At 72.4% G+C, this 112,056-nt stretch carries 103 protein-coding genes, 2 pseudogenes and 2 riboswitches (2 of these 107 running past the window's edge); of the genes and pseudogenes, 56 read left to right on the top strand and 49 right to left on the bottom strand.

What is annotated here, in order from left to right; all coding sequences use genetic code 11:
• The 4 genes from ACZ51I_RS05740 to ACZ51I_RS05755 all read left to right on the top strand — a co-directional run.
• Positions 1-1,020, top strand: the 3' end of a protein-coding gene (locus tag ACZ51I_RS05740; RefSeq protein ID WP_468871765.1) for an RHS repeat-associated core domain-containing protein. It extends 2,376 nt beyond the left edge of the window; 1,020 of the gene's 3,396 nt are visible here — the last part of the coding sequence; its start codon lies beyond the left edge, outside the window; its stop codon occupies positions 1,018-1,020.
• A gap of 35 nt (positions 1,021-1,055) precedes the next feature.
• Positions 1,056-1,181: a hypothetical protein gene (locus ACZ51I_RS05745; RefSeq protein WP_345279188.1), complete on the top strand. Its 126-nt coding sequence runs from the start codon at positions 1,056-1,058 to the stop codon at positions 1,179-1,181.
• 564 nt (positions 1,182-1,745) lie between these two features.
• On the top strand, positions 1,746-2,102 hold the full coding sequence (locus ACZ51I_RS05750; protein WP_468871766.1) for a DUF805 domain-containing protein: 357 nt from the start codon (positions 1,746-1,748) through the stop codon (positions 2,100-2,102).
• A gap of 183 nt (positions 2,103-2,285) precedes the next feature.
• A complete protein-coding gene (locus tag ACZ51I_RS05755) occupies positions 2,286-2,744 on the top strand; it encodes a group II truncated hemoglobin (protein ID WP_468871767.1) in 459 nt (152 codons plus the stop codon).
• 150 nt (positions 2,745-2,894) lie between these two features.
• On the opposite strand, the gene ACZ51I_RS05760 is transcribed toward ACZ51I_RS05755, so the two are convergent.
• Complete coding sequence (locus tag ACZ51I_RS05760) at positions 2,895-3,695, bottom strand: DeoR/GlpR family DNA-binding transcription regulator (RefSeq protein ID WP_468871768.1); 801 nt, start codon at positions 3,693-3,695, stop codon at positions 2,895-2,897.
• A 619-nt stretch (positions 3,696-4,314) separates the two neighbouring features.
• Between ACZ51I_RS05760 and ACZ51I_RS05765 the strand changes: the two genes are divergently transcribed.
• Together ACZ51I_RS05765 and ACZ51I_RS05770 are read left to right on the top strand one after the other, a co-directional pair.
• Complete coding sequence (locus ACZ51I_RS05765; protein WP_468871770.1) at positions 4,315-5,265, top strand: SIS domain-containing protein; 951 nt, start codon at positions 4,315-4,317, stop codon at positions 5,263-5,265.
• Positions 5,266-5,395: 130 nt separating this feature from the next.
• Complete coding sequence (locus ACZ51I_RS05770) at positions 5,396-6,232, top strand: class II fructose-bisphosphate aldolase (RefSeq protein WP_468871772.1); 837 nt, start codon at positions 5,396-5,398, stop codon at positions 6,230-6,232.
• Between the two features lie 284 nt (positions 6,233-6,516).
• On the opposite strand, the gene gap is transcribed toward ACZ51I_RS05770, so the two are convergent.
• Both gap and ACZ51I_RS05780 read right to left on the bottom strand, forming a co-directional pair.
• Positions 6,517-7,515 carry a type I glyceraldehyde-3-phosphate dehydrogenase gene (gene gap, locus ACZ51I_RS05775; RefSeq protein WP_468871773.1) on the bottom strand — a complete coding sequence of 333 codons (999 nt, stop codon included), beginning with the start codon at positions 7,513-7,515 and terminating at the stop codon, positions 6,517-6,519.
• A 168-nt stretch (positions 7,516-7,683) separates the two neighbouring features.
• Positions 7,684-8,640 (bottom strand): GlxA family transcriptional regulator, encoded by a 957-nt coding sequence (locus tag ACZ51I_RS05780; protein ID WP_468871775.1) that lies wholly within the window; start codon positions 8,638-8,640, stop codon positions 7,684-7,686.
• Positions 8,641-9,008: 368 nt separating this feature from the next.
• Here ACZ51I_RS05780 and ACZ51I_RS05785 point away from each other — a divergent pair, with 368 nt between their 5' ends.
• Positions 9,009-10,274 (top strand): serine hydrolase domain-containing protein, encoded by a 1,266-nt coding sequence (locus ACZ51I_RS05785; RefSeq protein WP_468871776.1) that lies wholly within the window; start codon positions 9,009-9,011, stop codon positions 10,272-10,274.
• Positions 10,275-10,299: 25 nt separating this feature from the next.
• Here ACZ51I_RS05785 and ACZ51I_RS05790 read toward each other — a convergent pair whose 3' ends face one another.
• From ACZ51I_RS05790 to ACZ51I_RS05800, 3 genes are all read right to left on the bottom strand, one after another.
• Entirely contained in the window at positions 10,300-10,833 is a 534-nt protein-coding gene (locus ACZ51I_RS05790) for a GNAT family N-acetyltransferase (protein ID WP_468871778.1), read from the bottom strand.
• A gap of 82 nt (positions 10,834-10,915) precedes the next feature.
• The gene (locus ACZ51I_RS05795; protein WP_468871780.1) at positions 10,916-11,344 is read right to left on the bottom strand and encodes a nucleoside deaminase; all 429 of its coding nucleotides are present in this window, start codon (positions 11,342-11,344) and stop codon (positions 10,916-10,918) included.
• Positions 11,345-11,390: 46 nt separating this feature from the next.
• Positions 11,391-12,395, bottom strand: a complete 1,005-nt coding sequence (locus ACZ51I_RS05800; RefSeq protein ID WP_468871781.1) for a serine/threonine dehydratase — start codon at positions 12,393-12,395, stop codon at positions 11,391-11,393.
• Positions 12,396-12,727: 332 nt separating this feature from the next.
• On the opposite strand from ACZ51I_RS05800, the gene ACZ51I_RS05805 reads away from it, so the two are divergent.
• Complete coding sequence (locus ACZ51I_RS05805; protein ID WP_468871782.1) at positions 12,728-13,174, top strand: nitroreductase family deazaflavin-dependent oxidoreductase; 447 nt, start codon at positions 12,728-12,730, stop codon at positions 13,172-13,174.
• 185 nt (positions 13,175-13,359) lie between these two features.
• Positions 13,360-15,384 carry a phosphocholine-specific phospholipase C gene (locus ACZ51I_RS05810; RefSeq protein ID WP_468871783.1) on the top strand — a complete coding sequence of 675 codons (2,025 nt, stop codon included), beginning with the start codon at positions 13,360-13,362 and terminating at the stop codon, positions 15,382-15,384.
• Between the two features lie 67 nt (positions 15,385-15,451).
• Here ACZ51I_RS05810 and ACZ51I_RS05815 read toward each other — a convergent pair whose 3' ends face one another.
• Entirely contained in the window at positions 15,452-16,072 is a 621-nt protein-coding gene (locus tag ACZ51I_RS05815) for a DUF6197 family protein (RefSeq protein ID WP_468871785.1), read from the bottom strand.
• 388 nt (positions 16,073-16,460) lie between these two features.
• A riboswitch (cyclic di-AMP (ydaO/yuaA leader) is annotated at positions 16,461-16,608 on the top strand.
• Between the two features lie 4 nt (positions 16,609-16,612).
• Between ACZ51I_RS05815 and ACZ51I_RS05820 the strand changes: the two genes are divergently transcribed.
• Positions 16,613-17,512, top strand: coding sequence for a LysM peptidoglycan-binding domain-containing protein (locus ACZ51I_RS05820; RefSeq protein ID WP_468871786.1), 900 nt, complete (start codon positions 16,613-16,615; stop codon positions 17,510-17,512).
• On the opposite strand, the gene ACZ51I_RS05825 is transcribed toward ACZ51I_RS05820, so the two are convergent.
• Positions 17,496-18,800, bottom strand: a complete 1,305-nt coding sequence (locus ACZ51I_RS05825; RefSeq protein ID WP_468871788.1) for a phosphoribosyltransferase family protein — start codon at positions 18,798-18,800, stop codon at positions 17,496-17,498. The two genes, ACZ51I_RS05820 and ACZ51I_RS05825, sit on opposite strands and share 17 nt — an antisense overlap.
• Before the next feature lie 121 nt (positions 18,801-18,921).
• Positions 18,922-19,686, bottom strand: coding sequence for an alpha/beta fold hydrolase (locus ACZ51I_RS05830; RefSeq protein ID WP_468871789.1), 765 nt, complete (start codon positions 19,684-19,686; stop codon positions 18,922-18,924).
• A gap of 174 nt (positions 19,687-19,860) precedes the next feature.
• Here ACZ51I_RS05830 and ACZ51I_RS05835 point away from each other — a divergent pair, with 174 nt between their 5' ends.
• Entirely contained in the window at positions 19,861-22,392 is a 2,532-nt protein-coding gene (locus ACZ51I_RS05835; protein ID WP_468871790.1) for a SpoIIE family protein phosphatase, read from the top strand.
• Positions 22,393-22,550: 158 nt separating this feature from the next.
• Complete coding sequence (locus ACZ51I_RS05840) at positions 22,551-22,799, top strand: type B 50S ribosomal protein L31 (protein WP_468871791.1); 249 nt, start codon at positions 22,551-22,553, stop codon at positions 22,797-22,799.
• A gap of 279 nt (positions 22,800-23,078) precedes the next feature.
• Here the strand turns inward: ACZ51I_RS05840 and ACZ51I_RS05845 are convergent, their stop codons facing one another.
• The 3 genes from ACZ51I_RS05845 to ACZ51I_RS05855 form a co-directional block, all read right to left on the bottom strand.
• Positions 23,079-23,576, bottom strand: coding sequence for a peptidylprolyl isomerase (locus ACZ51I_RS05845; RefSeq protein WP_468871792.1), 498 nt, complete (start codon positions 23,574-23,576; stop codon positions 23,079-23,081).
• A 124-nt stretch (positions 23,577-23,700) separates the two neighbouring features.
• Positions 23,701-23,916 carry a hypothetical protein gene (locus ACZ51I_RS05850; protein WP_468871794.1) on the bottom strand — a complete coding sequence of 72 codons (216 nt, stop codon included), beginning with the start codon at positions 23,914-23,916 and terminating at the stop codon, positions 23,701-23,703.
• A gap of 30 nt (positions 23,917-23,946) precedes the next feature.
• The gene (locus ACZ51I_RS05855; RefSeq protein WP_468871795.1) at positions 23,947-24,594 is read right to left on the bottom strand and encodes a DUF6629 family protein; all 648 of its coding nucleotides are present in this window, start codon (positions 24,592-24,594) and stop codon (positions 23,947-23,949) included.
• 109 nt (positions 24,595-24,703) lie between these two features.
• Here ACZ51I_RS05855 and ACZ51I_RS05860 point away from each other — a divergent pair, with 109 nt between their 5' ends.
• On the top strand, positions 24,704-25,225 hold the full coding sequence (locus ACZ51I_RS05860; RefSeq protein ID WP_468871796.1) for an AMIN-like domain-containing (lipo)protein: 522 nt from the start codon (positions 24,704-24,706) through the stop codon (positions 25,223-25,225).
• Positions 25,226-25,277: 52 nt separating this feature from the next.
• Here ACZ51I_RS05860 and ACZ51I_RS05865 read toward each other — a convergent pair whose 3' ends face one another.
• The 3 genes from ACZ51I_RS05865 to ACZ51I_RS05875 form a co-directional block, all read right to left on the bottom strand.
• On the bottom strand, positions 25,278-25,778 hold the full coding sequence (locus tag ACZ51I_RS05865; RefSeq protein WP_468871797.1) for an NUDIX domain-containing protein: 501 nt from the start codon (positions 25,776-25,778) through the stop codon (positions 25,278-25,280).
• A gap of 113 nt (positions 25,779-25,891) precedes the next feature.
• Positions 25,892-26,578 carry a response regulator gene (locus tag ACZ51I_RS05870; RefSeq protein WP_468871798.1) on the bottom strand — a complete coding sequence of 229 codons (687 nt, stop codon included), beginning with the start codon at positions 26,576-26,578 and terminating at the stop codon, positions 25,892-25,894.
• A complete protein-coding gene (locus ACZ51I_RS05875) occupies positions 26,575-27,963 on the bottom strand; it encodes a sensor histidine kinase (RefSeq protein ID WP_468871799.1) in 1,389 nt (462 codons plus the stop codon). The genes ACZ51I_RS05870 and ACZ51I_RS05875 overlap by 4 nt, the downstream gene beginning before the upstream one ends.
• A gap of 98 nt (positions 27,964-28,061) precedes the next feature.
• Between ACZ51I_RS05875 and ACZ51I_RS05880 the strand changes: the two genes are divergently transcribed.
• The gene (locus tag ACZ51I_RS05880) at positions 28,062-28,970 is read left to right on the top strand and encodes an ABC transporter ATP-binding protein (RefSeq protein ID WP_468871800.1); all 909 of its coding nucleotides are present in this window, start codon (positions 28,062-28,064) and stop codon (positions 28,968-28,970) included.
• Positions 28,967-29,809, top strand: a complete 843-nt coding sequence (locus tag ACZ51I_RS05885) for an ABC transporter permease (protein WP_468871801.1) — start codon at positions 28,967-28,969, stop codon at positions 29,807-29,809. The genes ACZ51I_RS05880 and ACZ51I_RS05885 overlap by 4 nt, the downstream gene beginning before the upstream one ends.
• A gap of 4 nt (positions 29,810-29,813) precedes the next feature.
• On the opposite strand, the gene ACZ51I_RS05890 is transcribed toward ACZ51I_RS05885, so the two are convergent.
• Both ACZ51I_RS05890 and ACZ51I_RS05895 read right to left on the bottom strand, forming a co-directional pair.
• Positions 29,814-30,671, bottom strand: a complete 858-nt coding sequence (locus ACZ51I_RS05890) for a YhjD/YihY/BrkB family envelope integrity protein (protein WP_468871802.1) — start codon at positions 30,669-30,671, stop codon at positions 29,814-29,816.
• 127 nt (positions 30,672-30,798) lie between these two features.
• Positions 30,799-31,134, bottom strand: coding sequence for a luciferase domain-containing protein (locus ACZ51I_RS05895; protein ID WP_468871803.1), 336 nt, complete (start codon positions 31,132-31,134; stop codon positions 30,799-30,801).
• Between the two features lie 286 nt (positions 31,135-31,420).
• Between ACZ51I_RS05895 and ACZ51I_RS05900 the strand changes: the two genes are divergently transcribed.
• The 4 genes from ACZ51I_RS05900 to ACZ51I_RS05915 all read left to right on the top strand — a co-directional run bounded on the left by ACZ51I_RS05900 (position 31,421) and on the right by ACZ51I_RS05915 (position 34,694).
• Positions 31,421-32,290 carry an AAA family ATPase gene (locus ACZ51I_RS05900; RefSeq protein WP_468871804.1) on the top strand — a complete coding sequence of 290 codons (870 nt, stop codon included), beginning with the start codon at positions 31,421-31,423 and terminating at the stop codon, positions 32,288-32,290.
• 89 nt (positions 32,291-32,379) lie between these two features.
• On the top strand, positions 32,380-33,735 hold the full coding sequence (locus ACZ51I_RS05905; RefSeq protein ID WP_468873774.1) for a vWA domain-containing protein: 1,356 nt from the start codon (positions 32,380-32,382) through the stop codon (positions 33,733-33,735).
• Positions 33,736-33,850: 115 nt separating this feature from the next.
• The gene (locus ACZ51I_RS05910) at positions 33,851-34,060 is read left to right on the top strand and encodes a helix-hairpin-helix domain-containing protein (RefSeq protein WP_468871805.1); all 210 of its coding nucleotides are present in this window, start codon (positions 33,851-33,853) and stop codon (positions 34,058-34,060) included.
• Between the two features lie 49 nt (positions 34,061-34,109).
• On the top strand, positions 34,110-34,694 hold the full coding sequence (locus tag ACZ51I_RS05915) for a nucleosidase (RefSeq protein ID WP_468871807.1): 585 nt from the start codon (positions 34,110-34,112) through the stop codon (positions 34,692-34,694).
• An 18-nt stretch (positions 34,695-34,712) separates the two neighbouring features.
• Here the strand turns inward: ACZ51I_RS05915 and ACZ51I_RS05920 are convergent, their stop codons facing one another.
• Positions 34,713-35,876, bottom strand: coding sequence for an alpha/beta hydrolase family protein (locus ACZ51I_RS05920; RefSeq protein WP_468871808.1), 1,164 nt, complete (start codon positions 35,874-35,876; stop codon positions 34,713-34,715).
• A gap of 528 nt (positions 35,877-36,404) precedes the next feature.
• On the opposite strand from ACZ51I_RS05920, the gene ACZ51I_RS05925 reads away from it, so the two are divergent.
• Positions 36,405-37,520: an LLM class flavin-dependent oxidoreductase gene (locus ACZ51I_RS05925; protein ID WP_468871809.1), complete on the top strand. Its 1,116-nt coding sequence runs from the start codon at positions 36,405-36,407 to the stop codon at positions 37,518-37,520.
• Positions 37,517-38,881, top strand: a complete 1,365-nt coding sequence (locus tag ACZ51I_RS05930; protein WP_468871810.1) for an NtaA/DmoA family FMN-dependent monooxygenase — start codon at positions 37,517-37,519, stop codon at positions 38,879-38,881. The genes ACZ51I_RS05925 and ACZ51I_RS05930 overlap by 4 nt, the downstream gene beginning before the upstream one ends.
• A 49-nt stretch (positions 38,882-38,930) precedes the next feature.
• Here the strand turns inward: ACZ51I_RS05930 and ACZ51I_RS05935 are convergent, their stop codons facing one another.
• From ACZ51I_RS05935 to ACZ51I_RS05945, 3 genes are read right to left on the bottom strand one after another with little or no spacing between them, the layout of a single operon-like run.
• The gene (locus ACZ51I_RS05935; RefSeq protein WP_468871811.1) at positions 38,931-40,043 is read right to left on the bottom strand and encodes a PP2C family protein-serine/threonine phosphatase; all 1,113 of its coding nucleotides are present in this window, start codon (positions 40,041-40,043) and stop codon (positions 38,931-38,933) included.
• Between the two features lies 1 nt (position 40,044).
• Entirely contained in the window at positions 40,045-41,517 is a 1,473-nt protein-coding gene (locus ACZ51I_RS05940) for an MFS transporter (RefSeq protein ID WP_468871812.1), read from the bottom strand.
• On the bottom strand, positions 41,514-42,125 hold the full coding sequence (locus ACZ51I_RS05945; protein ID WP_468871813.1) for a TetR/AcrR family transcriptional regulator: 612 nt from the start codon (positions 42,123-42,125) through the stop codon (positions 41,514-41,516). Before ACZ51I_RS05945 ends, ACZ51I_RS05940 begins: the two co-directional genes overlap by 4 nt.
• A gap of 298 nt (positions 42,126-42,423) precedes the next feature.
• Between ACZ51I_RS05945 and ACZ51I_RS05950 the strand changes: the two genes are divergently transcribed.
• The 4 genes from ACZ51I_RS05950 to ACZ51I_RS05965 all read left to right on the top strand — a co-directional run bounded on the left by ACZ51I_RS05950 (position 42,424) and on the right by ACZ51I_RS05965 (position 45,715).
• The gene (locus tag ACZ51I_RS05950; protein WP_468871814.1) at positions 42,424-43,008 is read left to right on the top strand and encodes a TMEM165/GDT1 family protein; all 585 of its coding nucleotides are present in this window, start codon (positions 42,424-42,426) and stop codon (positions 43,006-43,008) included.
• 149 nt (positions 43,009-43,157) lie between these two features.
• Positions 43,158-44,474 carry a M20 metallopeptidase family protein gene (locus ACZ51I_RS05955; RefSeq protein WP_468871816.1) on the top strand — a complete coding sequence of 439 codons (1,317 nt, stop codon included), beginning with the start codon at positions 43,158-43,160 and terminating at the stop codon, positions 44,472-44,474.
• Positions 44,475-44,709: 235 nt separating this feature from the next.
• Positions 44,710-45,027 (top strand): cupin domain-containing protein, encoded by a 318-nt coding sequence (locus ACZ51I_RS05960; protein WP_468873777.1) that lies wholly within the window; start codon positions 44,710-44,712, stop codon positions 45,025-45,027.
• Positions 45,028-45,094: 67 nt separating this feature from the next.
• Positions 45,095-45,715: a TOPRIM nucleotidyl transferase/hydrolase domain-containing protein gene (locus ACZ51I_RS05965; RefSeq protein WP_468871818.1), complete on the top strand. Its 621-nt coding sequence runs from the start codon at positions 45,095-45,097 to the stop codon at positions 45,713-45,715.
• A 62-nt stretch (positions 45,716-45,777) separates the two neighbouring features.
• On the opposite strand, the gene ACZ51I_RS05970 is transcribed toward ACZ51I_RS05965, so the two are convergent.
• Both ACZ51I_RS05970 and ACZ51I_RS05975 read right to left on the bottom strand, forming a co-directional pair.
• Positions 45,778-46,599: a cache domain-containing protein gene (locus ACZ51I_RS05970; protein WP_468871819.1), complete on the bottom strand. Its 822-nt coding sequence runs from the start codon at positions 46,597-46,599 to the stop codon at positions 45,778-45,780.
• Entirely contained in the window at positions 46,553-47,404 is an 852-nt protein-coding gene (locus ACZ51I_RS05975) for a FadR/GntR family transcriptional regulator (protein WP_468871821.1), read from the bottom strand. Before ACZ51I_RS05975 ends, ACZ51I_RS05970 begins: the two co-directional genes overlap by 47 nt.
• A 129-nt stretch (positions 47,405-47,533) precedes the next feature.
• Here ACZ51I_RS05975 and ACZ51I_RS05980 point away from each other — a divergent pair, with 129 nt between their 5' ends.
• The 4 genes from ACZ51I_RS05980 (at position 47,534) to ACZ51I_RS05995 (ending at position 51,605) form a co-directional block, all read left to right on the top strand.
• The gene (locus ACZ51I_RS05980; protein WP_468871823.1) at positions 47,534-48,571 is read left to right on the top strand and encodes an ABC transporter ATP-binding protein; all 1,038 of its coding nucleotides are present in this window, start codon (positions 47,534-47,536) and stop codon (positions 48,569-48,571) included.
• Between the two features lie 62 nt (positions 48,572-48,633).
• The gene (locus ACZ51I_RS05985; RefSeq protein WP_468871825.1) at positions 48,634-49,833 is read left to right on the top strand and encodes an ABC transporter substrate-binding protein; all 1,200 of its coding nucleotides are present in this window, start codon (positions 48,634-48,636) and stop codon (positions 49,831-49,833) included.
• Between the two features lie 10 nt (positions 49,834-49,843).
• Positions 49,844-50,767: an ABC transporter permease gene (locus ACZ51I_RS05990; protein ID WP_468871827.1), complete on the top strand. Its 924-nt coding sequence runs from the start codon at positions 49,844-49,846 to the stop codon at positions 50,765-50,767.
• Between the two features lie 22 nt (positions 50,768-50,789).
• Positions 50,790-51,605 carry an ABC transporter permease gene (locus ACZ51I_RS05995; RefSeq protein ID WP_468871829.1) on the top strand — a complete coding sequence of 272 codons (816 nt, stop codon included), beginning with the start codon at positions 50,790-50,792 and terminating at the stop codon, positions 51,603-51,605.
• A gap of 19 nt (positions 51,606-51,624) precedes the next feature.
• On the opposite strand, the gene ACZ51I_RS06000 is transcribed toward ACZ51I_RS05995, so the two are convergent.
• From ACZ51I_RS06000 to ACZ51I_RS06010, 3 genes are all read right to left on the bottom strand, one after another.
• Entirely contained in the window at positions 51,625-51,948 is a 324-nt protein-coding gene (locus tag ACZ51I_RS06000) for a CU044_2847 family protein (RefSeq protein ID WP_468871831.1), read from the bottom strand.
• A 79-nt stretch (positions 51,949-52,027) separates the two neighbouring features.
• Positions 52,028-53,377: a L,D-transpeptidase gene (locus tag ACZ51I_RS06005; protein ID WP_468871832.1), complete on the bottom strand. Its 1,350-nt coding sequence runs from the start codon at positions 53,375-53,377 to the stop codon at positions 52,028-52,030.
• 269 nt (positions 53,378-53,646) lie between these two features.
• Entirely contained in the window at positions 53,647-54,132 is a 486-nt protein-coding gene (locus tag ACZ51I_RS06010; RefSeq protein ID WP_468871833.1) for an SRPBCC family protein, read from the bottom strand.
• 161 nt (positions 54,133-54,293) lie between these two features.
• Between ACZ51I_RS06010 and ACZ51I_RS06015 the strand changes: the two genes are divergently transcribed.
• Positions 54,294-54,884: a PadR family transcriptional regulator gene (locus ACZ51I_RS06015; RefSeq protein WP_468871835.1), complete on the top strand. Its 591-nt coding sequence runs from the start codon at positions 54,294-54,296 to the stop codon at positions 54,882-54,884.
• An 80-nt stretch (positions 54,885-54,964) separates the two neighbouring features.
• Positions 54,965-55,414, top strand: a complete 450-nt coding sequence (locus ACZ51I_RS06020) for a peroxiredoxin (protein WP_468871837.1) — start codon at positions 54,965-54,967, stop codon at positions 55,412-55,414.
• Positions 55,415-55,771: 357 nt separating this feature from the next.
• Here the strand turns inward: ACZ51I_RS06020 and ACZ51I_RS06025 are convergent, their stop codons facing one another.
• From ACZ51I_RS06025 to ACZ51I_RS06045, 5 genes are all read right to left on the bottom strand, one after another.
• Positions 55,772-56,557 (bottom strand): polysaccharide deacetylase family protein, encoded by a 786-nt coding sequence (locus ACZ51I_RS06025; RefSeq protein WP_468871839.1) that lies wholly within the window; start codon positions 56,555-56,557, stop codon positions 55,772-55,774.
• A gap of 188 nt (positions 56,558-56,745) precedes the next feature.
• On the bottom strand, positions 56,746-57,189 hold the full coding sequence (locus ACZ51I_RS06030; RefSeq protein WP_468871840.1) for a hypothetical protein: 444 nt from the start codon (positions 57,187-57,189) through the stop codon (positions 56,746-56,748).
• 51 nt (positions 57,190-57,240) lie between these two features.
• A complete protein-coding gene (locus ACZ51I_RS06035) occupies positions 57,241-58,788 on the bottom strand; it encodes an ATP-dependent DNA ligase (RefSeq protein ID WP_468871842.1) in 1,548 nt (515 codons plus the stop codon).
• A 49-nt stretch (positions 58,789-58,837) separates the two neighbouring features.
• The gene (locus tag ACZ51I_RS06040; protein ID WP_468871843.1) at positions 58,838-59,857 is read right to left on the bottom strand and encodes a DUF6397 family protein; all 1,020 of its coding nucleotides are present in this window, start codon (positions 59,855-59,857) and stop codon (positions 58,838-58,840) included.
• Positions 59,858-60,009: 152 nt separating this feature from the next.
• Positions 60,010-60,423 carry a roadblock/LC7 domain-containing protein gene (locus tag ACZ51I_RS06045; RefSeq protein ID WP_468871845.1) on the bottom strand — a complete coding sequence of 138 codons (414 nt, stop codon included), beginning with the start codon at positions 60,421-60,423 and terminating at the stop codon, positions 60,010-60,012.
• Positions 60,424-60,599: 176 nt separating this feature from the next.
• On the opposite strand from ACZ51I_RS06045, the gene ACZ51I_RS06050 reads away from it, so the two are divergent.
• Positions 60,600-61,025, top strand: coding sequence for a PPOX class F420-dependent oxidoreductase (locus ACZ51I_RS06050; protein ID WP_468871846.1), 426 nt, complete (start codon positions 60,600-60,602; stop codon positions 61,023-61,025).
• A gap of 70 nt (positions 61,026-61,095) precedes the next feature.
• Here the strand turns inward: ACZ51I_RS06050 and ACZ51I_RS06055 are convergent, their stop codons facing one another.
• The 5 genes from ACZ51I_RS06055 to ACZ51I_RS06075 all read right to left on the bottom strand — a co-directional run bounded on the left by ACZ51I_RS06055 (position 61,096) and on the right by ACZ51I_RS06075 (position 66,455).
• Positions 61,096-61,713: a GTP-binding protein gene (locus ACZ51I_RS06055; RefSeq protein WP_468871847.1), complete on the bottom strand. Its 618-nt coding sequence runs from the start codon at positions 61,711-61,713 to the stop codon at positions 61,096-61,098.
• Entirely contained in the window at positions 61,694-62,110 is a 417-nt protein-coding gene (locus ACZ51I_RS06060) for a DUF742 domain-containing protein (protein WP_468871848.1), read from the bottom strand. The genes ACZ51I_RS06055 and ACZ51I_RS06060 overlap by 20 nt, the downstream gene beginning before the upstream one ends.
• A 13-nt stretch (positions 62,111-62,123) precedes the next feature.
• A complete protein-coding gene (locus ACZ51I_RS06065) occupies positions 62,124-62,558 on the bottom strand; it encodes a roadblock/LC7 domain-containing protein (RefSeq protein ID WP_468871849.1) in 435 nt (144 codons plus the stop codon).
• Entirely contained in the window at positions 62,555-65,542 is a 2,988-nt protein-coding gene (locus ACZ51I_RS06070) for a sensor histidine kinase (protein ID WP_468871850.1), read from the bottom strand. Before ACZ51I_RS06070 ends, ACZ51I_RS06065 begins: the two co-directional genes overlap by 4 nt.
• Before the next feature lie 79 nt (positions 65,543-65,621).
• Entirely contained in the window at positions 65,622-66,455 is an 834-nt protein-coding gene (locus tag ACZ51I_RS06075; RefSeq protein ID WP_468871852.1) for an MHYT domain-containing protein, read from the bottom strand.
• A gap of 161 nt (positions 66,456-66,616) precedes the next feature.
• Between ACZ51I_RS06075 and ACZ51I_RS06080 the strand changes: the two genes are divergently transcribed.
• The 4 genes from ACZ51I_RS06080 to ACZ51I_RS06095 all read left to right on the top strand — a co-directional run bounded on the left by ACZ51I_RS06080 (position 66,617) and on the right by ACZ51I_RS06095 (position 70,329).
• Positions 66,617-67,222, top strand: a complete 606-nt coding sequence (locus tag ACZ51I_RS06080; RefSeq protein WP_468871853.1) for a class I SAM-dependent methyltransferase — start codon at positions 66,617-66,619, stop codon at positions 67,220-67,222.
• A 289-nt stretch (positions 67,223-67,511) separates the two neighbouring features.
• The gene (locus ACZ51I_RS06085; RefSeq protein ID WP_468871854.1) at positions 67,512-67,847 is read left to right on the top strand and encodes a hypothetical protein; all 336 of its coding nucleotides are present in this window, start codon (positions 67,512-67,514) and stop codon (positions 67,845-67,847) included.
• 99 nt (positions 67,848-67,946) lie between these two features.
• The gene (locus tag ACZ51I_RS06090) at positions 67,947-68,810 is read left to right on the top strand and encodes a hypothetical protein (protein WP_468871855.1); all 864 of its coding nucleotides are present in this window, start codon (positions 67,947-67,949) and stop codon (positions 68,808-68,810) included.
• A 142-nt stretch (positions 68,811-68,952) separates the two neighbouring features.
• Complete coding sequence (locus ACZ51I_RS06095; protein ID WP_468871857.1) at positions 68,953-70,329, top strand: 3-hydroxybutyrate oligomer hydrolase family protein; 1,377 nt, start codon at positions 68,953-68,955, stop codon at positions 70,327-70,329.
• A gap of 15 nt (positions 70,330-70,344) precedes the next feature.
• Here the strand turns inward: ACZ51I_RS06095 and ACZ51I_RS06100 are convergent, their stop codons facing one another.
• Together ACZ51I_RS06100 and ACZ51I_RS06105 are read right to left on the bottom strand one after the other, a co-directional pair.
• On the bottom strand, positions 70,345-70,890 hold the full coding sequence (locus tag ACZ51I_RS06100) for an MOSC domain-containing protein (RefSeq protein WP_468871858.1): 546 nt from the start codon (positions 70,888-70,890) through the stop codon (positions 70,345-70,347).
• A gap of 87 nt (positions 70,891-70,977) precedes the next feature.
• A complete protein-coding gene (locus ACZ51I_RS06105) occupies positions 70,978-72,072 on the bottom strand; it encodes an acyl-CoA desaturase (RefSeq protein ID WP_468871860.1) in 1,095 nt (364 codons plus the stop codon).
• Between the two features lie 288 nt (positions 72,073-72,360).
• Between ACZ51I_RS06105 and ACZ51I_RS06110 the strand changes: the two genes are divergently transcribed.
• The gene (locus tag ACZ51I_RS06110) at positions 72,361-75,408 is read left to right on the top strand and encodes a DEAD/DEAH box helicase (RefSeq protein WP_468871861.1); all 3,048 of its coding nucleotides are present in this window, start codon (positions 72,361-72,363) and stop codon (positions 75,406-75,408) included.
• Positions 75,405-76,787 (top strand): SWIM zinc finger family protein, encoded by a 1,383-nt coding sequence (locus tag ACZ51I_RS06115; RefSeq protein ID WP_468871863.1) that lies wholly within the window; start codon positions 75,405-75,407, stop codon positions 76,785-76,787. Before ACZ51I_RS06110 ends, ACZ51I_RS06115 begins: the two co-directional genes overlap by 4 nt.
• Here the strand turns inward: ACZ51I_RS06115 and ACZ51I_RS06120 are convergent.
• Both ACZ51I_RS06120 and ACZ51I_RS06125 read right to left on the bottom strand, forming a co-directional pair.
• Positions 76,768-77,682: a hypothetical protein gene (locus ACZ51I_RS06120; RefSeq protein WP_468871864.1), complete on the bottom strand. Its 915-nt coding sequence runs from the start codon at positions 77,680-77,682 to the stop codon at positions 76,768-76,770. The two genes, ACZ51I_RS06115 and ACZ51I_RS06120, sit on opposite strands and share 20 nt — an antisense overlap.
• Before the next feature lie 146 nt (positions 77,683-77,828).
• Positions 77,829-78,683, bottom strand: a complete 855-nt coding sequence (locus ACZ51I_RS06125; RefSeq protein ID WP_468871866.1) for a bifunctional 5,10-methylenetetrahydrofolate dehydrogenase/5,10-methenyltetrahydrofolate cyclohydrolase — start codon at positions 78,681-78,683, stop codon at positions 77,829-77,831.
• A 28-nt stretch (positions 78,684-78,711) separates the two neighbouring features.
• Positions 78,712-78,819: riboswitch (ZMP/ZTP riboswitch) on the bottom strand.
• 789 nt (positions 78,820-79,608) lie between these two features.
• Here ACZ51I_RS06125 and ACZ51I_RS06130 point away from each other — a divergent pair.
• Positions 79,609-80,697 carry a PP2C family protein-serine/threonine phosphatase gene (locus ACZ51I_RS06130; RefSeq protein WP_468871867.1) on the top strand — a complete coding sequence of 363 codons (1,089 nt, stop codon included), beginning with the start codon at positions 79,609-79,611 and terminating at the stop codon, positions 80,695-80,697.
• 126 nt (positions 80,698-80,823) lie between these two features.
• On the opposite strand, the gene ACZ51I_RS06135 is transcribed toward ACZ51I_RS06130, so the two are convergent.
• Entirely contained in the window at positions 80,824-83,220 is a 2,397-nt protein-coding gene (locus ACZ51I_RS06135) for a SpoIIE family protein phosphatase (protein ID WP_468871869.1), read from the bottom strand.
• A gap of 452 nt (positions 83,221-83,672) precedes the next feature.
• Entirely contained in the window at positions 83,673-84,287 is a 615-nt protein-coding gene (locus ACZ51I_RS06140; RefSeq protein ID WP_468871871.1) for a TIGR03086 family metal-binding protein, read from the bottom strand.
• 53 nt (positions 84,288-84,340) lie between these two features.
• Here ACZ51I_RS06140 and ACZ51I_RS06145 point away from each other — a divergent pair.
• Both ACZ51I_RS06145 and ACZ51I_RS06150 read left to right on the top strand, forming a co-directional pair.
• Positions 84,341-84,475 (top strand): annotated as a pseudogene (locus ACZ51I_RS06145) (DeoR family transcriptional regulator); the annotation flags it as partial.
• A gap of 31 nt (positions 84,476-84,506) precedes the next feature.
• Positions 84,507-85,046 (top strand): helix-turn-helix transcriptional regulator, encoded by a 540-nt coding sequence (locus ACZ51I_RS06150; RefSeq protein WP_468871873.1) that lies wholly within the window; start codon positions 84,507-84,509, stop codon positions 85,044-85,046.
• 196 nt (positions 85,047-85,242) lie between these two features.
• Here ACZ51I_RS06150 and ACZ51I_RS06155 read toward each other — a convergent pair whose 3' ends face one another.
• The 3 genes and pseudogenes from ACZ51I_RS06155 to ACZ51I_RS06165 form a co-directional block, all read right to left on the bottom strand.
• Positions 85,243-85,677, bottom strand: coding sequence for a DUF6892 domain-containing protein (locus ACZ51I_RS06155; RefSeq protein WP_468871874.1), 435 nt, complete (start codon positions 85,675-85,677; stop codon positions 85,243-85,245).
• A gap of 254 nt (positions 85,678-85,931) precedes the next feature.
• The gene (locus ACZ51I_RS06160) at positions 85,932-87,608 is read right to left on the bottom strand and encodes a serine/threonine-protein kinase (protein WP_468871875.1); all 1,677 of its coding nucleotides are present in this window, start codon (positions 87,606-87,608) and stop codon (positions 85,932-85,934) included.
• 80 nt (positions 87,609-87,688) lie between these two features.
• A pseudogene (locus ACZ51I_RS06165) lies at positions 87,689-87,919 on the bottom strand (acyl-CoA dehydrogenase); the annotation flags it as partial.
• A 123-nt stretch (positions 87,920-88,042) separates the two neighbouring features.
• On the opposite strand from ACZ51I_RS06165, the gene ACZ51I_RS06170 reads away from it, so the two are divergent.
• The 8 genes from ACZ51I_RS06170 (at position 88,043) to fxlM (ending at position 96,642) form a co-directional block, all read left to right on the top strand.
• Positions 88,043-88,411 (top strand): VOC family protein, encoded by a 369-nt coding sequence (locus tag ACZ51I_RS06170; RefSeq protein WP_468871876.1) that lies wholly within the window; start codon positions 88,043-88,045, stop codon positions 88,409-88,411.
• 102 nt (positions 88,412-88,513) lie between these two features.
• Positions 88,514-90,022 (top strand): DUF4246 domain-containing protein, encoded by a 1,509-nt coding sequence (locus ACZ51I_RS06175; protein WP_468871878.1) that lies wholly within the window; start codon positions 88,514-88,516, stop codon positions 90,020-90,022.
• Between the two features lie 750 nt (positions 90,023-90,772).
• Positions 90,773-91,321: an NUDIX hydrolase gene (locus tag ACZ51I_RS06180; RefSeq protein ID WP_468871879.1), complete on the top strand. Its 549-nt coding sequence runs from the start codon at positions 90,773-90,775 to the stop codon at positions 91,319-91,321.
• Between the two features lie 159 nt (positions 91,322-91,480).
• Positions 91,481-92,695 (top strand): methyltransferase domain-containing protein, encoded by a 1,215-nt coding sequence (locus ACZ51I_RS06185; RefSeq protein ID WP_468871880.1) that lies wholly within the window; start codon positions 91,481-91,483, stop codon positions 92,693-92,695.
• A gap of 115 nt (positions 92,696-92,810) precedes the next feature.
• Positions 92,811-93,341, top strand: a complete 531-nt coding sequence (locus ACZ51I_RS06190; protein WP_468871881.1) for an HIT family protein — start codon at positions 92,811-92,813, stop codon at positions 93,339-93,341.
• 178 nt (positions 93,342-93,519) lie between these two features.
• A complete protein-coding gene (locus tag ACZ51I_RS06195; RefSeq protein WP_468871882.1) occupies positions 93,520-94,056 on the top strand; it encodes an NUDIX hydrolase in 537 nt (178 codons plus the stop codon).
• A gap of 83 nt (positions 94,057-94,139) precedes the next feature.
• The gene (locus tag ACZ51I_RS06200) at positions 94,140-94,313 is read left to right on the top strand and encodes a hypothetical protein (protein ID WP_468871883.1); all 174 of its coding nucleotides are present in this window, start codon (positions 94,140-94,142) and stop codon (positions 94,311-94,313) included.
• A 10-nt stretch (positions 94,314-94,323) separates the two neighbouring features.
• Entirely contained in the window at positions 94,324-96,642 is a 2,319-nt protein-coding gene (gene fxlM / locus ACZ51I_RS06205; protein WP_468871884.1) for a methyltransferase, FxLD system, read from the top strand.
• Positions 96,643-96,755: 113 nt separating this feature from the next.
• Here the strand turns inward: fxlM and ACZ51I_RS06210 are convergent, their stop codons facing one another.
• Positions 96,756-97,706, bottom strand: coding sequence for a glycoside hydrolase family 16 protein (locus ACZ51I_RS06210; protein WP_468871885.1), 951 nt, complete (start codon positions 97,704-97,706; stop codon positions 96,756-96,758).
• A 373-nt stretch (positions 97,707-98,079) separates the two neighbouring features.
• Between ACZ51I_RS06210 and ACZ51I_RS06215 the strand changes: the two genes are divergently transcribed.
• From ACZ51I_RS06215 to ACZ51I_RS06230, 4 genes are all read left to right on the top strand, one after another.
• Positions 98,080-98,316 (top strand): hypothetical protein, encoded by a 237-nt coding sequence (locus ACZ51I_RS06215; RefSeq protein WP_468871887.1) that lies wholly within the window; start codon positions 98,080-98,082, stop codon positions 98,314-98,316.
• Between the two features lie 158 nt (positions 98,317-98,474).
• The gene (locus ACZ51I_RS06220; protein ID WP_468871888.1) at positions 98,475-100,634 is read left to right on the top strand and encodes a bifunctional polysaccharide deacetylase/glycosyltransferase family 2 protein; all 2,160 of its coding nucleotides are present in this window, start codon (positions 98,475-98,477) and stop codon (positions 100,632-100,634) included.
• 2 nt (positions 100,635-100,636) lie between these two features.
• Entirely contained in the window at positions 100,637-101,890 is a 1,254-nt protein-coding gene (locus ACZ51I_RS06225; protein WP_468871890.1) for an acyltransferase family protein, read from the top strand.
• A gap of 244 nt (positions 101,891-102,134) precedes the next feature.
• Entirely contained in the window at positions 102,135-102,554 is a 420-nt protein-coding gene (locus ACZ51I_RS06230) for an ATP-binding protein (RefSeq protein ID WP_468871891.1), read from the top strand.
• 67 nt (positions 102,555-102,621) lie between these two features.
• Here the strand turns inward: ACZ51I_RS06230 and ACZ51I_RS06235 are convergent, their stop codons facing one another.
• From ACZ51I_RS06235 to ACZ51I_RS06245, 3 genes are read right to left on the bottom strand one after another with little or no spacing between them, the layout of a single operon-like run.
• Positions 102,622-103,029, bottom strand: coding sequence for an STAS domain-containing protein (locus ACZ51I_RS06235; RefSeq protein ID WP_468871892.1), 408 nt, complete (start codon positions 103,027-103,029; stop codon positions 102,622-102,624).
• A gap of 37 nt (positions 103,030-103,066) precedes the next feature.
• Positions 103,067-105,565 (bottom strand): SpoIIE family protein phosphatase, encoded by a 2,499-nt coding sequence (locus tag ACZ51I_RS06240; protein WP_468871894.1) that lies wholly within the window; start codon positions 105,563-105,565, stop codon positions 103,067-103,069.
• A 49-nt stretch (positions 105,566-105,614) separates the two neighbouring features.
• Positions 105,615-109,910 carry a HAMP domain-containing protein gene (locus tag ACZ51I_RS06245; RefSeq protein ID WP_468871895.1) on the bottom strand — a complete coding sequence of 1,432 codons (4,296 nt, stop codon included), beginning with the start codon at positions 109,908-109,910 and terminating at the stop codon, positions 105,615-105,617.
• A 427-nt stretch (positions 109,911-110,337) separates the two neighbouring features.
• Here ACZ51I_RS06245 and ACZ51I_RS06250 point away from each other — a divergent pair, with 427 nt between their 5' ends.
• From ACZ51I_RS06250 to ACZ51I_RS06260, 3 genes are all read left to right on the top strand, one after another.
• Positions 110,338-110,631, top strand: a complete 294-nt coding sequence (locus ACZ51I_RS06250) for an STAS domain-containing protein (RefSeq protein ID WP_468871897.1) — start codon at positions 110,338-110,340, stop codon at positions 110,629-110,631.
• Positions 110,628-111,557, top strand: a complete 930-nt coding sequence (locus ACZ51I_RS06255) for an anti-sigma factor RsbA family regulatory protein (RefSeq protein WP_468871898.1) — start codon at positions 110,628-110,630, stop codon at positions 111,555-111,557. The genes ACZ51I_RS06250 and ACZ51I_RS06255 overlap by 4 nt, the downstream gene beginning before the upstream one ends.
• A gap of 450 nt (positions 111,558-112,007) precedes the next feature.
• A protein-coding gene (locus tag ACZ51I_RS06260) for a hypothetical protein (protein ID WP_468871900.1) crosses the window boundary here: on the top strand, positions 112,008-112,056 show its 5' end (the start). 167 nt of this gene lie beyond the right edge of the window; 49 of the gene's 216 nt are visible here — the first part of the coding sequence; the start codon lies at positions 112,008-112,010; the stop codon falls past the right edge of the window.

Here is a 112,056-nt window from a genome sequence, read left to right on the forward strand (position 1 = left end):
AAGGGCACCACCCTCAACTCGTCCTGGCAGTACTGCTACGACCTGGCCGGCAACCTCACCTCACAGGGTGTCGACCCCGGCTGCCCGCGCGGCACCACCTACACGATCAACGACGCCCAGCAGATCACCGAGAAGAACGGCGTCGCAACGAACTGGTCCTACGACAAGGTCGGCAACGAGACCGCCGGCGCCTCCACCCCCGAAGGCACCCGCACCGGTGAGACCTGGTCCGACTACTCCCAGATGACCTCGATCACCGTCGGCGGCAAGACCTACGCCGGCCAGTACGGCTCGACGGACCAGAGCGAGCGCATCAAGCTCGGCGACACGTTCTTCCACAACGGGCCGCTCGGCCTGTCCGCGAAGAGCGTCGGCGGCGTCGACATGGGATTCAACCGTGAACCCGGGGGCACCCTGAACTCCATGACCACCCAGGGCAAGTCCTACTACTACCTCACCGACGCGCTCGGTTCGGTCGTAGCGCTCGCCGACGAGGCCGGGACCAAGGTCAACTCGTACTCCTACAGCCCCCGCGGCGTCCAGCGCGCCGAAACCTCGGAACAGGTCCCGCAGCCGTACCGGTTCGCCGGCGGCTACCAGGACCCGACGGGCCTCTACCACTTCGCCGCCCGCTACTACGACCCCAACATCGGCCGCTTCACCAGCACCGATCCCTCCGGCCAGGAGAAGAACCCCTACCTCTACGCCGAAGGCGACCCCGTCAACCGCATCGACCCGACCGGGCTGGCTTTCTTCGACGCGGTCGGCAAGGGCTTCGACATATACGACATCGGCAGCATGGCCAAGGACGTGTCCGAGGGCAACTACAAGGACGCCCTGGCCACGGGGGTCGGCCTGGCGGCGGGTGCCGCCGCCGAGGCCGGGTGCGGCGCTGCCGCCGTCGCTGTCAGCGCACCCACCGCAGGCGTGGGCGGGCTGGCTGTCGGCGCCACCTGCTTTGCCGTCGGATACGGGGCGGGCGAACTGGGCGAGAAGGCCGCGACCAGCGCCCTGAATTAGGCATCGAAATCGGTAAACAACAACGGGAGGACAACATGTCATACGGCCAGTTCCTGGCCAAGGGCGCCGGGGAGGGCACTCCGCCCTTCTGGATCATCGCCATCGCCCTGGTCGTCATCGTCGGGGTGGCGTTCCTGGTGAGTAAGGCCCGCAAGAGGTAGCACCACCCGCCGGACACGCAGGACGTGTGGCGCTCCGCCCGGCTGGTTCCGTACTGGCCGGGCGAAGTGTTGCCCACTTGGGACACTCCAAGAAGCCCCGTGATGCGTGGTCCGTGGGGTAGCAGCTCGCGGCGCTTGAGGCGCTGATCGACGCCATCCGGTTGTCCCATGCTCGGATCGATGCATGGGCCGCGGGCGCCGAGCGGGCCTTGCCGGTGGTTGAAGATCGTGGCTTTCGAGGTTCTTCGGGCAGTGAGGGGACTGCGGGGCGGGCTCCGCGGCGCCCTGCGAGCAGTTTGAGGCGGCTGTCGCAGCGTTCGACGGACTTGTCGGCCGCAACAGGCGGCCGTGGCGAGGCGGCAGCAGGCCGCTCCGCGGTGAGTGCGAGCCGTTGGTCACGTCGAACGTGGGGCTCGGCCGCTCTCCGGGACTGGGGCCCATGACCCCACGGGCCAGTCCGCACCAGGATTCCGTGAAGCGAACACAATCCGATCGATCTTGCGCAAAGCTTGCTCCAGGGGGACAGGGTCCCCGCTCGCAGTACCTAGTCATTGGGGGTCAAAAGTGAACTGGTACCTGGAAGTCCTCAAGAAATACGCGGTGTTCAGTGGGCGCGCGCGCCGCAAGGAGCACTGGATGTTCTTCCTGTTCAACATCATCGCGGTGATCGTCGTCGCGACGGTCGACCTCGCGATCGGCACGTTCCCACTGCTCTACGCGATCTACTTCCTGGCCGTACTCTTGCCGCACCTGGGCGTGACCGTCCGCCGCCTGCACGACACCGGGCGCTCCGGCTGGTCGGTCCTCATCGGTCTGATTCCCGTCGTCGGCGGCATCATTTTGATCGTCTTCCTCGCTACCGAGGGCGAACACCACGACAACGCCTACGGTTCGAACCCGAAGGCGGCCACGGCCTACTGACCCCGTTGCACCGGCGGCCCGGCGGTGCCCTCCGCATCCGTACGGTGCCGCCCGGGGCCGTACGGGCTTGTGTCCGGACCGCGGATGCATGCGGCGATCCGGACCACCGGCAGCGAACGCCCTTGGGTGCGGGCCGTGTTGTGGAAGGCTGAGAGCAATCATCCCGGATTCCGGAGGCCCCCCATGAGCGCCGAGCACACGAACACCCTGTACGAGGCCGTGGGCGGCGCAGACACGCTGCGCCGGCTCTCCGAGACGTTCTACGAGGGGGTCCTGGCCGATCCTCTCCTCGCACCGGTCTTCGCCGACTTCACCGCCACCCATGTGGAGCACGTGGCCGTGTGGCTGGCGGAGGTCTTCTCCGGGCCGGCCGGGTTCACGTCGGAGCACGGCGGGCACCAGGCCCTGCTCCGTGCCCATCTCGGGCTCGGCATCACGGAGGAACAGCGGCTGCGCTGGATGGAGTTGATGACGGAAGCCGTGGACAAGGAGCTGCCGGACGACGCCCTGCTGCGACGCCGGGTGGTGGAGTACTTCGACTGGGGCACGCGGATCGCCAAGGACGTTTCGGCCTCGCCCCCGGGTACGGACCTCGGCGATCCCGGCCCCACTCCGCGCTGGGGCTGGGACGGCCTCGCCTGATGCTGTCACCGGACGCAGCTGGGGTTCGCCCGGATGTTGGACGCCGGCCGGCCCGGAGCAGACGTTCCACGGCCTCGTCGTGCTGATCAGCAGGCTGCACCCGGGCGTCGTGGGTCGCCGGGGGCGGCGGTGAGATGGTGGCGGGGGCGCTCACACGGTGATCACTTCGATGCCGGCCTCGGTGAGCCTGGCCGCCACGTCCGGGGCGATGCCGGCGTCGGTGACGACGGAGTCGATGCGGTCGAGGCCGCAGATCCTCGCGAAGGCGCGCTTGCCCATCTTGGAGGAGTCGGTCACCAGGACGACCTTGCGGGCCCGCTCCGCGAAGAGCCGGCTGATGGCGGCCTCGTCCTCGTGGTGGGTCATGACTCCCAGCTGCGGGTCCACGCCGTCGACGCCCAGGACGGCGACGTCGAGCACCACCTCGTTCAGCACTCCTGCTGTCAGCGGTCCCACCAGCTCGTAGGTCTGCGGCCGCGCCACACCACCGGTGACCACGATTTTGAACTGGGGGCGGACCGCCAGCTCACCGGCGATGTTCAGCGCGTTGGTCACGACGGTGTACGAGGGGCCGGACTGGCCCTCCCCCCACTCCCCCGCGCCTCCGCCCGTTCGCAGGGCGAGTGCGCGGGCCACCTCGGTGGTCGTCGTACCCCCGTTGAGGCCGATGACGTCTCCCACTGTCAGCAGGTCCGCCACCGCCCCCGCGATCCGTTGCTTCTCGGAGGCCCGGCGGGAGGACTTGTAGCGCAGGGGGAGTTCGTACGACACGCCGTGTGCGATCGCTCCTCCGCGGGTGCGGATGAGGAGCCGCTGCTCGGCGAGTTCGTCAAGGTCCCGGCGAATGGTGGCGTTCGAGACGTCGACGGCGACAGCCGCGCGCTCCACGTCCAGCTTGCCCTCGACCGCCAGCATCTCGAGCAACTGGCTCCACCGCTCCTGCTTGGACATGTCCCGCACCCTTCTCTGCCCTGAGACGCCCCGCCGCACGACCCGTCCTCGGGGCACTCTGTCGGCAGCACAGGACCGTCGGACTGGAGCATGCGCGAAGTTGATCGTAGCGCGGCGACATCGAGCATCGCCGTGGATTGATCGTCACCGCACACGGGGAACCTCCTCTTGCGAGGGGCTCGCCTCGGACAGGTTGGACGAGTGGCATCTTCGATCAGTCATGGTCGGGCGCCATCGCCGGCCTCCCGCCCGACCTGGAGTGGCTGGCCAAGGAGCGCGAACTGCGGGTCCAGTGCGCCGGTCTCGTCGTCCTGGCATCGTGGACGAAAGCATGCACACTGCGATCGTCACCGTCACGCTCATGCGCCCTCGACGTCACCTGGGACGTGGCCGAGGCGGGACCCGACGGTCTGCGGGCGTCCACCCCGGCGAGGTCCACGGGTGGTCCGGCGCGAGGGCAGGGTCGGCGATCTCGCGCCGACGTACCCCTCGACCGGGCCGATCCCGACCACCTCAGATGCTTGAAGTTGTGTGAAAACGCTGGTATTCAAGCAGTAATTGACACTTCCCTCTCGTGTCACCGCGTCGACGACCGACCCTACGAGCCCCAAGGAATCGCGTGACCACCTTCGAGACCTCCCGCACGTCCGTCGAGATCGCCTCCCAGCCGGACACCTGGCGCCGGGCGGCCCAGTCGCTCGCCTCCTGCTCGGATGCCCTGCCGCGCCGGGGGGAACGCGTCGCGGTCGTCGGCTGCGGCACCTCCTGGTTCATGGCCCACGCGTACGCGGAGCTGCGCGAGACCGGCGGACACGGCGAGACGGACGCCTTCGCCGCCTCCGAGTTCCCGCACGGCCGGAGCTACGACCGCATCCTCGCGATCACCCGTTCGGGCACCACCACGGAGGTCCTCGACCTGCTGACCCGGGTCAAGGGTTCCGTCGCCACCGGCGCCATCACGGCCGACCCCACGACCCCCGTCATGACGTCCGCCGACGCCGTCGCCGTCCTCGACTTCGCAGACGAACAGTCCGTCGTCCAGACCAGGTTCGCCACGACGGTCCTCGCTCTCCTGCGGGCCCACCTCGAAGCCGAGAACGCCCTGCCGGCCGGTGTGCGTCCACTGGACCAGGCGGCGCAGGACGCCGAGCGTGCGATCGCCGAGCCCCTCGACCCGGCCGTCTGCGGCGCCGAGCAGTTCACCTTCCTCGGCACCGGCTGGACCTACGGCCTCGCTCTCGAAGCCGGCCTCAAGATGCGCGAGGCGGCGGGGGCGTGGACGGAGGCGTACCCGGCCATGGAGTACCGCCACGGCCCGATCAGCATCACCGCCCCCGGCCGGGTCGCGTGGCTCTTCGGGGCCGAACCGCAGGGTCTCGCCGACGACGTCGCCCGCGTGGGCGGTCTGTACTCCGCAGGGTCCGGCGACGGGGCCGACGCCCTCGACCCGCTCGCCGACCTCATCCGGGCCCAGCGCCTCGCCGTCCACCTCGCCGAGGCCCGCGGCTACGACCCGGACCGTCCTCGGAACCTCACCCGTTCCGTGATCCTCAAGGGCTCCGGGGCCTGAGTCTCCCGTCGCCTGCCCCTGTCCGGCCGGTGTCGTGGACACCTCCGTCCACCTCACCGGCCGTTTCCTCAGACCTCACCCTCTTCGTCGCCCCTCCGTCACCGCTCGCACCGCTTCGTGGAGAACTCCCATGCCTCTGACCCCCACCGACGGCATCGTCGGGCCCGCGCACGCCGCGAACACCGGTGTCGGCGCGTTCAATGTCGTCCAGATCGAACACGCCGAGGCGATCGTCACCGGGGCCGAGCACGCCGGGCTGCCGGTCATCCTGCAGATCAGCGAGAACACGGCCCGCTACCACGGCGCCCTCGCCCCCATCGCCCTGGCCACGCTCGCGATCGCTCGTGCCGCCGACGTGCCGGTGGCGGTCCACCTGGACCACGCGGAGTCCACCGAGCTCGTCCGGGAAGCCGTCGACCTCGGCTTCACTTCGGTCATGTTCGATGGCTCGAAACTGCCGTACGGAGCGAACGTCGCCGCCACTCGTATGGTCGCCGACCTCTGCCACCGGGCCGACGTCTGGGTCGAGGCGGAGCTCGGCGAGGTCGGCGGCAAGGACGGCGCGCACGCCCCCGGTGTCCGTACGGACCCGGACGAGGCCCGCGAGTTCGCCGCTGCGACGGCGGTGGACGCGCTCGCGGTGGCCGTGGGCAGCTCGCACGCCATGCTCACCCGGGACGCGGTGCTCGACCTCGGCCTCATCGCGCGCCTCAAGGACTCGCTCGGCGTGCCGCTTGTCCTGCACGGCTCCTCCGGCGTCGACGACGCGCACCTCGCCAAGGCCGTGGCCGCCGGCATGACGAAGGTGAACATCTCCACCCACCTCAACCAGCTCTTCACCCGCACGGTCAGGGAGCGGCTCGAAGCCGCCCCGGGGGTGGCGGACCCGCGCAAGTACCTGGGCCCGGCGCGCGAAGCGGTGGCGACGGAGGTCGCTCGGCTGCTGAGCCTCCTCGCCGGCCCCTGAGCTACGGGGTGGACGAGAGGAGCGAGCTCGGCTGTCGCCTTCCGGCCGTCAGGCCCGCTGTGTCATCCGACGGTCCAGCACGGCAACGCGCTTCTGGTGTTGTCACCGGGCAGTGCTGAGGTGCCGTCGGGGTTGCCTCGGGGCCTGACCGCCAGTGGCGACGGGGCGGACGCCGTTGAGGCCGCCGCCACAGCCGATGCGGCGGTGGAGTGAGCACGCCCGCCGCCGTGAGCCAGGTGGCTCACGGCGGCGGGCGTCGCGGAAGTCTCGCGTTCGGCTCTTCGTCAGCGCGCGGCGAGGAGCTGGAGGGTGTCGATCACGCGGTTCGAGAAGCCCCACTCGTTGTCGTACCAGGCGACGACCTTGACGTGGCGTCCCTCGACGCGGGTGAGGGCGGAGTCGAAGATCGACGAGTGCGGGTTGCCCACGATGTCGGCGGAGACCAGCGGGTCGTCCGAGTACTCGAGGACACCGGCCAGCGGGCCCTCGGCCGCGGTGCGGTAGGCCTCCAGGACGTCCTCGCGGGTCACGTCGCGGGCGACGGTCGTGTTGAGCTCGACGATCGAGCCGACCGGGACCGGCACGCGGATCGAGTCGCCGGACAGCTTGCCGTCCAGGTTCGGCAGGACGAGGCCGATGGCCTTCGCGGCGCCGGTGGAGGTCGGCACGATGTTGACGCCGGCGGCGCGGGCGCGGCGCGGGTCGCGGTGCGGCCCGTCCTGCAGGTTCTGCTCCTGCGTGTAGGCGTGGACCGTCGTCATGAAGCCGTGCTCGATCCCGGCGAGGTCGTCGAGGACCTTCGCGAGGGGCGCGAGCGCGTTGGTCGTGCACGAGGCGTTCGAGACGATCGTGTGCAGCTCGGCGTCGTACGCGTCGGTGTTCACGCCGTACGCGAGGGTGACGTCCGCTCCGTCGGCGGGCGCGCTCACGAGCACCTTCTTCGCCCCGGCGTCGATGTGGGCGCGGGCGGCCTTGGCCGAGGTGAAGCGGCCGGTCGACTCGAGCACGATCTCCACGCCGAGTTCGGCCCACGGCAGATCCGCCGGCTCGCGCTCGGCGAGCACCTTGATGCGGCGGCCGTCGACGACGAGGGTGTCCCCGTCCACGGTGACCGGGCGGCCGAGGCGGCCCGAGGTCGAGTCGAAGGCGAGGAGCCGCGCAAGGGCAGTGGGCTCCGTGAGGTCGTTGACGGCGACGACCTCGAAGTCGCTGTCGCGCTCGAGGAGCGCGCGGAGCACGTTGCGTCCGATGCGGCCGAAACCATTGATGGCAATGCGAGTCATGAGCGGTGTCCCTTCCGATTCACCACCCAGATTCGCGCGGAAAGATCGCTCCGACCAGCGGCGTGATCGCCACGGTCCGCAAGTATCGCGCCAAGCGGCCGCCACCGAGGCCGAGAGGCTCTCCCGGAGGTCTCTCGGAGGGTGGTCGCGGTACTTCTCCGAGGGCGGCTACTCCCCCTGCGCGAAGGTGCGCCGGTACTCGCTCGGTGTGGTGCCCAGGATGCGCTGGAAGTGCAGGCGCAGATTCGCTCCCGTGCCCAGGCCGACGTCGGCGGCGATCTGCTCCACGCCCCGCTCGGATCGTTCGAGCAGTTCGCGGGCCATGTCGATGCGGGCCCGCATCACCCACTGCATGGGGGTGTAGCCGGTGTCCTCGGCGAACCGGCGCGAGAACGTGCGCGGCGACACCGCCGCGTTCCGGGCGAGGATCTCCAGGGTGAGAGGCTCGCCGAGCCGGTGCAGGGCCCACTCCCGGGTGGCGGCGAACCGCTCGCCGAGCGGCTCCGGCACGCTGCGCGGCACGTACTGTGCCTGGCCGCCGCTGCGGTAGGGGGCCGCGACCAGCCTCCGGGCGGCGTGGTTCGAGGCGGCCACACCGAGGTCCCCGCGCAGGATGTGGAGGCACAGGTCGATACCGGAGGCGGCGCCGGCGGACGTGAGCATGCTGCCCTCGTCGACGAAGAGGACGTTCTCGTCGACGTGGATCAGCGGGCGCTTGGCGGCGAGCGCCCGCGCGTAGTGCCAGTGGGTCGTGGCGCGTTTGCCGTCGAGGAGGCCGGTGGCGGCGAGGGCGAAGGCTCCCGTCGAGATGGCGGCGAGCCGTGCCCCGCGGTCGTGGGCGGCGACCAACGCGTCGACGACGGCCTGCGGCGGGTCCTCGCGATCGGGGTGGCGGTAACCGGGGACGAAGACGATGTCGGCCCACGTGAGTGCCTCCAGGCCGTGGGCGACCTGGTACGACAGGCCGTCGCCACCCGCCACGACGCCGGGTTCCGCGCCGCAGACCCGTACCTCGTACGGCATGCTCGCCCGGGTCGTGAACACCTGCGCGGGGATTCCGACGTCGAGGGGTTTCGCACCTTCGAGCACGAGGACGGCGACGCGGTGGAGACGTGAGGCTGGCACGTACACGAGGGTACGCGGCCAGGTGTCCTCGCTGGTCAGCGACGGTCGGGGCGTTGTGGCACACGCCCCGGCGAGGGGTGGAGGGGGGCACCCGGAGGTCCCCGCCACGTGACGCGCGGCGTGCCCCGGGGGCTGTTGCCTGTCGACCGGGGCCGGCACCGGACGAAGGCCGGCCGGGAGTCCCCCCACGCCCCTGCTGGAGTTGCGCCGTCCGGATCTCGTCCCTCGTGGCGGGAACGTTTCGTGGCCGGCGGCACTCCTGATCGTTGGACACGCGGGGTCACGCACGAATGCGACGCGGCCCCCGTCCCGCGGCTCACCCCCGCCGAGTGCCGCACCGAACGATTCGAAGAAGTCGAGGAATCACCGTGCCTCTGTCGTCGCACCGCCGCCTGGCCGTGAGCGTCACCCTGATCGCCGCGTTCGCGGCGGGTGTCGTCCCTGCCGCCAGCGCGTTCGCCGCGCCCCTGTCGCCCGCCGTGGCGACCTCGCCCGCGGTTCCCGCCCCCGACATGCAGGGCGTGGTCGCCGCGCTCGACGCCGCCATGGCCAACGGCGCGCCGGGGGCGATGGCCCGGTTCACCGGCCCCGACGGGGTCAAGAGCCGGACCGCCGGCGTCCAGGACCGGACCTCGGGGGCGCCGATGGACATCCACGCGCGCTTCCGGATCGGCAGCGTCAGCAAGACGTTCTCCTCGGTCGTGCTCCTCCAGTTGGTGGAGGAGGGCCGGCTGGAACTCGACGCGCCGGTCAACCGCTACCTGCCGGGGCTGCTGCCCGACGACCGCATCACGGTGCGGCATCTCCTCACCCATCGCAGTGGGCTCGCCGACTACACCGACGCGATGTTCGCCGACACCGTGCCGGGCTTCGAGGCCGTACGGAACCGGGTGTTCAGCTACCAGGAGCTCGTCGACCTCTCCCTGAGCGAGCCCCGCACCACCGAGCCCGGGGTGGCGTACCAGTACTCCAACGCCAACTTCGTGGTCGTCGGCATGCTCATCGAGAAGCTCACGGGCCGGCCGGTGTCCGACGCGTACGAGCGCCGCATCTTCAAGCCGCTGAAGCTGCGCTCGACCTCGTACGTCCACCCGGACACGCGCATCAAGGGCATGCACGCGCGGGGCTATCTGCACCCGGACGCGGAGGGCGACCCGCTCGTGGACTCCACAGAGCAGACGGTGTCCTGGGCGCAGTCCGCCGGGGCGGTCATCTCCAGCCCCGCCGACCTGAACACCTTCACCAGCGCGCTCGTGCGCGGCCGGCTGCTGTCTCCGGCGATGCTGGAGGCGATGACGACGGTCACGCCGACGGACGCCACGAACACCCGGTTCTACGGTCTTGGGCTGCGCCGCTACGACCTGTCCTGCGGCACGCAGGTGTACGGGCACACGGGCACCGTGCAGGGCTTCTACACTTACGCGTTCTCGACCCGGGACGGCAGGCGCAGCCTGTCGGCCATGGCGAACACCTCGAACCACGGCGCCGCGAACACGGCGCTCGGCGGAACGCTGGAGGCGGCCTTCTGCGGCAACAAGCCGCCGGTGGCGCCGTCCTCACGCGCCGGCTCCTCGCCCGCGGCCCGTGACCTCTCGTCGCTGCCGGCCGAGCGGGACCTGCCGGAACGCCACTGACGGCCCTCCGGCGAGGTCCCGGAGTTCACGCCTGGTACTCGGTGAGGTCGATGGCGTAGACGCGCAGGGGGAAGCCGAAGAGCGGGTGGCTCGTGTCCCGCTCCGGCTCCATGCCGAGCTTGCCGATGACGTTCTCGGAGGCGTGGTCGCTGATGTGCGTGATGGCGACGACCCGGTCGAGCCCGCGGTCCTGGAGGGCGAACTCCAGGACCGCGTGGGCGGCCTCGGAGGCGTACCCCTGGCCCCAGAACTGCCGGCCGAGCCGCCAGCAGATCTCCACGGCGGGGAGCACCTCCGGCAGGAACTCCGGCACGGAGAGCCCCGCGAAGCCGATCAGTTCCCCCGAGCTGAGGAGTTCGACGGCGAAGAGTCCGAAGCCCTCCTCGTCCCACTCCTCCTCGTAGCGCTCGATGGCCTCCGCGGTCTCCTCCAGGTCCTGGACCGAGCCGTCGCCGATCCACCGCATGACCTCGGGGTCGGCGTTGATCTCCGCCATGGGGACGAGGTCGTCGTCGCTCCAGCGGCGGAGCAGGAGCCGGGGGGTGCGGATCTCGGTCATGCCCTCATCCTGACGCATGCGCGGTCCCGTCTCGCGGCGGGCGGCGCCGCGGGGTCAGGGGGTGGCGCGCGACGGTGCGCGGTCAGCGGTAGTACGCCTCGACCACGGCCCGTACCTCGTCGTGCAGGGCGGGGCCGTCCTGGGGTACGGGCGGGCGGCCGTTGCCCGGGCGGATGTCGAGGAGCTGTTCGCTGGAGAGGGCGTACACGACGCGGCGGAGGCCGGCCTGCCGGATGACCGCTTCGCACATGTCGCACGGCTGACAACTGGTGTACATCGTGGTCTCGGCCGCCGTGGCCGGGTCCAGTTCCCGGGCCGCCCACCGCGCCAGTTTCAGTTCGGGGTGCGCTGTGATGTCCTTGTCCGTGACGGTGGTGTTGTGCTGCTCCGCCAGGATCGTGCCGTCCGCTGCCGCGAGGAGCGACCCGAACGGCGGGTCACCGCCGTCTCGCGCTGTGGCCGCGAGGGCGATGGCGCGGCGGAGGAGGGTGTGGTCGTCGGCTGTCGTCATGGCGTCTCCGTCGGGGTGGGGTGAAGTGTCTCGTGAGGCGGGACCGTCACCGGCCTGCCGGGGACAGCGAGTCGCTCGGCGGCGGCGGTGTGAGGTCCGTGAGGTCGGTGTTGGCGCCGCAGAGCACGACGCAGACCTTCTCGCCGGGAGCCGGGTGGTAGCCGGAGCGGGCGGGTCGGGTCCCGTCCCGGGTGGTGAGAACCGCCAGGGCGGTGGCGGCGGCGTGTTCGACGGCGAGGCGGTGGCTGTCCCAGAGGGCGCGGCGGGCGCGGACGATGTCGGTGTCCGCGACGAGGAAGGGGTGGACTCCTTCCTGTTGGGCGGCGCTCACGGCGAGGGAGGTGGCGCGGCGGGCGCCGAGGGCGTCGGCGGCGACGGAGTCGACCGTCACGTCGACGGGGCGTCCGGCCCGGAGGGCGGCGTCGAGGGCGCGGGAGTTCTCGGGCTCGACGGCGACGGTACGGATGCCGTGGTGCCCGGCCGCGGTGGCGACGCCGGCGAAGAGTCCGCCGCCGCCGACCGCGACGACGACGGTGTCGAGGTCCGGGATCCGCCGGTGGATCTCGTCGAGGAGGGTGCCGGCCCCGGCTGCGATCAGGGGGTGGTCGTAGGCGTGGGAGGCGAGGGCGCCGGTCTCGGCCGCGAACGCCTCGCAGGCGGCGAGGGCCTCGGCGTACTCGGTCCCGACGAGCCGTACGTCGGCGTCGTAGCCCCGCAGCTTGTCGATCTTCACCTGGGGCGCGGTGACGGGAAGGAAGACGGTGGCGCGGACACCCTGCCGGCGGGCTGCCCAGGCGCAGGCGAGGCCCGCGTTGCCGCCGGAGGCGATGGTGACGCCCGCGGCCGGGAGGGTGCCCTCCTCCCGGTGGGCGAGGAGGAAGTTCTGCGCGCCCCGGGCCTTGAAGGAGCCGGTGTGCTGCATGACCTCAAGGGCGAAGTGGAGCTGGTACGGCTCGCCTCCGGGTTCGGCGGGGGCGACCGTCACGGGGCGGACGTGACCACCGATCCGGTCGGCGGCGGTCTTGACGTCGGCGTACGTGAGGGTGTGCACCAGCTGCTCCTGAAGGGGCCGGGACCGGACGGTCGTACCGACGATCTTCTCAAGGTCCGGCGAGTGCGGGAACCCCGGACGGTCCGGACGCCGCCGCCGCGCCTCCTCGTCCGCCGGACCTTGTGGGGGGGTGGCGCCGTTCACGAGGCGGTGGAAGACCTGGGCCGGGGCGGCGGAGGGGTGTCCGGCCGGGTTCGGTGGCCTGGAACCGGAGCAGTCCGGTCGCCGCCGACGCTCCAGCGGAACGTACCCGACGCCGGCGCGGGCGATCGGATAGCGTCGGATGCGACCGGGCCGGCGCCGCCGGACGCCATCCGAAAGGACGCACACCCATGCCCCTCGAAGGCGAGTACGAGCCCAGCACCACCGCATGGGTGCGCGAGCAGGTCGAGCTGTACGAATCGTCCGGCGGCACCCAGGGCACGACCATGCGGGGCCTCCCCGTCGTCCTGGTCACGAACCTCGGCGCCAGGAGCGGCAAGCTCCGCAAGACCCCGCTCATGAGGGTCGAGCACGAGGGCGCGTACGCGCTCGTCGCGTCCAACGGCGGCGCGGTGAAGCACCCCGTCTGGTACCACAACCTGGTCGCCACGCCTCTGGTCGAACTGCGCGACGGCACGCGCGTATGGGACATGAAGACCCGTCTGGTCAACGGCGAGGAACGTCAGGCGTGGTGGGAGCGGGCCGTCGCCGCGTTCCCGGACTACGCCGATTACCAGCGCAAGACCGACCGGGAGATCCCCCTGTTCGTCGCCGAGCCGGTCAATCAGGACGTGTAGGGCACAGGGGCCTCCACCGCCCCCCGACGTCATTGGTCTGGCGTGGGACCAATCAACAGCCTTGCCCTCAACGCATGCAGGTGTTCACGCACTCATTACCGCACGCCTGTATACCTTTGACCCCTCCTCCCCCATCATGTCTCCGACGTGCCGCTCGGGGCACACCGTGACAGGAGAGGCGGAGCATGATTCCCATCAGCCGCAGGGGGTTCGTCGGGATCGGTGCGGGGCTCGTGGCGGGGGCCGCACTGCCGCCGGTCCGGGCCTCCGCCGCCGCGAGCGCCGCGACCGGCACGCTCACCGACGTCAAGCACGTGGTGATCCTCATGCAGGAGAACCGCAGCTTCGACCACTACTTCGGCACACTGAAGGGCGTACGGGGCTTCGGCGACCGCGCGGCGGGCAACCTGCCCGGCGGCTGGGGCATGTTCAACCAGCCCAACTGGGGCGGTCGCCAGTACCCCTGGAAGCTCAGCGACACCCCGCCGGCCGGCGGGGTCGACGGGGAGACCCTCGCACAGTGCAACGGCGACCTGCCGCACAGCTGGACCTCGCAGCACGCCGCCTGGAACAAGGGACGCCTCGACAACTGGGTCACGGGCGTGGGCAATACCCGGACGCTCGGCCACCTCGACCGCGGGGACATCCCGTTCCATCACGCGCTCGCCGACCACTACACGATCTGCGACGCCTACTTCTGCTCGGCACTGAGCGCCACGGGCCCCAACCGCACCTTCCTGTGGAGCGGGAAGATCGACGGCTCCAGCAAGGACGGGGGAGACGAGTCGGGCCTCACCTGGGAGACGTACGCCGAGGCGCTCCAGCGCGCCGGGGTGACCTGGAAGGTCTACCAGAACGCCCAGGACAACTACGGCGACAACGGCCTCGCGTACTTCAAGAAGTTCACCGACGCGCGGCCCGGAGACCCGCTGTACGACCGGGGCATGGGCTCGGTCCCGAAGGTGACCGGCTCCACGCCGGACGACATCGCGGCGGCGATCCGCGCCGATGTCGTCGCGGGGGCCCTGCCACAGGTGTCGTGGGTGGTCGCGAGCGAGGCCTTCTCGGAACACCCGTACGCCCCGCCCGGGGACGGCGCCCACTTCGTCGATCTCGTCTACCGCGCGCTGGCAGCCGACGCCGAGGTGTTCGACTCGACGGTGCTGTTCCTCAACTACGACGAGAACGACGGGTTCTTCGACCACGTGCCCCCGCCGGTCGCCCCTCCGGGCACCCCGGGCGAGTACCTGGACGGCGCGCCGATCGGCCTGGGCTTCCGCGTCCCGATGATTGTCATGTCCCCGTGGACCCGGGGTGGTTGGGTGAGCTCCGAGGTCTTCGACCACACCTCGGTGCTGCGCTTCATGGAGACCTGGACGGCGGCGCTCGGCACCCCGGCCACCTGCCCCAACATCAGCGCCTGGCGGCGCAGGGTCACGGGCGACCTCACCGGGGTCTTCGACTTCGCCCACCCGGTGTACGGGGTTCCCGCCGGCCTTCCGTCCACCGCGAAGGTGATCGGGCAGGCCACCTGCGGCCCCCTGCCGAACCCGGCCCCCCAGAACAACGCTCTGCCCGCGCAGGAGGCAGGCACCCGTCCGGCGCGCGCCCTGCCGTACCAGGTGAACGGCAACCTCGACCGCTTCGAGTTCGGCGCCGCGGGCAAGATCCTGGCCTGGTTCTCGATGACGAACCAGGGCGCGGAGGCCAAGCGGCCGGCGCACTTCTCGATCCACCCGCACCAGTACCGCGACACGGCCGCCTGGCAGTACACCGTCGATCCCGGTGGCACGGCCTCCGACTACTTCAACATCGGCACGGGCTCGGGGTCGGGGAAGTACGACATCTCGATGATGGGCCCCAACCGCTTCCTGCGCCGGTTCACCGGTGACGCCTCCAAGGCCGGCAAGGCCGTCGAGGTGGCCGCCCGGTTCGCGCCTGACGCGGGAACGGGCAGGACGGCCCTCTGGTTCAGGATGACGAACGCCTCGGCCGGTCCCGTCACCTTCACGATCCGCTCGAACGCCTATCGCTCCGACGGTCCGTGGACGTACACGGTGCCGGCGAACTCCAGCCGCGAGGACTTCTTCAACGCGGTGGCTTACAACGGCGGTTGGTACGACTTCACGATCCTCGCGGACATCGACGGCAGCTGGTCGCGCCGGTACACCGGCCACATCGAGACCGGAGCCCCGAGCGTCAGCGGCTGACCCCTCTCCCCCGCGTGCCGGGCGGCGGCCTTCCGGTCGCGGCCCGGCCCCGGGGCGGCGGCGGACGTCAGCGGCCGGCGTGTGCGGCGCGGCGGACCGTGGCGTCGAGGAGGGCCACGGCGTCGGCGGCCGTGCGGCCGGGAGCCCGGTTCCACGGCCCGATCAGCCCCTGCCAACCGCGCGACCGCAGCTCGGTCATGATCCAGGCGGCCGCCTCGTTCATGGTGTCCGCGCCGCCGTAGCCGAGCCGGTGGGCGGCGAGGAGGGCGCCGCAGACACATCGGGCGCCCCGCGCGTCACGCAGCTTGTACGGGGCGTTCTGCCAGCCCCACTCCGTCAGCACCAGGCGCGCGTAGCCGAGATGCACCGAGGGACGGAGCTCGGCCTGGCCGATGCGGCGCCAGGTGTGCAGCCGGTCAGGGAGCAGGGCCCCGAGCCGTCCCGGGATGCGGCGCTCGGCGGGGAGCTCCGGCGGCAGGGCGGCGAGCGCGTCGGCCACGAGCCGCTCGACGGGCACGCTGAGCAGCTCCCGCCAGCCCTCCCCCGTCGGCTGCGCCTCCTCGGGGGCGGTCCAGTCCGTGACGATCCGCTGCCAGGTGGCGCTCTCGTAGAGGGCGGCGGCCTCCCGGTCGAGGGCGTCGGGGGTGCCGGGGGCTTCGGGGGTGAGGAGGGAGGCGGAGGGTGGCATGGGTGCTCCTGGGTCGACTGCCTCCATCTTTCAAGACGAATGTCGCTTTTGCTACTTTTGCCACTCCTCCGGAGAGTCGCCCCGAAGGGCAGTCCGTTGCGCATATTTTCCGGCTATTCGCTCACCCCGGAATTAAGGTCCATATGCGGACATTGCACTCCGGGTGACGCGACTCACTCAAGCCACCCCGCTTTCCGTCGACACCTCTCCCCCTCCCGTATGCCGCAAGGAAGTTCGGAGTCTTCCGGACGGCATGGATCTTGAATTGGCCGAATTCCGTGATCCATTTTCCCATTCGCCTGCCCCTCTCCCCTTGTTATTCGTCGCATTACTGGCCTACGGTCACCTCCATTCGAGCGGACCGCCCAATCCTGCCGCCGCTCGGCACACCTCCCTTTCACCCGACGGCAGGAGCGGGGGACCCACGAATACGCCGGCCCGGAATCCGGAACGGCTCGGGGTGAAGCCGCGTGCGCGCGGCCGGACATCTCCCGTCCGAACCCGACAGCTCACCCCGCAGGCGCCGGAGAGGACACCGCCATGCCTGCACACGGTAAGCACCGCCGCCCCCGCCGCAGCCCCGTCTCCCGCGGCCTCGCCCTGGTCGGAACGGGTGGCGCCGCGCTGACCCTGCCGCTCATCGCCCCGGCCGTCGCGGGCGCCGCGCCCGTGGCCGGCGCCCCGGAGATCGCCGCACAGGCCCCCGCCGCCCAGGCGCCGGCCGCCCTCGCCGCGCCGGCCGCGGCCAAGGCTCCGGCCGCCGCCCGCACGTATACCGTCGTGCGTGGCGACTCGCTTTCCCTGATCGCCCACAAGAAGGGAATTCAGGGCGGCTGGAAGAGCCTTTACCGTGCCAACCAGAGCGCAGTGGGTGACAATCCGTCACTCATTCACCCGGGTCTCGAACTGACGATTCGTCGGGATTCCGCGAAGACGGTCCCGACCCAGGCGAAGGCCAAGGCGAAGAAGTCCGCCACGACCGAGCGGGCCAGCCGCTCCGAGCGCCGGTCGGCCGGCCCCGCCGCCACTCACACGGGCGCCTCCGCCGCGCAGGCCGCTCCGGCCGTCGCCGCCCCCGCCGCACCCGTCAAGGCGGCCCCGGTCGCCGCCACGAACTACGCCGACAACCTCGACGGCTGGATCCGGGAGTCGCTGGCCATCATGGGCCAGCACGGCATCCCCGGCTCCTACGACGGGATCCTCCGCAACGTCATGCGCGAGTCGTCCGGAAACCCCCAGGCCATCAACCTCTGGGACTCCAACGCGGCCGCCGGCACGCCCTCGAAGGGTCTGCTCCAGGTCATCGAGCCGACCTTCCTGGCCTACCACGTGCCCGGAACGTCCATGGACCTGTTCGACCCGGTCGCCAACATCACCGCCGCGTGCAACTACGCGGCCGACCGTTACGGCTCCATCGACAACGTCAACGGGGCGTACTGACCCCCTGCCGCCGGAAGTGCTCGGTGAACCAGGAGGTGGCGAGGCCCGCCACCTCCTCCAGGGCGCCCGGCTCCTCGAAGAGGTGGCCGGCGCCCTCCACGACGGCGAGCCGGTTCTCGCAGCGCAGCAGGGCCAGGGCCCGGCGGTTGAGGTCCAGGACCAGCGCGTCCGCGCCGCCCACCACCAGGAGCGTCGGGGCGCGCACCCGGGCCAGGTGCTCGGCCGCGAGGTCCGGTCGGCCGCCGCGCGAGACGACGGCGCTCACCGGGGACGCGGGATCGCCCGCCGCCCACAGCGCGGCGGCCGCGCCCGTGCTCGCGCCGAAGTAGCCGAGCGGCAGTCCCGTGCTCTCGGGCCGACCGGCCAGCCACTGCGTGGCCCCGGCGAGCCGCCCGGCGAGGAGCGGGGTGTCGAAGACGTGCGCGCGGTCCGCGGCCTCCGACTCGGTCAGCAGGTCGAAGAGCAGCGTCCCGAGGCCGGCCCGGTTGAGCACCGCGGCGACCGACCGGTTCCGGGGGCTGTGGCGGCTGCTGCCGCTGCCGTGGGCGAACAGGACGATGCCGCCGGCGCCCTCGGGCACCGCGAGCCGTCCGCCGAGGGTGACGTCGGCGATCGGGATCCGCACGTCCGTGTCCCGCACGACGGGATCCCGCGCGGCCCTGTTGCGGTCCAGACAGGCGATGACCTCGGCGTCCGGTGTCTGCGAGAAGTCTCGGTAGAACTGCCCGATCGCGTAGAACAGCTCCGGCGTGCGCACGCTGACGGTCTCGTCGGCCTCTCCGCCGAGGCGGGCCGTCCAGCCGTGTGGTGCCACCGGGACCGCGAGGACGATCCGCGCGGCGCCGCGGGCCCGGACCACCCGGCAGGCCGCCAGTGCCGTGGCCCCGGTGGCCAGCCCGTCGTCGACCACCACGACCGTCCGGCCTTCGAGGGGCACGGTCGGCCTGCTGCCCCGGTAGCGCTGGGCGCGCTGGTCGAGCTCGGCGAGTTCCCGTTCCTCCACGGCGGCGAGGTCGCGGTCGCCCACGTGGGTCTCCCGGAGCACCCGCTCGTTGAGCACCCGTACGCCACCTTCGCCGAGCGCCCCCATGGCGAGCTCCGGCTGGTGGGGCACCCCCAGCTTCCGCACGAGGCAGATGTCGAGCGGCGCGTCGAGGGCGTCGGCGACCTCCGCCGCCACCGGGACGCCACCGCGTGGGAGCCCGAGGACCACGACGTCATGGCCCTTGAGGTGGTCCAAGCGGGCGGCGAGCTGCCGCCCCGCGTCGGTGCGATCGCTGAAGAACATGGTCCGGCCGCCCTTCCGCCTGCGCGGCTCGGGCGCGGGGAGGAACGGTCCGCCCCGTCCCCTGCCCGTCATTCCAGGGTAAGTCGGGTCGCCCCGGGTGCTGCGGCGGGGAACGGCGGTCTCAGGCGGCGAGGAAGGCCTCGATGGCTTCGGCGAGCGCCTGCGGGGTCTCCTCCGGGGCGTAGTGGCCGGCGTCCTTGAGGACTTCGAGGCGTGCGTTGGGGTACCAGCGCAGCCAGGTCGCCTCCATCGCCTCGCTGCCTAGCGCGGGGTCGTGGGCGCCGACGACGAGCAGGACGGGGGTGGGGTTGTCGCGGACGCGCTCGTGGAAGTCGGTGCGGGACCAGGAGTCCAGGTAGGCCCGGAAGGCGGTGGCGGAGGAGCGGTTGAGGGAACGGTCGACGAGTCGGCTCAGCCAGGCGTCGTCGTAGCGGCCGCCCGTGGTGTTGTCGATGATCGCGCGCCGGTTGGCCGGCTCGTGGGCGGCGCCCGCGAACAGCTCCCAGGTCTCACCGTCGAGCGGGAAGCCGGCGGCGGAGACCGGTGAGACGCCGATGATCGAGCGGACGCGGTCGGGGGCGTCGAGCAGCATCAGCTGGGCCGCCTTGCCGCCCATCGAGTGGCCGATGACGGAGAACGATTCCCAGCCGAGGTCGTCGGCGACGGCGAGGGCGTCGGCCGCGACCTCCTCCATCGTGTACGCGCCCGCGTGGTCGACGGCGTCGCCGTAGCCCCGGCAGTCCAGGAAGGCGTACGTGCCGACGGTGCCGTCCAGGTGGGCGCGCAGCGGGGCGAAGCTGGTGCGGTCGCCGAACCAGTTGTGCAGGACGAGGGCCCTCCCGGGGCCTTCGCCGTGTACGTCGTACGGAAGAACCTGGCCCGTCATCGTGCCCCCTGCTCGCGAGGTCGTGCCGCCGCGCGCCGACGACGGCGGTCGACGACCGAGTGTGACGGCGCGGACGCGCCCGGTCAACACTGCGGGCCGGGGCGTGCGGGAGCGTGTCGGGCCACGGGGGCCTCCGGGATGCGGCCTGTTTCGTGTGGGGCGCATGCTGGCTGTGTGACCTCGCACGGCGCGTCCGGCCCCGGCCCGGCGGGCGGCACCGGGCATCCGTCCGGGAACGGAGCCGACGACGGGCCTGCTTCCGGCGCGCTGACCTGGGCCCTGGCCGAGGCCGCGCTCTCGGCGGTGGAGGAGGTCGGCGGATACGCGGGCGGGGTGTATCTGCGCTCCGGCACTCCGGGGCTGTTGCGGCTCGCGGTGCTGGTGGGGCTGCCGGGGCCCTTGTTCCGTCCGTGGTGGCGGATGCACGCCAACCGGCCGTTCCCGGTCGCCGAGGCCCACCGCTCCGGGCAGGCCGTCCACCTGGCCGACGTCGAGGAGGCCATGCGGCGCTTTCCCCAGCTGGTGGCGAGCCTGCCGTTCCCGTTCGCCTCGCTGTACGCGCCGGTGGTCGCCGCGCGTGAGCGTTTCGGCGTGCTCGTGGCGCTGCGAGCGCCGACCCCGGGGGTGCCGGTCGATGCGCGGGACCGGGGCCGGATGACGCGGGGCGCGCTCGCCCTCGGCGAGACGCTGGCCCATCTGGACCGGCAGGGGACGGAGGTCGCGTGGTCGGGCGATCCGGTGTGCGTGCAGCTGTCCACCGGTTCGGGGCCACCGGTCCGGTTCGGCTCCTTCACCTGGGACCTGGACACGGGCACGGTCACGATGGACGACGGGCTGCTGGCCATCCTCGGGGCGGGGGTCGCCTCGCCCTGCTCGATCGGGGCACTGACGTCCCTGCTCGAACCCGAGGACGGGTACGCGCTGTGGGCGGCGGCCCGGCAGGCGACGGGGGCCGACGGGCGGCCGTCGGTGCGCAGGCTCCGCCTGAAGGGGCCGGACGGCGGTCTGCATCTGCTGGAGGTGTCCGCGCGGACGCGGCGGACCACGTCGGGGACGGGGCCGCCGGGCGGGGGCCGGCTGGAAGGCACGCTCGTGGACCTCGGTACGGGTCTGGTCGGCTCGGACGCCACGGACCGGCTGCCGCGGGCGATCCTGGCGATCGACCGGCTCGGCCGGGTCACCTACGTCAACGAGCAGACGGAGCACCTGCTCGGCCGGCCGCGCGGGGCGCTTGCGGGGCGTCCGCTGTGGGAGGCGCTCCCCTGGTTCCGTCACCCCTTCCACGAGGAGCAGCTGCGCGCCGCCCTGCTCTCCGGCGAGCCGGTGCGGTTCCTGGCCCGTCCGGAACGGGGCCGCTGGCTGTCGGTCTCGCTCCATCCGGGGCGGGACGGGGTGACGATGGTGCTGGTCCCTGAGGAGGATCCGGCACCCGTCACCCCCGCGGCGCTGAGCGAGCGGCGGCCGGAGGACGTCCTGTCGTCGCCGGGTGACCGGGCGGCCGCGCTGTACCGGCCGGTGGCCCTGGCGATCGCGCTCTCCGAGGCGGTGACGGCGCGCCAGGTCTCGGCGGTGGTGACGGAGGAGCTGCTGCCGGCGTTCGGCGGGCGGCAGCTGGCGATCTACCTGCTGAGCGACCGGCGCCTCTATCTGGCCTGGGAGACGGGTTTCCCTCCGGGGTTCCTCGAACCCTTCGACGGGGTGGCGCTGGACACCCGGCTGCCGGGCGTGGAGACGCTGACGACCGGCAGGCCTCTGTTCTTCGAGTCCATGGAGCAGTTGGGGCGGGCGTACCCCGACCTCCCGAGGGAGCCGAACTCGGGTGCGCGGGCCTTCCTTCCGCTGATCGCCTCGGGTCGGCCGGTGGGCTCCTGCATCCTCGGTTTCGACTCGCCGCGCGGCTTCACTCCGGAGGAGCGGACCGTCCTCACGGCGCTCGCGGGGTTGATCGCGCAGGCCCTGGAGCGGGCGCAGCGGTACGACTCGGAGTCCGCGGTCGCCCGGGGGCTGCAGGACGCGCTGCTCCCGCACCGGCTGCCGGTGCGGGAGGGGGTGGACACGGTGGGCCGCTATCTGCCGGGCACGCAGGGCATGGAGGTGGGCGGCGATTGGTACGACGTGATCGAGACCGGTCAGGGGCGGCTCGCCCTGGTGATCGGGGACGTGCAGGGGCACGGCGTGGCGGCCGCGGCCACCATGGGGCAGCTGCGCAGCGCCGTCCGGGCGTTCGCGCTGGCGGGCCACCGGCCGCAGGACGTGATGCGGGGCACCAACCGGCTCCTGATCGATCTGGACCCGGGGCAGTTCGCGAGCTGTTGTTACGTCCTGCTCGACCCGGAGACGGGTGACGCGCGTGCGGTGCGGGCGGGGCATCCGCAGCCGCTGCTGCGGACGCCGGACGGGTTGACGCAGCAGGTGGAGCTGGCGGGCGGGATGGTCCTGGGGGTCGACGTCCGGGCGTCGTATCCGGTGACGCGGCTGCACCTTGGTCCCGGTGCCGTCCTCGCGCTGTTCACGGACGGCCTGGTGGAGCGGCCGGGCCGCGACATCGACGAGGGGATCGAGCGGCTGGGCCGGGCCCTCGCGGCGACCGGTTCGCTGCCGCTGGCGGAGACGGCCGACCGGCTGATCCGGGAGGCCCGTGCGGCCACGTCCCGGCCGGACGACATCGCGTTGCTGCTCGCGGCCCGGTGGCCGGAGGAGCACTGAGTGGTCCTCCCTGTTCCAGGGGCAGCCGAGGAGGGCTACCGGGAGGGAGGGCGTCACCCGGTCGGGCCCGTGGCGCTGGTCGGGAGCTGTGTGCCCGGAGAGGCTGGGGGTGCCGTGCCGATCAGGCCGGCCCAGGGGCGGCAGCCCGAGGAGGACACGTGCAGCAGGACAAGCAGCCCGATTACGGCCCCGTGGTGTTCCGTGACCGCTCGGCGGGGTACGCGTTTCTGACCCGGTCCACCGCGACCAGCGACCGGACCATCGAGTGGGACGACGGCAACACGTACCCGGTGATCGACGTCGAGATCTCGTCCGAGAGCCATCCGTTCTACACGGGCACGGCGCGGACCGTGGACTCGGAGGGCCGGATCGCGAAGTTCCAGCGGCGCTTCGGCGAGGAGGAGTGAACCTGCGGGGAACCCCTGGCTGACGGCGCCGGGGGCGCGGCGGCCGCGCTGCGCGACCCGTGCCCGCCGGCCGGATGCACGTCCTGGCCGCGCCGGTCGCGGTCTCGCCGTGTGAGCGGGTCCGGGGCCCGGCCCACGCGCTCGGCCGATCGGAGTGCGGGGACCCGGGATCAGGAGACGCGGCGGGGGCGGGGGCGCGTGTCCGTTGGACCGCGCTGCCCGCCCCGGCCGGGTGGTCGAGCGGGGGCGCCGGGCCCTCCGCTCAGCTCGGAAAGGCGATCAGGCCTTCACGATGCCGGAGTCGGCGACCTTGATGGTGGCCTTGGTGGCGCCGGAGGGGGAGCCGAGGCCCTCGATCTTCTTGACCAGGTCCTGACCCTCGACGACCTCACCGAAGACGACGTGCTTGCCGTCGAGCCAGTCGGTGACGATCGTGGTGATGAAGAACTGCGAGCCGTTGGTGTTCCTGCCCGCGTTCGCCATCGAGAGCAGGTACGGGCGGTCGTGCTTCAGGGTGAAGTTCTCGTCCTCGAACTTCTCGCCGTAGATGCTCTTGCCGCCGGTGCCGTTGCCGCGGGTGAAGTCGCCACCCTGGAGCATGAACTGCGGGATGACGCGGTGGAACGGGGAACCGGCGTAGCCGAAGCCGTGCTCACCGGTCGCGAGCTCGCGGAAGTTGCGCGCCGTCTTCGGGACGACGTCGTCGAAGAGCTTGAAGGTGATGCGGCCCGCGGGCTCGTCGTTGATGGTGATGTCGAAGTAAACGTTGTCGCTCATGGGGACATTCTGTCATTAGACACGTACGGCGCGCGCACGGGCTGCCTCCTCCCGGCTCACGGTGTGCCGGTGCCCCGCGCTCCGTCGGGAACGCGGGGCACCGGTCGCCCTCGGGGACGCGGCGTCAGAGGAGTCCGCCGGCCTGGTGGTTCTGGAGGGCGCCCTTGGCGCCGTCGACGGCGTCCTGGAGGACCGCCGTGGGGCCCTGGTCGTCCTGGAGGAGGCCCGTGGTGCCGGCCAGCGGGCTCTCCGTGGCGTTGGCCTGCGGCGGCGGGGTGATGATGGCGGTGACGACGCCTGCGGCGAGGGAGGCGATGGCGAGCATGCTGCGCTTCTTCATGCCCTGGTCAACTGCTGAGAGGCCGTCGGGTTACGGCCGGCCGCGCGGGGATCCCCCAGGGGATGTCACCGGCCGTCGGCCGCGGACCCAGGCGAGCAGCAGCAGCGAGGCGACCGCGGCGAGGGCGCACCAGGTGGAGACGAACTCGGTGCGCCACAGGAGCGCGCAGACGGCCGCTCCGAGGCCGGTGAGGAGTCCGAGGATGCGCAGGAGCCGGTCGCGGGCGAGGAGCAGCGCGCCGACGGTGGCGAGGAGGTACCCGCCGAGGACCAGCGGCGCGTGCGGCAGGTCGACGGCGTAGCCGAGGGTGTGGCCGCGGATCTCGGCCGAGACGGGCCGGACGGCGAGCCGGTACGCGAGGACGGAGGCGGTCGTGAGGCCGGCGGCCAGCGGTACGAGCAGGCGCGGCCGGTCGGCGTGGCGGGCGGCGGTCAGGACGCCGAGGGGCACCCAGAGGGGCAGCAGGGGGAGGGCGATCACGGCCCAGGCGAGGGTGGCCGGCCCGGCGCCGCCGCCGGCGTGCCAGACGGCGGCCTCGACGATCTGGTGGGCGCCGAGGAGCAGGGGCAGGGCGGCGAGCGGCGCGTCCCCGGGACGGCGTACGGAGGCCAGGGCGGTGACGCCGACGGCGCCGATCCCGATCCCCGCCCCGAGGTCGGCGGCCGCGCTCCAGCACATGAGGAACTTTTACCCTATATCTCCCATAAGGGAGGGAACCATATGGTTGTGGTGGTTGTCTCTGCCAGTGACACCACTGTCCCCGGAGAAGCGGAAATTGGGGGACGTCATGCATCACCGCCACACCCTCGCGGCCGTCGCCGCGGGAATCCTGCTGACCGCCGGGATCGGCGCCACGATCCCGGCAGGCGCCGCCAACGCCCCGACCCTGAGCGCCTCGACCCCGGCCACGGCCCTGGTCGTCAACGCCCGCTGGGGCGGCCACGCCACCTTCGACCGGCTCGTGATCGACGTCCGGGGCGCCATGCCCCCGGTCACCGTCCATCAGGTCCGCTCGCTGCACTACGACGGATCGGGAAACCGGGTCCCGCTGGCGGGGAAGTACTTCCTGGAGATCAGGCTCTCCCCCGCCGCGGCCCACGACGGCGACGGCCGGTCCGTCTACCACGGCCCCCGGCTGACGAAGATCAATCTGCCCGCGCTCAAGGGGGTCGCCCTCACCGGCGACTTCGAGGGCGTGGTCACCATCGGAGCCGCCTTCGACACCAAGCCCGCGTACAAGACCTTCCGGCTGCACTCGCCGGAGCGTTTCGTCGTCGACATCGCCCACCCCGTGGGCTGCCGGGCCTGACCGCCCGGCCGGGGGCCCGCCGCACCGGACGGGCCCCCTCCCGCGTGCCCGCTCACACTCCGGTGAGGCCGGTCTCGACGTACACGGTCGACCCGGTCCTGCGCGCCCGGTCGATCTCGGCGAGCCGGGCGAACTCGCTCGGGTTCATCTCCCGCTCCCATTCGGCCAGGGTCCGCAGGCGGTACTCGCTGTGCTCCTCGGGGTCGAGGACGACGGCGGCGATCTGCTCGTCCGTCAGCTCGCCGCCGTCGAAGATGAAGCCGATGTGGTTGGCCGGCCAGTCCTCGCCGCGGTCCGTGACGAAGTGGGCGGCCAGCAGGCGCGGCTCGCCGGTGAAGACGAGCCCGGTCTCCTCGTGGCACTCGCGCACGGCGGTCTCCCAGGGGGTCTCCCCCGGGTCCATGTTGCCGCCGGGCCACTGCCACATCTCGGTGTAGGTGGCCCGGAGCTGGAAGGGGCGGCCGGCGGTGTCGGTGAAGTAGAGGCAGGCGTACGCCGTCGCTCTGGGCAGCGTGTCGACGTACTCGGCGGGCGGCAGCCAGGTGTTCGCCATGGGCGGCTCTCTCTCGACGGACCGGATGGGTCGTCTCCATCCAAGCGGTCCGGGGCGGCCCGGCCGGCGGCTCGCGAGTGGATCACCGGATCGTGTGAGCGGCGCCGGGAGCGTCAGACGGCGGAGACCAGGCCCGCCTCGTACGCGATGATCACGAGCTGCACGCGGTCGCGGGCGTCCAGCTTGGCGAGCAGGCGGGTGACGTAGGTCTTCGCGGTGGCGATGCTGATGTGGAGTTCGCCGGCGATCTCGGTGTTGGAGAGGCCGCGTCCGACGAGGGTGAGGACCTGGCGCTCGCGGTCGGTGATCCCTTCGGCGCGGCGGCGCGGTGCGGCGGGTGCGCTCGTGGGGCGGGAGGTGAACTCCTTGATGAGGCGCCGGGTGACGCTGGGCGCGATGAGGGCGTCGCCGGAGGCGACGACGCGGACGGCGGCGAGGATGTCGTCCAGGGCCATGTCCTTGACGAGGAATCCGGACGCGCCCGCGTGGAGCGCCGCGTACACGTGGTCGTCGTCGTCGAAGGTGGTGAGGACGACGACGCGGGCGCCGGTGGGGCCCTCGGTGATGATCCGGGTGGCCTCGATGCCGTCGGTGCCGGGCATCCGCAGGTCCATGACGACGACGTCGGCGCCGGTCTCGTGGACGAGCCGGACGGCCTCGGCGCCGTTCGCGGCCTCGCCGGCCACGACGAGGTCCGTCGTGTCGGTCATGACCATCCGGAGCGCGGTGCGCACCAGGGGCTGGTCGTCGGCGAGGACGACGCGGACCGGCTGTTCGGCGGCGGTGGTGGTCTGGCTCATCGGGCGGTGACTCCTGTGGGCAGGGGAAGGCGGGCGGTGACGCGGAAGCCGCCGCCGGGGCGGGGGCCGGCGGTGAACTCCCCGTGCAGCACCGCGACGCGCTCCCGCATCCCGGTCAGGCCGAATCCTGAGCCCGGTCCGGGACTCACGCGCGCGTGGCCGGGCACGGGGCCGCGGTCCTCGACGGTGACGGCGAGGGACCCGGGGTCGCGGTGGTCCACGGTGACCGTGCAGGAGTCGGCGCCCGAGTGCCGTACGACGTTGGTGACGGACTCCTGGACGATCCGGAACGCGGAGAGGTCGATGTCCGGCGGCAGCGGGGCCGGGGCTCCGACCCGGCGGACGGTGACCCGGACGCCGGCGCTCCCGGTGAGTTCGGCGAGCCGGTCGAGGGCGGCTAGGCCGGGCATCTCGGGAAGTCCCCGGACGTCGGCGGGGATCGCGGTACGACAGGGGGCGGTCGCGGTCCCGCCGACCGCGGCTGTCGTACGGGTGGTGGCTGCCGTCGTGCAGGTCGGGGTCAGGTCCCCTTCGGGTGGTGCGCCCGCCGCCCCCGTCCCCCCGTCCGTGTCCTCCGTACGCAGCGCGCCGAGCATCCGGCGCAGGCCCGCGAGGGTCTCGCGGCTCGCCGTCTCGATCTCGGTGAGCGCCTGCCGGGCGGCTTCGGGCTGGGTCTCGATGACCCGGCGGGCGGCCCCGGCCTGGAGGGCGACGATGCCGATGCTGTGGGCGACCGTGTCGTGCATCTCGCGGGCTATCCGAAGGCGTTCGGTCGTGACGGCCTGTTCGGCGGCCTGGGTGCGGCTCCGTTCCGCGTACTCCCGGGCCTGCCCCTCCGAGCGGCCGAGGAGCCAGGCCACGAGGGCGGTCAGGGCGACCGCCAGGACGCTCGTGGTGCCGGCGCTCCAGCCGGCGAGCAGACGGACGGCCACGTAGACGACGAGCAGACCGAGGGCGAGCAGGAGCGCCCGTCGGGCCTCGGGGCGTGGGCGGGCGGCGGCGATGGCGTAGAGCGCGACGTCGACCGCGAGGTACTGGGCGAAGGGGATGGCGGTGACGCCGAGGGGGGTGGAGGCGATGACCGAGGCGACGAGGAGGTGGTGGAGGGCGGCGGTCGGACGTCGAGCGAGGAGGACGCTCCCGCGCAGGGTCAGGAGGGTGGCGACGGCCAGCATGACGAGGCCGTCCCAGCGCAGGATGACGAAGCCGGGCAGGACGTCGGGCCCCTCCTGGCCGGGCACGGGGATCCGGAGGAGGGCCGTGAAGGCGATGCCCGCGCCCCAGGCGACGGCGGCCCAGCCGCCGGGGGTGACCCTCTTGTAGAACGGTGCTGACGGGGTGGCGGACATGCGGTGATCGTAAAGGGCGGTCTCTCCCGCGGGCATCGGACCGTGGGTGTACGACCTGGGGTGACAGGGACCGCCGCCGATTGTCCGTGCTGGTCCGATGCCCGGGGCGGGGCCCGGGCGGCACGGTGGTGCCCATGATCGAAGTCAGGGAACTCACCAAGCGCTACGGCGTCACGACCGCCGTCGACGCGCTCACCTTCACCGTCCGGCCGGGCCGGGTCACCGGCTTTCTCGGCCCGAACGGCTCGGGCAAAAGCACCACGTTGCGGATGATCCTGGGCCTGCACACGCCGACGAGCGGTTCGGTGACGGTCGACGGACGGCCTTTCACGGACCGGCGACGCGGACTGCGGCACGTCGGCGCGCTGCTCGACGCCGGGGACGTGCACGGCGGCCGCACCGCGCGGGCGCATCTGGCGGTTCTGGCGCGTGGCAACCGCATTCCGCGCTCCCGGGTCGACGAGGTCCTGGAGGAGGTCGGGTTGGCGGGGGCGGCCGGGCGCCGGATCGGCGGGTACTCGCTGGGCATGCGGCAGCGGCTCGGCATCGCCGGGGCGCTGCTCGGCGATCCGCCGGTGCTGCTGTTCGACGAGCCGCTGAACGGTCTCGACCCGGAGGGCGTCAAGTGGGTGCGGGGGCTGTTCCGGCGGCTGGCCGCGGAAGGCCGCACGGTCTTCGTGTCGAGTCATCTGATGACGGAGATGGAGCACACGGCGGACGAGCTGGTGGTCATCGGCCGGGGCGCGCTGATCGCGGCGGAGAGTCTGGCGGAGTTCGCCGCGCGAGGCCGGCGCCTGAGCGTGACGGTCGGTACGCCCGACCGCGCGGGCCTGACGGCGCTGCTGCTCGCGGAGGGCGCGGAGGTCGAGGAGGAGTCGGGTCTGCTGACGGTGACCGGGCTCCCGGCTGCCCGTATCGGCGCTCTGGCCCTGGAGCACCGGGTGCCGCTCCACCAGCTGACCACCCGTACGGCCTCCCTTGAGGAGGCGTTCATGGAACTGACCGCCGACAGCGTCGAGTACCTGGCAGGAGACGCCCGATGACGACCCTCGATCTTCCCGTGGCCTCCGTGGGGGAGCCTCGTGCCCGTTTCCGCGACCTGGTGGCGTCGGAGTGGCTGAAGCTGTGGTCGCTGCGCTCGACGGGCTGGTCGCTGCTGCTGGGCGCGCTCGCCGTGGTCGCCTTCAACGTCGGTACCGCCTGGGACCACTACCGGTACTGGCTCCAGTACGACGCGGCGAGCCGGGCCGAGTTCGTGGCGAACGACATGGCGCTGTGGGACGCCTTCACGTACAACGCGGCACTGATCCTGATCCTCGCCTCGGCCGCGATGGGGGCGGTCGCGGTGGTCGGTGAGTACGGGAGCGGTCTGATCCGCACGACGTTCACGGCGGTGCCGGCGCGGGGCGCGCTCATGGCGGCGAAGGTGCTGGTGGTGACGGTGGTGCAGGCCGCCTTCGGGGCGGTAGTCGCGGGGGCGTCGTTCTGGTCGACGCAGGCGATGCTGTCGGCCCGGGACATCGGGCTGCCGATCACCCACCCGGGAGCGCCGCGCATCGTCGTGGCCTCGGCCCTCCTCGCCCCCGTGTGCGCGGTGGCCGGGATGGCGATCGGCGCGCTGCTGCGGAGGAGCGCGCTCTCGATCGTGGGCGCGGTGGTCCTGCTCCTGCTGGTGCCGGCGGTGCTGTCGGACCGGCGTCACCTGACCGCGGTGCTCGGGCACGCGACCCCGCTGCACGCCTGGCAGCGGCTCGCGGACGCGGGACCGCCCGGCGTGGAGCTGTTCCCCTGGTCGGCGGGGGGCGCGTGGCTGGTGTACGCGCTGTGGGTGCTGTGCGGGGCTGCGGTGACGGTCCTCGCCGTGCGGCGCCGGGACCAGTAGGGGTTCACCGGGGGCGCCGCAGTCGGCGGCGGACGAGGTGTTCGTGGACGAGGCGCCCGACGAGGGCGCCTCCGTACACGACGAAGCCGACGCCGACGAGCCACGACTGGAGGACGAGGACGGTGCCGAACTCGCCGTACGTCACGGCGTTCGAGGCGATCAGCGGCGAGAAGACCAGCTGCGAGAAGACCCGCAGCCCGAGGAGGCCGAGCGCGGTGAGCACGGCGCCGGGCGCGAGGGCGCGCCAGCGGATGCGGCCGCAGAGCAGGAAGCGCTGCGACCACCAGAAGAAGAGGAAGGTGCCGAGCAGGTCGCCGACGGCGACGAGGAGGGTGATGCCGGCCGGGGCGTTCTCGGGTGCGGGGAAGGCGACGAAGAGCAGCAGGGAGGCGACGAGGACGGCGAGCCAGACGACGTGCCGCCACATGGTGTGCCAGCGGGCGGTGGGGAGGTCCCAGGCCCGCTCATAGCCGGTCTGTACGGCGGATCCGAAGGTGACGCCGAAGGCGGCGAGGGCGGCGAGGCCGAAGGCCGTGGTGCGTTGCAGTGCCTGCCCCGGCTGCCCGAAAAGCTGCTCGACCTCCTCCTGTGAGACCTCGGTGACTCCGAGGCCCTGGACCAGCCAGCGGGCGAAGCCGTGGCCGCTGGCGAGGTCGGCCGCCGCGACGACGATGAGCAGGGGGACGAGGGTGAGCAGGCTGAGCGCCGCGAAGCCCATGGCGCGGTGCATGAGTTCCATGGCCCGGCCGCGGCTCCAGGCGAGGCCGACGGACGAGGCGAGGACGCGGGCGTGGAGTCGTGCGAACCAGTGGCCGTGTTCGGCGGGGGCACCGTCGTGCGGCGGACCGGGTGTGGAGGGCATGCCTGGTGAGGTACCCGGCCGCGCGGCGCGGCATCGCAGGGTGGGGGCCGAACGGGTGGGGCGGGCCGTGATGTCGCGGGTGGAGGTGGACCGTTCCCGGTTCCGCCATGGAGCGCGCGCCCGGCCGTCAGCGGGAGCCGGGGACGGGGCGGGTGCGGGTGCAGCTGTCCGGGGCGACGTCGGGGACGCCGTTGGCCTGGAAGAGGGCGGCGCTCACCAGAGTGGCGAGCAGGTCGATGTCCGAGCCCATGTCCAGACGGACCGTCACCCAGCCGGAGCCGGCCCGCAGCCGCACCGCGCTCGACCCCAGGAGGGCCGGGCGCAGTTTCGCGACCATGGCGCGGGTGAGGTGGACGTCCGCCTCGTGCTCGCCGTGGAAGTGGACGATCTCCTGCGTCCCCGTGCCGAGTCCGAGCTCGGCGCCGCAATGGGCGCGGCCGGGGGTAAGCGAGGGCCAGCTCATCAGTCGTTCACTGGCATGCCTGGCCGTGTTCATACGAGGAGCGTGCCGGGCCCCGGGTCCCCGCACAAGCGTCCTGCCGCAAGAATCCCGCCACGGCGTGAAACAGGTCGTCGGCGGGGGTGGTGTGACCGTGTGTCACGGCGGCGCGTGGGGGTGATGTGACTCTGTGTCATGGCGCGGGGCGGCACGGAGTCCGCTCGGAACGGTTGTGCGGGGGTGCCCGATCTGATCAAGTACAGCTGAGGCTACCGGCCAGTACGAGATTCCGCTCCCCGGGGGGACAACCATGACGACCGGATTCTTCACCTCCGTCGACGACGTCGCCGAGCGGCTCGCCACGACCGGCTACCTGGCGTCGCCGGCCGTCGCCACCACCGTCTTCCTCGCCGACCGGCTGGGCAAGCCACTGCTCGTCGAGGGCCCGGCCGGCGTCGGCAAGACGGAGCTCGCCAAGGCCGTCACCGAGGTCGCCGGGGCGCGTCTGGTCCGGCTGCAGTGCTACGAGGGCGTCGACGAGTCCCGCGCCCTCTACGAGTGGAACCACGCCAAGCAGCTCCTGCGGATCACGGCCGGGCGGGGCGAGTCCTGGGACGAGACGCGGACGGACATCTTCGGCGAGGAGTTCCTGCTCCCCCGGCCGCTGCTCACGGCGATCCGGTCCGAGGAGCCGACGGTGCTGCTCATCGACGAGACCGACAAGGCCGACGTCGAGGTGGAGGGGCTGCTCCTCGAGGTGCTCGGCGACTTCCAGGTGACGGTGCCCGAGCTCGGCACGATCACGGCGACGCGGCGGCCGTTCACCGTGCTCACCTCGAACGCCAGCCGCGAGCTGTCCGAGGCGTTGCGGCGGCGCTGCCTGTTCCTGCACATCGGTTTCCCCGAGGAGGAGCTGGAACGCCGGATCGTGACCCTCAAGGTGCCCGGCCTCGACGCCGGGCTCGCCGCGTCCGTCGTCCGGGTCGTGGGAGCGCTGCGGGCGATGGACCTGCGGAAGGTGCCGTCCGTGTCGGAGACGATCGACTGGGCCCGCACGCTGCTCGCGCTCGGCGCGGACCGGCTGGAGGAGCGGGTCGTACGGGAGACTCTCGGGGTCCTCCTCAAGCACCAGGAGGACATCGTGAAGGCGGCGGCCAAGCTCGACCTGGACGCGGTGTGAGCCGGCCGGCCTCCGGCCGTGCGGACGCGGCGGGCGCGGACCCGGAGGGTACGTATCCGGTCGGTACGGCTGCCCCGGGCGGGGTCGCCGTGCGGCTCGCCGGGCTCGTGGCGGCGCTGCGGGCGCACGGCTTCGGGGTCGGGACCGGCGAGACCGTGGACGCGGGACTCGCGCTCGAAGCGGTGGGCTTCACCGACCGTGAGCGGGTCCGGGAGGCGCTCGCGGCGACGCTGCTCCACGGCGAGGCGCAGCGCACGGTGTTCGACCAGGTCTTCGACCTGTACTTCCCGCTCGGTGGCGCTCCCGGAGCGGCCGAGGGGTACGAGAACACCCCCGAGGGCCTCGCGGCGCTGCGGGACCGGCTCGTGGAGGCCCTCACCGCCGGTGACGGCGCCGCGCTCGACCGGCTCGCCGCCGAGGCGGTGGGCGGCTTCGGGGGCTACGGCTCCGGCCCGGAGTCCGACGGCTGGTCCTCGTACCAGACCCTCTCCCGGCTGCGCCCCGAGACGCTGCTCGCCCGGGTGCGCGACCGGCTGCGGGCGCCGGTCGCGGCCGATGATCCCGAGTTCACCGAGCGGCTGCTGGACGACGAGATCCGGCGGCGGATCGAGGCCTTCCGGGAGCGCGTGCGGACCGAGGCCCGGCGGCGCGTCGCGGAGCGGCAGGGCCGTGACCGGGTCGCGCGGCGGGCGGTCGCGGGGACGGCGGACAGCGTGGACTTCCTGCTGGCCGGGCGGGCTCAGCTGGACGAGTTGCGCCGTACGGTACGGCCGCTGGCACGGAAACTGGCCACCCGGCTGGCGGCGCGGCGGCGCCGGGCGGCGCGCGGGGAGATCGATCTCCGGCGCACCCTGCGCGGCTCGCTGTCGACCGGTGGGGTGCCGGTGCGCCCGGTCCTGCGACGGCGCAGCCCCCGGCGTCCCGAGCTGGTCCTGTTGTGTGACGTGTCGGGGTCGGTGGCTGGTTTCGCACAGTTCACGATGCTGCTGGTGCAGGCGTTGCACGATCAGTTCAGCCGGGTGCGGGTCTTCGCCTTCGTCAACCGGGTGGACGAGGTGACCGGGCTGATCGCGCGGGGCGCGGCCGATCCTGCGGGGCTCGGCGACCGGATCCTCGCGGAGGCGGAGCTGACCGGCTGGCACGGGCAGAGCGACTACGGGACGGCGCTCGGGGAGTTCGCCGAGCGGTACGCGGGGGCGGTCGGCCCGCGCACGGTGGTCTTCGTCCTCGGTGACGCCCGCACCAACGGCGCCGACCCGAACCTCGCGGCCCTCCGGCTCGTCGCGGACCGCGCGCGCCGGGTGCACTGGCTCAACCCCGAACAACCCTCGCTCTGGGGTACCGGCGATTCGGTGGCCCCGGCCTACGCCGAGCTCGTGGAGATGCGCCCGTGCCGCAACGCGCGCCAGCTGGGCGCCCTGATCGGCCGGCTGCTGCCGGTGTGACGGACGTCCCAGGCGGGGGCGGTATGAGCGGTGCGAGCCGTGGCGTGGCTGCGCCGAGTGCCCCGGCCGGTCCTTCCGACCGGCCTCGGGCTCGCCGGCGTGGCACGATCGGTCCATGGCCGACGGATCCGACAGCCGCGAGGCGGACCTCCCGCGCGGGATCGGCGCGCCCGCGACCCGCGCGCTCGTCGCAGCCGGGTACACGCGCCTCGCCCAGCTCGCCGACGTGCCGGCCGCCGAGCTCGCCGCCCTGCACGGTGTGGGGCCGAAGGCCCTGCGCGTGCTCGGCGAGGCGCTCGCTGAGCAGGGGCTTTCGCTGAGCTGAGGCCCGCCCGGTTGTACGGCGAGCGGGCCCTCGAACTAGCGTGGCCCCCATGGAACTCTTGGGAGAGATCACGGCCGACCGTCCCCTGCTCGTCCTCGCCGTCAAGGAGGAGGCGCAGTTCCTCGACACGGAGCTGCCCGTCCTGCTCACCGGCATGGGCAAGGTGAACGCGGCGGCCGCGCTCGCGACCGTCCTCGGCCGGGGACCGCGACCGTCCGCCATCGTGAACCTCGGGACGGCCGGGGCGCTGCGGCCGGGCTGGACCGGGACGCACGTCGTCGGCACGGTCGTGCAGCACGACCTCGACGGTCAGCTGCTCGCGACGCTGACCGGCGAGACGTACGGGGCTCCGCTCGCCCTGCCGGACGGCGGTGACGTGGTCCTCGCCACCGGTGACGCGTTCATCTCGGACGAGGCGGCCCGCGCCCGGCTCGCGGAGCGGGCGCCGCTCGTCGACATGGAGGGCTACGCCCTCGCGGCGGCCGCGGAGCTCGCCGGGGTGCCGCTGCGCATCGTGAAGCACGTCAGCGACGAGGCCGGTGACGGTGCCGCGCGCACCTGGCGCGAATCGGTCGCCGAGTGCGCGCGGGCGCTGGCCGACTGGGCGGAGGCGAACACCCCGTACCGCTCCTGACCCCCGCCCGCGTGTGGCTCAGCGGTGCTGGAAGTGGACCTCCGGGTTCTCGGGCGTCGGGCCGTCGAGGAGCGGACGCGGGATCCCGCGCAGGTGCTGGTCGAAGAAGGCCGCGACGTAGGTCCGGGTGACGCCGACGGCCCGGTCGGTGGGCAGCTCCGGCTGGGGCAGGCCGAAGTGACGGGAGAGCACGGGACCGTCGGAGAACGTGAAGTGCTCGGATCCGGCGACGGTGATCCAGCGCTTCCAGCCGTCGAGCGCCGTCCACATCCGGTCCCAGCTGCTGTCCTTCCCGCCGGGCAGGTGCACGCTGTCGTGGGTCCCGAGCATCAGGAAGGGGCGGCCCCGCAGGCCCTCCGCCGGGAGGTCCTCCCAGAAGGAGCCGTCCATGTCGATCCCGGCGTCGATGCGCGGATCGGCCGCCATCGCGGTGGCCGCGCTCGCCCCGCCGATGGAGTGGCCGGCCATGCCGACGCGGCGCGCGTCGATCACGTCGGCGTACCGCCAGGCGGGCTTCGGCCCGGTGAGCCGGTCCAGGACGTAGCGCATGTCGGCGGCGCGCGTCGAGGTGACGACGCTGCCGTGCACCCCGTTCTCGAGAGCCGTGCAGGCGACGCAGGTGAGGGTGCGGCCGTCGGGGAGGCTGATCCCGTACGACTCGTAGGCGTGGTCGACGGAGGCGACGACATAGCCCCGCGAGGCGAGGTCCTCGGCGAGATGGGTGAGCGTCCAGCGGGAGACGCTGAAGCCCGGCGAGAGCAGGACCAGGGGGTGCCGGCCGGTCGCGGGCCGGACGCCGGTCCTGCTGTGGGTGCGCGTACGGGCGAGCACGCCGCCGGAGACGCCGGGCCCCAGCTGCTCGGCGAGCAGCCGCGCCTCCTCCCGCGTGGCGTACGCGGCGGAGCGGCCGCCGCCGGCGTGGGCGGCCGGGTAGTGCAGCGTGACCATGAGCGCGCGGCCGTCGTCGGTGGGCACCCAGGGGTCGGTACGGGAGTGGTCGACGAGCGGCAGGACGGTGCTGCCGACGCTGTACGGACCGGTGGGGGCCGGCAGCGCGGCGGCCCGCGCCACCTGTGCCGTACCGGCGACCGCCGGCGCGTCGGCCGCCGTGGCGACGCCGGCCGGTAAGGCGAGGGAACAGACGAGGACGGCGGCCGCGGCCGCCCGGGTGAATCGGATCATGCGAGCACGCTAGGCGCCGGCAGCGGTCGCCCGCGTCCGACCAGGGGGCGACCTTCGATCAACCCAGGGTCTGACGGGGGATCCGGCGCACGAGTCTCTGGCGGGATCCGGACCATGGGCAGCGAGGCCCCACGCCTGGGGCCGACGGGCCGCCGCCCCGACTGCCTTCCCCCGCCTGTTGTCCTGACGTTCCACCGTCCGGGTCGGCCTTGACAGCGCTGAAGGCCGCCTGCCTATGGTGACGTGCCCCCGTCCGTACACACGGACGGGATCCGAGCCGGGGGGAGGCGCACGTGTTCGCGGTGATCGCCACGGCGCATGCCCCCGCCCGTTCGAGTGCCCGTCTGGTCTGCCGCCGGCACGTCGACTTCTGCCGTACCTCCTCGGCCATCTGTCCTTCCGCTCGCGCCTGACCCCGCACCGCGTGGGTCCGCGCGTCCCGTGACGTCCCGTCGCCCCGGCCCCGTGCAGCCGTGTCCCGTACCGCTGCCGTGCCGTCGCGCGTCCCTGTCGTTCGGAAGGACTCCCATGCCCCGCCCTGCCCTGCACCTGGCCGTCGAGATCGACGGCGACGGTGCCCATCCGGCCGCGTGGCGCCGTGCCGCGCACTCCCCCGGTGAACTGCTGACCCCGCGTCGGCTCGCCCGGGTGGCCGCCGCCGCCGAGAACGCCGGGTTCACCCTGGTCACCCTGGAGGACTCGATCCTCCCTCCCGGCCCCGCGAACGATCCCGTGGGACGGATCGGCGCGGTGGAGCGGGCCGCGTTCGTGGCCGCGTCGACGAGCGTCCTCGGTGTGGCGCCGGTCGTGGCGACCACGTACGCCGAGCCGTTCCACGTCTCCACGCAGCTCGCCTCGCTCGACCACGTCTCGGCCGGCCGGGCCGGCTGGGTGGTGGGGGTCGAGGAGGATCCGGCCGCCGCGCGCGCCTGGGGGCGGCCGGTCGTCGAGGGCGCCGACGCCCTCGCCCGTGAGGCCCATGACGGTCTCCGGGTCGTACGGGACCTGTGGGACTCGTGGGAGGACGACGCGGTGATCCGGTCGGTCTCCACCAGCCGCTACCTGGACCGCTCGCGCCTCCACGCCATCGACTTCGCGGGCGACGCGTACTCCGTCCGGGGTCCGTCGATCGTGCCGCGCCCTCCGCAGGGCCGGCCCGTCGTTCTCGCCCGCCCGGGTCTCGTCCCGGCCGGTCTCGTCGATGTGGCGCTGGTCGGCGGGGCGACGCCGGCCGAGGCGGGCGAGGCTGCCGCGGCCGCCGGGGCGCCACTCGCCTTCGCCGAGATCGAGGTCGCCCTCGACACCCCGGGCGAGACCGCGCGGGAGCGGATCGCCGACCTGGAGCGGTATGCGCCATGGGAAGGCGGCCCCGACCGGCTGCGGTACTCCGGTCCGGCGTCCGGTCTGGTGGAGCTTCTGACGGAGCTCGCCGACCGCGTCGACGGGGTGCGATTGCATCCGCTCGTCCTCGACGAGGACCTGGCGGTGCTCTCCCGTCTCGTCCTGCCGGAGCTGTTCGTCCGGCGGATCGCCGCCCGCCCGCTGCCGGGCACCACCCTGCGTACCTCCCTGGGCCTCCCCCGGCCCCTCAGCCGCTTCACGACCGACGGCGCCGCCGCGCTCGTCCGGGAGGAGACCCGATGACCCGCGCCGACGCGAACGACGTGCCCCGCCCGGACGCCCGGCTGCACTTCGGTGTCTTCTTCCAGGGCGTCAACCACTGGACGATCTGGTCGGACCCGTCCAGCGGCTCGCAGATCGATCCGGCGTCCTTCCTGCGGGTGGCCAGGACCGCCGAGCGCGGGCTCTTCGACGCGTTCTTCCTGGGGGACGGCCTGCGGCTGCGCGAGTCGGAGGGCGGCATCCACGAGCTGGACGTCGCCGGCCGTCCGGACTCGATCACCCAGCTGTCGGCGCTCGCCGCCGCGACCGAGCGGATCGGGCTCGTCTCCACGTCCAACACCACCTTCAACGAGCCCGGGGACCTCGCCCGGCGGCTCGCGGGTCTCGACCTGCTGTCCGGCGGCCGGGCCGGCTGGAACGTGGTGACCACCCACAACGCCTGGACCGGCGAGAACTTCCGGCGCGGCGGCTTCCTCGACCACGCCGACCGCTACCGGCGTGCCGAGGAGTTCCTCTCCCTCGCGCGCGCCGTGTGGAACGGCTGGGCGGAGGGCGCGGTCGCCGGCTCCGCCGACGCCCGGTCCTGGTCGGTGCCGGGTGCGGTGGGACGCGTACGGTCGCGGACCGACCACTTCGATGTGGATCTGGCGCCGACGCTCCCGCGCAGCGCACAGGGGCACCCGGTGATCTTCCAGGCGGGCGACTCCGGCGAGGGTCGGGACTTCGCGGCCCGCAACGCGGACGTGATCTTCTCCGCGCACGGTACGGACTTCGACGACGCGCTGGCCTTCGCCGAGGACATCCGGGGCCGGCTGCGGGCGGCCGGGCGGCCGGAGGACGCTCTGCGGATCCTGCCGGGCACCGAGATCGTCATCGGGGCGACCGAGAAGGAGGCGGAGGAGAAGGCCCGCTGGGTCCGCCTCGAACAGGTCACGCCCGCCGTCGCGCTGGGCATCGCGAGCCGGTTGTGGGGCTTCGACCTGTCCGGGCGGGACGCGGACGGGCCGCTGCCCGCCGAGGATCCGGTGGTCGGCGAGTACAACGGCGAGTTCGGCACCCGCCAACTGGGCGAGACCCTGGACACGGTGGCCGAGTGGCGCGCGAAGGCCGGCGCCAACGGCTGGTCGCTGCGCGAGACGGTCATCGAGCTCGGTCCGCAGCGCGGTCACGTGGGCACCCCGGCCGGGCTCGCGGAGAAGTTCGCGCGCTTCGCCCGGCACGGGGCGGTCGACGGCTTCAACATCTCGCCGTACCTGGTGCCGGACGGGCTCGACGACATCGTCGAGCTGCTCGTGCCGGAGCTGCAGGAGCGGGGCGTGTACCGGACGGCGTACACGGGGTCGACGCTCCGGGAGCATCTGGGGCTCGCGCCGGTGACGTGAGCCCGCGGTACGGGTGCGCGGCGCTCCGACGTCGTCGGGCGGTCCGCCGTCAGGGGGTCTCGGGCGGGCGGACCACGAGGAGGGCGGCCACGTCGTCGTCGAGGCCGTCCGCCCCGTAGGCGGCGAGGTCGCGGTGGAGGAGCGCGGGCACCCGCGCGGCCGGTTCTCTGGACCAGCCGCGCAGCCGTGGCTCCAGCGGGTAGAAGGCGCCGGCCCGGTCGCGGGTCTCGCTGACGCCGTCGGTGTAGAGGAGCAGCCGGTCCCCCGGACCGAAGGGGACCTCCTCGATCCGGTGGTGGCTCTCGGCGAGGCCCGCGAGGTTGACGGGCAGCGAGGGGTCGGCGAAGTGCACGGGCTCGACGCCGCCCGGGCGCTGGAGCAGCGGCGCGGGGTGGCCGCAGCTGAGGAGCCGTACGACGTCGTGGTCGTCCGGCAGTTCGACCAGCACGACGGTGGCGAAGCGTTCGGCGGCGTCCGAGTCCGGGTCCCACGCGCCGTAGCGTGCGAGGCCCTCCTCGAGCCGGTCCGCGAGGGCCGCGAGGTCGTGGGCGTCGTTGACGGCGGCGCGGAAGGCGCCGAGCAGCACGGAGGCGGTCTCGACGGCGCCGAGGCCCTTGCCCTGGACGTCGCCGAGCATGACGCGCACGGCGCCGGGGACCCTGACGGCCTCGTAGAAGTCGCCGCCGATCCTCGCCTTGGCCGCGGCCGCGACGTACAGCAGGTGCAGTTCGAACCGGCCGAGGCGCTCCGGCAGGGGGCGCAGGACGACCCGCTGGACCACCTCGGCGACGGCAGTGACCTCGCGCAGGTCCTGCTCGTAGCGGGTCCTGACCCGGCTGACCCAGGCCGCGGCGGCGGTCGTCACCGCGAGCACGGCCTCGCTCGTGAGGAGTTCGTGGAGGGACGCCGAGTCCCGGGCGGGGTCGAGGAGCACGCGGACGACCATGGCGAGCAGCCCGATGCCGACGGTCCCGCGCACGCTCCAGGTGACGGCCGCGAGGGCGGGTGCGGCGACCAGGAGACGGTCGAAACGTTCCCGGTCGGGCGTGGCCAGGTCGGCGGCGACCGTCAGGACGAGGGCCAGGAAGGGCAGGGCACGACCGAGGTTGAACTGGGTGCGTGTCCCCGTGCCGGGAGGGCGACGGTGACCGGCTGCGGGCATCTCATGATCGTACGCAGGGCCGCCGGGCGGCCCCGGGTGCCGTGGGCTCCGGGCGTGTCCCCCGGGGATCGGCGCGACCGGGCAGGGCGAGGGCGGCGGGGAGGGCGAGCGCGGCGATCAGGGTCAGGGCCGGGAGGGCCGCGCCCCGGGCCGGTACGAAGCCGCCGTCCGGTGCGAGGGTCAGCAGGAGGGTCGCGGTGGCGACGCCGAGCGCAGGACCGACGTTCATCGCCGTCTGCTGGAGGCCGCCGGCGACCCCGGCGTGGGCCTTGGGGGCGCGGTGCACGACGACGGAGGTCGCGGTGACCATGAGCGTGACGAACCCGGCGCCGAGGAGCGCCGAGGCGGCGCAGACGGCGCCCGCGCCGGCCGTCACGTCGAGCCGGGAGAGCAGCAGGAGCCCGAGCGTGAGCAGCGCGGCCCCGGCGGTCGCGGTGCGCCGGGGGCCGAAGCGGCGCTGGAGCGGAGGGCAGAGCGGCGCGCCGAGGATCATGAGGACGGCGAGGGGCAGGACGCGCAGCGCGCAGCCGAGGGGGTCGAGTCCCTGGACGTCCTGGAGGAAGTACGTCGTCACGAAGAGCGCGCCGAAGAGGGCCGCCGAGGCGGCGAGGAGCACGGCGAGCCCCGCGACGACCGGCACGCTCCTGAGCAGCGCCGGGGGCAGGAGGGGGTGCGGGGCCCGCCGCTCGTGCCGGACGAAGACCGCCACGGTGCCGAGAGCCGCGCCGCAGGCGAGGGTGGCGGTCCCGGTGCCGCCGGGTCGGGACGCCTCGTCGAGTCCGTGGACGAGCAGGCCGAGCGTGGCGGCGAGCAGGAGGGCGCCGAGCGGGTCGAGCGCGGCGGGGCCGGAGGCCGGGCGACCGGGGGTGTCCGCCGCTCGGTGACCGGGCGGGACCAGGGCGAGCAGGCCGATCGCGAGGGTCGGGGGCACGCCGAGCAGGAAGACCGCGCGCCAGCCGTACGAGGAGACCAGGGCGCCGCCGATGAGCGGGCCGGCCGCTGCGGCGAGGCCGATGGCGGCGGTGCGGACGGCGATCGGCGTCGCGAGCCGTTCGGGTGGGAATGCGGTGCGCAGCATGCCGAGGGTGGCGGGCTGGAGCAGCGCGCCGCAGACGCCCTGGAGCACGCGCAGGGCGATCACGGTGCCGATGCCGGGGGCGAGGGCGATTCCGGTGGAGGCGGCGGCGAAGCCCAGGGCGCCGAGGGCGAACACCCGGCGGTGGCCGTAGCGGTCGCCGAGGCGGCCCGCGAAGACGAGGAGGCTCGCGACGGCGACGAGGTAGCCGGTACTGGTCCACTGCACCTGACCGACGTCGGCGTGCAGATCGCGCTGGAGGGCGGGCTGCGCGACGGTGAGGACCGTGCCGTCGAGGGCGACGACGGCGGCGCCGACGACGCTGCAGGCGAGGGTGCGGTGCGCGGCGCCGGGGCGGTTCGCGGCGAGGAGGCGCTTCCTGGCCCGGGTGTGGTTCACAGCGCGGGCTCCGCGGGTCCGAGGTGGGCGTCGAGCGCGGTGGCCAGGAGGGGGCCCGGGTCGTCACCGCCGGTGGCGAGGCGGAGGCTGCCCCAGTGCCAGAGCTGGGCGATGCCGTGCAGGTTGGCCCAGAGGGCGCCCGCGAGGAGGACGGGGTCGGCCCCCGGGCGGACCTGCGCGACGAGCCCGGTGAGGTGGGCGAAGAGCGGCAGGCTGGTCTCGCGCAGCCCGAGGCGGCCGCTCTCCAGCAGGTCGTGCCGGAACATCAGCTCGTACATCCCGCGCCGCGAGCCGGCGTAGTCGAGGTAGACGCGGGCGAGCGCCGCGATCCGCTCGCGTGGCGGGGCGGTCCCGGCGTCCGCCTCGCTGACGCGTGCGGCCAGTTCGGCGAAGCCCTGGCGGGCGATGGCGGACAGCAGGTCCAGGTGGGTCGGGAAGTACCGCCGGGGGGCTCCGTGGGAGACCCCGGCGCGGCGGGCGATCTCGCGCAGGGAGAGCGCCGGGGCGCCCTCGGCGTTCACCAGCTCGACGCCGGCCCGGACGAGCCGGGCGCGCAGCCCGTCCTCGTGCCGGTTCTCATCCTCGTGGCCGTTCTCATGCAGGGACATAGACACTGTCTACCAAGGCCGAGTAGACAGTGTCTACCCTCCTTGGCGCCCCGATCCCTTACACTGGGCGCAAGCGAAGGGGAGTAGCCCCGCGAACCGGTCGTCGACACACTGGAGCCCCCGGGTTCCCGGTGACCGGGTCCGCGCACGACGCGGACGGGCGAGACCTTCGGCCAGGCAACAGCCACGTCCGCGTTCCCGTGGGCGTGGTCCGTCATGCCGGGCCGAGTGGTCCTCCCGTCGCCCACCGAGGTGTCGTGCGGAGCCACGGGGCCCGGATCGAGCAGAGAGTTCCGGTATGCACCTCGACCCCTTGGCGATCCTCACCGCCTTCGGGCTGATCTTCCTCGCCGAGCTTCCCGACAAGACGATGTTCGCGTCGCTCGCCATGGGCACGCGCATGCGTCCGCTGTACGTGTGGATCGGCACCTCCACCGCCTTCCTGGCCCACGTCGCCATCGCGGTGGGCGCCGGCAGCCTGCTCGGGCTGCTCCCGGGCTGGACGGTCAAACTGGTCTCGGCCCTGATGTTCGGCTTCGGCGCGTTCATGCTGCTGCGCGGCGGGGGCGACGACGACGAGTCCGACGAGGGCGGCCGGACGGTCAGCGGCTTCTGGCCCGTCTTCTCGACCGCGTTCATGGCCGTCTTCATCAGCGAGTGGGGCGACCTGACCCAGATCACCACCGCCAACCTGGCCGCCACCAACGGCACCTGGTCGACGGCGATCGGTTCCTTCGCCGCCCTGACGACGGTCTCCGCGCTCGCCCTGGTCGCCGGCCGCTTCATCGCCAAGCGCGTCCCCCTCAAGACGGTTCAGCGCATCGGTGGCGTCTGCATGGCGGGCCTCGCGATCTGGTCCCTCACCGAGGTCTTCACCGGCTGAGCGCACCCCCCGTCCGCCACACATCCCTTCCTGCCCCGGAGCGGATCCGGCCCGGTCTCCGGCGGGCCGAGGCCCCGCCCCTGGTGGCAGGCTGGTCGTGCGCGGTCCCCAGGGCCGCGACGTCAGCCGGTACGAGAGGGAGTCCCCCGATGGACAGCGAGGCGATCCACGACGAACTGGACGAGCGGGCGGCCGATGAGGCCGCCAGGGTGGTGGCCTGGCGGCGCCATCTGCACCGGCATCCGGAGCTGTCCAACCGGGAGGTGAACACGGCCCGTCTGGTGGCGGACCACCTGCGCGCGCTGGGCCTCGACGAGGTCCGTACGGGCATCGCGGGACACGGCGTCGTGGGCGTCCTGCGCGGGGCTGCGCCGGGCGGCGAGCGGGTCGTGGCGCTGCGCGCCGACATGGACGCGCTGCCCGTGAGGGACCTCTGCGGCGCGGACTTCGCCTCCGAGGTGGTGGACGCCGACTACCCTGGCGGCCCGTTCCCGGTGTCGCACGCCTGTGGGCACGACTGCCACACGGCGATGCTGATGGGCGCGGCGACGGTGCTCGCGGGTGTCCGCGACCGGCTTCCCGGCACGGTCCTCTTCGTCTTCCAGCCCGCCGAGGAGGGCCCGCCGGTCACGGAGGAGGGCGGGGCCCGGGCGATGGTGGAGGCCGGGGCCTTCGCCGGCCCGGTGCCGACGATGGCCTTCGGCGTGCATGTGACGCCGTACCCGAAGGGGTACGTCGGATACAGGATCGGCAACCAGTACGGGGCGTCCACCCTGGTCCGTATCGTCGTCACCGGACAGCAGGTGCACGGCTCCACCCCGTGGGAGGGCGTCGACCCGATGCCCGCGGCCGGCGCCGTCCTCACCGGCATCGGCCAGCTGTACCGGCAGGTCTCGGCCTTCGACCCGGTCACCGTGACGATCGGACACGTCGAGGACGTGGGCCGCTTCAACATCATCGGCCAGACGGTGACCCTGTGGGGCACGGTCCGCTGTGCCGTGGAGTCCGACATGGCCGAGGTCCAGCGCCGTCTGACGACGCTGGCCGAGCACTCCGCGGCGGCGTACGGCGCGACGGCCGCGGTGGATTACCTGCAGTCCGTGCCGCCCGTGCACAACAGCGGGCCGTGGGTGGAGGCCGGTCTGCCGACCCTCCGCCGGGTGGTCGGCGGGGAGCGCCTGGTGGAGACGGGTGCGACGCTCGGGTACGACGACGTCTCCGAGTTCGTCGGCCGGTTCGGCGGCCTGTACGTGATGCTCGGGGTCCAGGACGCCACGCTGAACGCGTCCGGCCGGCCGGTTCCGGTGGAGGGTGGGCGCGGACTGGTCACGAACCACAACCCGCACTTCTACGCGGACGACGACACGCTGGTCACCGGCGTCCGGCTCCACGCGCACGTCGCGTACGACCATCTGACGGGCGCTCTGGCGCCGACCGGGAAGGCCGGCCGTCCCCGCACCGGCTGATGTCTCCGGTCTCTGGACGTGGTCACGGCCGCCGCCACGAACGCCCTGCGCAGCGCGGAGTCGGAGGCGGTCGGCCACACGAGGCCGCATTCGAAGAGGGCCTCCTGCCCGGTGGCGGCATCCGGTCCCCGGCCGGGGACCGGACGGGGGGCGCGGCCGGCGGTCCCGAGTTGCGGCCGGGACGTCACACGAGAGGCTGGGGGTATCCGCCCGCGCATCCGCAGGGAGAGTCATGATGCTGGACCTCACCGCCCTCGCCGACGAGCACCTGTCCGCGGCCCGTACGGCGCCGCACGGGCGCAGCGCCCATCTGGTGATGCACGACGGGGTGCTGCGGCAGACCGTCATCGCCCTCACCTCGGGCACCTCCCTCGACGAGCACAACGCGCCGCCGGCCGCGAGCCTCCAGGTGCTGCGGGGCCGGGTCAACCTGACGGCGGCCGGGTGGGCGGAGGAGCTGCGGGTGGGCACGCTGCGGATGATCCCCAAGGAACGGCACGGGCTGACGGCTCTGGAGGACGCGGTGGTGCTGCTGACCGCGGTGAACGACTGAGGGAGTGGCTGGCGGGGCGCCGAGATATTCGGTCCCGTACCGCTGCCGGGGCGTGCAGACTCGCCCCATGGCAGACATGAGGGCGTTCCAGGACGAGCTGCGCCGCTGGGCGGCGGGCGATTGCGGCGGCGACACGGCGAGGGAACTCGCCACGGGTCTGGGGGTGCGGGCGGCGGTGCTCCTGGAAGGACCGAGCGACGTCGCGGCCGTCGAGACGCTGGCCGGGCGGCGCGGCCGTGACCTGGCCGCGGAAGGCGTGTGCGTGGTGTCGATGGGCGGGGCGATGAGCATCGCCCGCTACGCCGAACTGCTCGGGCCTCCCGGTCTCGACCTGCGTCTGACGGGCCTGTGCGACGAGCGCGAGCAGGGCTTCTACGAGCGCGGGCTGCTCCGCGCCGGAGCGCCGCGCCAGGACTTCTTCGTCTGTGTGGCGGATCTGGAGGACGAGTTCATCCGGGCGTTGGGGCCGTCGAAGGTCGAGGAGATCATCAGCGCGGAGGGCGATCTGCGCGCCTGGCAGACCTTCCTGAACCAGCCCGCCCAGCACGGCCGGCCGCGGCACCAGCAGCTGCGGCGCTTCCTCGGCACGAAGAAGGGCCGCAAGATCCGGTACGGCACGCTCCTGGTGGAGGCGCTCGACACCGATCGGGCACCGGCGCCGCTGAACGACCTCCTGGCGGTTCTGTGACCGGCCGGGGACTGGCTCACTGACGTGATCCGGCGGGGTCCGTTCGCTGACGGGCTGGTCGCTCAGGCGTCCGCCGTGACCAGGACGAGTGGCGTCCCGGCGCAGGGCCGCAGGCGGAGGCCGTCGGCGCGGTGTTCGGTCGGCGGTCCGGCGAGGACGGCGGCGAAGTCGGGGCCCTTGGTGAGGGATCCGGCGAGATGGGCCGGGTCGGTGGAGGCGGCGACCCGGCCCCGCGCGTTGACCAGCCGCGCGGGTGCGGCGAGCCGTTGGAGCACGGGCAGGACGGCCGCCTCGAAGTGCCGCAGGTAGACGTCGGCCGCCGCGACGCCCACGAACCGGCCGTCGAGCGTGATCGGCGCGGAGAGCGTGAGGCTGTACTCGTCGGAGCACAGGTAGTCCACGTAGGGCCCGGCGACGGCCCGGCGCCCGGTCTCGCGGGGCAGGGTGTACCAGTCCCAGTGGGTGTAGTCGGAGTAGGCGGAGTGCTCCGGGTCGAGGTCGAGCAGGAGCGGCCGGACGGCTCCGCCGGGACCGCGCTGCCACCACTCCAGCCAGCCCGGTACGTCGGCGAGGAGGCCGGGCGCGGCGACGAACCCCACGCCGGAGACGAGGGGGTGGGCGGCGAGCCGGGCGCGGAGTCCGGGGCGCAGGGCGGCCAGGTCGGCGGCGACGGGCTCGCGGCCCGGGGCGGCCGCGTCGGTGAGCAGGGTGCCGGTGTCGGCGCAGGTCTCGGCGACGGCGGCGAAGACCTCTTCGAGGGTGTCTCGTACGCGGCGGACGACCTCGCGGACCGGGTCCTGGTCCTGGTACGCCGTCGCCCCGCCCGCACGCGTGGTGTCAGCGATGGCCCCCGCGTGGCCCGTGAGCCCGGTGCTCCTGCCCATGCGTGTCCTCCTCGGGACGAGGCTCGGTGGTGCGGCCGGGGGTGTCGAGGCGCAGCGCGATCAGCCGCCCCACCGACTCCCGTACACACGTCTCGGCGAGCGTTCTGGCCCGCTCGTCGGCCTCATCCTGCACCGCCGAGATCACGGCGCGGTGACGATCCGCCACATTGCCGAGATGGACGGGGTCGTCGAGGACGAGACAGAGGAGGGCGCCCAGGTCCGTCTGGAGGGCGATCTCCTCGCGGGTGAGGCGGGCGGACTGGGCGGCGGCGGCCAGTTCGACGTGGAAGCGGCCGTAGAGCCTGCTGCGGGTGGCCGGTTCCGCGGCGGCGGCGAGCTCCTCGACCGTACGGGTGAGGGGGCGCAGGTCTCCGGGCTGGGTGCGCCGGGCGGCGAGCAGGGCGGCGGTGCCCGAGACGGCGGCCCAGTGGTCGCCGAGGTCGCGGAGTTCCTCGGTGGACCAGTCGGCGAGGCGGGCGCGCAGCCGCTCCTCCGGCGGGTGGTCGGGCAGGGTGACGAAGCTGCCTCCGCCGCGGCCTCTGCGGGTGGTGACGAGCCCTTGCTGCCGCAGGGCCATGAGCGCCTCGCGCAGGGTGACGGTGGAGACGCCGAGCTGCCCGGCGAGTTCGGTCTCGCCGGGCAACTGCTCCCCGTCGGCGAGGAGTCCGAGCTCGATGGCGTCACCGATGCGGCGGACGACGGTGTCGACCCGGGCCCGGGTGTCGACGGGGGCGAAGACGGCCCTGCGGGCCGCGCCCGTCGCGGCCGCGCCGCCTCCGTCGTCGGGCCTGCCGTTCGGTCTCACGGTTAACCACCTCGCGCGTCGGGCGTTGACTCAGGCTTTACCTTAAAGGGGTCTTGAGATCTGAACTATGACTTCATATCTTTACGCTCACCCGAGCAACGCTCCACCGCACCAGAAAGGTTCCCGCTGATGGAGGGAATGGCGATCCGGCTGACGGGACTGCGCAAGACCTACGGCCGGACGGAGGCCGTGGCCGGGGTGGACCTGGAGATCGCGGACGGCGAGTTCTTCTCGATGCTCGGCCCCTCGGGCTCCGGGAAGACGACCGTGCTGCGGATGATCGCCGGCTTCGAGGCGCCGAGCGCCGGCACCGTCGAACTCGCCGGCCGCGACGTCACCCGGCTCGCCCCCTTCGAACGCGACGTGCACACCGTCTTCCAGGACTACGCGCTCTTCCCGCACATGACGGTCGAGCAGAACGTCGCCTACGGCCTCAAGGTCCGCGGCGTGCCGCGCGCCGAGCGTCTCGTGCGCGCCCGGGCCGCCCTCGCGCAGGTCGGCCTCGAAGGTCTCGGCAGGCGCCGGCCCGCCGAGCTCTCCGGCGGTCAGCGACAGCGGGTCGCCCTGGCCCGCGCGCTCGTCGGCCGCCCCCGGGTCCTGCTGCTCGACGAACCCCTCGGCGCACTCGACCTCAAGCTCCGCGAACGGATGCAGGTCGAACTCAAGGAGATCCAGCGGGAGGTCGGCATCACCTTCGTCTTCGTCACCCACGACCAGGAGGAGGCCCTCACGATGAGCGACCGGATCGCCGTCTTCCACCAGGGCCGGATCGAACAGGTCGCCGCCCCCGCCGAGATCTACGAGCGTCCCGCGACCCCGTTCGTCGCCGGCTTCGTCGGCACCTCCAACCTGCTGACGGGAGAGACCGCCCGACGCGTGGTCGGGGCGCCGGGCACGTACAGCATCCGGCCGGAGAAGATCCGCGTGCTGCCCGACCGCAAGGCGGCCGGCGCCCCCGGGCACGCCACGGCCGCCGGCACGGTCGCGGAGGTCGTCTACCTCGGCGACTCCACCCGCTTCCTGGTCGACCTCGACGGGGGCGGCCGGCTCACCGCCCTCCAGCAGAACCTGGAGACCTCCTCCGCCGACCTCGCCGCCTTCCGGGGCGCCCGGATCGGCCTCCAGTGGCACCCGGACCACGCCGTGCGAGTTCCGGACGCCCCGTAGACCCGCTGCTCCGTCCTGCCCCTCCTCCACGCCCCTCGTCCCCTCACGCAACGGAGACTCTCGTGCGCTCGCACCGCTCCCTCCTGACCGCAGCCGCCCTCTCCGGGCTGCTCCTCGTCACCGCCTGCGGATCCGCCGACCCGGCGGGTTCCGGGAAGCCCGGCGGTCTCAACCCGCCCGACCTCAAGGCGCCGGCCTCACTCGGCAAGGCCGAGGGCGAGGTCAATCTGATCGCCTGGGCCGGATACGCCGAGGACGGATCCAACGACCCCGAGGTCGACTGGGTCAGCCCCTTCGAGAAGCAGACCGGCTGCCAGGTCAACACCAAGACCGCCGCCACCTCCGACGAGATGGTCTCGCTGATGAAGACCGGGGCGTACGACGCCGTCTCCGCCTCCGGCGACGCCTCCCTCCGCCTGATCGCCTCCGGCGACGCGGCCCCCGTGAACACCGCACTCGTGCCGAACTACGCCGACGTCTTCGCCGGGCTCAAGAACAAGGAGTGGAACTCCGTCAAGGGCGTCGCCTACGGCATCCCGCACGGCCGCGGCGCCAACCTCCTCATGTACGACAAGGAGAAGGTGACGCCGGCCCCCGACTCCTGGTCCGCCGTCTTCGACGAGGCCTCGGCCCACAGCGGCAAGGTCACCGCGTACGACTCCCCCATCTACCTCGCCGACGCCGCCCTGTACCTCAGGGCGACCAAGCCCGAGCTGGGCATCAAGAACCCGTACGCGCTCGACCAGAAGCAGTTCGACGCCGCCGTGGCCCTGCTCAAGGAACAGAACGCGCACATCGGCGAGTACTGGAGCGACTACCTCAAGGAGGTCTCCGCCTTCAAGAGCGGCGACTCGGTCGTCGGCACCAGTTGGCAGGTGATCGCCAACCTCACCAAGGCCGAGGGCGGGAAGGTCGAGGCGGTCCTGCCGAAGGAGGGCTCCACCGGCTGGTCCGACACCTGGATGGTCTCGGCCAGGGCCAAGCACCCCACCTGCGCCTACAAGTGGCTCGACTGGATCGTCTCGCCGAAGACCAACGCGCAGGTCGCCGAGTACTCCGGCGAGGCCCCGGCCAACGCGAAGTCGTGCGCCGAGACCGCCGACAAGAACCACTGCGCCGTCTTCCACGCCGGCGACGAGGCGTATTGGCAGCGGGTCCACTTCTGGACCACGCCCATCGAGCAGTGCCTGGACGGCCGGACGGACGCGCGCTGCGTGCCGTACGCCAAGTGGGTCCAGGCCTGGACCGAGATCAAGGGCTGACCCCCGAGCCATGACCGCACTCTCCCCCGGGCTCTCCCCCGAGTCCGCGACGCGAACCGCCGCCCCCGGCCGGGCCGCCGTCCGGCGGTTCGCCGGGGCCCTGCACCGGCGGCCCCGGCTGCGGCTCGCGGCCCTCCTCACCGCCCCGCTGCTCTGGCTGGTCCTCGCCTATCTCGGCTCCCTCGCGGCGCTGTTCCTGTCCGCGTTCTGGTCGACCGACACCTTCACCTCCGAGGTCGTCCGGATCTGGACCTCGCGGAACTTCGAGGAACTCGTCACCTCCCCCGTCTACCGGACGGTCGCCCTGCGCACCATCGGCGTCGCCCTCGCCGTGACCGCGCTCTGCGCCGTCCTCGCCTTCCCGCTCGCGTTCTACACGGCCCGTGTCGCGCACCCGCGCCGCCGCCCGTTCTTCGTGGTGGCGCTGCTCATGCCGCTGTGGGCCGGCTACCTCGTGAAGGTGTACGCGTGGCGGCTCATCCTCTCCGAGGGCGGGCCGCTGGACTGGGCCCTGCGACCGTTCGGCCTGAGCGGGCCGGGGTACGGGCTCACGGCGACGGTGCTCGTCCTGACGTACCTCTGGCTGCCGTACATGGTGCTGCCGATCCACACCGCGCTCGCCCAGCTCCCCGACAGCCTGCTGCACGCCTCGGCGGATCTCGGGGCGAGGACCTGGCGCACCTTCGTCTCGGTGGTGCTGCCTCTGGTGTGGCCGGCGGTGCCCGCGGGGTCCGTCTTCACCTTCTCCCTCAGCCTCGGCGACTACATCACCGTGCAGATCGTCGGGGGCAAGACCCAGCTGATCGGCAACCTCGTCTACTCCAACGTCACCCTGAACCTGCCGCTGGCGGCCGCGCTCGGCACCGTGCCGGTCGCCGTCATCGTGCTGTACCTGCTCGCGGTGCGGCGCTCCGGTGCGCTGCGCAGCCTGTGACCGGCCGGAAGGACCGCGACCGATGAACCTCTCCCGTCCCGCGCGGATCGCGCTGCGCACCGCGGCCGGTCTCGGCTTCGCGGCGATCTACCTGCCCCTGCTGCTCGTCCTGCTCGGCTCGCTCAACCCCGACCGCTCGGCGAGCTGGCCGCCGCCCGGCCTCACGCTCGACTGGTGGGCGGCGGCCTGGGACAACGAGGGCGCCCGCGCGGCGCTGTGGACCTCGGTCCGGGCCGGTCTGGCGGCGACGGCGGTGGCTCTGGTGCTCGGCACGCTCATCGCCTTCGCGGTGCAGCGGTACTCCTTCTTCGGACGGGAGGCCGTCTCCTTCGCGGTGGTCCTGCCGATCGCGCTGCCCGGCATCGTCACGGGCATCGCGCTCAACTCGGCCTTCAGCACGGTCCTGGAACCCCTGGGCGTCGGTCTCGGGATGTTCACGGTGGTCGTGGGGCACGCCACCTTCTGCATCGTGGTCGTCTTCAACAACGTGGTGGCGCGGCTGCGGCGGCTGCCCGGCTCGTACGAGGAGGCGGCGATGGACCTGGGGGCGCACACGTTCCGCGTCTTCCGGGACATCACCTTCCCGCTGCTGCGGTCGGCACTGCTCGCGGGCGGGCTGCTGGCCTTCGCGCTGTCCTTCGACGAGATCGTGGTGACGACGTTCACGGCGGGCCCCGCGGTGCAGACCCTGCCGGTGTGGATCTTCAACAACATGACCCGCCCTCAGCAGGCCCCGGTGGTGAACGTGGTCGCGGCGGTGCTCGTCCTGCTCTCGGTGGTCCCGATCTACGCGGCGCAGCGTCTCTCCTCGGACACGCCGGGCGGCGGACGGGTGTGAGGGACGGCGGCAGGAACTCTCAGTGCGGCTTCTTCACCCATTCGAGGGTCACACGCAGGCTCGCGTTCGCGCCGCCCTGGACGACCAGAGCGGTGAGCTTGCCCGCGTCCAGGCCCAGCTGGCAGCCGAACTCGACGGTGGCGCGGTCCGGGGCCGCCTGGTGGAGGGCCTCGCCGATCTGTCCGGCGAAGGAGGCGAGGGCCTCGGTGACCCGGGAGAGGTCGGGGAGCCGGTCGCCGAGTCCTTCGAGGTCGCTGTCGTCGAGTTCCGGGTCGGGTCCGAGGCGCCGGGCCTCCACGTAGAGGGTCGCGTCCCCGACCTCGACCTTGGTGACGTCCGGCATCGAAGCTCCCTGCGGTCGGTGGGAACGGACAGGCCGTCAGTATCGCCGAGGGGCGTACGAGAGGGACGGATCGGGCCGCTCAGAGTGTCGGGCTCAGGGCGCCCGCCGCCGGCCTGGACGCGGAGCCGGTGGCATCGCCGGCGAGGGCGCTGCCGCGCAGCCACTCGGGCCAGCTGAGGTTCCAGTCGCCGAAGCCGTTGTCGAAGGGCGTCATGGGCTGCCCGTACCCGTTGACGACCCGTACGAGATCCCCCTCCCGCACCGTGCGGTAGAGCCAGGCCGCGTCCTCGGTGCTCATGCCCGTACAGCCGTGGCTGACGTCCTCGCTGCCCTGGGAGTCGAGCGACCACGGTGCGGCGTGCAGGTATTCGCCGCTCCAGGTCACCCGGGTGGCCCAGCGGACCTTGAGGTCGTAGAAGTCGGTGCTGCCGCGTGCGATGCCGATGGAGTCGCCGCGCATACGGACGAGCGGCTCCTTGCCGAGGACGACCTTGATGCCGCCTCTGGTGCGGTAGCCGGCCTTGCCCGTGGTGACCGGGAAGGTGTGCAGGAGTTCCCCGTCACGGAACACGCTCATCTCGTGGGCGGCGACATCGGTGACGGCCTCGATCCGGGCTCCGGTGGTGAAGGTGAGGGGGCGGGCGGGGCCGCCGAAGAGACCTCCGTCGACGCGGGCGCCGTCGAGTCCGCTGCGGACGCGGACCGTGGCGCGGGTGGGCCAGACCGTGCGGGGCCGGTAGTGGAGGGTGGTGGCGTCGACCCAGTACCAGGCGCCCTCGACGTGCGGTTCGCTCCGCACGTCGAGCGCGCGCTCCACGGCGCGGCGGGCCTCCGGTTCGTCCGCCGGTACGGGGCGGCTCAGCTCGGCGGTGACCGGCATGCCGACGCCGTACGTGCCGCCGTCCTCCGGCCCGAAGGTGACGGTGAGCCGCTCGCCCGCGGGCGCCGGTTCGGTGCTGAAGTCGAGGCGGGCGCGGCGTGGGCCTCCCGGCCCGGCCCCGTCGACGACGAGCCGGGCGACGTAGCGGGCTCCGGCCGGCAGGGGTGCGGCGCTGGTCCACCGGGTGCGGTCCGCGCTCGGTGTCCCGGCGACGCGGCGGCCGCTCGGGTCGGTGACGTTGACGTCGGCGAGCACTCCGGGGGTGCGGAGCGCGAGCTCCACGGGCCCGGTGGCCTTCGGACCGAGCGTGAACGGCCGGCCCGTGAGGACGCGATCGCCGCCGAGGGCGACCGTGTGGGGCGGGGCGGAGCACATGCCGCCGCCGGTGGCACAGCTGTCCATCGAGACGACGGTGGTTGCGTCCTGGGCGGCGGCCCACTGTTCCGGTTCGGCTGCCCGGTCCGGCGACTGGGCCGCGGTGCTGACGAGGACGGCTCCGGCGGCGAGGGAGAGCGCGCCCCAGCCTCGTGCGTATCGGCGTGACGACACCTCGGACACCCGTCCCTTCATGCGGTGACGTCGGCGGACGCCGCCGACCTCAGCATCAAAACGGATCAGAGGAGAAAAAGATGATCAAGACGCCGGGCGCGGCGGCGGAGTGGGGAGCGAGACGACTCGAATGGGCCAGCGGAGGGGGAGGCTCGGGTCCGTGGGTCGGACGGCCGGCGGATCGGCCGGGCGGGGCAGTGGGGCGGCCCGGCGGGTCGGCCGAAGGGGGCAGCGGGTCGGCCGAAGGGGGCAGCGGTCGGCCGGCCGGGTCAGCGGGCTGGTTCGGGAAGTTCCTCGCCGGTTTCCAGAAGGGACTTGAGGCTGGAGATCAACGCCGGCCAGCCCTCCCCGATCAGTGCCTTGATGCTGCCGTCGGGCTCCAGATCGCCATGGGTGACCGTGAGCTTGACCATGTCTCCGGACGGCTCGATCACGAAGGTGACCCGGGACCGGCGCTCGCGGGCGAGGCGGGCGTACACCTCCCGGTCGAGACGCACGGCCTCCGCCCAGTCCGGGGTGAAGGTGTGCCAGGTGTACGAGAGGAGGCGGCCGGGCTCGGCCTCCAGGACGACCTGCTCGGGATCGGCGGTCTTGCGGCCGTCCTCGTCCCAGACCATGGGCGCGCCCGGGGTCCAGTCCGACTCGAAGGCGACGCCCCAGTAGCGGCGTGTGAGCTCCGGTTCGGTGAGGGCCTGCCACAGCTCCTCGGGGGTGGTCCGGATGTAGGTGGTGTAGACGAACGTGTCGCTGTCCATCGCGCTGCCCCTCGGCTCTGCTCCCCCGCGGCGTGCCCCCCTCCAGCCTAGGCAGGCGCCGGACGGACGTGCCAGCGAAGAACCGCCGTCCGGTCCGGGTGGTGCTCCGTGGGTTGATTAGGTGCGGAGGAAACTATTCAACGTGCTGCTAGCGTGTCCGGATGTCGCTCAAGCACGCCGTCCTCGCAGCTCTCCTGGAGGGCGAGGCCTCCGGATACGACCTGGCCAAGATCTTCGACGTGTCCGTCGCCAACTTCTGGGCCGCCACCCCGCAGCAGCTCTACCGCGAGCTGGAGCGGCTCGCCGAGGCCGGTCTGATCGCGGCCCGCGTGGTGGAGCAGGAACGGCGCCCGAACAAGAGGATGTTCAGCCTCACGGAGGCGGGCCGGCAGGACCTGGTCGACTGCACGACGACACCGCCGCGCCCGAGCGCCATCCGCGACGAACTGATGGTGCAGGTCCAGGCGTGCGACGAGGGCGACACGGAGGCCGTCCGCGAGTTCGTGGCCGGGCGGATGGAGACGGCGAGGGCGAAGCTGGCCCGCTACGACCGGCTCCGGGAGCGGCTGCTCGACGGCCGGGACGAGGACACGTATCTGGACGAGGCCGAGCGCGTCGGCCCGTACCTCACGCTGATGCGCGGGCGGTTCTTCGAGGAGGAGAACCTGCGCTGGGGCGAGCGGGCCCTCGCCGTGCTCGACCGCCGCGCGGCCGCGCGGAACGCGGCTCCCGAGGCGGCACGGCAGGGATGACGCCTGCCCTACCGTGCGGTAACGTCACCGGCCGGCCACCGGACGCGCCGGTGGTGCCACAGGATCGGGGCGGGCCTGCAATGAACGTCGGTGACCTCGTCGAGGACTTCAGCCTTCCGGACGAGACGGGTGCCCCGCGCTCGTTGGCCGGCCTGCTCGCCGAGGGTCCGGTCGTCCTCTTCTTCTACCCGGCCGCTCTCACTCCGGGCTGTACGGCCGAGGCCTGTCACTTCCGTGACCTCGCCGCCGAGTTCCGGGCCGTGGGCGCCCTGCCCGTCGGCATCAGCTCCGACGGGGTGGAGCGGCAGCAGGAGTTCGCGGAGCGGCACTCGCTCGGCTATCCCCTGCTGTCCGACCCGGACGGTGTCATACGAGAGCGGTTCGGCGTGAAGCGCGGGTTCTCGCTCGCCCCGACGAAACGGGTCACCTTCGTGATCGGCCAGGACCGGCGGGTCCGGGAGGTCGTCCGCAGCGAACTGCGGATGAGCGCCCACGCGGACCGCGCGCTGGCGGCGCTGCGCCGCCCCTGACGGGGCTGCCGTCGCGTCCGCCCTGCTCGTGGTGCGAGGCGTCACGACGTGGGGGGGCGGGCGAGGGCCGGGTGATCGTCGTCACCGGCCCGGGAAGATCGCTGCCCGGCGGCCGGGGGTCTGGGATGGGGGCGCGGGCGGATCAGCGGCGGGCACGACAAAGCCCCGGTTGGACGGGGGATTCCAACCGGGGCCGATCGCCGTGACCGGCGAAGAGCGGTCACCTCTCGGGGGGGGGACCTTGGGGACCGGACCCCTTCGCAGTCACATACGTATGAACGGTAAACCTTTCCCGAATGTTCCGGGAAATCCTGGGTGGGCGATGTGAGCCACCTCACCCGTTTTCGGCGGGTCTCGTCACTCCTTCTCGGGGCGGTAGACCTCGCCCGGTTCCGCCTTTCCGGGGGCGAGCAGCTCCGGCACCGTCACGAACGTGAAACCCCGCCGCTTGAGCTCCTCGATGATCGAGGGCACGGCCGGGACGGTCCCGTCGTAGATGTCGTGGAGCAGGATGATCCCGTCGCGGTGCGCGTTCTCCAGGACGCGCTGCCGGATGAGCGCCGAGTCGGTGGTCGAGTAGTCCTTGGCCGTGATGCTCCACAGGACCTGGGCGAGTCCGAGCTCCCGGCTGACGTCGGACACCGTGCCGTCGGTGCGGCCCTGCGGAGGGCGCATGAGGGTGGGCTTCCGGCCGGTGATCTTCTCGATGGCGTCCTGGGTGCGCGACAGCTCCTCGCGGACCTCGGCCTCGTCGAGGTCGGTCAGGATCCGGTGCGACCAGGTGTGGTTGGCCACCTCGTGCCCCTCGGCGGCGATGCGCCGGACCACGTCGGGATAGCGGTCGACGTGCTTGCTGCCGAGGAGGAAGAAGGTGGCGGGCACCTGCTTCTCCTTGAGGACGTCGAGGAGATGGGGGGTGTCCTTGCCGGGGCCCGCGTCGAAGGTCAGGGCTATGCACTTGACCTTCGAGCAGTCGACGCGACGGGCCGTGTCGCCCGCCTTGTCGTCCGTTCCCGCCGCACGCCGGGCGTCCTGCGGCGTGACCGGGTCCACTCCGCAGGCGCCCAGCGTCAGCATCAGCGACGCCGTGGCGAGGAGGGCTGTGGTCACGGCCCTGCTTCGGCCAGGCCTGGATCGGAACATGGTGGACCCGCTTTCCCCGTGATGTCTTCCGTACGGCCGTCACCGCTGGTCAGGGCGGTGCGCTCGACCGGAAGGCACTCTACATACGGTGTATACGGGGGGTCTCGGCGGGGTCGCCGACCGTTCGCGGGCACACGAGAACCCCGGGCGGCGCCCGTCCGCGTCGCCCGGAGCCTCCACAGGTCCGGCTAGCGGGACGCGAGCAACAGCCGGGCCTCGGTCTCCTGGTCGCCTGAGACGGCCTGCAGGGACTGGACGTCGAAGCCGGTGGCGAGCACCTTCTCGACCTCGTCGACGGCTCGGTAACCACCGGTGAGCGTGGCTCCGACCATGGCGGACAGGTGGGTGGGGGCCACCTCCTCGTGGCGTCCGCCGGCCGTGTCGAACGTGGCGGTCCAGACGGTGGGTGCCGGTCCCGTGGCCGCCTGCGGGCTCGGTGTCTCCATGTCCTCCAGTCGGTAGACCCGGTGGAGGACGTCGAACACGGCCTGGGCGTCCTCCTTGCCGCAGTCGCTGAGCTGCACGGTGACGTCGGTGTCGATGTGCATGTCGTACACGTCGCTCATCTCCTCGCGACCCGCCGGTCGCTCGTGGTGCCACGCGCTCCTCGCGCCGGGCGCTCGTCGTGCCACGTCTCCAGCATCCCTCGCGGGCGTCCGCCTCGCGAGGGCCGTCGACCGCGGTCAGTGACCTTCGATGATCCGCTCGACGGTGTCGGCCTCCGAGGCCCGTTTGTCGGGGCGGTGCCTCACGACCCGGGCGAAGCGCAGCGTGACGCCCGCCGGGTAGCGCGTCGAGACCTGGAGCCCGTCGTACGCGATCTCCACGACGAGTTCGGGCCGTACGCGCACGGTGAATCCGTCGTCCGAGACGGCGAGTTCGCCGAGCCGCTCGGTCTGCCAGCGCAGCATCTCGTCCGTGAGCCCCTTGAAGGTCTTGCCGAGCATGACGAAGCCGCCGTCGGCGGTCCGCGCGCCGAGGTGGAGGTTGGAGAGCAGCCCCGTTCTGCGGCCGTGGCCGCGTTCCACGGCGAGCACGACGAGGTCTACGGTGTGGACGGGTTTCACCTTCAGCCAGGTCCGTCCCCTGCGGCCTGCCACATAGGGCGCCTCCAACGCCTTGACGAGCACCCCCTCGTGTCCATGGGCCAGGGTGTCCGCGTAGAACCGCTCGGCGGCCTCGGTCTGCGCGGGATCGGACGGATCGGTGACGACGGTACGGCGGACCCGCTGGGCCTCCGGCAGCAGGTGGGCGAGGACGGCGTTGCGCTCCACCCCCGGCCGGTCGATCAGGCCTTCCCCCTCCGCCGCGAGGACGTCGAAGAAGACGGGCGTGAGGGGAAGCGCGGCACGCGCACCGGCCACGTCGGACCGGGAGCCGACCCGGGCGGCGATCGTCTGAAAGGACACCGGGCGCCCCGTCCCGGGGTCGAGGGCGATCACCTCACCGTCCAGGATGAACCCGTCGGCGGCGACCGCGCGGGCCGTCGCGACCACCTCGGGGAGGCGGTCGGTGATGTCGTCGAGCGAGCGGGTGTACACCCTGACGTCCTCGCCGCGCCGATGCACCTGAATACGGATGCCGTCGAGCTTCTCCTCGACGGCGCACGGCCCCAGGCCGGCGATCGCCTCGGCGACGGACCCGGCGGTGTGCGCGAGCATGGGCTGCACGGGGCTGCCGACCCGCAGGGTGAACCGCGTCAGCGCGGAGGCTCCCTCGGCCAGCACGGCCTGGGCGACCGGGGGCAGCGAGCCTTCGAGCATCACGGCCCGCCGCAGTTCGACGGCCGGCACCCCGGCGGCGAGGGCGACCCCCTCCAGGGCGATGGCGTCGAGAGCACCCTGGCGCACCTCGCCGGCCAGCAGCCGCAGCAGGAGTTCCTGCTCGTCGCGGGTGGCGGCCGCCCACAGCCCATGGACGAGCCGGGTCCGCTCGGCGCGGGCTCCGGCGCCCGACACGGCGGCGAGCTCGGTCATCACCTGGTCGACCTGCCCGAGCGTGAGACCGGGCCCCCCGGCGGGCGGAACGGCCGGCGGTACGACCTCCTTGAGGACGCTCCACCCGACCCCGATACGTCCCTGCGGCAGTCGCCCGGACAGATACGCGATGACGAGCGGACTCTCCTCCGGCCCGGCCTCGGCGAACAGTTCCGCCAGCAGAGCGATCTTGCGCGACCGCGCGGAGGCGGCCGCGACCTCCCGGGACACTTCCGCGACACGCGCCAGCAGCATGGGCCCATCCTCTCCATTCCGCGCCCCGACCGCACGTCAGAGTGGCACGTCAGGGCCAGGCCACCGGTCGCCTCCGCCGCCGGGGACGCGCCGCTCCCGCCGCCCTCCCCCACCGGAAGCGATCCAGAAGCCGCGCGCGCACCGGACGGCCCGGTGGACGGTCACGAGCCACGGCCGGCCCCTCGGGAACCAGCGCCGGCCCCGGCCGTACCTGCGCCGTGGGAACAGGCGCAACCGGTGGAGCCAAAGGCCTCGCAAGCGCCGCACCCCCGCCGGCCGCGCCCCCTCCGAGCGTCCCCGCTTCTCCGGGATGGGGTGCCTGTCGCTCCTCGCGCGCCTCGTCCAGGGCCAGCGCCAGGCTCAGGCGGTGCCAGAGGATCTCGTCCGGGTCGTCTGCCAGCGTCAGCCGTTCGGCGATCTCGCGCGCGACCGGCGCCGGCGGTATCCCGGGCGGCGGGGGCGGGCGCAGCCGGTCGAGGTGCGTGCGCTCGTAGGGATCGTCGACGACCTCGGCCACCTGGACCCGGTCGAGCAGCGAGGCGATGGCGGCGGCCCGCCCCCACGGGTCCTCGGCGGCTCGGAGCAGCAGGGCGAGGCGCCGCGCACGCCAGTTCCTGGGCCGTCGGTCCTCGTGCGCGGCGAGCCGCTCACGGAGGTCCAGCGGCAGCCGCCCGGTGAGGAGTGTCGGACAGGAGAGTCCGAACTCGACGACCTCCTGTGCCAGATACATCCACACCACCGCCCGGTAGCGGTTCACCGAGAACCGCACCGGACTGACGTGCCCCGTCCGCGCCAGCCGGGTGAACCGGTCGACGGTGATCCCGAGGAGTGCGGCCGCCTCCCCCGTACCGACCGTGCGCACCCGCTCGCGCAGGCCCACCGGGAAGTCCGGGGCGGCCCTGAGGCGGTCCAGCTCGGTCTTCTCGATCCGCCGCCGCTCCGCCCCGCCGGCCGACACCGTCCTCACCAGCCCGAGCTGGACCGCGAGCCGGAACTCGTCGCGCCTCAGTTCCAGTTCCTGCGCCGCCCGTCCCGGTGCCACCGTGCGCGCGCCTTCGTCCACCGTCATTCCGCGGCCCTCCCCCTGCGTCCGTGGCCTCTCCACGTCGTTCTCTCCTGGTCGCGGGCCTCTCGGACCCACGAGAAAGAAGGTAACGCAGAGTCACGACACTCACACGAGCTGTGGACAACCGCCTGTGGACAACCCCCCCGGCCGAGCCGTCAGAGCACACCACCGCCCGGGATCCCGGGCTGCCGCGCCGCCACGCCCAGGTGCTCGCCGACCCGGTTGACCAGCAGCGTCATCTCGTACGCGACCTGACCGACGTCTGCCTCCGCCGCACTCAGGACGCACAGGCAACTGCCTTCGCCCGCCGCTGTCACGAAGAGCAGTGCGTCGTCGAACTCCACCATCGTCTGCCGCGCCCGACCGGCCCGGAAGTGCCGGCCCGAGCCCCGCGCGAGGCTGTGCAGGCCGGAGGAGACGGCCGCGAGGTGCTCGGCGTCCTCGCGGGCGAGTCCGCTGCTCGCGGCCGTCACCAGACCGTCGCTCGACAGCACCAGCGCGTGCCGTATGTGTCCGACCCGCCGGGTCAGGTCGTCCAGGAGCCAGTCCAGTTCCTTGTCCAACGCCATCAGTGGTCCTCCCCCTAGCCGGTGCGTCCCCCTCGGCCCGGACCCTTGGTAGTCCTCAAGGGCCTCGTGGTCGGTGCCGTCGTGGTCCGCGTATCGCCGTATCGCCGCAAGCCTTACGCACTGTCGTGGACAGGGCAAGCACTCCACCACGCCCACGCGTGCCGCAGGATGGGGCCATGACGAGGATGACCGAGGATCAGTGGCGGACCTTCGTGTCCGAGGGGACCCGTACGGGCAAGCTGGCGACCGTGCGCGACGACGGCAGTCCGCACGTCGTGCCCGTCTGGTTCCTGCTCGACGGCGACGACGTGGTGTTCAACACCGGCAAGGACACGGTGAAGGGCCGTAACCTCGCCCGCGACGACCGGGCCTCCCTCTGCGTCGACGACGACACACCGCCCTTCTCCTACGTGTCGCTGCGTGGCCGTGTCGAACTCAGCGAGGATCCGGACGCGTTGCGTCTGTGGGCCACCCGGATCGGCGGCCGTTACATGGGGGCCGACCGGGCGGAGGAGTTCGGGGCGCGTAACGCGGTCCCGGGAGAACTCCTCGTCCGGATGCGGATCGAGAAGGTGACCGCCGAGGCCGGCGTGTCCGACTGACGCCCCGGCGCCCCGCTTCGCTCTCCCCTCAGACCCCCACGGGCGAGGCGCGACGCCCCGCCCGGATCCGTCAGCCCACCGTGTCCAGGAGCCGGGCGGTGTGCATCCGCCCGGCGTACTCGACCAGGCGGATCAGTACCTCCTTCCCGGAGTCCCGGTCACGCGCGTCGCAGAGCACGACGGGTGTGCCGCGGTCCAGGTCGAGGGCCCGGGACACGTCGTGCGCCCCGTACGCACGCGCGCCCGTGAAGCAGTTGACCGCCACCACGAAGGGGATCTTCCGGTGCTCGAAGTAGTCGACCGCCGGGAAGCAGTCCTCCAGGCGTCGTGTGTCGGCGAGGACCACGGCCCCGAGAGCGCCCTGCGACAGCTCGTCCCAGAGGAACCAGAACCGGTCCTGGCCGGGCGTTCCGAAGAGGTACAGGGAGAGCCCGGAGCGGATCGTGATGCGGCCGAAGTCCATGGCGACGGTCGTGGTGGTCTTCTGGTCGACGCCCCCGGTGTCGTCGACCAGTTCACCGGCCCGGCTGAGCTGCTCCTCGGTGCGCAGGGGCCGGATCTCGCTGACCGCGCCGACGAGGGTGGTCTTGCCCACGCCGAATCCGCCGGCGACCAGGATCTTCAGCGCGAGGGCGGAGGTGTCCGCGTCTTCTCCCGCGCCGGTGCTCTCAGAGCGCTCGTAGGCCATCGATCACTTCTCTCAGGATTCTCTCGTCAGGGAGCTGTGCGGGCGGTACGGGTCGGCTGACGCGCACGAAGCCCGATTCGAGGAGGTCGCCGAGGAGGACCCGGACGACGCCGACGGGCAGGTCGGCGTCGGCGGCGAGTTCGGCCACCGACTGCGTCTCGGCGCGGCACAGGCTCAGCAGGGACCGGTGCTCGGGGCCGAGCAGGGCTTCCTCGGCCGCTCCGGGCGGCTCGTCGTCCACGACGACGAGGGCGATGAGGTCGAACCGTACGTTGCTGGGGCCGGGCTTGGTCCGTCCGCCGGTCATCGCGTACGGGCGTACGAGCGGTCCCGCGTCGGCGTCGTACCACTGGCTGCCCGGCAGAGTCGGGCCGTCGCCGGTGCTGTCCTCGTTCATGGGCTTCTCCGGGTCAGCCGGCGGCCGGCGGGGTCACCGTGAGGCGCGGCGGGGTGTGCAGGTGCTCGCCGACGCGCTTCACGAGGCGGGCCATCTCGTAGGCGATGAGGCCGATGTCGGCGCTCGCGGAGCTGAGGACGGCGAGACAGGAGCCGTCTCCCGCAGCGGCGACGAAGAGGAACCCGTCGTCCATCTCGACCATCGTCTGACGGACTCCGCCGGTGTGGAACTGGCGTCCGGCCCCCTTGGCGAGGCTGTGGAACCCGGAGGCGATGGCGGCCAGGTGCTCGGCGTCCTCACGGCTGAGCCCGTTGGAGGCGCCCACGGCGAGCCCGTCGTTCGAGAGCACCACGGTGTGGCGGACCTCCCGGACCCGCATGACGAGGTCGTCGAGGAGCCAGTCCAGTTCGCCGGACCGGTGGTACGAGATCCGCTCATGGTCGATCATGCGTCGTCTCCTTCGGAGCGAGGGTCGAGGGGGGCGGTGCCGTGGCCGGGATCGCGGCCCGTGCCGGTTCCGGAGCCCGCCCCCAGGGGGCGCCGCGTGCCGGGGGCGGGACCACCGCCCCGCTGCCATCCGTCCCGGTACGCCGTCATCCGGTCCCGGACCTGTTCCGGGGTCCGTGCGTCCGTGCCGGGCGCGGCCGGGGCGGACACCGGCGTCGGGGCCGGTGCCTCGCGCAGCTGCGGAACGAGACTCGCCTGCCGTACGCGACGGGGCAGTTCGCCCTCGGCATCGCCGTGCCCGGGGGCGTCGGAGAGTGCGGCGGGCGGCTGCTCCCGCGAGGGCGTCGGTACGGAGGCGGCGCGGCGGCGCAGCTCGGTGACTGCGGTCGGGGCTGAACCGGGCCCGGCCTCCGGCCCGGCTCCTCGCTCCGCACCCGGCTCCGCTCCGGCCTCCGGCCGTGGCGCCGGTGCGGGTACGGCGGCAGGGCGCGCCGGTGGCTGCGGGCGGGGGGCCGGCGGGGTCGGCGGCGTGCCTGGGGGCCGCGAGCCGTCGGTCTGCTGGGCCAGGATTCCCGTGCGGTCGCCGGCCGCCGACGGCGCGGCGGTCCGGCGTCCGGGCGCGACCGGCGAGGCCGGATGATCGGGCAGCGCGGGACCCGTCGAGGCGGTCTGCGGCAGTTGGGGCCGGCCGAAGCGGCGGGCCTCGGCGCGGTGCGCCTCTTCGCGCTCCCGCGCGACGCGCACGCTGTCGGTGTGCGTCGCCCCTTCGGGTCGGCCTACGGTCCGTGCGCCCTCGGCACCCGGAACGCCCGGCATTGCCCGGCCGCCGTGCCCGCCGGACGCGTCCGTACGGGGGTCTCCCGCGCGCGGGGTTCCGGCGTGGGGTGTGTCGGGGCCGATCGCCGACGCGCCGGGGCCGGGTGGCAGCGCGCCCTGGAGCAGGTCGGTCGGGAGCAGTACGACGGCGGTCGTACCCCCGTAGGGCGAGGTCCTCAGGTGGACCCTGATGTCGTGGCGGGAGGAGAGACGGCTGACCACGAAGAGGCCGAGCCGGTCGCTGTCGAAGAGGTCGAGGGCCTCGGACTGGGCGATACGGGCGTTCGCCTCGGCGAGGGTCTCCCTGCCCATGCCGAGCCCCCGGTCCTCGATCTCCAGGGCGTAGCCGTTGCCGACGGGTTCGCCGCTGACCCGGACCTTGGTGTGGGGCGGGGAGAACTGTGCGGCGTTCTCGATGAGTTCGGCCAGGAGGTGCGTGAGGTCGGCGACGGCTCCGCCGACGACGGCCGTCTCGGGGAGCCGGCGTACCTCCACGCGCGCGTAGTCCTCGATCTCGGAGACGGCGGCGCGGACGACGTTGGTCAGGGGGACCGGCATGCGCCAGGCGCGGCCGGGGGCGGCTCCGGAGAGGATGATCAGGCTCTCCGCGTGGCGCCGCATGCGGGTGGTGAGGTGGTCGAGCCGGAAGAGGTCACCGAGCTCGTTGGGGTCGTCCGCGCGCCGTTCCATGCTGTCCAGGAGGTTGAGCTGGCGGTGGACGAGGACCTGGCTGCGGCGGGCCAGGTTGACGAAGACTCCGGAGATGCCGCTGGCGAGTTCGGCGCGTTCGACGGCGGCGGAGAGCGCCGCGCGGTGGACGGTGGTGAGCGCCTCGCCGACCTGGCCGATCTCGTCCTGGGAGACGGGCCCGGGCGGGGCTTCGGCCTGGACGTCGATCTCCTCGCCCGCGCGGAGCCGGCGCATGGCGGCGGGGAGTTTGCGGCGCGCGATGCCGAGGGCGGTGTTGCGGAGGCTGACGAGCTCGACGACGAGGCCCCGGCCGATCCGTACGGAGATGACGAGCGAGGCGGCGACGGCGGCGAGGCCGAGTACGACCGCCGCGCCGCCCGCGGTGAGGGCGCCACCGGTGAAGGGGTCGGCGCGGTCGGCCGCCGCACCGCGCGCGTGGGTGTCGATCGCGGCGAGCCCGCCACGTACGGCGGTGAGGGGGTCGTCCCACTCCGTGGAGGTGACCGCCTGCGCGGCGGGGCGACCCGCGCTCGCGGCGCTGACCAGGTCCTCCGCCCGGGTGAGCCGGGTGTGGTCGGTGCCGGCGGAGAGCCGGGCCCAGGCGGTGCGCTCGGTGGCGGGCAGGTCGGCGGTGGCCGAGGCGGTGAGGAAGCGCCGGGTCTCGACAGCCCCGGAGAAGGCGCGGAGCCGGTCCGCGGTGAGCCGGCCGGTGAGGTGGGCGGAGCTCAAGAGCGCGTCCTCGCGGGACAGCATCTCACCGGCCCTGCCGAATTCGAGGAGTACGCGCGCGTCGGCGCCCTGGACAGCGGTGAGGGCGCCGCCCACCGCGAAGGCGGCCTCGATGGTGTCCGTGTACTCCTCGTAGACCTGATCCCAGTCCGCGCGCCCTTCGGCCGCCGCCGTGCGGAGCCGCGCGAGGCCCTCGACCTTGCCGACGAAAGCGCTGACCCGGCCGGCGACGTCGCCGGGCAGGTCTCCGGTGTCGCCGACGGTGTGCGCGCCGTCCAGGCGGAGCCGGTCGACGGCCTCGTCAGTCCTGCGGATCCGGTCCTTGAGCTCCGCGGCCCGGGTGGCTCCCGGTGCCGCGACCTGCCGTACGGCGGCGCGCCGTTCGGCCTGGAGGGCGGCGAGGGCCTCCGCCGCCGGCTCGCGGATCTCCGCGTCGACACGCCGGACCTGGCGGAGTCTGGCGACGTCCTGCGCGGTGGTGACGGTGGCGAAGCCCCACAGGGCGAGGAGCGAGACGACCGGGACCATCAGGAGCGAGACGATCTTGGCGCGGACCGTACGCGGGCGCAGCCCCTGGAACGCGGGACGGACGGGGTTCGCGTCTGCGTGCCCCACGGTCGGGGAGGCCCCGGGCGGCCGCTCCCCCGGCTCTTCGGCGGGCGGACCGGCGTGTGCGCGCCGCCCGCGCGCGGTCGCCGGTGGCGGCGGCGTGGCCGCCTCGGCGTCCTTGGTCCTGCGGGGAGTTCGCATGGCTCCTCGTTCCGGCTGTGTCTGTCTCTGGTGCGGTGTGGCGTACGTCTGTGGGCAGGTAGGTCAACGGGATCGGGGCTCAGCTCGGAGGCGTACGGGCCGCCTGCGCCGTGCGGAAGCCGGGTGGTGCGACGTCGACCGCGTGCTCGTCGGGTTCGGTGAGGCGTCCGGCGGAGGCGTACGCGGCGCGTTCCCCGGCCGTCGGGGAGAGGGCGACGAAGGCGGAGGTGATGAAGAGGTACGAGCCGAGGCCGACCGCGAGCGGGAAGATGAACTGCATGACCGTGGCTCCCGGGAGCGCCGCGCCGGAGGGGACGACCTCGACCCGCACCGCGAACATGCCGGTGTAGTGCATGCTGCTGACGGCCGCGCCCATCACGAGCGAGGCGACGGCCACGGCCACGGGTGCGTGGATGTGCAGCGCCGCCCAGAGCGCGGCCGTGGCGGCGACGACGGCGATCAGCACCGAGAGGCCGACGAGCAGCGGGTCGTAGCGCACCTGGCCGTGGAGGCGGAGTGCGGCCATGCCCGTGTAGTGCATGCTCGCCACGCCGATGCCGGTGGTCAGACCGCCGATCAGGAGCGAGCGGACCCGGTCGCGTCCGTAGCCGACGGCGAAGACGCCGACGCCGACGACGGCCATCGCGATGACGAGGCTGAGGATGGTGAGCGGAACGTCGTAACGGATGTCGGTGCCCGTCACGCCGAATCCGAGCATCGCCACGAAGTGCATCGTCCAGATGCCGGTGCCGATCGCGGAGGCGGCGGTGATCAGCCAGTTGCGCCGTGACCGCCCGGTCGCGTCGAGTGCTCGAACGGTGCAGCGCAGTCCGAGGGCGGCGCCGATGCAGGCCATCGCGTACGACAGCGCGGGTGTCAGCCAGCCGAAGGTGGCGTGGTCCAGGTGTCCCATGGCTCAGGGACGCTAGTGCGCATCGGGGGGCGTACTAGGGCCGCATTTCGAAAGCTGCTGGAATATGACAGAGAGATGGTCCCGAACGATCAGGCCGAGCTCGAACGTGCACTCAGAACGTTCACCCGTCCGGGTGCGGCTGAGTGCGAGATCATGAGTGCATGAGCGATGACCCCACGCACGTACGAGAGTTCTTCGGCGCCCGCGCCGCCGACTGGGACAGCCGGTTCCCCGACGACGGTCCCGCGTACGCCGCGGCGGTGGGCGAACTCGGGCTGCGCCCCGGCGACGCGGTTCTCGACGCCGGCTGCGGGACCGGCCGCGCCCTTCCGCCGCTCCGCGCCGCCGTCGGTCCCGCCGGCACCGTCCTCGGGGCCGATCTCACGCCGGAGATGATCGAGCGGGCCATCGGAGCCGGACGCGCCGGAGAGGGTGGCGGGACGCTGCTGCTCGCCGATGTCGGCCGGCTGCCGGTCCGCGACCGCGCGCTCGACGCGGTCTTCGCGGCGGGCCTCATCTCACATCTCGCCGAACCCGTCGCCGACCTGCGGGAACTCGCCCGGGTCGTGCGGCCCGGGGGCCGCCTCGCCCTGTTCCACCCGATCGGCCGAGCCGCCCTCGCGGCCCGTCACGGCCGGCAGATCACTCCGGACGACCTGCGCGCCGAACCCCGGCTGCGACCCCTGCTCGCCGAGGCCGGCTGGCGACTCGACAGCTACGTCGACGAAGACGCGCGTTTTCTGGCGCTCGCCGTCCGCGAGGGCTGAGCCCACCACCGGCGCCGCCGGCATCACCACCCCATCACGTCCGGCGTCGGGCTCCCGAAGGGCAGCGCACTGCGGGCGAGGGTCCGGAAGGCGCACGCGCGGATGGTCGGCGGCAGCTCCTGGAGCCAGGCCGTCGCGCTACAGCGTGCGGACCCGCCTCCGCTCACCGACCGAGCCCGGCGGACACGCCCCCACACCCACCACGGGCTCCAACGCCCTCTTCTTCACCGGCACTTCACTGTCTACCGTGGAGATGCCGGGCAGTCGTGCCCGGGAAAGGCGGCGAGCCATGGCACGCGTTCCGGAAAGACTGCGCAGACTCCTCCCCTCCGGCCGGAAGGCGCCCGAGGCCACCGCGCCGGCGCCACCGCGCCCCCGCCAGGGACACAACCTCTTCGAGGCGGCAGCCGAGTACGTGGCCGCCTGTGCCGAGGACGACCCGGTCAGGGCGGAGGAGGCGGCGAACCGGGTCTCCCCCGGCATGCTCTCGTTCGGTGTCAACGAACTGGCGTGCCGGGCCCTGATCACTCTCGCCCGGGAACGGAACCAGTCCCCGAGCACCGTGGCCCGCTCGCTGCTCGGCCTGCGGGACCAGCCGGCAGCCCCGCGGGCCGGAGAGGGCTGACGGAAGCGGTACGAAGAGGCGAGGTTCCGTGGCGGAGACCCTCGACGTGCGGGTTACCCACTGGTTAAGGTGCGCCGACGACCAGATGGGGAGGATGCCGTGGCTGGGACGGACCCGATCGCCGAGGCCGACGCCGACGCGCTCTTTGTGCTGACCGCGGCACTCCTGACGCCCGGGTGTTTCCCGAGCGTGCTCGGTGACGACTATCCGGCGGCCTGTGCGGCGCTGGGCCTTCAGCCGTACGCCGAGGGGTACGGGCTCGTGTTCGGCCAGGACGGTCACGGGGCCCGCTGGTCGGTCGTCGTCGACGACGTGTCGCTCGTCGCGGTGGCGATCTCCTCCTGGGACTGCGGCATGGCCTACGACCTCTCCCCCGACGAGCGTTCGGTGGTGACCGTGCTGCCCGGCTGGCCGCTCCCCGTCGCGACCGTCGCACCCGGCGTCCCGGCCCCGCACGACCCGGAGCCGGAGGAGGGCGATCCCGCGCCGCTGGTCCCGCCGTCCGGCGAGGTGTGGGGGCCGGCGCAGCGGCGGCTGGGCGCCGACGAGGTGGCGCTTCAATGGGACCTCTGGCGGGCGCGGGCGGGCGACGCGGGCGTGGACGGAGCGTCGGCACAGGCGGCGGTTCCGGGTACGGAAGCCCCGGGAGGGCCCGACAGTCCGGCGGCGGAAAGCGCACGGACACAGGACCAGGCCACAGCCCCCGGCCCGTACAACGGGGTCGGGAAGGCCCTGGACGACCTGCGCGGCTATCTGGAGGAGCCCCCTCCGGTGGGGCGGGTACGATCGGCCTCCGGGACGATCCGGGCCGACGGTCCCGGCTGGTCGCTCGTGGCCAAGCCCGACGACATGGCGTTCGTCCTCCTCGACGAGTTGCCGCGCGAGGTACTGCCCGTGGCCCGAGGACCCCGGCTGCCCGCCCTCCTCGAAGCGCTTGACGCGATGGCCGTTCGCCCCTCCTGAGGTCCCCGGCCCGTTCCACCGCGTCTTGAGTCCCCATAGGGCGAGGACGCGAGGTGTGGTTCGGAGCCATGGCCCGGCGGCAGTGGTGCGCCGCACGATGTGGCGCCGCACCCTTTTCCCGTCGTCCCACCGGAGGCTCACCATGCGCCTGCTCCCAGGCGTCTCCCTGTTCGCCGCGCTCCTCACCGGGGTCACGGTCCTCGGTCCCGCGAGCCCCGCCGGGGCCGAGGCACCGGCCGCCGCGCACTGCGCGCGTCAGAACCGCATCCATGTACCCGGCGCCGAGCGCCAGCAATCCGCCTGTCTGGGCGACCTGACGACCAGCGGGCTCGCCGGCACCCCGTACACGGACCTCGCGGACCAGGCCGGTCTGGCCGCGAAGGCGACCCGTAACCCTTCGGGCGTGCCCGGCGTCCAGGTCGACGGCTACTTCCCCGACGACTCCCGCCTCAACGCCACCCACGGCTGGGCCCACGACGCGCAGTTCGTCATCCGGCTGCCCGACCACTGGAACGGCGGGCTCGTCGTCACCGGCGCCCCCGGCAGCCGACGGCAGTACTCCACGGACGCGCTCATCTCCGACCAGGTCCTCGCCCGCGGCTTCGCCTACGCCGCCACCGACAAGGGCAACACCGGACCGGACTTCTTCACCGACGGGCGGGAGCCGGGTGACGCGGTCGCCGAGTGGAACCGCCGGGTGACCGAGCTGACGCGAGCCGCCGGGAAAGTCGTACGGCAGCGCTACGGGCACGCGCCGGAGCGCACGTACATGACCGGGATCTCCAACGCCGGCTACCTCACGCGCTGGCAGCTGGAGAACCGTCCCGAGCTGTACGACGGCGGGGTCGACTGGGAGGGCGTGCTGTGGACGGCTCACGGCCCGAACCTCCTGACGAGCCTGCCGGTGACGGTCGCCCGGTCCCAGGGCCTGGCCACGGACGAGGACCTGATCGCGGCGGGCTTCGCGCCCGGCTCGCGTTTCCTGTGGCCCTACCATGAGAAGGCCTACTGGGGTCTGACGCAGAAGCTGTTCCGCGCCGAGTTCGACCCCTCGTACGACCCGGCCTGCCCCGGCTCCACGGCGGGCGGGAGCGTGGAGCAGATCTTCGCGCCCTGTGTCTCGGACGCCGCCTACGACTACGCCTCCCGGCCGGCGTCCGTCCACCGCGCGGTCGCGAAGGTCGCGCTCACGGGGCGGATCGGCAAGCCGCTCATCACGCTCCACGGCGATCTCGACACGCTGCTGCCGATCGCCACGGACTCCGACGTGTACGCGGGGATGATCGACGCGCGGGGCCGCGGCGGACTGCACCGCTACTACACGGTGCAGGACGGGACGCACACGGACGGCCTTTACGACACGTATCCGGAGCGGCTGCGGCCGATCCTGCCGTGCTACCGGTCCGCGTTCGACGCGCTGACGCGCTGGGTCGAGGAGGGTACGGCGCCACCCGCTGACCGTACGATCACGCGGCCCGCGGGCGGTGACGTGGTCAACTCCTGCGCTCTGGAGGAGTGAGCGGGCCCGGGTGACTCAGACCCGCTCGAGGGGGCGGTGCGGCTCGGCCGGCAGTTCGGCCCGGACGGGGTCGCCGGGCCGCACCTCCCCGCCGGTGAGGACGATGCCCATGATGCCCGCCTTGCGCACGATCTCACCGTTCTCGTCGCGGCCGAGGACCTGCTTGAGCAGTCCGTGCTGGAAGTTGTCGATCTGCGCACAAGGATTGCGCAGTCCGGTGACCTCGACGACGGCCTCCGCGCCGAGGTGCAGCAGCGTCCCGACGGGCAGGGCGAGAAGGTCGATCCCCCGGGTGGTGACGTTCTCGCCGAGATCGCCGGGGGCGACCTCGTAGCCGGCGCAGGCGACCTCGTCGAAGAGTTCGGCGTGGATGAGGTGGACCTGACGCAGGTTGGGCTGCGAGGGGTCCCGCTCGACACGGGACCGGTGCTTGACCGTCACGCCCGCGTGCACGTCGCCCTCGACGCCGAGCCCGGCGAGGAGGGTGATGCCGTCCCTGTTGGGCTTGGTGAACGAGTACGCGCCGTTGCTGCTGACCGTGGTGACGGTACCGCTGCTCATGGTGAGAGGTCCCCTTCTCCGCCGTTCCGGGCCGCGACTCAACCGCACTCCCGGACCGATGATCACATCACGCCTCGCCACACGACCCTACTCGGCGCTCTCCGCACGGAGCGGCGCACCCACGTCGTGGAGATGGCCGAGGGCCTGGCGGTACGAGTCCACGAAGCCGGTCTCCGTGTACGGGACACCCAGCGCGGCACAGTGGGCCCGGACGGCGGGCTGCGCCAGGCGGAGGTTCGGGCGCGGCATGCTCGGGAAGAGGTGGTGTTCGACCTGGTAGTTCAGGCCGCCGAGGAACCAGTCGGTCAGGGCGCCGCCCCGGATGTTGCGCGAGGTGAGCACCTGGCGGCGCAGATGCCCCCAGCTGTCGCCGTCCGCGTGCTCGTCCGGCCGGTCCATGCCCTTGTGGTTGGGGGCGAACGCCATGCCGAGGTGCACGCCGAGCAGCATCTGGTGGACGAGGGCGAAGACGAGGGCCTGGGCGGGCGTCAGGAGCGTGAGGAGCAGCGTCGCGTATCCGGCGAAGTGGGCCAGGAGCAGGGCGCCTTCGACGAACCGCTCACGCCGGGTGCGGCACGGGCCGTCCTTCGCGATCAGTGCCTGGACTCCGTACACCTTGAGCGCGATGCCCTCCAGGGTGGTCAGCGGGAAGAACAGCCAGGCCTGGTGGCGGGTGAGAAAGCCGCGCAGGCCCGTGCGGCCCGCCGTCTGGTGCTCGGCGAAGACGAGGATGTCGGCGACGACGTCCGGGTCCTTGTCGAGGTGGTTGGGGTTGGCGTGGTGGCGGTTGTGCTTGTCGTTCCACCATTCGCGGCTCATGCCGAGGAGGAGGTTGGCATGGACGAGCTGGAGGATCCGGCTCGTCTTGCGGTCGGCGGTGATCTGGGCGTGGCCGGCGTCGTGACCGACGAAGGCGGCGCGCGCGGAGAACAGAGCGAGGGGGACGGCGAGCAGCAGGGCCCACCAGGAGGGACCGGCCAGGGCGAGCCCGGCCACCACGGCGGCGATGCCGAGGAGGTTGACGACGATGCCACGGGCGTACCAGCCGGGGCGGTGTTCGAGGAGGCCCTGTTCCCTGACCGTCCGAAGGAGCGGGGTGAACTCGCTTCCGCCCCTGGCGCGGGCGGGCGCCGTGCGAGGTGCGGCGGCCGGGGGCGGAAGGGTGGCCGTGGCCTGGGACATGGCGGGCTCCGGTTTCAGTCAGGGAGTGAGGCGAGGGTCGTGGGTGCGGTGGATGCACCCTCTGTGGGCGCCTACTGAGAACGTACGGACTGGTGATCGTCCGGGGCCATGGCGTCACCACCCGTCCACTGGCGGGGGCGCACCGGGGGGCGGGGGTGGGGGGAGCCCTACCCCTCCGCGAGAGCCCGGCACCTGTGGCGTGGATCACCTGAATGAACGACCACGTGGGCGGCCCGTTGGGGTATCCTCGGCGACTCGCTCTCCAGGTAGTCAAATTTGAGGAATGCGTTGTCGCTCTCGCACGGACCCGATGATTCGACCCGCGAACCCGCCCAGGAACCCGTTCAGCACCTCGCCCAGGAACCCCCCGAGCACCCCTCCCCCGTACCCGAACTCCTCCGCCACTCCGCCGTCTTCCTCCCCTCGGATCCGCCCCGAGCCGGACGGATCGCCTTCTGGTCACCGGACGGCGAGCCCCTGCCGGGTGACGGCGACGCTTCCCCGAGCGACACCGGGATCACGGTCGTCGAGGGCGACTCGCTCCAGGCCGTGACCGTCGCCGCCCTCACCCTCTCCGTACGGGACGCCCTGCCGTTCCTCGCCCGTGCCCGGTTCTCGGACGCCGCCTCCCCCGCGACCGCCTTCTGGGGCGCCGCGTCCCTCTTCGCCCTGGACCTCGTCGCACGCGGTCTCCTGCTCCCCGGCGTCACTGCCGGCGACCACGACGCGTGGCACGCCGGGCCGCTCGGCTCCCAGGAACTGGCCGAACTCCGCACCCTCGCCGCGTCGATGCCGCCTGCCGCGCACGCCGTGCCCCTGCCCGTCCAGAGGCACCCGGCCGACGGCGCACCCGCGTCCGGTGACGAGCCCTTGATGCTGCCCGAGCCCGAGGCGCTGCTCCGGGCCTTCGCCGACGCGGTGGCCGACACACTGCCCCGTACCCCGGCCGCCCCGCTCGCGGCAGGCGGGCCCGCGTTCGCGGCCGACGCGCCGCAGACCGTTCCCGAACAGCGGGCGTGGGCCGCCGACGTGGCGGCGGTGCACGACGCGGGCGTCCGGCTCTCGATCCGGCTCGAACTGCCCGGCTTCACCACCGAATCGCGGGAGGCACCCGCCTTCCGGGCAGTGCTCCAGCTGCACGGGGTCGCCGACCCGGCCCTGGTCGCGGACGCCGCGGAGGTGTGGGCGGGCTCCGGCCGGGCGGGGGCCGCGTTCGGCCCCCGGGCCCGGATGGACGCCCTCCTCGCCCTCCGGCGTGCCGCCCGTGCCTGGCCGCCGCTGTCCCCGCTTCTGTCGGCGGCCGTACCGGACACCGTCGAACTCGCCGACGAGGAGGTCGCGGAGCTCCTTGGCCCGGCGGCCGAGGCCCTCGCGGCGTCGGGCGTTCAGGTCCACTGGCCGCGCGAACTCGCCGACCGGCTCACGGCCCGCGCGGTGATCGGCCCGGCAGGAGCTGATGAAGGGGCCGGAGGGGAGGTTGGTGCCGAAGCGGGGATCTCCGGACTCCACGAGGGCGTCCGCCCCGACGCCTCTGATCCCGCCGGGGCCGCCCGCGCCTCCGCGCTGCCCTCCTTCCTCGCCGCGGACTCCCTCCTCGCCTTCAACTGGCGCTTCGCCGTCGGTGACGACGAGCTGACCCGGGCCGAGCTGGACCGGCTCGCCGAAGCCGGACGGCCTCTCGTACGGCTGCGCGACCGCTGGGTCCTCGTCGACCCTGCCGAGGTGCGCCGGGCCCGGTCCCAACGGGACCGCAAGGTCACACCGGTGGACGCCCTCTCGGCCGTCCTCACCGGCACGACCGAGGTCGACGGTCGCCCTGTCGAGGTGGCCGCGTCGGGCTGGCTGGAACGGCTGCGGGAGCGGCTCGCCGAGCCCGAGGGCGGGCGGCCCGAGATCGCGCAGCCCCCCGCGCTCGCCGCGACCCTGCGCGACTACCAGCTGCGCGGACTCGACTGGCTGCACCGGATGACCTCGCTCGGCCTCGGCGGCTGCCTCGCCGACGACATGGGCCTCGGCAAGACGATCACGGTCATCGCCCTGCATCTGCACCGGCAGACCGACCCGGCCTCCGCCGGACCGACCCTCGTCGTCTGCCCGACCTCGCTGATGGGCAACTGGCAGCGGGAGATCGAGAAGTTCGCGCCCGGCACGCCGGTGCGCCGCTTCCACGGCGCGACACGTGATCTGGAGGAACTCACCGACGGCGGCTTCGTGCTCACCACGTACGGCACCATGCGGCTGGACGCCGAGCGGCTCGCCGCCCGGAACTGGGGGCTCGTCGTCGCGGACGAGGCACAGCACGTCAAGAACCCGTACTCCGCGACGGCCCGGCAGTTGCGGACCATCGGGGCACGCGCGCGCGTGGCGCTGTCCGGGACACCGGTGGAGAACAACCTCTCCGAACTGTGGGCCATCCTCGACTGGACCACCCCGGGGCTGCTCGGCGGTCTGGGCGCGTTCCGCACCCGGTTCGCCGCCGCCGTCGAGGGCGGGCAGGACCCGGCCGCCGCCGAGCGGCTCGCCGCGCTCGTGCGCCCCTTCCTGCTGCGCCGGCGCAAGTCCGACCCCGGCATCGCCCCCGAGCTGCCGCCGAAGACCGAGACCGACCGGACCGTCTCCCTGACGCCCGAGCAGACCGGTCTGTACGAGGCGGTGGTGCGGGAGACCCTCGCGGCGATCGCCGAGGCCGACGGCATGGAGCGCCGGGGTCTCGTCGTGAAGCTCCTGACGGGCCTCAAGCAGATCTGCAACCACCCCGCCCAGTTCCTCAAGGAGGAGCGGCCGAGGATCGAGGGCCGTTCGGGCAAGCTGGAGCTGCTGGACGAGCTTCTCGACACCATCCTCGCCGAGGGCGCCTGCACCCTGGTCTTCACCCAGTACGTGGGGATGGCCCGGCTCCTGGAGGCTCATCTCTCGGCACGCGGCGTGCGGACCCAGTTCCTGCACGGCGGCACACCGGTCGCCGAGCGCGAGGCGATGGTCGCCCGCTTCCAGAACGGGGACGTTCCGGTCTTCCTCCTCTCCCTGAAGGCCGCCGGGACAGGGCTCAACCTGACCCGCGCCGAACACGTCGTGCACTACGACCGCTGGTGGAACCCGGCCGTGGAGGCACAGGCCACCGACCGTGCGTACCGGATCGGCCAGGACAGGCCGGTGCAGGTCCACCGGCTGATCGCCGAGGGCACGATCGAGGACCGGATCGCCGCGATGCTCGAGCGCAAGCGCGAGCTGGCGGAATCCGTCCTCGGGTCGGGCGGGGACACCCCGCCGGAGCTGACCGAACTGACCGATGCCGAACTGGCGGAGCTGGTGCGACTGCGAGGGGACGGACGATGAGCGGGTACGGACAGGGACGCGAGCACGGGGACGAGTACGGTCACGGGCGAGGCCACGCGTACGGGGACGACGAGCGGACGTTCGAGGCGCTGCCGCCGGTGAGTGGCGGCGGGTTCACCCGCACGTGGTGGGGACGGGTGTGGCTGAAGGCCCTGGAGGACACCGCGCTCGACGGGCAGCAGCTCAAGGCGGGCCGTCGGCACGCGCGCGCGGGGGCGGTGGGCGCCGTCTCGGTGCGACCCGGCCGGATCACCGCGATGGTCAAGGACCGTGACGGCACGGCGTACCGCGGGGACGTGCTGGTGCGGGAGTTCTCGGAGGAGCAGTGGGAGCGACTCCTCGACCTCGCAGTGGACAGCGCGGGCCACATCGCCGCGCTCCTCGATCGCGAGATGCCGCCGCACCTGGTGGAGGACGCGGCGGCGGCGGGGCTCGACCTGCTGCCGGGCATCGGGGATCTGGACGCGGAGTGCGACTGCGAGGCCTGGGACCACTGTCCGCACACGGCGGCGCTCTGCTACCAGGTCGCCCGCCTCCTGGACGAGGACCCCTTCGTGCTCCTCCTGATGCGGGGACGTGGCGAGCGGACCCTCCTCGACCAGCTGCAGGCGCGCAGCGCCTCACGGGCCGCCGCGCCGGCCGCGCGGGGCGCTGATGAAACGGCCGGCACGCCGGGTGACGGCCCCGACGGGGACGGCGGAATGCCCGGCGTGCCGGCCGAGGAGGTGTTCGCGGCGGGGTTCCTCTTGCCACCACTGCCGATGCCTCCGGTCGCCCCGGCCGCGCCCGGCCGGTCACCCTCCCTGGACACGGACACCCCGCCGGAGCCGGGGGTGGACCCGGCCGCTCTGGAGTTCCTGGCGGCCGACGCGGCGGCCCGCGCACACCGGCTGCTCGGGGAGTTGACGGGCGGCGCGGGCGCGACCGGTCCGGCCTGGCCCCGTCTGACGGCCGCTCAGGACGCGGTCCGGCTCGCGGTGGGCGCTCCCGCTCCCTGGATCGCGGCGCGGCTCGCCTCCGGTTCGGGGAGGTCGCGAGTGGAGCTGGACCTCGCCACGCGCGCGTGGCGCTTCGGGGGCGTCGCCGCCCTCTCCGTACTGGACGAGGAGTGGACGCCCGACGCGGAGGCACTGGACCGGGCCGGGGCCCGGCTGGCCGAGGCATGGGCGGACGACGAGCGGCCGGTGCTGCGGCGGGCGGGCGGCGCGCGGTGGACGGTGGTGGGCGCGGACGCGCAGCTGCGGCTCGGCGAGGACGGGCGCTGGTGGCCGTACCTGAAGGCGGGGGCACGCTGGGCCCCGGCGGGCCCGCCGGACCATGATCCGGCGGCGGCCCTGGCGGCGGCGTTCGCCGTCGGCACTACCGGAGCGGGTGACTGAGCGTGCCGCCGGTGGCGGCCAGGCTGCAGGTGACGATATCCGCTCCGAGGAGGTGACTCGTCCGGTACGGGTACTGGACGAAGGTCGTCCAGCGCGTGCCGAGCGGCTGCCGGGCGGCTTTGCGGCGGAGCGGTTCGCGGCAGAGCACGGTGGCGGCCTCCCGTACCGCCGCGTCGGTGGCGAAAGCGCCGACCAGGCGGGGCTGGACGACGACCTCGGCGTAGTGCGGTGTGTCGCAGCGCCGCCGGAGGGCCGTCCCGGGCGTGTCGCGGTCGACGTCGAAGCAGTCGCCGGTACGCAGCGCCTCGTACGAGACAGGCCGCTCAGGGACGGGGCCGCTCGGGGAGCGGTCGTCGCCGGCGGGGCGGGGGCTGTTCGCGGGGTCGTCGCTCGCGGTCCGGGACGGCGCCGCTGACGTGCTGCCCAGCGGCCGCCCAGGGCGGTCTTCGGGCGCCGCACCGGTCGGTCTGCCACTCGTGGTGGAGCTGCCCGTGGGCCTTCTGACGCTCGGCGTCCCGGCCGCCCCCGGCCCGTCCGTCGGGGTGGGAGCCGCCGGTCCCGTCGCGAGGGTGACGACGGGGGACGGCGCGCCGGCCGGGTCCCCGCCCGGTCGGCCGTCGGCGAGTCCGGCGCCTTCCGCGCCGCCCCGGGTGGTCAGGAAGGCGCCGGCCACGAGGGTGGCCGTGAGCAGCGGCACGAGCGGTACGCCGAACCACCGGGCACGCCGCGCCGCCGGCCCCGACCGGGACGCGCCACACCGTACGGACGGGGCCGACCAGGCGGACGTGCCGCCGGCCGCGCGGCGCTCGCCCCCGAGGGGGTCGTTCGCGAGGGGCTCGACCACGCCGGGGTCGGCCGAGCGAGGTGTGGTGGTGGGGGTCGGCGGATGGGACACAGGGACCAGGTTCTCCGGTCCGCGGCGGCGCGTCCGGCGTTCACCGGCTGCGGGACCCGACCCGTACAGAATCGTGACGATCGCCGACCGCACGCCCCGTCGCCACCGCCGCTCCCCCGTCACCGCCGCCGCCTGATCACAGCCGCCTACAGGCCGAGCTGGCGCTCCGCGCCCTCGACCGTCTGGGCGAGGAGCACGGCGATGGTCATGGGGCCGACACCGCCGGGGACCGGGGTGATGAGGGAGGCGCGCTCGGCGGCCGAGGCGAAGTCGACGTCACCGATGTTCCCTGGGTTGTAGCCGGCGTCGATGACGACGGCGCCCGGCTTGATGTCCTCACCCTTGATGAAGTTCGGCTTGCCGACGGCGGCGACGAGGACGTCGGCCTCGCGGACGACCGAGGAGAGGTCCTGGGTGCGGGAGTGGCAGTAGGTGACGGTGGCGTCGCGGCCGAGGAGGAGCAGACCTGCCGGCTTGCCCAGGATGGCGCTGCGGCCGACGACGACCGCGCGCTTGCCGCTGAGTTCGACGTCGTACGCGTCGAGGAGGCGCATGATGCCACCGGGCGTACAGGAGACGAAGCCGGGCAGGCCGAAGCCCATGGCGGCGAACGACGCCATGGTGACGCCGTCGACGTCCTTCTCGGGGGCGATGGCCTCGAAGGCGGCGCGCTCGTCGATGTGCGGGCCGACGGGGTGCTGGAGCAGGATGCCGTGGACCTCGGGGTCCTCGGAGAGGGCCGTGATGGCGGCGACGAGCTCCTGGGTCGTCGTGGCGGCGGGCAGCTCGACGTGCTTGGAGCGGATCCCGGCCTTCGCACAGCGGTTCTGCTTCATCTTCACGTACGTGACGGAGGCCGGGTCCGCGCCGACCAGGACGGTCGCGAGGCACGGCGTGACGCCGGTGCGGCGCGTGATCTCGGAGGCTCGCGCGGCGGTCTCCTCGACGGTGCGGCGGGCGAGGGCCGTACCGTCCATGAGGGTGGCGGTGCTGGTGGACATGGCAACTCCTGGGCGTCGTCTCTGACCGGTGGTTCGCCCAGGCGCACGGCATCGGCACGGCCGTGCCACCAGGGCACGCTCCGCCGGGCCGCTCCCCGGTGGTGATCCACCTCAAGCGCCAGTCACGGCCCGGGCCCCACTCTACGGGAGGGGTCGCGCTCCGGTCCCGGACAGGGGCATATGCGCGGGTATGGGGAAGTTGTCGGCGGCCTCCGGGCCCACGGCCCGCACCACACCCGCCCGCCTACCCGCGCACGAACACGGGCACGGGCGAGGAGGTACGCCCAGGCGCGTACGCGACGGACGGGAGCATCTCCTCGCGGTCTGCGGCGCCTCGGGGCGGATGCCGCGGGTCGCGGGGCATCCGGGCGCCCCGCGCAAGGCCCGCGGGGGTGACCTTCGTGGCGGGGGCTCGCTGGCCGGAGGCGGCGGCCGGCACGAACGCGCCGGGCACCGCCCTCGCCCTCGTCCGCCCGGTGCAGGTCGCCGCGGAGCACTTCCGGCATCCCGTGCGGGCCTGGACCTGTGCCGCGGACCCGTGCACGACCCGCACACCGGTCGGGTGCTCGGCGCGGTCGACATCACCGGCGGCGAACGGCTCGCACACCCGCACAACCTCGGCTTCGACCAGGGGTGGCGCGGGCGGCCGAGTCCACTCGCCCTGCTCGGGCCGCCCCCCCTGACCCGGGGCGGCAGGCTGTCGGCGCTCGGCCAGGCCTTTCCGCGGCCGGGTGAGCGCCCAGACGGCCTGAGCAGGCATACGTCCGCGTCCACCAGCACGCCGCCGGAGCCGGCAAGAAGGGGGTCCCGCCGGCGAGCCGCACGACTGGGGTCGCGCCCTCGTGAGCGGGCAGGCGTGCTCTGTCCCACGCGGAGCACACTCGTCACGTCGCTGAGCGGGCCCCTCGCGGATAGTCTGGGATTCATGATCGAGTCCGGACGGCCGCTCCGTCGGAGCTACGGCTACGGCAGGCTCGTGCGGCTGTCGCCGGTGATTCTGACCGTCGTCATCGCCGGCCTGGCCTACGCCACTCCGCCGGAAATGGCCTTCAGCCGCCTCCTGCCCGCGGCGCCGGCTCTGGCCGCCGCCATGTGGCCGGTCCTCCCGACCGTCCTCCTCGGGACCGTCTGCCTCATTCTGATGATCGGCCTCAGCCTGGTCTTCCCCGGTCTCGGGACGTGGTGGACGTGTGGGGGGATCGTCGCGGTGACCGTGGCCGCCGCATACGGAAGCCATGTCCGGCTTCAAAGGGAGCGCACGCTCATTCAGGTACGGCTCGTCGCCGACGCGGCCCAGCAGGTGGTGCTGCGGCCCCTGCCGCACCGTTTCCGGAACGTCGAGATCGAGTCGCTGTACCTCGCGGCCGCCGCGGAAGCCCGCATCGGCGGGGACTTCTACGAGGTCGTCGACACCGCGTACGGCGTACGGCTGCTCATCGGAGACGTGCGGGGCAAGGGCCTGCCGGCAGTAGGGGCGGCCGCGGCGATCGTCAACGCATTTCGGGAGGCGGCTCACGGCGAGGCCTCCTTGGCCGACGTCGCCCGCAGGCTCGACGCCAGCTGTGCCCGGCACAACGCCGCCCATCCACCCGAGGCACCGATGGAACGCTTCGCCACAGCGCTGCTCGTCGAGATCCCGCATCAAGGCAGCCACATCACCATCGTCAACTGCGGACACCCACCGCCCTTGATCCACACCTCCAAGAACGTGCGCACCCTCGAGCCGACCGTCCCATCGCCCCTGCTCAGCCTCGCGGAATTGATCGGTGACCAATACCGTGCGGACTCCTTCGACTTCGCTCCCGGCGAGCTTCTCCTCCTCTACACGGACGGGATCGCCGAAACCCGTGCCCGGGACGGTGAGTTCTTCCCGTTGACAGCATGGATGCGCCGACAGCCCGCCACGCCTCCCCGTGATCTGCTCACGGCTCTGCACCACGAACTCCTCCGTCACAGCAGGGGCAGTCTCGACGACGACATCGCCGCCTTGGCCGTACGCCTGCACACGCCGTGACCCATGCCAGTGGGCGAGGTGTCGCCCCACGAACCCTGGAGACCCTCACCGGCTGGGCCTTCGCCGCCTTCCGGGGCGACGGCCTGGAATGCCTCGAACTCCTCCACCGGCGGGCGGGCGGGGACATCAAGGCACGGGCAGGGCCTGTTCCGCCCAGATCGTCTTGCCTGTCGGCAGGTAACGCGTACCCCAGTGCTCGGTGAGCTGGGCGACCATGAACAGTCCCCGCCCGCCCTCCTCGTCGTTGCCGGCGTAACGGGCATGCGGTGAGGTGTGCTGCGAGTCGGAGACCTCACAAATGAGAGAACGGTCCCGGATCAAGCGCAGACCGATCGGGCCGGAGGCGTGACGGATCGCGTTGGTGACCAGTTCACTGACCACCAGTTCCGTGGTGAAGGCCAGATCGTCCAGTCCCCACCGTCCAAGCTGTTCCGCAGCCACCGAACGTGCGCGAGCGACGAGCGCGGGGTCCGAAGGCAACTCCCAGGCCGCCACCTGGCGTGCGTCCAGCGCACGGGTGCGCACGACAAGGAGCGTCGCGTCGTCCCGCACACGATCCGACACCAGCTCCGCGACGATCTGGGCGCACAACAGGTCGCACGACGATCCTCGCTGCTCCCCGAGTACAGCCGCCAAGCGGCCCAACCCCACGTCGACGCCTTGCCCCCGGGCCTCCGCGAGGCCGTCGGTGAACAGGACGACGAGGCTTCCTGCGGCGAGTGCCACTTCCGCGTGCTCGTACGGAAGCCGTCCCACGCCCAGGGGAGGCCCCGGTGGCAGAGGAAGGAAGCCGACGGGGCCGTGCGGCTGCACCACAGCCGGCGGCAGGTGTCCCGCCGCCGCCCAGGTGCTCGTTTCGGAAGCCGGATCGTAGATCCCGTAGACGCACGTCGCCCCGACGGCGCCACTGTCGTCCGAGCCCTTCACGTGCTGGTCCGACGCGTCCTTGCCGACTTGATCGTTCAGCCGGGCCAGGAGTTCGTCGGGCGCGAGGTCCAGCTCGGCCAGGGTGCGCACCATCGCGCGCAGGCGCCCCATCGTGGCAGCGGCTCCCAGCCCGTGGCCGACAACGTCCCCCACGACGAGTCCGACACGTGCGCCGGACAGCGGAATGACATCGAACCAGTCGCCGCCGGCACCGAGGTGGCTGTCGGCGGGCAGGTAGCGGCTCGCCGCCTCGACCGCGCTCAGCTCGGGCAGCGATCGTGGCAGCAGACTGCGCTGGAGCATGAACGCGGCGGTGCGCTCTCGTCGGTACCGCCGGGCGTTGTCGATGCACACAGCAGTCCGCGACGCCAGCTCCTCTGCCACCTCCCGATCGCCGTCGTCGAAGGGTTCCGAGTCGTCGCCCCGCACGAAGGTGACAAGGCCCAACGGCGTCCCCCGCACGATCAGCGGGACGCACAGTCGTGTCGGCGCGACCACGGCGTCCGCGGTCGCGCGGCCCCCTGCCAGGCTCTCGACCTGCGGCGATCCGGCGGCGTACGCGACCCGCTCGCCCAACCGGGAGGGTTCTCCGCCGGAATCGGCCACGCGTACCAGGTCCCATGTCGTGACGGGCTTCGGTTCCTCTCCCTCGAGCACTTCTGCCGCCACGTCGACCAGCACGGTGTCGGCGTACTGCGGCACGGCGATCTTGGCGAGCTCGGCTGCCGTTCCGGACGGGTCGAGCGTCGCCCCGATCCGTGCACCGGCCTCCGCGAGGAGCGCGAGGCGCTGCTGCGCACGGTAGTGGTCGGTGACGTCAATGGACTGTTCGCACACGCCCACCGGCTCTCCCCTGCCGTCCAGCAGGCGGAAATAGGAGGAGGACCAGACGCGCTCACGCCGCGGGTCGGCCGGGGCGCGCCCTCGGAAATGCACGTCGATGACCGGCTCACCGCTCTCGAGGATCTGTTGGACGAAGTCCTCGGGCGGCGCCAGATGCTCGGTGGTGAGGACATCGCCGGGGAAGAGTTCGGTCATGGAGCGTCCCAGCGATGCCGTGAGGTCGCCGCCGAGCTCTCGGATGCTGGATGCGTTGGCCCACAGGAGGCGCGCGCCGGGGCCGTAGATGGTCAGTGTCACGGGCGACTGGGTCACGAGCCCCTGCAGCATCGCCTGGCGGGTCTCCCACCAGCGAAGCTCCTCCAGCTCGGCCGCCATGAGGACGGCGGTGGGGGCCCGGCCGGTTGGATCCCCGTCGGGGGCGGTGGTCAGGGGACGCAGAGTCACTGCCACGCGTACGGTGTGTCCGCTGCGGTGGCGCACGTCCACGACGGCACTGCGTGCTTCACCGAACAGCGGCTGCTGGTCCGGTCGCCGCTCTTCCGGTCCGTCGCGATCGGCGTGCGGAGTGATGAGCAGGTCCGCCGCGGGGTGTCCCAGTACCTGCGAAGCGGGATATCCCAGTAGTGCCTCGGCCTCACGACTCCACCCGACGAGCACTCCGTCCGCGGCGATCAGGGCGAAAGCGGCCGGAGGCGGACCGAGGTCCCCGTCTTCGTCCGCCCCGGCGCGAGGAGTGAAAGGTAGCCCTTCCATGGTCCTATCATCCTTCGGCGCGGTCGCGACTGCAGTTGCTCTCGGTCCGGTCCGGACGGCCACCACACAGCGCGGTCGGGGCGCGACCCACGGTGTTCGCTCGTGAGTCCGGTGGCACGGGGCATGACGGCGTTGCAAAGGCTCGCGCTTCCGCGTTGGACGGGGGGCATGGATGAGCCTCGGCAGCCAGGACGGTGTGCTCGTGCCCAGAATCGTCCTGGTGCCTGTCTCCGTGGTTCTCTGGGCTCACCTACGGTGAATTCGGCGGCCCAGGTCGTCCCAGGCGGGCCGGGACGAGAAGCAGCTGTTCGGCGTGGACCGGCCGATGCGTACCTGTGCCGGCAGGAACGAGACCGGTCTCCTCGTCCCCGCCGGGGGGGCGGCCCGGCAGGGATTCAGGTCAGCATCGTGGCTCCCTCCATGGGGCCGCCCACGCTGTTCTCGGATGCTGTTCACGGCTTGCGTCCGCACCACGCCACGAGGCGGTCGATGGCCGGGGCGTGCGCGTCGACGTCCACCGCGGCGCCGAACGGCGCACCGTCGCGCGGCCCGGTGGGCAGCCCGCGCCTCATGGCGGCGTACGAGATCGCCACGAGTTCGGGGTCCCAGTCGGGGAGCTGTCCGGTCGCGGTGGCCATGTCCCAGGTGTGCACGGTGAATTCAGAGGTCCAGACGGCTGCGGCGGCGGCACCCGGAAGGCTACCGAACGGCAGTGTCAGTGTCCGGCCCAGGATCGCGGGATCCGCCCACGCTGCCTCGACTTCACGCACCGCGGCGTCCCACGCCTCTCGCCATTCGGTGTCCGCGAGGTCGTCGGCGACCGTGGGGAGACTCGTCACGTCGCCGCCGCGTCCAGCGAGGGCGATCCGGCGCAGGACGGCGACGAGGTGCTCGGCCAGCCGCCGGACGGTGAATTCGGTACAGGGCGTGGGCCCGTCGAACTGCTCGGGCCGGACTGCGGCGACGGTGTGTCCGGCCAGCGCGATCGCCTTCAACAGGCTCTGGCGAGGGTCGTCGATGGGGTCGGGGGTGACATGGGAGCGCGGGGTGTTCTCGCTGTGCGTCATGACCCCATTCTGGAAGCCGAACAGGTCATCTCCTGGCCAGTTTCCGGAAGAGAATGGTCGGTGTGAGAGCCGATCGCCTGGTGGCAACCCTGCTGTTCCTCCAAACGCGCACCCGTGTGACCGTGGCCGAGGTCGCCGCCGAACTCGAGGTGTCGCCGAGGACCGCACGCCGCGACCTGGAGGCCCTGGCCACCGCGGGGATCCCCGTCTACTCGCAGCGTGGCCGCGGCGGCGGCTGGTCGCTGGTCGGCGGCGCGGCTTGGGTACGCCGGGCCCGGCAAGCCCGTCGGCGTGCGAACCGTCCATCCGCTCGGGCTCGTGGCCAAGGCCGGTCGAGACTACCTCGTCGCCGAGACGGAGCAAGGCTTGCGGACCTTTCGGCTCAGCCGGGTCGTCTCGGTCGAGGCAACCGGCGAGCCCGTCGTACGGCCGCCCGGCTTCGACCTTCCCACGGTCTGGCGTTCGTTCGCCGCGCGCTTGGAAGAGCGGCTGTACGCGGCGACGGTTCGGGCCCGCGCCGAGCCGGATGCCATGGCGATCCTGGAGCGGCTGTTCGACGGACGCCTGCACGTCGGCCCGACGCTTCCCGACGGGTGGACGGAGATACGGGTCGACGGGCCGACGCCGGAGGTCGTCGCGGCACAGCTGGCCGGGCTGGGGGCACGCATCGAGGTGCTGGACCCGCCGGAGGCAAGGGAGCGGCTCGCACGTCTGGCGGTTGAGCTGGCCGGTGTGTACGGACCGCCGGGTTCTTGCTGAGTAGAAGGTAGCGCCGGGCCTTACGGGTAACCTCCGGCACTTCCCCAGGCAGACCGACCACCACCCGGTCAACAGGCGACCGCTGCCGGGAGCCGGCCTCCTGCCTCTACCGCAACCACCGCCGGTCCCGCGGGGCCGGCACCGTCGAGCGCACGGTCGAAGACCTGGACCGGGCCGTGGTGGAGCAGCGGGCCGGTCAGTCGGTGTCAATGCCCCGCGCGGCGAAGACCTCTGCCGCGTCCGGCACGGCCAGAACGCCGTCCTCCACGAACGTGACCTCCCGCAGGTTGGGCAGCAGCGCGAGATCGTCGAGCGAGTGGACGTCGAACAGATCGTCCTCGCCGTCCCAGGCGGGGGCGCAGTGCCGGAAGACGACCGCTCCGGCGTCGAAGCACAGCTCTTCCACCCGGGCGAGCAGTTCGGCCGGGATCTCCAGGGCCTCGAAATGGTCCCGGGCCTCCGGCAGCACCTCCGTGTGGAGGCCGTTCTCCAGGACGTAGGACGCGGGGTCGCCGATGCCCCGTTCGGCCAGCTGCGCGGGCAGGTCGTAGACCGGGAGGAGCGGATCGGGGCCGTACATGAGCTCCTCGATGACGAGCAGCTTGAGATTGAAGTCGCGGAACCGGAGCATGGGGCATGAGTACCACAGAGGTACGACACGGGTCCGGCGCCCGTCCCCGGCCGGAGGCCGGCGCGCGAGCTCGCGGACGCCACGGCCGGTCCCGGCTTGACCGCGGTAGCCGCCGACGACGCCCTGGTCGCCCTCGACACCCCGGCCGCCGCGCTCATCCAGATCGGCCCGGAAGTCTCTCCGTCTGTGTGTCTGCGGCATGCTCCGACCGTAGGAGCCCTTACGGACGGCTACGATCCGCAAAGGCGGTGACCTCAGGAGGCGGGGAGAGTCGACACGACCTTGCCGGAGGCGTCGGCAGCGAGATAGCCGCTGGCCCTGTAGTCGTTGCTGAGGTAGAAGCGCAGTGTCGGGCGGTCGTCGTTGAAGGTCCAGCGGTCGACGATGACGTAGCGCATCGTGGGGTCGTCCACCTTGAGGTCGCGTTCGCCGCGCTTCATCAGCGCGGGGAGGCTGTCCCAGGGCATGGCGGACACGTCGAAGGGCTGCTCGTCGGCGTCGTCGGCGCCGATGGTGCCGCCGGGGCCGGTCTTCCTGGCCACGCCGGCCCGGTACTCGTACGCGTCGTAGGTCTTCGCGCCGGGCCGGGTCGGGATGTTCGCCAGGGCGTACTCCTCATAGACCGTCAGGTCCTTGATCGTCGTGGTGCCGCTCGCCCGGCGGAACTCCGCGATGACGGCACGGACGTTGGCGGTGGTGAGGAGGCTGCCGCGGACCTCGGACGCGGAGGCGGAAGGGACCGTGCCCGAGCCCTGGCCGGGGGTGCGTACGGCGCCGGTCGGCGAGACACCGCCCTTCGCCCCGGAGGTCCCGCCGCTGCCGTCGTCGCCGTCGGGGAACAGATTCACGACGCCGATCACCGCGGCGGCCGCCAGCGCGAGGCCGACGGCGACGCCTGCGGCGCGCTTGCGCGGGCTCGAGGGCGCGGGGGTGGGCAGCGTCGGCGGGCCGAAGCCGGCGCCCGGCGCGGCGGGCGGGCCGTAGGCGGGGTGCGGGTACGGCGCGGGCGCCGGCGCGTACGGGCCGGGGGCGGCAGGGACGTCGACGGGGGCAGAAGGAACAGCGGCGGGAGCTGGAGCCGCGGTCGCGCCCCCCTCCGCCTCCGCCAACAGCCGGTCCAGGAGCGCCCCGTCCGGCCGCTGAGCCGGATCGCGGACGAGGAGCCTGGTCAGTACGGGACCCAGCGCACCGGACCGCACCGGCGCGGGGATCGGGTCGTCGAGCACCGCGACCACGGTCGCCAGGCCGGTGGCGCGGCGCAGCGGGTGGTGGCCCTCGGCCGCCACGTACAGGAGCATGCCGAGCGACCACAAGTCGGAGGCCGGGTTGCCCTCCTCGCCGCGGACCCGCTCGGGGGCGATGAACTCCGGCGAGCCGATCAGGTCGCCGGTGGAAGTGAGCCGGGAGGTGGCGCCGTCGAACGCGGCGATGCCGAAGTCGGTGAGCACGGCCCCGCCTTCGTGGCGGAGCAGGACGTTGGCGGGTTTGACGTCGCGGTGCTGGATGCCGGCGGCGTGCGCGGCGCGCAGTGCGGAGAGGACCTGGCGGCCGAGGGCGAGCACCTCGGGGACGGGCATCGGGCCCGCAGCGAGCCGGTCGTACACGGAACTGCCCTCGACGAGCTCCATCACGATCCACGGGTGCGAGCCGTCCTGCGGCTCGACGATGTGGTGGATCGTCACGACGTGCGGGTTCGACAGCCGGGCCAGGGCACGGGCTTCGCGGACGGCGCGTTCGCGCAGCTGCGCGGTGAATCCGGGGTTCGCGTCCTCGACGGCTGGGTCGGGCGGGCGCACTTCCTTGAGGGCGACGTCGCGGTCGAGGGCGATGTCGCGGGCGCGCCAGACGGTGCCCATGCCGCCGCTGCCGAGTCGGGAGATCAGTCGGAAGCGTCCGTCGACCAGGGGTCTTCGGTCGTCATTCGTGCTCATGGGCGGTCATCGTAGGCGGTTTCGGGTGGCAGGCCGGAGGGGGCCCGGCCTGTCACCCGGCGCGGGGTGCGGCGAGGCGGCTACTGGGCCGTCTCGTACGCGCCGGACAGCACCCCCGACGCGCTGTGCGAGCGCTCCGTGTCGACGACCGGGCAACGGACCCCGCCGAGCGCCCACCGCTGCTGCGCCTCGGTCCGGGAGTTCTTTCCGTGGAACTCGACGGCGTGCGCGGATAAGTCGTGGACGAGGGCGGCAAACGGCTCGTCGAGCACGTCCGCGTCGAGGCCGGTCAGGGCCGTCTGCGCCAGGAGGTGATGCGACCGCGACTCGGGGTGCTTGTGCCGGGTCACGGGCGGTGATCCAGAGGCATGCCGATGAGTTCACCGTCCTCGGACGGTCTACCCGGTGACGCGACCCTTTTCCACAGGAGTGCCATGTCCACCATCCAGCCAGTGATCGTCACAGCCGACCAGGACGCCCTCCGTGGCTTCTACATGCAACTGTTCGGCGCCGAGGAGATCTTTCGGGTGCCGGAGGAAGGCCCGGCCTTCTACCTCGGTCTCCGCATCGGCGACACCGACCTCGGCCTGGTCGCCGACCCCGGCTCGGAGACCGGGGCGCCGCCGCGGATCCTGCTCAGCATCGGTGTCGACGACGTCGACGAGACGCTCGGCCGGGTAACGGCCCTCGGCGGCTCGGTCCGCAGCGGCCCCAACGACATGCCGTGGGGACAGCGCGTCGCTCACATCCAGGACCCCGACGGCAACCCGCTGAACCTCACCCAGCCCATCCCTGCCCGGTGACGGCACTGCGGGATGCTCGTGCTGAATGAGGGTCCCGCGGCGGTGTCGGTCCGCTGAAGTATCCTTCCCGCCATCGCACACCGACTCGGAGGACCAAGAGAATTGACCGGCCTGCCTGCTTTCCCGCTGCCCTTTCAGACTTCCCGTTCCATATCGTTCGCCACACCCCGAACGCTGCGGGAAATCGAGATGATGCGGTGCAGCTCCCACATTCGGGCGAAGCCGGGGTGGTTCGACAAGATGAACGACGCCGGCATCGTCGCCAGGTGGAGGGAAGAGGCGGTCTCCCAAGGTCTGACTGAAGCACAGGTGCGGTACGTGCTTGACGAACTCGCGCATTACGCCACCTTGCGGGACGGACGAACCGGCGTCGAGGTGTCCGCCGTCGACGGGGTGTGGCAGTCGGACACCCTGATCGACGACAAGCTCAGGGCACGGCTGCGCGAGGCGGTACGAGTTCTGGAAGAGGTCCCCGAAGCGGAGCTGGACTGGCATCCCGGATCCGACGGCCAGGTACTGGATCTGGTGCATCCCTCCCTGTTCTGCCTGGTGAGAGAGGTGAGCGGCGGACCGGAACGGGCTTGGCAGAACCCCACGGACCGCTACTCGAAATACGAATTCTCGGAGAAGTTCCAATGGCTGCCCACAGACGTCGACGTCAGTGATGACGGCGATGTCACCTTCCGTTCGTACGTCAACAACGTTCACCCCGAGACTCATCACGAACTGGTTTCTGTCCTCCCGGACTTGTTCGCGCGCATGCGTCCACTTCTGGAGAACGTCCTCACCGATCTGCGCCATCCGCGCCCCCTTCGCATCCCGGTCGATCCTTATGAGTGGTACGACTCGGAGCCGGTGCACCCGAACACATCCGACTACAGCGACGAGGCGGCCTACGCGGAGGCCCTCCGCGCATGGGAACGGGCCCAGGACGACTGGTGGGAGAACCGCCGCCCGGTCATACCGGACGCCCCTGCCTTCACCACGCCCGCGTTGCCCGATGAATCCGCCCGAGTCGACCTGCGCGGCCGCGGTCTCCAGGTCATCGTCAAGCTCGCCACCATTCATCTCACCCCGGACAAGCCCGAGTACCCCGGGGGTTCCTGGCACGTCGAGGGAATGTTGAACGAGCGGATCGTCGCGACCGGCATCTACTACTGGGACAGCGAGAACATCACCGAAAGCCGGCTGAGTTTCCGGGCGGCACTAGACGACCCGGAATACGAGCAGAACGACGACAACGGCATGCGTGAGGTCTACGGGCTCGAGGACGAAGACGCGTTGAACCAGATGTTGGGATCGGCATCGACCCCTGCCGGCCGCTGCCTGGCGTTCCCGAACGTCCTGCAGCACCGCGTCGGCTCATTCCGCCTCTCGGACGCCACGCGCCCGGGGTACCGCAAGATTCTCGCGTTCTTCGTGGTCGACCCGTCGGAAAGGATCGTCTCGACCTCCGACGTGCCACCGCAGCAACCCTGGTCCGCAACCTCGACCATGACGCTTGAGCAGGCCAGGAACTACCGCGAACAGCTCATGCAGGAGCGCAAGTTCTTCGTCGACGAGCACAACGAGCAGCTCTACGAACGGGAATTCTCTCTCTGCGAGCACTGAGAGCGCGAACGCCCTGCACAGGGTGCCGATGCGGCGGGTGGAGCGCCCTGCCCACCGCATCGGCGGTTGCCCCGCAGCCGGGCGTGGGGCGTGGGGCGACGACTTCGGGCCTCAGGCGATCGACTTGGCACCAGAAGTCGGAGTACGGCTTTTGCGCCCTGGGGTCAGGCCGTTGCTCACTGCGATCTACGCCCTGCGGCCGCCAGGCATGCGGTCGTGTCCGCCGCGCGGATCCTCTCCAGGGTGGGATCCCCCCCGGAAACGTGCTGATTCGGGCTGCAGCGTCACGGCGGATCCCCTCATCCGGCAAGGCACCGCTCCTCCTTCATCGTCCGTCCGGGTCCGCGGCCTCGCTCCCTCGGCCGGGGCAGACATCCCGCTGCCGGAGATATCCGGGGCTTACGGCTTCGCGAGAACGGCCTTCGGGCGGTGTCGGCGTTTCAGCCATGCGCGGCTGCTGCCATGACCCGCTCGTGGAGGCGGTCGATGCATACGGCACGAACACCCATACGCCTACTCATGGGGTTCGCACTGTGTCCGAAATACATGTGTTCGACGGAGCGGGCAGATCGTTGAGCCTCACGACACCCTGCAACCATCGCTCGAGGAGGCCGCCTTGCTCCCGCCGTCCACCGCCCCGGCTCCTCCCACCACCGGGCCCTGCCCGCCCGGGCTCCGAGTGGTCGAAGCGTCCTGCCTCCGCACCGTAGGTGCCTCCCGCGCGGCTCGTACGAGCATGAGGTGGGAGGGTTGACGAACAGCGACAGTTCCCCACATCAGCGTCGTGCCGCCGCGCACCCCGCGCCCGCCGACCGTCCGGCGGCGGTCGCCGGGGTCGTGTCGACGGAGGCACCGGCCGGGACGGTCCTCAACGTGGTGGGCGTCCACCTCTACCTGGAGAGAGACGGCCAGGTCCTGTTGGGCCTGCGGCATCCCGATTCGGCGTACGCGGGCGGCTCCTGGCACCTGCTGGCGGGCCACTGCGAGTCGGAGGCGGCGACCGCGTGCCTCGTGCGGGAGGCCTACGAGGAGGCCGGGCTGGTGATCGACCCCGAGGAGACGGAGCTCGTCCACATCGTGCACATGGTCGACCGGCCCGGCGACCGGCCCCGCATCGGCCTGTTCTTCCGCGCCCGCCGATGGGAAGGCGTCCCCGCCCTGCGGGAGCCCGACAAGTGCGTTCGCTGGCAGTGGTGGAACGCCAAGGACCTCCCCGAGCCGATCGTCCCCTACACCCGAGCGGTGATCGACGGCATCCAGCAGGGCCGGACGTACTCGGAGCTGGGGTGGTCGCGATGACCGGGTTCGACCGGGAAGGGGGCTGCGGCATCGCACACGGGGCAATGCTCGCCCGGACGGTCATCTCCCCGGTCCCGGCCTCTCGCCCGGCCGACTCCACCCGCCGCCCCACGGCCGCCGTGCCCGCGGCCCTTCCCTCGCACGCGAAGGACGGAACCCATGCCCCCTGACCACCAAGCCGTCGCGACGAGCGGCCTGCGCGCCGCCATGGTCGAACGTCTCACCTCCGCAGGGGTCCTGACCGACGCCCGGGTGCGCGATGCCCTGCTCCGCGTGCGCCGCGAGGTGCTGCTCCCCCACGCCTACGTCCGGGTCAGCGGCCCGGGTGCTGATCCGATCGACTGGCGCCTCCTCGCCGGCTCCCATCCCGACGATCAACGGGAGTGGCTCGACCTGATCCACAGCGACGAGTCGATCCTGTTCCAGCGCGACGGCGAACCCGTCGACGGACTCGGTCGCGGGCCGGTGAGCGGCGGACACATGACCTCCATGTCCACCTACACCCCCGCCACTGTCGAAGGCCTCCAGGCCCTGGACCTCGCCCCGGGCCGGCGCTACCTGGAGCTCGGCCCCGGCCCCGGCGTCTCCCTCGCGCTCGCCGCCACCATCGCCGGCCCCGGACTCGCGACCGGCGTCGAGCGGGACGGACACATGGCGGCCTTCGCACAGCGGAACCTCGACAGGCTCGGGGTCGGCGCGGTGGTGATCGAGGGCGACGCGCTCGAAGGACACGAAGCCCGGGCGCCGTACGACCGGATTCACTCCGGCATCGGCGTGCCCTGGGTCCCGCCGGCCTGGGTGGAGCAGCTCGCACCCGGTGGGCGGCTGCTCACCACCCTCGCGACCAGGACGCCGAGTTGGCCGGGACAGCTCCTTGTCACCCGGTCCGATCGCGGACGGGTCGAGGCCGTGCTGCAAGGGAGGCCGCGCGGGTACCGGCCGATGCTGGGCTATCCGTGGCTGTCGGCGCTGGACCACCGCGCGCGGATCACGGGTTGCCCCGGCACGGCGCGGCCCACCCGGCTCACGCCGCCCGCGAACGACGTGTACGGCTTCTGGCTGGCCGCGGCCTACCTCGCTCCGGGCCTGGTCCGGGACTTCCAGGCGGAGTCGATGACGATCGTCGCGCCTGAGGACGACTCCTGGGCTGTGGCCGGCCCCGGTGACGGCACCGTCCGCATCCACGGGCGACGCGACGTGTGGGCCGAACTCGAGGACCTGCACGACCGCTGGATCGAGGCGGGCCGCCCGGAGACGTACCAGGTCGACCTCGGCGACGGCAGCGGGATCCAGTACGTCACTTCCGGTGTGGGGCCGAAGGCACTGAACTGGGCGCTGCCGCCGATCACCACCGCGCCGAAACGGATGCCGTGACCGGCCCCGCGGAGCGCCACCGCCCCGCCCGCCCCGGAACCCCTCCACCGGAAGGGGGGTCGCGAGCGTGCCCCGGCACCGTCCCGAGGCCCCGGACCCCAGACAGGAGTGACGCATGACCCAGGAGCAGCACCCTCTTCCCGGAGCCGACGGCACCGCCACGGCGGCCCGCTGGCCCGAGGATTTCCTCCGTCACCGCGAGGGCGACGGCTGCCCCATGTGCGCGAACGACTACACCGCGGACGACATCGGCTGGGGCATCCTGCTCCGCCGGGGTGAAGTGGCCAACGCCTACCTGTGGCGCAGCGGACGTGTACGGGGCTACTGCGGGCTCATTCACCGTGGTGACCCGCACGTGGCCGAGCCCACCGACCTGACCGAGGCCGACGCCGCCGCCTACTGGCGCGACACCCTCGCTCTCGGCAGAGCTCTCACTGCCTTCTACGAGCCGGTGAAGATGAACTACTCCACCCTCGGCAACGTCGTGCCTCATCTGCACACCCACGTCTGCCCCCGGTACGCGGGGGAAGCCGATCCGGCACCGGGCAGGCCGCTGCCGTGGGAGTGCCTCAGCGGCGGGCGCCAGGACGAGACACAACTGCTGGCTGATGCCGCCGCGCTGCGCCTCCTGCTGGGGGACGCGTGAGCGACCACGGGGAGGGTCTCGCCGCCTTTCCGTCCGGTCGGATCACCGAGCACCGGTTCCCCGCCCGATTCGACAGGAGCCGCGCCCACTACGGAGCCCAAGTCCGACGCATGCTGGAACCGCCTGGCGAGAACGCGGAGCTCACCGCGCTGCTCGCCCGGCGTGCGGGAGGACGCGCGTGAGCGGCGGGCGGCACACCGTACCGGTGGACGTGCACCTGATCGTCGTGCGCGAGGGAGAACAGGGCCCGGAGGTGTTGCTGTCCCGGCGGGCGGGGGATGTGTACGCGGCGGGCCTGTGGCACGCGCCGTCGGGCCACGTCGAACGGGAGACCGTCGTCGCCGCCGTCGTACGCGAGACGCTGGAGGAGACCGGCCTCGTCGTGGCTCCGGCCGACGTGCGGGCGGCCGTCACGGTGCACCACCGGCCGCCGGGCGGGGACGCGCGAGTCGGGTTCTTCTTCGAGACCCGCCGCTGGCAGGGCACACCTCAGGTCATGGAGCCCGACAAGTGCGACGCGATCGGATGGTTCCCGCTCACCGCTCTGCCCGATCCGATGGTCGCCTACTGTCGCGCCGGTCTCGACGCCTACCGGGCCGGCGCCCCGGTCGCGCTGCACTTCCAGGACCCCGAAGACCCGATCGCCTACGACCCCCACCTCGACCGCCACCGGCCCGTGCCCGCGCCGGGCTCCCCCCGCCAGGAACCCGAGTGAGCGGTGCGGGACCTCACCGAGTGTGTCGTCGGCCGCATCACCTCCTGGGCGGACGCGTCGTGCGCCAGGGAGAACAGCCGGGGGTGGTGGTGCGTAGCGCGGCGGGTGTCGAGTGGTTCGTGAAAGTCCACCAGAACCGGACGTTCCACCGGCGTGAGGTGGAAGCCCTGTGGACGTCGGTCCCCACGCTCGGCGGTGCCGCGCCGCCCGGCTTCCCCGGCACCCGGCACCGGACCTCGTTCGACACCGTCACATGAGGAGAGACCAGTGGTGTACGTCGTTCGCACGGAGTGGAACCAGCACTACGCCGAGGGCAGGGGATTCCGGCCGCTCGGGGACAAGGAGCGGATGCTGCTGGCCGAGCACGTGCCCGCCCCGGAGGCCGGCGGGCGGGCGCTGGACGTGGGCTGTGGAACCGGCGACCTGTCGCTGCACCTCGCCGCGCTCAACTACACCGTCGACGCCGTCGACTTCGCAGACAGCGCGATCACCCGCGCCCAGCAACAGCATCCGGACGCCCCGCGGGTGCGCTGGATCCGCACGGACATCGAGCGCGACGACCCGGTGGAACTGGACGAGGACGGCTACGACCTCGTCGTACTGAGGCTGGTGGTGCCGTTCCTCTCGGACCGCACGCGGGTCCTTCACAGCCTTGGCGAGCGGCTGCGTCCCGACGGCGCGCTCGTCGTCATCACCCCGGTGAGCGAGCACACCCCGGAGGAGCGGCGGGGCATCGCGCTCGACGAGGACGAGATCGGTCTGCTGACCGGAGCCTGGGAGCGCACGGAGCGGTTCGACGCCGACGGGCTCGCGGTCCTGGTCCTGCGCGGCCCGTGCCATGCCGAGACCAGGTCGGTGGAACGGTGCCGACCGCCATCGGGGCCTGCGGTGACCACCGCCCTCGCGGTCGTCACCGACCATTGCGGGCGGGTCCTGCTCGGGCGCTCGCGCCGGGGCATGTGGGAACTTCCCGGCGGCGGGTCGATCGGCCCGGAGGCGTTCGAGGCGGCGGCGGTGCGCGAACTCTTCTCGAAGACGGGGCTCGTCGCCGAGGTGGACCACGCCCACGTGGTGACGATGCTCGCCGACGCCGCCGGCGACGTCCCTCGGCTCACCGTTGTCGTCCGCATCACCCGCTGGTCAGGGTGCCTCGCCGGCCCTCGGCCGGACCCGTTCCTCCGCTGGGAGTTCTTCGACCTGCACGCCCTGGCCTGTGTCGGCGACGTGCACGCCCCGACCGCGCACGCGTTGGAGGCTGTCTGGCCCGGCACCGTCCCCGACCTGTCCCCGGTGACGGCGTACCCGGTCCACTCGGTCCAGCCGCCGGTGCCGGGCGAGGCGGCCGAGGCCGTGCGCCGACGTCATGCCATGACGAGGGCCGTGGTCGCCGGCGGGTGGGCCCCGTCGATTTCGGTGCGGAAGGCGCTGGAGTCGGTGCCCCGGCACCGCTTCGCCCCCGAGATGAACCTCAGGGCGGCGTACGACGCCGGGGACGTCGCCCTCGTCACCCGCCGCGACGATTCCGGGCGGGCGACGAGTTCCGTGTCCGCGGCGTGGCTGCAGGCGGACATGATCGAGGGGCTCGGCCTGGAGCCCGGCGCGGTGGTGTGGGAGGCGGGGTCCGGTGGGTACAACGCCGAACTGCTCGCCCATGTCGTCGGTCCGGGTGGGCGGGTCGTCACGAGCGACATCGACGAGTGCGTGGTGCGCCGTGCCCACCGGTTCACCGCGGAGGCCGGGAGCGGGCGCGTCACCGTCGTCCATGGCGACGCCGCCCACGGCGCGCCCGCCCACCTCGTACCCCGCGGCGGGTTCGACGCGATCGTGATCACCTACAACTGCTGGGACGTCGCGGCGGCGTGGAGGGAGCAGCTGGCCGAGGGCGGTCGGCTCGTGCTGCCGCTCGAGCTCGGGGGTTACACGCGCGCGATCACCTTCCATCGGCGGGGGGATGTGCTGGTGGCGCGGCGGTTCACCCATTGCGGGTTCGTGCCCGACCGAGGCGCGCACGCCCGCACCGCCTCCGTTGCCGGCCTTCTGGCCGGTCAGTTGCAACTGCGCTTCGAGGACGGACCGGCTCGGAGCGTCGACGGGCTGGAGGATGCCCTGCGCGGGCGGCGGTACGAGATCGCCACCGGCGTCACCATGGGGCCCGGCTTCTCCTTCGGGTCGTTGCAGCTGTATGCGGCCACGACGCTGCCCGGCTTCTGCCGTCTCGCGGTCGCCGCCGACGGCCGGGATACCTCCGTGGTCCGGATCGCCACCGGCGCGGACGCCCCGGCCGTTCTCGGCGACGCCTCACTGGCCTACTTCACCCACGTACAGACCCGGCACAGCGAGATCCGAGAGGAGCGGGAATGGGAGTGGCACGTCCACGCCTTCGGCGATCAGGGCCCTGCCCTCGGCGAGAAGGTGTCGGCCGTGATCAGGTCCTGGGACCGGGACGTTCGCGGTGACGGCGGCAGCAGCACCGATCCGGTCGTCACCGTGCACCCCGCCGGAACGCCCGACCACCTGCTTTCGCCTGGACACGTCATGGACAAGAACCACTGCCGCGTCGTGGTGCGGTGGCCCGGCATCGCCTAGGAGGCGCTCGTCAGGGCGCCGACAGACGCCGCACCTGGCACTCGCCGCACGAAGGTGAGGAGAAGGCGAACCCGCTGGGAAGGGGACGTCGAAGACGTGCTCTCCGGACGGGGTCAGGACTTCGGCACGGTGTTGATGTAGTCGGTTCCGGCGCTGTAGAAGCCGTCCACCGTCTTCTGGACGTCCGCCGTGGAGACGGCCTCGTCGGCCTTGTAGTAGACCCAGTTGACCTTCACGTCCCAGGTGCGGGGACCACCGGCGAAGGGAAGGTCGACGAACCAGTTGCTGAAGTGGATGTCCATCTTGTCGCGCGGGACGTACTTCCCGGAGCTGGTGAACAGCACCTTGCCGTCCAGGGAGTAGATGACCTTTCCGTCCATGGCGGTGATCACCATGGTGTGCCAGCCCTCGAGCCTCCGGTTGAGCGTGTGGCTCACCCGGTCCGGCGGATCGGCCTTGTACCAGCTGACGTTGTCGAGCCGCGGACCCACCGAGCCCCAGCCGCCGTTCGGCAGGTACTCGAAGTCGAGCTCGCTGTAGTTCTCGGAGGAGTCCGAGGGGGAGATCGGGAAGAAGGTCTGGACGACGTGGTCGCCGTTGCGACCGCGCGTGGGCTTGTCGCTGAGGTGGACCCGGGCGGCGAAGGTCCCCGTGAAGAAGTTCTTGCCGGTGCTCTGCACCTCGACCTGCCGGGTGCCCTGCTCGGTGCCGTCGGTGGAGGACCGCAGCCTCAGGACCCTGCCCCCCTGGGCGGTCGGGTCGGAGGGGAAGCCGGCACCGGCGGTCTGCCAGGTGCCCTGGATCCCCGGCCCGCCTCCGCCGGTACGGATCTCCCAGCCGTGGGCGGCGAGTGAGGGGTCGTCGGCGCCGCTGTAGTGGAAGTCGTCGAAGAGGGTTCCCGGCGGTCCGGCCGGGGTCGGCGAGGCGTCCTGCGCGGGCGGGGCGGCGTCGGCGCTCCCGCCGGAAGCGGGGTCGGCGGAACACGCGGCGAGTACGCACAGGAGGGCGGGCAGCGTGAGCACGGTCCACGCGCGGCGACGAGGGGTGCGGCGGGGCTGGCTCACACGGGCTCCTTGGGGGCGCAGAGGCGGTATTCGAATACGCCCGTTGCATGAGGATCAATTGCTGATCAGACGAATCGAGCGGTCATCCTAGCGAAGGTTTCAAGCCTCCCCGCCCCGTGCTCACCACTCGAGCGGACGCGGTCGGAGCGTGCCCTTCCAGGGGTCGCAAACCGCCCGCCGACATACCGATCCGGTTACGGCACTTGATCAGATCACGCCAAATGCACATATCGCACGCCAACCGATTCAGGCCATGCGCTACGGTCCGCTCTACGCTTCAGCGGACTACTCACCCTGCACAAAAAGGCCACAAGAGATGCGCCACGTCACCACATCCCTCGGGCACGGGCTGGCACACCCGGCACAGCCCGGCGTGTCCGAACCGCGTTTCGAGGAGCCTGCACCGGCACCGGTGTTCGTCGACCAGTCGGGCCTGCGCAGCCGCCTGTCGCGGCGCTTCGGCTGGCCGGTCTCCGTGATCGGCGCGATCCTGGCGGCCGCCATGGCCAGCAGCCTGATCGGCATGCAGTCGGACGCCCCGGCGATGGGGATACCGCCGAAGCCCTCGTACCTGCCCGCCACGGGACCGTTGTCACCCTCCTGGCCCTAGAGGGCACGGCCTGCGACTTCCCACCCGAAAAGTTCGACCATCGCGCCGAATGTCGCGAAGTTCCATGACATGCCGCGACCATCGTGCCGCCCGGAGCAACGCCTGCGGGCCGGCCGAGCGTGCCTGATCGTCCGCACCACCCATCTCCAGGAGCGCCCTTGTCCCGGTCCCGCCACCAGCGTCGTCGGCAGTCCCTGCTGAGGCCGCGCCGACTGGCTGCGCCGCCGCTGCGCTTCTTCATGCCGCTGTCCCTGCTGGCCTGCCTGCTCGCGCTCCTCGTCCTGCGCGGCCTCGCCACCAACGAGGCGTTCCACGACACCCGGATCGCGACCTCGGTCGACAAGACGACCGTACCGCGCAACCTGCTCAAGGGCGGTCCGATCATCGACGCGCGCGGCGACAAGAACGAAAACCCGGTGAGCTATCGGGTCCCCGACCACACCGTGGTCCTCAGCTTCGACGACGGCCCTTCGCCGGAGTGGACCCCGAAGATCCTGAAGGTGCTCGCGGATCACGACGTCCGCGCGGACTTCTTCGTGACCGGCGCGATGGCCACGCGCAACCCGGAACTCATCCGGCAGATCGTCGCGGGCGGCCACGAGATCGGCGTGCACACCTTCACCCACCCCGACCTGGTCTACCAGTCCCACACCCGGATCAGCTGGGAGCTCGCGCAGACGCAGCTGGCGCTGGCCGGCGTCGCGGGCGTCCACAGCGCCCTGTTCCGCCCGCCGTACTCCTCCGAGGCCTCGGCGCTCGACGACTGGAACTACCCGGTGATCAAGTACGTGGGCGCGCACGGCTACCTCACCGCGTTCATCGACCGCGACACCGACGACTGGAAGCGTCCCGGCGTCGACGAGATCGTCAAGGCGGCGATGCCGCGCAAGCCCGGCGCGGGCGAGCTGGTCCTGCTGCACGACGCGGGTGGCGACCGCACCGAGACCCTCGCCGCGCTCGAGCGGATCATCGAGAAGCTGCAGGGCGAGGGGTACCGCTTCGCCACCATCTCCGAGGCGCTCGGTGCCACCAACGCCACCGTGCCGGTCCACGGCTACCAGCTGTGGGCGGGCAAGTGCTACATCTGGGCCAGCCAGGCCGCCGTGCTCACCCTGCCGGTGCTGGTCGCGCTGCTGGCCGTCGTCGGCTTCCTCAACTTCGGCCGGTTCGCGCTGATGCTCGTCCTCGCGCCGCTCCACGCCCGGCGCTCCCGGCGGCGGAACGCGTGGGGACCACCCGTCACCGAACCGGTCACCGTCCTCGTCCCGGCCTACAACGAGCGCGAGTGCATCGCGAACACCCTCAACTCCCTGATCGCCAGTGACCATCCGATCGAGGTGATCGTCATCGACGACGGCTCCACGGACGGCACGGCGGACATCGTCGAGGCGATGGCCCTGCCGTTCGTCCGGCTGATCCGCAAGGTCAACGGCGGCAAGTCCAGCGCGCTCAACACCGGCATCGCGGCCGCGTCGCACGACATCATCGTGATGATGGACGGCGACACCGTCTTCGAGCCGTCCACGGTGCGCGAGCTGGTCCAGCCGTTCGGCGACCGGGGGATCGGCGCGGTCGCGGGCAACGCCAAGGTCGGCAACCGCGAGAGCCTGATCGGCGCCTGGCAGCACATCGAGTACGTCCTCGGCCACAACCTGGACCGCCGGATGTACGACATGCTCAACGTCATCCCGACCATCCCCGGCGCGGTCGGCGCCTTCCGCAAGGAGGCCCTGCGGCGGGTCGGCGGGATGAGCGACGACACCCTCGCCGAGGACACCGACATCACCATGGCGGTGCTCTGCGACGGCTGGCGGATCGTCTACGCCGAGCGCGCCCGCGCCTGGACCGAGGCCCCCGCCAGCCTCCAGCAGCTCTGGTCCCAGCGGTACCGCTGGAGCTACGGCAGCATGCAGGCGATGTGGAAGCACCGGCGCGCCGTGATCTCCCGCGGCCCGGCCGGGCGCTTCGGCAGGATCGGGCTGCCGCTCGTCGTGCTGTTCGGCGTGGTCGCCCCGCTGCTCGCACCGCTGGTCGACATGTTCCTGCTGTACGGCGTGCTGTTCGCCGACGCCCCGATCACCCTCGCCAGCTGGGGCGGCTTCATCCTGCTCCAGGGCGTGCTGTCCTGGTACGCCTTCCGGCTCGACGGCGAGAAGCCCCTGCATCTGATCAGTCTGCCGATCCAGCAGCTGGTCTACCGGCAGCTGATGTACATCGTCCTGTTGCAGTCCGCGATCACGGCGCTGACCGGTGGCCAACTGCGCTGGCAGAAGCTCCGGCGCACCGGCGAGGTCGCCGCCGCACCCGTGGAGGCCTGACCATGACCACATCCTTCGGGTTCGGGGGCGCCCAGGACACCGTCCAGCTGCGCATCCCCGCCGTTCTGCGACAGGAGCCGGAGCCGGAGCCGTCGGCACCGTCCCCGCGCAAGGGCGGCCGGGACCGCTACCTCGACCTCCTGCGCGCGCTGGCGCTGGTGCGCGTGGTGCTCTACCACAACTTCGGCTGGTTCTGGCTGCCCATCGTCTTCCCGTCGATGGGCGTGATGTTCGCGCTGGCCGGGTCGCTGATGGCGCGCTCGCTCAGCCGTCCCGCCCTGGGCGTCATCCGGGGCCGCCTGCGCCGACTGCTGCCACCGATGTGGCTGTTCGGCGCGGTCATGCTCACCCTCGAGATCGCCGACGGCTGGGGGCCCGACGCCGAGGGGCATCCCGACTGGTGGTGGGGCAAGCTGCTGTTCTGGATCGTGCCGCTGAGCACTCCGCCGTACGCCGAGTCGCTGAACGGTTTCGACCACCTCGTGGGGCAGGGCTGGGCGGTGCAGGTCATCGTCCCCCTCTGGTACCTGCGCGCGTACCTCTGGTACGTCCTGCTCTCACCGTTGATGCTGTGGGCGCTGCGACGGATGCCGGTGGTGACGCTGTTCGTGCCGCTCGCGCTGGCGATCGTCATGAACACGTTCTTCATCGACCAGGAGTTCATCTACAGCCGGGTCTGGGAGACCGTCAGCGACTTCGCCACATTCGGCTCCTGCTGGATCCTCGGCATGGCTCACCAGGAGGGCCTGCTCAAGAAGATCCCGCAGTACGTCGTGCCGTCCGTCGCTCCGCTGATCATGGTGGCCGGCTGGTGGTACCTGCAGACCCGACCGGTCGATCCGACCGTGCCCACTGACATCGAGAGCTGGCCGATAGCCCAGGCCCTGTGGTCGTTCGGCTTCGTCGCCATCCTTCTTCACGTCAGTCCCTCCTGGGAACAGTGGCCCAGACCGCTGGAACGCTGGAACGGCCTGATCAGCCTGCTCAACGCACGCGCTGTCAGCGTCTACCTCTGGCACGAGGCCGCGTTGGTGGCCGCCATCCCGCTGATCGACCCCCTCTGGTCCGTCGGCTTCTTCTACGAGCACTGCAAGTGGCTTCTGACCAGTCAGTGGTTCCCGCTGATAGTGGCGATCCCGCTGATCGGACTGCTGGTGCTGACCTTCGGCTGGGTCGAGGACGTGGCCGCCAAGCGCTCCCCCCGCCTCTTCCCGTACGCGCGCCGCATCCGCGGCAGGCGCCGGGCCGGGGTCTGACACAGCCGCAGCGGGCGGCTGCCTCAGGCGCAGGCCGTGAGTCGTCCGCTCCCCCTCCTCGACCGGGCCGGCGGTCCCGGCCGCCTCGCTCGCACCGCTCGGCTTGATCGCCTTCGTCTGCCGCAGCGTTCCGTCGGGGGCGTCTTCTCGATCAGGCAGGACTCGCGGCTGCCGGCACCGCCCTGGTTGCCTTGCTGCTCGGCGGGCACACGAGACGGAGATGGCCGTCGGTCGAGGAGGGACGATGACACAGGATCCGTCGTTGAAGGCGGTCGGATGGGCGCGCTCGCTGCCCATCAGCAGTGGCGTGAAGAGCGCGAGGGACTGGACGCGTGAGCATCTGGCCGCCCTCGGCTGGGCGCGTAGGGCGCCGGATCTGGTGGACTCGGTCGTCCTGGCCGTGTCCGAGCTCGTCACCAACGCCCATGTGCATGCCCGTAGCGATGCTCAGCTCATCCTGACCTGGGACGAGAAGTGTCTGCACGTGACCGTGCACGACTCCTCGCCTCAACTGCCGGAACAGCGGCACGCGAACGACGCGGCCCTGGGGGGACGAGGGATGCTCCTGGTCGACGCCCTCGCCGACGACTGGCAGGCCCGTCCTTGCCCCCGTGGCAAGGACGTCACCGCCTGCTTCCAGCCGCCGCCCGCGGACCGTCAGTAGGCGACGGATCCCGCTCCTCCCCGCCTGCGCGAACCGTCCTGCGCAGTCCGTCGGCTCCCCGGGCCCCTTACTCCATGAGCGCGTCCGCCACCGAATCGTGGAGGGAGAAGACCGTCTGGGCGCCGGTCAGCTCAAGGACCCGCATCACGGCCGGAGCGATCCCGGCCAGGCGCAGGTCGATTCCCGCTGCCAACGCCGCCGCGCGGGTGCGCAGCAGCAGGTTCAGGCCAGAGGAATCGCAGAAGCCGACCTGGGTGAGGTCGATGACGAGTACCGGCGGATGCTTCTCGAAGAGGCCGGTCAGGCCTTCCTGGACGGTCGCCATCGTGTCGAAGTCGAGGTCGCCGTCGATCGTGCACACGGCCACGCCCGACTCGGTGTAGTGCGTGCGCACGGTGATCGCGGCGGCGACGCGAGGTGCCTCCGTCTGGCGTACGTCGTCCACCGCGGTCTCCTGCCCGTGTCCGTTGTGCATCGTGATGGTCCGCTCCTTGCGTACGTACGGAATGGGTCTACCCGCGCTCCGAGCCCTGGACCCGAACGCCGACGAGGCAGGTGTCGTCGTCCGTGTCCGAGCCGCTGTAGCGCAGGAGGTGGTCCAAGCGCGCCTCAAGGGTGTTGGGGCGCTCCCCGGACTCCCTGTCGGCCCTCTCGGTCAGAGCGACCAGGTTCGCCAGGGATGTCTGCAGGCCCTGGTCGCGGCGTTCGATGAGGCCGTCGGTGTACATCACGAGGACGTCGCCGGGCTGGAGGTGGACCTCGTCCTCGTCGTACTCGGCCTGCTCCAGCACGCCGAGGAGGATGCCGCCGAGCTGGGGAAGGGGCGCGGCCCGCCCCTCGCGCAGGAGTACGGGAGGCAGATGCCCGGCACGTGCCCAGCGCAGACGGCGGGTGACGGGGTCGTACAGCCCGCAGGCCGCGGTCGCCGTGAGGTTCTCGGTCAGCTGGTGCGTGATGCTGTTGAGCCAGGTCAGCAGCTGCGCGGGTCCCGCACCGGTGGCGGCCAGGCCGCGCAGGGCGTTGCGGAGCGCGACCATGCCGGTGGCCGCGTCGATGCCGTGGCCTGCGACGTCCCCGACGCAGAGCAGTACCTCACCCGAGGGCAGGGCCAGGGTGTCGTACCAGTCGCCGCCGACGAGATGTTCCTTCTCGGCCGGCCGGTAGCGGACGGCGACCTGCAGGTCCTGGAGGTTCACGGTGCCGCGGGTCGGCGGCATGATGGCGTGCTGCAACTGCAGGACGAGCCGGTTGCCCTCGGCTGCCTGCTGCTCGGTCTGCGCCAGCTGGTCCCGTGTCGCGGCAAGAGCCACCTCCGTCCAGTGCTGGGCGGAGATGTCCTGGTACGCCCCGCGGACCACGCGCAGGCCCGCGTCGGGGTCGCGCACCGGTTCGGCGACGATGCGGATGTGGCGGGCGACACCGTCGGGACGCTGCAGCCGGAAGGCGGTGGACGCGGGCCGCTCGTGGTGCAGCAGGGTCCGCAGGAACCGGTCGATGTTGTGCTGGTCGTCCGGGTGGGCGTGGTCGGCGAGCTGGTTCAGCGGGATCGGCTGAGCGGTGGGCGAGAGGCCGTGCAGTTCGTAGACCGTTTCGTTCCAGGCGATCTGACCGGTCTGCAGGTTCTCCTCGAAGCCGCCGATGCGGCCGAGCCGCTGCGCGTGCTGGAGCAACCGCGCCACGCGAGGGGTTCCGTCGTCCAGGCGCCAGACCACCACGAGGCTGTCGCCGTGTCGGCTGATGCTGACCCTGGCCCGGGCGCTGAGGGGGACCCCCTCGACCATGGCTGTGAGCTGCATGTCGGCGGTGCGGAACGGCTCACCGGTGACGAAGACGTGCTCGACCTTCTCCATGAGGCCGCCGCTCTCCGCCGCGAGCGGGTACGCCTCCAGGAGATGCGCGCCCAGGATGGCGCTGACGGGGCGGCCGGCGAAGTCGACGAACGCCGGGTTGACGTATCGGATGGTGAACTCGAGCGGCAGCTCGGTGCTGTCCGGCGCCACCTGAAGGACGAGGCACGGGTCGGAGAGGCCGTCGACGAGCCGGCGGAGGTCCTCCAGCTGCGCGTCCGGTTGGGCCGGTTCGGCGACGGCGCTGTCGTTCCACGTCTCCAGGGTCGCCGCCGCGAGCCCCGCGAGCGCCTCGAACTGCCGTTCCAGCGACTGGGACAGCGGAGGCAACTCGTCGGGCCAGCAGATCTCCAGGACGCCGGTGAGCCGTCCGCCGATTCCGGCCGGGACGGCCAGGCGCCCGCCCCGTACGTCGTGCTGCCCGATGGACGGCAGGGCGGCGCCGGTCAGGGTCGCGTAGCCGACCGCGTCCCGCTCTTCGAGCGCTCTGCGGGCGGGCGTGGGGACGCCGGGCGGCACGTGCCGCCAGCGAGTGGCTTCCTGGGGACTGAAGCCCGCGCTGCCGGCGAGGGACAGGGACTGGTCCGGGTGGGCCGCCCAGACGGCGACGGCGACCGCGCCGAGCGGGCGGAGCGCCTGGTCGAGCATCGAGCGGGCCGCCGCCGCGGTGTCACCGCCCGCCAGGGCATCGGCTTCGGCACAGCGCAGTCGCAGCGCGGCACGGTCGGCCGCGGGCGCCGCGGACGACTGCACGAAGTCCCGGGCGATGGCGGAGATACGGTCCGCGGCCGCCTGGTTGACGAGATCGGCGGCGAGTTCCAGGACGGAGACGTCGGCCTGGGCGGCCAGATCGGACAACTGGACGGCGGCTTCGGCGGGGCCGCAGCGCAGCCGCTCGATCAGCATGCCCACGGCCATCTCCACGAGGGCACGTCCGGCGGCGTCGGCCTGAGCCCGCTGCAGCTCCTGCCGCAACCGTTCGACGGTGGTCGCCAGCCGCCCCACGGCGGAGGCGTCGTCGCCGCGGCCGGCCCCGGAGTCTCCGTCGGGCGCGGACGACGGGCGCACGGCCGCCTCACGCTGAGGGCCGACCTTGACGCCGCCGGGGGCGGGGCCGAGCGCCACACTGTCGTGTGTGCCGGGCGGTTCGGAAGACTGGTGCACGAGACGACGCTCCTGGGATCCGTAGGTGCTTTTTCGGCCGGTACGCCTGCTACGGCGCCAGATGGTGCTTGATGCGGCTGATCAGCTCCCCGGAATCGACCGGCTTGGTGATGTAGTCGCTGGCCCCCGAGGCCAGGCTCTTCTCCCGGTCACCGACCATCGCCTTGGCCGTGACCGCGATGATCGGCAGCCGGGCGTGTTCGGGCATCGCCCGGATGGCGGCGGTGGCCGTGTAACCGTCCATCTCCGGCATCATCACGTCCATCAGGATCACGTCGATCTCCGGGTGCGTCCCGAGGGTGTCGAGCGCTGCCCGTCCGTTCTCGGCCTGCATGACGCGCATCCCGTGCAGTTCGAGGATGCCGGTGATCGCGTACAGGTTGCGGTCGTCGTCGTCGACCACGAGGACGGTCCGGCCCGACAGCGAGGCGTCCACGTCCGACTGCCACACGACGCTCGCGGCGTCGGTGCCGCGTACCAGCGGTACGACGTCCCCGGGCCGGTCGGCGCTCATGTGCAGGGCGATGCGCTCGCGCAGCTCGTCGAGGCTGGTGATGAGCTCGAGGAGCCGTGTGCCCTCCTGCCGCTTCAGCAGGCGTTCGTCCTCGGCGGCCATGCCACGGCCACTGTGGACCAGGACGGGAACCGTCTGCAGGGCCGGGTCGCGCTCCATCTCCGACAGCAGGTCGAGGGCGGCGCCGTCGGCGAGGTCCAGTTCGAGGACGACGCAGTGGCACGGATGGGTGGCCAGGGTGGCCGCGGCTTCCTGCGCGCCGACCGCGGTGATGACCTCGACACCCCGCTGGCCGGGTACGTCGGTCTGGCGGGGAAGGTCACCGAGGGCGCTCTCCGCCACCAGGGACAGCAGGCCGTTGGGCCGCGCCTCGACCACGAGGAGGCGGCGCTGCTGTGTGGGCAGCGAGACGTCGGCCGGGTCCTCATCGGGTCGCTCGGTCCCCGTGATGGCGACCCGCTCCCGTGATTCCAGGGGGCGTTCGGGAGCGGTCTCGGCGAAGTCCGCACGGGCGGCCGGCAGGTAGAGGGTGAAGCTGCTGCCCTTGCCCAGGGTGCTCTCGGCGGTGATCGCACCACCCAGGAGGTAGGCGATCTCGCGGCTGATGGACAGGCCGAGCCCGGTGCCGCCGTACTTGCGGTTGGTGGTGCCGTCGGCCTGCTGGAAGGCGCCGAAGACGGTCTCCAGGTGCTGGGGCGCGATGCCGATGCCGGTGTCGCTCACCCGGAACGCGAGCACCAGGCCGTCGCGGCGGACGATGTCGGGGACATCGCTCGGGTCGGCGGGCTCGATGTGCAGCTCGACCCCGCCCTGTTCGGTGAACTTGACCGCGTTGGACAGCAGGTTCCGCAGGATCTGACGCAGCCGGTAGTCGTCCGTGAGGAGGTCGCCCGGCACGTCCGGCGAAGTGCGGACGGCGAACGAGAGGTTCTTCTGGCCGGTCAGCGGCCGGAAGGTGGCCTCGACGTAGTCGAGGAGCCCGTCCACGGCGACGACCTCGGGGTTGACGTCCATCTTCCCGGCTTCGACCTTGGACAGGTCGAGGATGTCGTTGATCAGCTGCAGCAGGTCGGAACCCGCCGAGTGGATGATGCCGGCGTACTCGACCTGCTTCGCGGTCAGGTTCCGGGACGGGTTCTGGGCGAGCAGCTGCGCGAGGATGAGCAGGCTGTTGAGGGGCGTCCGCAGCTCGTGGCTCATGTTGGCCAGGAACTCCGACTTGTACTTCGAGGCGAGCGACAGCTGGTGGGCCCGCGCCTCCAGTTCCTGCCGGGCCTGTTCGATCTCGAGGTTCTTGGTCTCGATGTCGCGGTTCTGGGCGGCCAGCAGCGCCGCCTTCTCCTCCAGCTCGTTGTTGGAGGCCTGCAGCTCCTCCTGACGGGCCTGGAGTTCCTGTGAACGGGCCTGGAGTTCGCCGGTCAGACGCTGCGACTCACCCAGCAGCTCGTCGGTACGGGCGTTGGCGACGATCGTGTTCACGTTCACCCCGATCGCCTCCATCAGCTGGTCCAGGAAGTCCTGGTGGATCTCCGTGAACCGGTGGACCGACGCCAGCTCGATGACCCCGAGGACCTGCTCCTCGACCACGATGGGCAGGACGATCAGCGACAGCGCCCCGGTCCGGCCCAGGCCGCCGGCCACGGGCAGATAGTCGGCCGGCAGGTCTTCGACGGCGATGGGACGCCTGGTGCGCGCGGCCTGGCCCACGAAGGCCTCACCCAGCCGGAAGCGCGTTGGCCGGGCGCCGTCCGGGAAGGCGTAGGAGGCGACGAGGTTGAGGACGGTTCCGTCCGCCGTCTCGTCCGCCAGGTAGAAGGCGCCGCACTGAGCGGAGACCAGCGGGGTCAGCTCGTCCATGATGGACTCGGCCACCACGCGGAGGTCGCGTCGGCCCTGCATCAGGGCCGTGATACGCGCCAGGTTCGTCTTCAGCCAGTCCTGTTCCTCGTTGGCCCGCGTGGTCTCCCGCAGGGACTCCACCATGAAGTTGATGTTGTCCTTGAGGTCGGCGACCTCGCCGGAGGCGTCCACGGTGATCGACCGCGTGAGGTCGCCGGCCGCCACGGCGCTGGTGACTTCCGCGATCGCCCGGACCTGCCGGGTCAGGTTGCCCGCCAGTTCGTTGACGTTCTCGGTCAGGCGCTTCCACGTACCGGAGACACCCGCGACCTCCGCCTGGCCGCCGAGGCGCCCCTCGCTGCCGACCTCGCGGGCGACGCGGGTCACCTCCGCGGCGAAGGAGCTGAGCTGGTCGACCATCGTGTTGATGGTGGTCTTCAGCTCCAGGATCTCGCCGCGCGCGTCCACGTCGATCTTGCGGGTCAGGTCGCCGCGGGCCACCGCCGTGGTGACCTGGGCGATGTTGCGCACCTGACTGGTCAGGTTGTGCGCCATGAAGTTGACGTTGTCGGTCAGGTCCTTCCACGTCCCCGCGACGTTCGGCACCCGGGCCTGCCCGCCGAGGATGCCCTCGGTGCCGACCTCGCGCGCCACGCGGGTGACCTCGTCCGCGAACGCCGACAGGGTGTCCACCATGGTGTTGATCACACCGGCGAGCGCGGCGACCTCGCCCTCGGCCTCGACGGTGATCTTCTGCGACAGGTCTCCGCGGGCGACCGCGGCGGCGACCTGCGCGATGGAACGCACCTGGCCGGTCAGGTTGAACGCCATCACGTTGACGTTGTCGGTGAGGTCCTTCCACGTACCGGAGACCCCGCGTACGGTGGCCTGTCCGCCGAGGTTGCCGGCGGTGCCGACCTCCCGGGCCACCCGGGTCACCTCGTCGGCGAAGGCGGAGAGCTGGTCGACCATCGTGTTGATGGTCTCCTTCAGCTCCAGGATCTCGCCGCGCGCGTCCACCCTGATCTTCTGTGTCAGGTCGCCCTGGGCCACCGACGTGGTGACCTCGGCGATCGCACGGACCTGAGCGGTGAGGTTGTCCGCCATCACGTTGACGGACTCCGTCAGGTCCCGCCAGGTGCCGGAGACCCCCTTGACGTCGGCCTGCCCGCCGAGGATGCCGTCGGTGCCGACCTCGCGCGCCACCCGGGTCACCTCACCGGCGAACGACCCCAGCTGGTCGACCATCGTGTTGATGGTGCTCTTCAGCTCCAGGATCTCACCGCGGGCGTCCACGGTGATCTTCTGCGACAGGTCACCCTCAGCGACAGCGGTGGCCACCTGGGCGATCGCCCGGACCTGGCTGGTCAGATTCCCGGCCATGAAGTTCACGGAGTCGGTGAGGTCGCGCCAGGTGCCCGAGACACCCTGCACGTCGGCCTGCCCGCCGAGGATTCCCTCGGTGCCGACCTCGCGCGCCACCCGGGTCACCTCGCCGGCGAACGACCCGAGCTGGTCGACCATCGTGTTGACGGTGTTCTTCAGCTCCAGGATCTCGCCGCGGGCGTCCACGGTGATCTTCTGCGACAGGTCACCCTTCGCGACGGCGGTCGCGACCTGCGCGATGTCCCGCACCTGAGTGGTCAGGTTGCCGGCCATCGCGTTGACGGAATCCGTCAGGTCCTCCCAGGTGCCCGAGACACCCGGGACCTGAGCCTGTCCGCCGAGCCTGCCCTCGGTACCGACCTCCCGGGCCACGCGCGTGACCTCCGAGGTGAAGCGCGACAGCTGATCGACCATGCCGTTGAAGACCATGGCGATCTCGCCCAGCAGGCCGTCCGCGTCGGAGGGCAGCCGGGTACCGAAGTCACCGTCCCGCACCGCCGTCAGTCCCGCCAGCAGCAATCGCAGCTCCGACTCGCCGACCTGAGCGGCCGAAGACTCCGTGTCTTTGCCCGTCCGTGCGCTTCTGGGCGCTGTAGAGCCAGCCATCGAACGTCGCCTCCGTTTAACGCCGGGCCCCGTGTCCCGACCCACCCGATTCTCCCCCGCCACCACCTGCTGTTCTGCCGGATGCCGGGGCGCGTACCGCCCCGGAGGCTACCCCACGTCTTTCACCGCAGTACAAACCACCTGCCGGTCTCCGTCGTGGCCCCGCCGGTACTCGGCGCCCCAGCCCCCGGATTCGCGGCCCGGACGACCGGCCCGGACGATCGACGCCGGCTCCGGAGGGGGCGTACCGGGTCGGCGCAGGTCGGCGCCGCGATAGGGTGTACCGGCGGAAGACGTTGCCTCCTACGCCCGACAAGGTGAGTGGGCCGTCAGGCGGATGGGTGGATGGTGAGGAGTCCGAGCGGTGATCTCCCCGCGTGCGGAGGGCGGGCCCGGCGTGACGACGCCAGCGAGGGCCTCGTTGGAGGTGAGCCCCTTGCCCGGTCGTTCCGGAATATGTGCCAGCGGTGAGATCAGCGAGATCACCCGCGGGCCGTGGGAGGAGGCTCTGTCCCGGCTGGCCCGGGAGCACACGGGCGAGTCCTATCTGGAGCTGTCGAACGTCGCCTTCGTCGATGTGGCCGGGGTGACGGCGCTCGCGGTCACCGCCATGGCCCTGCCGGGCGGACGCGTGGTGGTCGAGCAACCCCCACCGCAGCTGCTGCGCGTGCTGGAGCTGTTCTGGCCGGAGCTGCCGCAGATCGAGGTGGTGCAGCGATGAGCACGGTGAGCACCGACGAGAGGTTCGTGCACCCTGCACTGTTCTACCGCACCGACGAGGAGTACGGGGCGCAGACGGTGGCCTTCCTGCGGGAGGGACTGGCGACCGGTGAGCCGTTGGCCGTGGCGGTGCCCGGGCCCAACCTGGAACTGATCAGGAAGGGGCTGGGCGCGGACGCCGACGGCGTTCTGTTCCTGGACATGACCGACGTGGGCCGCAATCCGGGCCGGATCATCCCCCGGGTGCTGCGCGGCTTCGCCGACGCCCACCCCCAGGGCCGGGTACGGATCATCGGCGAGCCGATCTGGGCCGGGCGCAGCGAGGTGGAGTACCCGGCGTGCGCGCAGCACGAGGCGTTGATCAACGCGGCCTTCGAGGGCCGGGCGGTGACGATCCTGTGCCCGTACGACGAGGTGGCGCTCGATCCGCAGGTGATCGCCGACGCGCGCATGACCCACCCCACTCTCATCAGTGGTGGCCGTGAGGAGAAGAGCGACTCCTACGACTGGGAGGCGGTCGTCGCCCGGTACAACGAGACGCTGTCGCCCGTGGCCGAGACCGCCGCCTTCGCCTTCGGCGCCGACGAGCTGCCGGCCGCCCGTCAGTTCGCCGTGGCTCAGGCGGCACGGCTGGGCCTGACCGGGCAGCGCCTCGGCGATGCGGAGCTGGCCGTCGCCGAGCTGACGACGAACAGCGTGGTGCACGCGGGCGGGCGCGGGACGCTGGCGCTCTGGAGCGAGGACGGGCAGCTCGTGTGCGAGGTCCGCGACGCCGGACAGCTGTCCGACCCCTTGGCGGGCCGCCGGCCCCCGGAGCCGGGTCAGATCGGCGGACGGGGTCTGATGCTGGTCCACTACGTGGCCGATCTGGTACGCGTGCACACCGGCGACGCGGGCACGACGGTGCGCTTCTACCTGAACCTGTAGGCAACGCGTGGGGGCCGTCCCTTTCCGGGGTGGTCCCCCGTGTCGTCTGTCTGCCGGTTTCACGCGCCTCCGGGACCTGTCCGGCGGCCTGCGAGCCGGCCGGGCGAAGGGCCGTGGCCGCGAGACCGTTCCAAGGGGATGTGGCCGCTGGTCGGCACAGTCGGCCCGTGGGAACCTCACAGCCGTCCCCGTACTCCTCGACGCCGAGATCCAGGCCCACGGGATCGTCCGCCCGGCCAGACGGCTTCCCGGGCCGCGGCGTCGGGCCTGGGACCACCGAAGGGCACCGCGATCTCCAGGTACGACTCCTCGTCGGCCAGCGCTTCTCGTACGCGCTCGCGGGCCTGCCCTGTTCGGTTCGCCGCCTCCCGCCCACACCCTCGCGTCTCCTCGCGGAATCGGGGAAGCCGGACAGAGAGGGACATCGGGGCCCACTGAGGAGGCAAGGCCGTGACCACCATCGCCATACTGCTGATGCCCACGCTGGCGCTGCTGCTCT

It is taken from the genome of Streptomyces sp. NPDC034084 (genome assembly GCF_055575535.1).

Coding starts and splice junctions, on each gene's coding strand:
- ACZ51I_RS05745 (WP_345279188.1), top strand. CDS start 1,056: ATGTCATACGGCCAGTTCCTGGCCAAGGGCGCCGGGGAGGGCACTCCG.
- ACZ51I_RS05755 (WP_468871767.1), top strand. CDS start 2,286: ATGAGCGCCGAGCACACGAACACCCTGTACGAGGCCGTGGGCGGCGCA.
- ACZ51I_RS05760 (WP_468871768.1), bottom strand. CDS start 3,695: ATGTCCAAGCAGGAGCGGTGGAGCCAGTTGCTCGAGATGCTGGCGGTC.
- ACZ51I_RS05770 (WP_468871772.1), top strand. CDS start 5,396: ATGCCTCTGACCCCCACCGACGGCATCGTCGGGCCCGCGCACGCCGCG.
- gap (WP_468871773.1), bottom strand. CDS start 7,515: ATGACTCGCATTGCCATCAATGGTTTCGGCCGCATCGGACGCAACGTG.
- ACZ51I_RS05790 (WP_468871778.1), bottom strand. CDS start 10,833: ATGACCGAGATCCGCACCCCCCGGCTCCTGCTCCGCCGCTGGAGCGAC.
- ACZ51I_RS05795 (WP_468871780.1), bottom strand. CDS start 11,344: ATGACGACAGCCGACGACCACACCCTCCTCCGCCGCGCCATCGCCCTC.
- ACZ51I_RS05805 (WP_468871782.1), top strand. CDS start 12,728: ATGCCCCTCGAAGGCGAGTACGAGCCCAGCACCACCGCATGGGTGCGC.
- ACZ51I_RS05810 (WP_468871783.1), top strand. CDS start 13,360: ATGATTCCCATCAGCCGCAGGGGGTTCGTCGGGATCGGTGCGGGGCTC.
- ACZ51I_RS05815 (WP_468871785.1), bottom strand. CDS start 16,072: ATGCCACCCTCCGCCTCCCTCCTCACCCCCGAAGCCCCCGGCACCCCC.
- ACZ51I_RS05820 (WP_468871786.1), top strand. CDS start 16,613: ATGCCTGCACACGGTAAGCACCGCCGCCCCCGCCGCAGCCCCGTCTCC.
- ACZ51I_RS05825 (WP_468871788.1), bottom strand. CDS start 18,800: ATGTTCTTCAGCGATCGCACCGACGCGGGGCGGCAGCTCGCCGCCCGC.
- ACZ51I_RS05830 (WP_468871789.1), bottom strand. CDS start 19,686: ATGACGGGCCAGGTTCTTCCGTACGACGTACACGGCGAAGGCCCCGGG.
- ACZ51I_RS05845 (WP_468871792.1), bottom strand. CDS start 23,576: ATGAGCGACAACGTTTACTTCGACATCACCATCAACGACGAGCCCGCG.
- ACZ51I_RS05850 (WP_468871794.1), bottom strand. CDS start 23,916: ATGAAGAAGCGCAGCATGCTCGCCATCGCCTCCCTCGCCGCAGGCGTC.
- ACZ51I_RS05855 (WP_468871795.1), bottom strand. CDS start 24,594: ATGTGCTGGAGCGCGGCCGCCGACCTCGGGGCGGGGATCGGGATCGGC.
- ACZ51I_RS05860 (WP_468871796.1), top strand. CDS start 24,704: ATGCATCACCGCCACACCCTCGCGGCCGTCGCCGCGGGAATCCTGCTG.
- ACZ51I_RS05865 (WP_468871797.1), bottom strand. CDS start 25,778: ATGGCGAACACCTGGCTGCCGCCCGCCGAGTACGTCGACACGCTGCCC.
- ACZ51I_RS05870 (WP_468871798.1), bottom strand. CDS start 26,578: ATGAGCCAGACCACCACCGCCGCCGAACAGCCGGTCCGCGTCGTCCTC.
- ACZ51I_RS05875 (WP_468871799.1), bottom strand. CDS start 27,963: ATGCCCGCGGGAGAGACCGCCCTTTACGATCACCGCATGTCCGCCACC.
- ACZ51I_RS05880 (WP_468871800.1), top strand. CDS start 28,062: ATGATCGAAGTCAGGGAACTCACCAAGCGCTACGGCGTCACGACCGCC.
- ACZ51I_RS05885 (WP_468871801.1), top strand. CDS start 28,967: ATGACGACCCTCGATCTTCCCGTGGCCTCCGTGGGGGAGCCTCGTGCC.
- ACZ51I_RS05890 (WP_468871802.1), bottom strand. CDS start 30,671: ATGCCCTCCACACCCGGTCCGCCGCACGACGGTGCCCCCGCCGAACAC.
- ACZ51I_RS05895 (WP_468871803.1), bottom strand. CDS start 31,134: ATGAGCTGGCCCTCGCTTACCCCCGGCCGCGCCCATTGCGGCGCCGAG.
- ACZ51I_RS05900 (WP_468871804.1), top strand. CDS start 31,421: ATGACGACCGGATTCTTCACCTCCGTCGACGACGTCGCCGAGCGGCTC.
- ACZ51I_RS05910 (WP_468871805.1), top strand. CDS start 33,851: ATGGCCGACGGATCCGACAGCCGCGAGGCGGACCTCCCGCGCGGGATC.
- ACZ51I_RS05915 (WP_468871807.1), top strand. CDS start 34,110: ATGGAACTCTTGGGAGAGATCACGGCCGACCGTCCCCTGCTCGTCCTC.
- ACZ51I_RS05920 (WP_468871808.1), bottom strand. CDS start 35,876: ATGATCCGATTCACCCGGGCGGCCGCGGCCGCCGTCCTCGTCTGTTCC.
- ACZ51I_RS05925 (WP_468871809.1), top strand. CDS start 36,405: ATGCCCCGCCCTGCCCTGCACCTGGCCGTCGAGATCGACGGCGACGGT.
- ACZ51I_RS05930 (WP_468871810.1), top strand. CDS start 37,517: ATGACCCGCGCCGACGCGAACGACGTGCCCCGCCCGGACGCCCGGCTG.
- ACZ51I_RS05935 (WP_468871811.1), bottom strand. CDS start 40,043: ATGCCCGCAGCCGGTCACCGTCGCCCTCCCGGCACGGGGACACGCACC.
- ACZ51I_RS05945 (WP_468871813.1), bottom strand. CDS start 42,125: ATGTCCCTGCATGAGAACGGCCACGAGGATGAGAACCGGCACGAGGAC.
- ACZ51I_RS05950 (WP_468871814.1), top strand. CDS start 42,424: ATGCACCTCGACCCCTTGGCGATCCTCACCGCCTTCGGGCTGATCTTC.
- ACZ51I_RS05955 (WP_468871816.1), top strand. CDS start 43,158: ATGGACAGCGAGGCGATCCACGACGAACTGGACGAGCGGGCGGCCGAT.
- ACZ51I_RS05960 (WP_468873777.1), top strand. CDS start 44,710: ATGCTGGACCTCACCGCCCTCGCCGACGAGCACCTGTCCGCGGCCCGT.
- ACZ51I_RS05965 (WP_468871818.1), top strand. CDS start 45,095: ATGGCAGACATGAGGGCGTTCCAGGACGAGCTGCGCCGCTGGGCGGCG.
- ACZ51I_RS05970 (WP_468871819.1), bottom strand. CDS start 46,599: ATGGGCAGGAGCACCGGGCTCACGGGCCACGCGGGGGCCATCGCTGAC.
- ACZ51I_RS05980 (WP_468871823.1), top strand. CDS start 47,534: ATGGAGGGAATGGCGATCCGGCTGACGGGACTGCGCAAGACCTACGGC.
- ACZ51I_RS05990 (WP_468871827.1), top strand. CDS start 49,844: ATGACCGCACTCTCCCCCGGGCTCTCCCCCGAGTCCGCGACGCGAACC.
- ACZ51I_RS05995 (WP_468871829.1), top strand. CDS start 50,790: ATGAACCTCTCCCGTCCCGCGCGGATCGCGCTGCGCACCGCGGCCGGT.
- ACZ51I_RS06000 (WP_468871831.1), bottom strand. CDS start 51,948: ATGCCGGACGTCACCAAGGTCGAGGTCGGGGACGCGACCCTCTACGTG.
- ACZ51I_RS06010 (WP_468871833.1), bottom strand. CDS start 54,132: ATGGACAGCGACACGTTCGTCTACACCACCTACATCCGGACCACCCCC.
- ACZ51I_RS06015 (WP_468871835.1), top strand. CDS start 54,294: ATGTCGCTCAAGCACGCCGTCCTCGCAGCTCTCCTGGAGGGCGAGGCC.
- ACZ51I_RS06020 (WP_468871837.1), top strand. CDS start 54,965: ATGAACGTCGGTGACCTCGTCGAGGACTTCAGCCTTCCGGACGAGACG.
- ACZ51I_RS06025 (WP_468871839.1), bottom strand. CDS start 56,557: ATGTTCCGATCCAGGCCTGGCCGAAGCAGGGCCGTGACCACAGCCCTC.
- ACZ51I_RS06035 (WP_468871842.1), bottom strand. CDS start 58,788: ATGCTGCTGGCGCGTGTCGCGGAAGTGTCCCGGGAGGTCGCGGCCGCC.
- ACZ51I_RS06040 (WP_468871843.1), bottom strand. CDS start 59,857: ATGACGGTGGACGAAGGCGCGCGCACGGTGGCACCGGGACGGGCGGCG.
- ACZ51I_RS06045 (WP_468871845.1), bottom strand. CDS start 60,423: ATGGCGTTGGACAAGGAACTGGACTGGCTCCTGGACGACCTGACCCGG.
- ACZ51I_RS06050 (WP_468871846.1), top strand. CDS start 60,600: ATGACGAGGATGACCGAGGATCAGTGGCGGACCTTCGTGTCCGAGGGG.
- ACZ51I_RS06055 (WP_468871847.1), bottom strand. CDS start 61,713: ATGGCCTACGAGCGCTCTGAGAGCACCGGCGCGGGAGAAGACGCGGAC.
- ACZ51I_RS06060 (WP_468871848.1), bottom strand. CDS start 62,110: ATGAACGAGGACAGCACCGGCGACGGCCCGACTCTGCCGGGCAGCCAG.
- ACZ51I_RS06065 (WP_468871849.1), bottom strand. CDS start 62,558: ATGATCGACCATGAGCGGATCTCGTACCACCGGTCCGGCGAACTGGAC.
- ACZ51I_RS06070 (WP_468871850.1), bottom strand. CDS start 65,542: ATGCGAACTCCCCGCAGGACCAAGGACGCCGAGGCGGCCACGCCGCCG.
- ACZ51I_RS06075 (WP_468871852.1), bottom strand. CDS start 66,455: ATGGGACACCTGGACCACGCCACCTTCGGCTGGCTGACACCCGCGCTG.
- ACZ51I_RS06080 (WP_468871853.1), top strand. CDS start 66,617: ATGAGCGATGACCCCACGCACGTACGAGAGTTCTTCGGCGCCCGCGCC.
- ACZ51I_RS06085 (WP_468871854.1), top strand. CDS start 67,512: ATGGCACGCGTTCCGGAAAGACTGCGCAGACTCCTCCCCTCCGGCCGG.
- ACZ51I_RS06095 (WP_468871857.1), top strand. CDS start 68,953: ATGCGCCTGCTCCCAGGCGTCTCCCTGTTCGCCGCGCTCCTCACCGGG.
- ACZ51I_RS06100 (WP_468871858.1), bottom strand. CDS start 70,890: ATGAGCAGCGGTACCGTCACCACGGTCAGCAGCAACGGCGCGTACTCG.
- ACZ51I_RS06105 (WP_468871860.1), bottom strand. CDS start 72,072: ATGTCCCAGGCCACGGCCACCCTTCCGCCCCCGGCCGCCGCACCTCGC.
- ACZ51I_RS06115 (WP_468871863.1), top strand. CDS start 75,405: ATGAGCGGGTACGGACAGGGACGCGAGCACGGGGACGAGTACGGTCAC.
- ACZ51I_RS06125 (WP_468871866.1), bottom strand. CDS start 78,683: ATGTCCACCAGCACCGCCACCCTCATGGACGGTACGGCCCTCGCCCGC.
- ACZ51I_RS06130 (WP_468871867.1), top strand. CDS start 79,609: ATGATCGAGTCCGGACGGCCGCTCCGTCGGAGCTACGGCTACGGCAGG.
- ACZ51I_RS06135 (WP_468871869.1), bottom strand. CDS start 83,220: ATGGAAGGGCTACCTTTCACTCCTCGCGCCGGGGCGGACGAAGACGGG.
- ACZ51I_RS06140 (WP_468871871.1), bottom strand. CDS start 84,287: ATGACGCACAGCGAGAACACCCCGCGCTCCCATGTCACCCCCGACCCC.
- ACZ51I_RS06155 (WP_468871874.1), bottom strand. CDS start 85,677: ATGCTCCGGTTCCGCGACTTCAATCTCAAGCTGCTCGTCATCGAGGAG.
- ACZ51I_RS06160 (WP_468871875.1), bottom strand. CDS start 87,608: ATGAGCACGAATGACGACCGAAGACCCCTGGTCGACGGACGCTTCCGA.
- ACZ51I_RS06170 (WP_468871876.1), top strand. CDS start 88,043: ATGTCCACCATCCAGCCAGTGATCGTCACAGCCGACCAGGACGCCCTC.
- ACZ51I_RS06185 (WP_468871880.1), top strand. CDS start 91,481: ATGCCCCCTGACCACCAAGCCGTCGCGACGAGCGGCCTGCGCGCCGCC.
- ACZ51I_RS06190 (WP_468871881.1), top strand. CDS start 92,811: ATGACCCAGGAGCAGCACCCTCTTCCCGGAGCCGACGGCACCGCCACG.
- ACZ51I_RS06225 (WP_468871890.1), top strand. CDS start 100,637: ATGACCACATCCTTCGGGTTCGGGGGCGCCCAGGACACCGTCCAGCTG.
- ACZ51I_RS06230 (WP_468871891.1), top strand. CDS start 102,135: ATGACACAGGATCCGTCGTTGAAGGCGGTCGGATGGGCGCGCTCGCTG.
- ACZ51I_RS06235 (WP_468871892.1), bottom strand. CDS start 103,029: ATGCACAACGGACACGGGCAGGAGACCGCGGTGGACGACGTACGCCAG.
- ACZ51I_RS06245 (WP_468871895.1), bottom strand. CDS start 109,910: ATGGCTGGCTCTACAGCGCCCAGAAGCGCACGGACGGGCAAAGACACG.
- ACZ51I_RS06255 (WP_468871898.1), top strand. CDS start 110,628: ATGAGCACGGTGAGCACCGACGAGAGGTTCGTGCACCCTGCACTGTTC.